111 protein-coding genes and 4 pseudogenes (1 of these 115 only partly in view) are annotated in these 112662 nt (G+C 74.9%); 35 read left to right on the top strand and 80 right to left on the bottom strand.

Translation table 11 applies throughout. From position 1 onward, the window contains the following. The 8 genes from LN037_RS21020 to LN037_RS20985 all read right to left on the bottom strand — a co-directional run. Window positions 1–967, bottom strand: partial view of an ABC transporter permease gene (locus tag LN037_RS21020; protein WP_230756303.1) — the 5' portion only. It extends 8 nt beyond the left edge of the window; 967 of the gene's 975 nt are visible here — the first part of the coding sequence; its start codon is at window positions 965–967; the stop codon falls past the left edge of the window. Continuing rightward, the gene (locus LN037_RS21015) at window positions 964–2520 is read right to left on the bottom strand and encodes an ABC transporter substrate-binding protein (protein WP_230756301.1); all 1557 of its coding nucleotides are present in this window, start codon (window positions 2518–2520) and stop codon (window positions 964–966) included. Before LN037_RS21015 ends, LN037_RS21020 begins: the two co-directional genes overlap by 4 nt. A gap of 53 nt (window positions 2521–2573) precedes the next feature. Further along, window positions 2574–3371 carry a class I SAM-dependent methyltransferase gene (locus tag LN037_RS21010; RefSeq protein WP_230756300.1) on the bottom strand — a complete coding sequence of 266 codons (798 nt, stop codon included), beginning with the start codon at window positions 3369–3371 and terminating at the stop codon, window positions 2574–2576. Then, window positions 3368–4585, bottom strand: a complete 1218-nt coding sequence (locus LN037_RS21005; RefSeq protein ID WP_230756299.1) for an MFS transporter — start codon at window positions 4583–4585, stop codon at window positions 3368–3370. The genes LN037_RS21010 and LN037_RS21005 overlap by 4 nt, the downstream gene beginning before the upstream one ends. Beyond that, entirely contained in the window at window positions 4582–5694 is a 1113-nt protein-coding gene (locus LN037_RS21000; protein WP_230756298.1) for an enolase C-terminal domain-like protein, read from the bottom strand. Before LN037_RS21000 ends, LN037_RS21005 begins: the two co-directional genes overlap by 4 nt. Beyond that, window positions 5691–6740, bottom strand: a complete 1050-nt coding sequence (locus LN037_RS20995) for a PLP-dependent cysteine synthase family protein (protein ID WP_372460506.1) — start codon at window positions 6738–6740, stop codon at window positions 5691–5693. Before LN037_RS20995 ends, LN037_RS21000 begins: the two co-directional genes overlap by 4 nt. Further along, window positions 6737–7537: a hypothetical protein gene (locus tag LN037_RS20990; RefSeq protein WP_230756297.1), complete on the bottom strand. Its 801-nt coding sequence runs from the start codon at window positions 7535–7537 to the stop codon at window positions 6737–6739. Before LN037_RS20990 ends, LN037_RS20995 begins: the two co-directional genes overlap by 4 nt. 85 nt (window positions 7538–7622) lie before the next feature. Further along, window positions 7623–8789, bottom strand: coding sequence for an ATP-grasp domain-containing protein (locus LN037_RS20985; RefSeq protein ID WP_230756296.1), 1167 nt, complete (start codon window positions 8787–8789; stop codon window positions 7623–7625). Between the two features lie 95 nt (window positions 8790–8884). Between LN037_RS20985 and LN037_RS20980 the strand changes: the two genes are divergently transcribed. Beyond that, complete coding sequence (locus tag LN037_RS20980; RefSeq protein WP_230756295.1) at window positions 8885–10279, top strand: alpha/beta fold hydrolase; 1395 nt, start codon at window positions 8885–8887, stop codon at window positions 10277–10279. Between the two features lie 13 nt (window positions 10280–10292). On the opposite strand, the gene LN037_RS20975 is transcribed toward LN037_RS20980, so the two are convergent. From LN037_RS20975 to LN037_RS20950, 6 genes are all read right to left on the bottom strand, one after another. Next, window positions 10293–10619 (bottom strand): cobalamin biosynthesis protein, encoded by a 327-nt coding sequence (locus LN037_RS20975; RefSeq protein WP_230756293.1) that lies wholly within the window; start codon window positions 10617–10619, stop codon window positions 10293–10295. An 11-nt stretch (window positions 10620–10630) separates the two neighbouring features. Next, window positions 10631–12061, bottom strand: a complete 1431-nt coding sequence (locus LN037_RS20970) for a cobyrinic acid a,c-diamide synthase CobB (RefSeq protein ID WP_230756570.1) — start codon at window positions 12059–12061, stop codon at window positions 10631–10633. A 2-nt stretch (window positions 12062–12063) separates the two neighbouring features. Then, window positions 12064–12678: a cob(I)yrinic acid a,c-diamide adenosyltransferase gene (cobO, locus tag LN037_RS20965; protein WP_230756291.1), complete on the bottom strand. Its 615-nt coding sequence runs from the start codon at window positions 12676–12678 to the stop codon at window positions 12064–12066. Between the two features lie 20 nt (window positions 12679–12698). Further along, window positions 12699–14840 (bottom strand): VWA domain-containing protein, encoded by a 2142-nt coding sequence (locus tag LN037_RS20960; RefSeq protein WP_230756289.1) that lies wholly within the window; start codon window positions 14838–14840, stop codon window positions 12699–12701. 64 nt (window positions 14841–14904) lie between these two features. Beyond that, entirely contained in the window at window positions 14905–15702 is a 798-nt protein-coding gene (locus LN037_RS20955) for a siderophore-interacting protein (protein ID WP_230756287.1), read from the bottom strand. 158 nt (window positions 15703–15860) lie between these two features. Further along, window positions 15861–16733 (bottom strand): S1 family peptidase, encoded by an 873-nt coding sequence (locus tag LN037_RS20950; protein ID WP_230756280.1) that lies wholly within the window; start codon window positions 16731–16733, stop codon window positions 15861–15863. Between the two features lie 374 nt (window positions 16734–17107). Here LN037_RS20950 and LN037_RS20945 point away from each other — a divergent pair, with 374 nt between their 5' ends. Continuing rightward, the gene (locus LN037_RS20945; RefSeq protein WP_230756278.1) at window positions 17108–18490 is read left to right on the top strand and encodes a mycothione reductase; all 1383 of its coding nucleotides are present in this window, start codon (window positions 17108–17110) and stop codon (window positions 18488–18490) included. Between the two features lie 55 nt (window positions 18491–18545). Here the strand turns inward: LN037_RS20945 and LN037_RS20940 are convergent. Next, a pseudogene (locus LN037_RS20940) lies at window positions 18546–19232 on the bottom strand (alpha/beta fold hydrolase); the annotation flags it as partial. Between the two features lie 56 nt (window positions 19233–19288). Between LN037_RS20940 and LN037_RS20935 the strand changes: the two are divergent. Then, entirely contained in the window at window positions 19289–19882 is a 594-nt protein-coding gene (locus LN037_RS20935) for a TetR/AcrR family transcriptional regulator (RefSeq protein ID WP_230756276.1), read from the top strand. On the opposite strand, the gene LN037_RS20930 is transcribed toward LN037_RS20935, so the two are convergent. Then, on the bottom strand, window positions 19879–20382 hold the full coding sequence (locus LN037_RS20930) for a CinA family protein (RefSeq protein ID WP_230756274.1): 504 nt from the start codon (window positions 20380–20382) through the stop codon (window positions 19879–19881). The genes LN037_RS20935 and LN037_RS20930 overlap by 4 nt on opposite strands. A gap of 164 nt (window positions 20383–20546) precedes the next feature. On the opposite strand from LN037_RS20930, the gene LN037_RS20925 reads away from it, so the two are divergent. Next, window positions 20547–21008, top strand: a complete 462-nt coding sequence (locus LN037_RS20925; RefSeq protein ID WP_230756272.1) for an MSMEG_3727 family PQQ-associated protein — start codon at window positions 20547–20549, stop codon at window positions 21006–21008. Here the strand turns inward: LN037_RS20925 and LN037_RS20920 are convergent. Next, window positions 21005–21646: a TetR/AcrR family transcriptional regulator gene (locus tag LN037_RS20920; protein WP_230756270.1), complete on the bottom strand. Its 642-nt coding sequence runs from the start codon at window positions 21644–21646 to the stop codon at window positions 21005–21007. The two genes, LN037_RS20925 and LN037_RS20920, sit on opposite strands and share 4 nt — an antisense overlap. A gap of 105 nt (window positions 21647–21751) precedes the next feature. On the opposite strand from LN037_RS20920, the gene LN037_RS20915 reads away from it, so the two are divergent. The 5 genes from LN037_RS20915 to LN037_RS20895 all read left to right on the top strand — a co-directional run bounded on the left by LN037_RS20915 (window position 21752) and on the right by LN037_RS20895 (window position 25622). Further along, window positions 21752–22219: a nitroreductase/quinone reductase family protein gene (locus LN037_RS20915; protein WP_230756268.1), complete on the top strand. Its 468-nt coding sequence runs from the start codon at window positions 21752–21754 to the stop codon at window positions 22217–22219. Window positions 22220–22228: 9 nt separating this feature from the next. Then, a complete protein-coding gene (locus tag LN037_RS20910) occupies window positions 22229–23455 on the top strand; it encodes a saccharopine dehydrogenase family protein (RefSeq protein WP_230756266.1) in 1227 nt (408 codons plus the stop codon). Between the two features lie 77 nt (window positions 23456–23532). Next, window positions 23533–24096 (top strand): helix-turn-helix transcriptional regulator, encoded by a 564-nt coding sequence (locus tag LN037_RS20905; protein ID WP_230756264.1) that lies wholly within the window; start codon window positions 23533–23535, stop codon window positions 24094–24096. An 80-nt stretch (window positions 24097–24176) separates the two neighbouring features. Next, window positions 24177–25052 (top strand): class I SAM-dependent methyltransferase, encoded by an 876-nt coding sequence (locus LN037_RS20900; protein ID WP_230756263.1) that lies wholly within the window; start codon window positions 24177–24179, stop codon window positions 25050–25052. 93 nt (window positions 25053–25145) lie between these two features. After that, a complete protein-coding gene (locus LN037_RS20895; RefSeq protein WP_230756261.1) occupies window positions 25146–25622 on the top strand; it encodes an SRPBCC family protein in 477 nt (158 codons plus the stop codon). A gap of 4 nt (window positions 25623–25626) precedes the next feature. Here the strand turns inward: LN037_RS20895 and LN037_RS20890 are convergent, their stop codons facing one another. Beyond that, complete coding sequence (locus tag LN037_RS20890; RefSeq protein ID WP_230756259.1) at window positions 25627–27147, bottom strand: cobyric acid synthase; 1521 nt, start codon at window positions 27145–27147, stop codon at window positions 25627–25629. A gap of 57 nt (window positions 27148–27204) precedes the next feature. On the opposite strand from LN037_RS20890, the gene LN037_RS20885 reads away from it, so the two are divergent. Further along, entirely contained in the window at window positions 27205–27978 is a 774-nt protein-coding gene (locus LN037_RS20885) for an IclR family transcriptional regulator (protein WP_230756257.1), read from the top strand. Between the two features lie 11 nt (window positions 27979–27989). On the opposite strand, the gene LN037_RS20880 is transcribed toward LN037_RS20885, so the two are convergent. The 3 genes from LN037_RS20880 to LN037_RS20870 are packed head-to-tail and all read right to left on the bottom strand — an operon-like array spanning window position 27990 to window position 30636. Beyond that, the gene (locus LN037_RS20880) at window positions 27990–28505 is read right to left on the bottom strand and encodes a LeuD/DmdB family oxidoreductase small subunit (protein WP_230756250.1); all 516 of its coding nucleotides are present in this window, start codon (window positions 28503–28505) and stop codon (window positions 27990–27992) included. After that, a complete protein-coding gene (locus LN037_RS20875; protein WP_230756569.1) occupies window positions 28502–29761 on the bottom strand; it encodes a 3-isopropylmalate dehydratase large subunit in 1260 nt (419 codons plus the stop codon). Before LN037_RS20875 ends, LN037_RS20880 begins: the two co-directional genes overlap by 4 nt. After that, window positions 29758–30636 (bottom strand): isocitrate lyase/PEP mutase family protein, encoded by an 879-nt coding sequence (locus LN037_RS20870; RefSeq protein WP_230756248.1) that lies wholly within the window; start codon window positions 30634–30636, stop codon window positions 29758–29760. The genes LN037_RS20875 and LN037_RS20870 overlap by 4 nt, the downstream gene beginning before the upstream one ends. 192 nt (window positions 30637–30828) lie before the next feature. Between LN037_RS20870 and LN037_RS20865 the strand changes: the two genes are divergently transcribed. Genes LN037_RS20865 through LN037_RS20855 form a run of 3 tightly spaced genes read left to right on the top strand, consistent with a single transcriptional unit; the run spans window position 30829 to window position 33438 of the window. Continuing rightward, window positions 30829–31953 (top strand): LLM class flavin-dependent oxidoreductase, encoded by a 1125-nt coding sequence (locus tag LN037_RS20865; protein WP_230756245.1) that lies wholly within the window; start codon window positions 30829–30831, stop codon window positions 31951–31953. A gap of 17 nt (window positions 31954–31970) precedes the next feature. Next, window positions 31971–32732 (top strand): SDR family NAD(P)-dependent oxidoreductase, encoded by a 762-nt coding sequence (locus LN037_RS20860; RefSeq protein ID WP_230756243.1) that lies wholly within the window; start codon window positions 31971–31973, stop codon window positions 32730–32732. Then, the gene (locus tag LN037_RS20855) at window positions 32722–33438 is read left to right on the top strand and encodes an MBL fold metallo-hydrolase (protein ID WP_230756241.1); all 717 of its coding nucleotides are present in this window, start codon (window positions 32722–32724) and stop codon (window positions 33436–33438) included. The genes LN037_RS20860 and LN037_RS20855 overlap by 11 nt, the downstream gene beginning before the upstream one ends. Here LN037_RS20855 and LN037_RS20850 read toward each other — a convergent pair. Together LN037_RS20850 and LN037_RS20845 are read right to left on the bottom strand one after the other, a co-directional pair. Continuing rightward, entirely contained in the window at window positions 33433–33684 is a 252-nt protein-coding gene (locus LN037_RS20850) for a hypothetical protein (RefSeq protein ID WP_230756238.1), read from the bottom strand. The genes LN037_RS20855 and LN037_RS20850 overlap by 6 nt on opposite strands. A 140-nt stretch (window positions 33685–33824) precedes the next feature. Then, complete coding sequence (locus LN037_RS20845) at window positions 33825–34226, bottom strand: MarR family winged helix-turn-helix transcriptional regulator (protein ID WP_230756236.1); 402 nt, start codon at window positions 34224–34226, stop codon at window positions 33825–33827. 81 nt (window positions 34227–34307) lie between these two features. On the opposite strand from LN037_RS20845, the gene LN037_RS20840 reads away from it, so the two are divergent. The 3 genes from LN037_RS20840 (at window position 34308) to LN037_RS20830 (ending at window position 37748) form a co-directional block, all read left to right on the top strand. Next, window positions 34308–35387, top strand: a complete 1080-nt coding sequence (locus LN037_RS20840; protein ID WP_230756234.1) for a substrate-binding domain-containing protein — start codon at window positions 34308–34310, stop codon at window positions 35385–35387. 66 nt (window positions 35388–35453) lie between these two features. Further along, on the top strand, window positions 35454–36704 hold the full coding sequence (fmdA, locus tag LN037_RS20835; protein WP_230756232.1) for a formamidase: 1251 nt from the start codon (window positions 35454–35456) through the stop codon (window positions 36702–36704). A 9-nt stretch (window positions 36705–36713) separates the two neighbouring features. After that, window positions 36714–37748: an alpha/beta fold hydrolase gene (locus LN037_RS20830; RefSeq protein WP_230756230.1), complete on the top strand. Its 1035-nt coding sequence runs from the start codon at window positions 36714–36716 to the stop codon at window positions 37746–37748. A gap of 20 nt (window positions 37749–37768) precedes the next feature. On the opposite strand, the gene LN037_RS20825 is transcribed toward LN037_RS20830, so the two are convergent. Together LN037_RS20825 and LN037_RS20820 are read right to left on the bottom strand one after the other, a co-directional pair. After that, window positions 37769–39061, bottom strand: coding sequence for a DUF222 domain-containing protein (locus LN037_RS20825; protein ID WP_230756228.1), 1293 nt, complete (start codon window positions 39059–39061; stop codon window positions 37769–37771). 118 nt (window positions 39062–39179) lie between these two features. Further along, entirely contained in the window at window positions 39180–39761 is a 582-nt protein-coding gene (locus tag LN037_RS20820; protein ID WP_230756226.1) for a TetR/AcrR family transcriptional regulator, read from the bottom strand. Window positions 39762–39837: 76 nt separating this feature from the next. Here LN037_RS20820 and LN037_RS20815 point away from each other — a divergent pair, with 76 nt between their 5' ends. Next, window positions 39838–41850 (top strand): fatty acid desaturase, encoded by a 2013-nt coding sequence (locus tag LN037_RS20815; protein WP_230756224.1) that lies wholly within the window; start codon window positions 39838–39840, stop codon window positions 41848–41850. A gap of 16 nt (window positions 41851–41866) precedes the next feature. Here the strand turns inward: LN037_RS20815 and LN037_RS20810 are convergent, their stop codons facing one another. Further along, window positions 41867–44020 carry a malate synthase G gene (locus LN037_RS20810; RefSeq protein ID WP_230756222.1) on the bottom strand — a complete coding sequence of 718 codons (2154 nt, stop codon included), beginning with the start codon at window positions 44018–44020 and terminating at the stop codon, window positions 41867–41869. Window positions 44021–44202: 182 nt separating this feature from the next. Between LN037_RS20810 and LN037_RS20805 the strand changes: the two genes are divergently transcribed. The 4 genes from LN037_RS20805 to gvpO are packed head-to-tail and all read left to right on the top strand — an operon-like array spanning window position 44203 to window position 46237. After that, window positions 44203–44925 (top strand): hypothetical protein, encoded by a 723-nt coding sequence (locus LN037_RS20805; RefSeq protein ID WP_230756220.1) that lies wholly within the window; start codon window positions 44203–44205, stop codon window positions 44923–44925. Between the two features lie 5 nt (window positions 44926–44930). Continuing rightward, on the top strand, window positions 44931–45593 hold the full coding sequence (locus tag LN037_RS20800; RefSeq protein WP_230756219.1) for a cytochrome c oxidase subunit 3: 663 nt from the start codon (window positions 44931–44933) through the stop codon (window positions 45591–45593). Beyond that, window positions 45590–45871, top strand: a complete 282-nt coding sequence (locus LN037_RS20795) for a cytochrome C oxidase subunit IV family protein (protein ID WP_230756217.1) — start codon at window positions 45590–45592, stop codon at window positions 45869–45871. The genes LN037_RS20800 and LN037_RS20795 overlap by 4 nt, the downstream gene beginning before the upstream one ends. A gap of 57 nt (window positions 45872–45928) precedes the next feature. Then, a complete protein-coding gene (gvpO, locus tag LN037_RS20790; protein ID WP_230756215.1) occupies window positions 45929–46237 on the top strand; it encodes a gas vesicle protein GvpO in 309 nt (102 codons plus the stop codon). A gap of 10 nt (window positions 46238–46247) precedes the next feature. Here the strand turns inward: gvpO and LN037_RS20785 are convergent, their stop codons facing one another. The 7 genes and pseudogenes from LN037_RS20785 to LN037_RS33775 all read right to left on the bottom strand — a co-directional run bounded on the left by LN037_RS20785 (window position 46248) and on the right by LN037_RS33775 (window position 50695). Then, complete coding sequence (locus LN037_RS20785; protein WP_230756214.1) at window positions 46248–46556, bottom strand: DUF1275 family protein; 309 nt, start codon at window positions 46554–46556, stop codon at window positions 46248–46250. An 85-nt stretch (window positions 46557–46641) separates the two neighbouring features. Then, entirely contained in the window at window positions 46642–47376 is a 735-nt protein-coding gene (locus LN037_RS20780) for an SDR family NAD(P)-dependent oxidoreductase (RefSeq protein ID WP_230756213.1), read from the bottom strand. Between the two features lie 95 nt (window positions 47377–47471). Continuing rightward, the gene (locus LN037_RS20775) at window positions 47472–47858 is read right to left on the bottom strand and encodes a TetR family transcriptional regulator C-terminal domain-containing protein (RefSeq protein WP_230756567.1); all 387 of its coding nucleotides are present in this window, start codon (window positions 47856–47858) and stop codon (window positions 47472–47474) included. Between the two features lie 87 nt (window positions 47859–47945). After that, a pseudogene (locus LN037_RS33780) lies at window positions 47946–48017 on the bottom strand (TetR/AcrR family transcriptional regulator); the annotation flags it as partial. A 323-nt stretch (window positions 48018–48340) separates the two neighbouring features. After that, window positions 48341–49711: pseudogene (locus LN037_RS20765) on the bottom strand (Na+/H+ antiporter); the annotation flags it as partial. A gap of 64 nt (window positions 49712–49775) precedes the next feature. Continuing rightward, window positions 49776–50477, bottom strand: a complete 702-nt coding sequence (locus tag LN037_RS20760) for a maleylpyruvate isomerase family mycothiol-dependent enzyme (RefSeq protein WP_230756565.1) — start codon at window positions 50475–50477, stop codon at window positions 49776–49778. 5 nt (window positions 50478–50482) lie between these two features. Then, window positions 50483–50695 carry a helix-turn-helix domain-containing protein gene (locus tag LN037_RS33775; protein ID WP_230756212.1) on the bottom strand — a complete coding sequence of 71 codons (213 nt, stop codon included), beginning with the start codon at window positions 50693–50695 and terminating at the stop codon, window positions 50483–50485. 413 nt (window positions 50696–51108) lie between these two features. Here LN037_RS33775 and LN037_RS20750 point away from each other — a divergent pair, with 413 nt between their 5' ends. Both LN037_RS20750 and LN037_RS20745 read left to right on the top strand, forming a co-directional pair. Further along, window positions 51109–51921 carry an amino acid kinase family protein gene (locus LN037_RS20750; RefSeq protein WP_230756211.1) on the top strand — a complete coding sequence of 271 codons (813 nt, stop codon included), beginning with the start codon at window positions 51109–51111 and terminating at the stop codon, window positions 51919–51921. An 11-nt stretch (window positions 51922–51932) separates the two neighbouring features. Beyond that, complete coding sequence (locus LN037_RS20745) at window positions 51933–52721, top strand: amino acid kinase family protein (RefSeq protein WP_230756209.1); 789 nt, start codon at window positions 51933–51935, stop codon at window positions 52719–52721. A 70-nt stretch (window positions 52722–52791) separates the two neighbouring features. Here LN037_RS20745 and LN037_RS20740 read toward each other — a convergent pair whose 3' ends face one another. Continuing rightward, complete coding sequence (locus tag LN037_RS20740) at window positions 52792–53169, bottom strand: ATP-binding protein (RefSeq protein WP_230756207.1); 378 nt, start codon at window positions 53167–53169, stop codon at window positions 52792–52794. A gap of 247 nt (window positions 53170–53416) precedes the next feature. Here LN037_RS20740 and LN037_RS20735 point away from each other — a divergent pair, with 247 nt between their 5' ends. Then, window positions 53417–53827: a DUF1330 domain-containing protein gene (locus LN037_RS20735; RefSeq protein ID WP_230756205.1), complete on the top strand. Its 411-nt coding sequence runs from the start codon at window positions 53417–53419 to the stop codon at window positions 53825–53827. 27 nt (window positions 53828–53854) lie between these two features. After that, window positions 53855–55063, top strand: a complete 1209-nt coding sequence (locus tag LN037_RS20730; protein WP_230756204.1) for an alpha-amylase family glycosyl hydrolase — start codon at window positions 53855–53857, stop codon at window positions 55061–55063. Here the strand turns inward: LN037_RS20730 and LN037_RS20725 are convergent. The 4 genes from LN037_RS20725 to LN037_RS20710 all read right to left on the bottom strand — a co-directional run bounded on the left by LN037_RS20725 (window position 55018) and on the right by LN037_RS20710 (window position 58871). Then, a complete protein-coding gene (locus LN037_RS20725) occupies window positions 55018–55461 on the bottom strand; it encodes a hypothetical protein (protein ID WP_230756202.1) in 444 nt (147 codons plus the stop codon). The two genes, LN037_RS20730 and LN037_RS20725, sit on opposite strands and share 46 nt — an antisense overlap. 143 nt (window positions 55462–55604) lie before the next feature. Then, window positions 55605–56759 (bottom strand): MBL fold metallo-hydrolase, encoded by a 1155-nt coding sequence (locus tag LN037_RS20720; protein WP_230756200.1) that lies wholly within the window; start codon window positions 56757–56759, stop codon window positions 55605–55607. A 20-nt stretch (window positions 56760–56779) separates the two neighbouring features. Beyond that, window positions 56780–58162, bottom strand: coding sequence for an NAD(P)/FAD-dependent oxidoreductase (locus LN037_RS20715; RefSeq protein ID WP_230756198.1), 1383 nt, complete (start codon window positions 58160–58162; stop codon window positions 56780–56782). 40 nt (window positions 58163–58202) lie between these two features. Continuing rightward, entirely contained in the window at window positions 58203–58871 is a 669-nt protein-coding gene (locus LN037_RS20710) for a LysR substrate-binding domain-containing protein (RefSeq protein ID WP_230756196.1), read from the bottom strand. Window positions 58872–58969: 98 nt separating this feature from the next. Here LN037_RS20710 and LN037_RS20705 point away from each other — a divergent pair, with 98 nt between their 5' ends. Then, entirely contained in the window at window positions 58970–59425 is a 456-nt protein-coding gene (locus LN037_RS20705; protein WP_230756194.1) for a PGPGW domain-containing protein, read from the top strand. A gap of 7 nt (window positions 59426–59432) precedes the next feature. On the opposite strand, the gene LN037_RS20700 is transcribed toward LN037_RS20705, so the two are convergent. Genes LN037_RS20700 through LN037_RS20690 form a run of 3 tightly spaced genes read right to left on the bottom strand, consistent with a single transcriptional unit; the run spans window position 59433 to window position 61213 of the window. Beyond that, on the bottom strand, window positions 59433–59789 hold the full coding sequence (locus LN037_RS20700; protein WP_230756192.1) for a UBP-type zinc finger domain-containing protein: 357 nt from the start codon (window positions 59787–59789) through the stop codon (window positions 59433–59435). Window positions 59790–59843: 54 nt separating this feature from the next. Beyond that, entirely contained in the window at window positions 59844–60857 is a 1014-nt protein-coding gene (locus LN037_RS20695; RefSeq protein WP_230756190.1) for a DUF5996 family protein, read from the bottom strand. Then, window positions 60854–61213, bottom strand: a complete 360-nt coding sequence (locus LN037_RS20690) for a hypothetical protein (protein WP_230756188.1) — start codon at window positions 61211–61213, stop codon at window positions 60854–60856. The genes LN037_RS20695 and LN037_RS20690 overlap by 4 nt, the downstream gene beginning before the upstream one ends. Window positions 61214–61263: 50 nt before the next feature. On the opposite strand from LN037_RS20690, the pseudogene LN037_RS20685 reads away from it, so the two are divergent. From LN037_RS20685 to LN037_RS20675, 3 genes and pseudogenes are all read left to right on the top strand, one after another. Further along, a pseudogene (locus LN037_RS20685) lies at window positions 61264–62703 on the top strand (MFS transporter); the annotation flags it as partial. Window positions 62704–63003: 300 nt separating this feature from the next. Further along, window positions 63004–63969, top strand: coding sequence for an alpha/beta hydrolase (locus LN037_RS20680; protein ID WP_230756562.1), 966 nt, complete (start codon window positions 63004–63006; stop codon window positions 63967–63969). 1 nt (window position 63970) lies between these two features. Then, window positions 63971–64687 (top strand): alpha/beta fold hydrolase, encoded by a 717-nt coding sequence (locus LN037_RS20675; protein WP_230756186.1) that lies wholly within the window; start codon window positions 63971–63973, stop codon window positions 64685–64687. A gap of 36 nt (window positions 64688–64723) precedes the next feature. Here LN037_RS20675 and LN037_RS20670 read toward each other — a convergent pair whose 3' ends face one another. The 3 genes from LN037_RS20670 to LN037_RS20655 form a co-directional block, all read right to left on the bottom strand. Next, the gene (locus LN037_RS20670) at window positions 64724–65635 is read right to left on the bottom strand and encodes an alpha/beta hydrolase (protein ID WP_308286171.1); all 912 of its coding nucleotides are present in this window, start codon (window positions 65633–65635) and stop codon (window positions 64724–64726) included. A gap of 140 nt (window positions 65636–65775) precedes the next feature. Next, on the bottom strand, window positions 65776–68562 hold the full coding sequence (locus LN037_RS20660) for a LuxR family transcriptional regulator (RefSeq protein WP_230756184.1): 2787 nt from the start codon (window positions 68560–68562) through the stop codon (window positions 65776–65778). Next, a complete protein-coding gene (locus LN037_RS20655; protein WP_230756176.1) occupies window positions 68559–69623 on the bottom strand; it encodes a LacI family DNA-binding transcriptional regulator in 1065 nt (354 codons plus the stop codon). The genes LN037_RS20660 and LN037_RS20655 overlap by 4 nt, the downstream gene beginning before the upstream one ends. Window positions 69624–69765: 142 nt before the next feature. On the opposite strand from LN037_RS20655, the gene LN037_RS20650 reads away from it, so the two are divergent. Beyond that, entirely contained in the window at window positions 69766–70560 is a 795-nt protein-coding gene (locus tag LN037_RS20650) for an SAM-dependent methyltransferase (RefSeq protein WP_230756174.1), read from the top strand. Window positions 70561–70566: 6 nt separating this feature from the next. Here the strand turns inward: LN037_RS20650 and LN037_RS20645 are convergent, their stop codons facing one another. From LN037_RS20645 to LN037_RS20620, 6 genes are all read right to left on the bottom strand, one after another. After that, window positions 70567–70962: a pyridoxamine 5'-phosphate oxidase family protein gene (locus LN037_RS20645; RefSeq protein ID WP_230756172.1), complete on the bottom strand. Its 396-nt coding sequence runs from the start codon at window positions 70960–70962 to the stop codon at window positions 70567–70569. Between the two features lie 309 nt (window positions 70963–71271). After that, window positions 71272–73005, bottom strand: coding sequence for an ABC transporter permease subunit (locus LN037_RS20640; RefSeq protein WP_230756170.1), 1734 nt, complete (start codon window positions 73003–73005; stop codon window positions 71272–71274). After that, a complete protein-coding gene (locus tag LN037_RS20635; protein WP_230756168.1) occupies window positions 73002–74483 on the bottom strand; it encodes an ABC transporter substrate-binding protein in 1482 nt (493 codons plus the stop codon). The genes LN037_RS20640 and LN037_RS20635 overlap by 4 nt, the downstream gene beginning before the upstream one ends. Then, window positions 74480–75745, bottom strand: coding sequence for an MFS transporter (locus tag LN037_RS20630; RefSeq protein ID WP_230756166.1), 1266 nt, complete (start codon window positions 75743–75745; stop codon window positions 74480–74482). The genes LN037_RS20635 and LN037_RS20630 overlap by 4 nt, the downstream gene beginning before the upstream one ends. Before the next feature lie 5 nt (window positions 75746–75750). Next, window positions 75751–76536, bottom strand: a complete 786-nt coding sequence (locus LN037_RS20625) for an ABC transporter ATP-binding protein (protein WP_230756164.1) — start codon at window positions 76534–76536, stop codon at window positions 75751–75753. Then, on the bottom strand, window positions 76533–77270 hold the full coding sequence (locus LN037_RS20620; RefSeq protein WP_230756162.1) for an ATP-binding cassette domain-containing protein: 738 nt from the start codon (window positions 77268–77270) through the stop codon (window positions 76533–76535). The genes LN037_RS20625 and LN037_RS20620 overlap by 4 nt, the downstream gene beginning before the upstream one ends. Window positions 77271–77388: 118 nt before the next feature. Here LN037_RS20620 and LN037_RS20615 point away from each other — a divergent pair, with 118 nt between their 5' ends. Further along, complete coding sequence (locus LN037_RS20615) at window positions 77389–77922, top strand: GNAT family N-acetyltransferase (protein ID WP_230756160.1); 534 nt, start codon at window positions 77389–77391, stop codon at window positions 77920–77922. A 28-nt stretch (window positions 77923–77950) separates the two neighbouring features. Here LN037_RS20615 and LN037_RS20610 read toward each other — a convergent pair whose 3' ends face one another. The 8 genes from LN037_RS20610 to dxr form a co-directional block, all read right to left on the bottom strand. Next, window positions 77951–78946 (bottom strand): dihydrofolate reductase family protein, encoded by a 996-nt coding sequence (locus tag LN037_RS20610; RefSeq protein ID WP_230756158.1) that lies wholly within the window; start codon window positions 78944–78946, stop codon window positions 77951–77953. Beyond that, window positions 78943–79800, bottom strand: a complete 858-nt coding sequence (map, locus tag LN037_RS20605) for a type I methionyl aminopeptidase (RefSeq protein ID WP_230756156.1) — start codon at window positions 79798–79800, stop codon at window positions 78943–78945. Before map ends, LN037_RS20610 begins: the two co-directional genes overlap by 4 nt. A gap of 9 nt (window positions 79801–79809) precedes the next feature. Continuing rightward, window positions 79810–80184 (bottom strand): DUF3054 domain-containing protein, encoded by a 375-nt coding sequence (locus LN037_RS20600; RefSeq protein ID WP_230756155.1) that lies wholly within the window; start codon window positions 80182–80184, stop codon window positions 79810–79812. Window positions 80185–80711: 527 nt separating this feature from the next. Further along, window positions 80712–81545, bottom strand: a complete 834-nt coding sequence (locus LN037_RS20595; RefSeq protein ID WP_230756153.1) for a GNAT family N-acetyltransferase — start codon at window positions 81543–81545, stop codon at window positions 80712–80714. 304 nt (window positions 81546–81849) lie between these two features. Next, window positions 81850–83865: an alpha/beta hydrolase family protein gene (locus LN037_RS20590; protein WP_230756151.1), complete on the bottom strand. Its 2016-nt coding sequence runs from the start codon at window positions 83863–83865 to the stop codon at window positions 81850–81852. Between the two features lie 30 nt (window positions 83866–83895). Beyond that, on the bottom strand, window positions 83896–85062 hold the full coding sequence (ispG, locus tag LN037_RS20585) for a flavodoxin-dependent (E)-4-hydroxy-3-methylbut-2-enyl-diphosphate synthase (RefSeq protein WP_230756149.1): 1167 nt from the start codon (window positions 85060–85062) through the stop codon (window positions 83896–83898). 67 nt (window positions 85063–85129) lie between these two features. After that, on the bottom strand, window positions 85130–86446 hold the full coding sequence (locus tag LN037_RS20580; RefSeq protein WP_230756556.1) for a M50 family metallopeptidase: 1317 nt from the start codon (window positions 86444–86446) through the stop codon (window positions 85130–85132). Window positions 86447–86497: 51 nt separating this feature from the next. Beyond that, window positions 86498–87670, bottom strand: coding sequence for a 1-deoxy-D-xylulose-5-phosphate reductoisomerase (gene dxr, locus LN037_RS20575; RefSeq protein WP_230756148.1), 1173 nt, complete (start codon window positions 87668–87670; stop codon window positions 86498–86500). Between the two features lie 131 nt (window positions 87671–87801). Between dxr and LN037_RS20570 the strand changes: the two genes are divergently transcribed. Beyond that, window positions 87802–88104 (top strand): DUF2631 domain-containing protein, encoded by a 303-nt coding sequence (locus LN037_RS20570; RefSeq protein WP_230756145.1) that lies wholly within the window; start codon window positions 87802–87804, stop codon window positions 88102–88104. Between the two features lie 25 nt (window positions 88105–88129). Here the strand turns inward: LN037_RS20570 and LN037_RS20565 are convergent, their stop codons facing one another. Next, window positions 88130–89530: an FAD-dependent oxidoreductase gene (locus LN037_RS20565; protein WP_230756144.1), complete on the bottom strand. Its 1401-nt coding sequence runs from the start codon at window positions 89528–89530 to the stop codon at window positions 88130–88132. Between the two features lie 27 nt (window positions 89531–89557). On the opposite strand from LN037_RS20565, the gene ligD reads away from it, so the two are divergent. Beyond that, window positions 89558–90502, top strand: a complete 945-nt coding sequence (ligD, locus tag LN037_RS20560; RefSeq protein WP_230756142.1) for a non-homologous end-joining DNA ligase — start codon at window positions 89558–89560, stop codon at window positions 90500–90502. 66 nt (window positions 90503–90568) lie between these two features. Here the strand turns inward: ligD and LN037_RS20555 are convergent, their stop codons facing one another. From LN037_RS20555 to rpsB, 11 genes are all read right to left on the bottom strand, one after another. Beyond that, entirely contained in the window at window positions 90569–91042 is a 474-nt protein-coding gene (locus tag LN037_RS20555) for a hypothetical protein (RefSeq protein ID WP_230756140.1), read from the bottom strand. Window positions 91043–91278: 236 nt separating this feature from the next. Next, window positions 91279–92685 carry a hypothetical protein gene (locus tag LN037_RS20550; protein ID WP_230756138.1) on the bottom strand — a complete coding sequence of 469 codons (1407 nt, stop codon included), beginning with the start codon at window positions 92683–92685 and terminating at the stop codon, window positions 91279–91281. Window positions 92686–92893: 208 nt separating this feature from the next. Further along, entirely contained in the window at window positions 92894–94159 is a 1266-nt protein-coding gene (locus LN037_RS20545; protein ID WP_230756137.1) for a GNAT family N-acetyltransferase, read from the bottom strand. Between the two features lie 7 nt (window positions 94160–94166). Further along, complete coding sequence (gene rlmN / locus LN037_RS20540; RefSeq protein WP_230756553.1) at window positions 94167–95276, bottom strand: dual-specificity RNA methyltransferase RlmN; 1110 nt, start codon at window positions 95274–95276, stop codon at window positions 94167–94169. Between the two features lie 125 nt (window positions 95277–95401). Then, window positions 95402–95923 (bottom strand): hypothetical protein, encoded by a 522-nt coding sequence (locus LN037_RS20535; protein ID WP_230756135.1) that lies wholly within the window; start codon window positions 95921–95923, stop codon window positions 95402–95404. Window positions 95924–96188: 265 nt separating this feature from the next. Then, window positions 96189–96902, bottom strand: a complete 714-nt coding sequence (locus LN037_RS20530; protein ID WP_230756133.1) for a class I SAM-dependent methyltransferase — start codon at window positions 96900–96902, stop codon at window positions 96189–96191. Further along, a complete protein-coding gene (locus LN037_RS20525; RefSeq protein WP_230756131.1) occupies window positions 96902–97771 on the bottom strand; it encodes a phosphatidate cytidylyltransferase in 870 nt (289 codons plus the stop codon). Before LN037_RS20525 ends, LN037_RS20530 begins: the two co-directional genes overlap by 1 nt. A 29-nt stretch (window positions 97772–97800) precedes the next feature. Continuing rightward, the gene (gene frr / locus LN037_RS20520; RefSeq protein ID WP_230756129.1) at window positions 97801–98358 is read right to left on the bottom strand and encodes a ribosome recycling factor; all 558 of its coding nucleotides are present in this window, start codon (window positions 98356–98358) and stop codon (window positions 97801–97803) included. Window positions 98359–98370: 12 nt separating this feature from the next. Next, entirely contained in the window at window positions 98371–99132 is a 762-nt protein-coding gene (pyrH, locus tag LN037_RS20515) for a UMP kinase (protein WP_308286170.1), read from the bottom strand. A 91-nt stretch (window positions 99133–99223) separates the two neighbouring features. Beyond that, a complete protein-coding gene (tsf, locus tag LN037_RS20510; protein ID WP_230756127.1) occupies window positions 99224–100039 on the bottom strand; it encodes a translation elongation factor Ts in 816 nt (271 codons plus the stop codon). A gap of 73 nt (window positions 100040–100112) precedes the next feature. Next, complete coding sequence (rpsB, locus tag LN037_RS20505; RefSeq protein ID WP_230756125.1) at window positions 100113–101138, bottom strand: 30S ribosomal protein S2; 1026 nt, start codon at window positions 101136–101138, stop codon at window positions 100113–100115. A 339-nt stretch (window positions 101139–101477) separates the two neighbouring features. Here rpsB and LN037_RS20500 point away from each other — a divergent pair, with 339 nt between their 5' ends. Further along, the gene (locus LN037_RS20500; RefSeq protein WP_255694607.1) at window positions 101478–102014 is read left to right on the top strand and encodes a murein hydrolase activator EnvC family protein; all 537 of its coding nucleotides are present in this window, start codon (window positions 101478–101480) and stop codon (window positions 102012–102014) included. Window positions 102015–102100: 86 nt separating this feature from the next. On the opposite strand, the gene LN037_RS20495 is transcribed toward LN037_RS20500, so the two are convergent. The 10 genes from LN037_RS20495 to trmD all read right to left on the bottom strand — a co-directional run bounded on the left by LN037_RS20495 (window position 102101) and on the right by trmD (window position 111876). Then, window positions 102101–103054 (bottom strand): FliA/WhiG family RNA polymerase sigma factor, encoded by a 954-nt coding sequence (locus LN037_RS20495; protein WP_230756121.1) that lies wholly within the window; start codon window positions 103052–103054, stop codon window positions 102101–102103. Between the two features lie 4 nt (window positions 103055–103058). After that, window positions 103059–104090, bottom strand: a complete 1032-nt coding sequence (locus LN037_RS20490) for a tyrosine-type recombinase/integrase (protein ID WP_230756119.1) — start codon at window positions 104088–104090, stop codon at window positions 103059–103061. Window positions 104091–104366: 276 nt separating this feature from the next. After that, entirely contained in the window at window positions 104367–105527 is a 1161-nt protein-coding gene (gene dprA / locus LN037_RS20485; protein WP_230756118.1) for a DNA-processing protein DprA, read from the bottom strand. Next, on the bottom strand, window positions 105524–107041 hold the full coding sequence (locus LN037_RS20480; protein WP_230756115.1) for a YifB family Mg chelatase-like AAA ATPase: 1518 nt from the start codon (window positions 107039–107041) through the stop codon (window positions 105524–105526). Before LN037_RS20480 ends, dprA begins: the two co-directional genes overlap by 4 nt. Beyond that, window positions 107041–107400, bottom strand: a complete 360-nt coding sequence (locus tag LN037_RS20475; RefSeq protein WP_230756113.1) for a YraN family protein — start codon at window positions 107398–107400, stop codon at window positions 107041–107043. Before LN037_RS20475 ends, LN037_RS20480 begins: the two co-directional genes overlap by 1 nt. 154 nt (window positions 107401–107554) lie before the next feature. Next, window positions 107555–107875: a DUF2469 domain-containing protein gene (locus tag LN037_RS20470; RefSeq protein WP_230756111.1), complete on the bottom strand. Its 321-nt coding sequence runs from the start codon at window positions 107873–107875 to the stop codon at window positions 107555–107557. After that, window positions 107872–108621 carry a ribonuclease HII gene (locus LN037_RS20465; RefSeq protein WP_230756547.1) on the bottom strand — a complete coding sequence of 250 codons (750 nt, stop codon included), beginning with the start codon at window positions 108619–108621 and terminating at the stop codon, window positions 107872–107874. The genes LN037_RS20470 and LN037_RS20465 overlap by 4 nt, the downstream gene beginning before the upstream one ends. A 107-nt stretch (window positions 108622–108728) precedes the next feature. Beyond that, complete coding sequence (gene lepB / locus LN037_RS33770; protein ID WP_230756110.1) at window positions 108729–110525, bottom strand: signal peptidase I; 1797 nt, start codon at window positions 110523–110525, stop codon at window positions 108729–108731. A 29-nt stretch (window positions 110526–110554) separates the two neighbouring features. Continuing rightward, window positions 110555–110914, bottom strand: coding sequence for a 50S ribosomal protein L19 (rplS, locus tag LN037_RS20455; RefSeq protein WP_018334825.1), 360 nt, complete (start codon window positions 110912–110914; stop codon window positions 110555–110557). A 191-nt stretch (window positions 110915–111105) separates the two neighbouring features. Next, window positions 111106–111876 (bottom strand): tRNA (guanosine(37)-N1)-methyltransferase TrmD, encoded by a 771-nt coding sequence (gene trmD, locus LN037_RS20450; protein ID WP_230756107.1) that lies wholly within the window; start codon window positions 111874–111876, stop codon window positions 111106–111108. Window positions 111877–111919: 43 nt separating this feature from the next. On the opposite strand from trmD, the gene LN037_RS20445 reads away from it, so the two are divergent. Continuing rightward, on the top strand, window positions 111920–112633 hold the full coding sequence (locus tag LN037_RS20445) for an MgtC/SapB family protein (RefSeq protein ID WP_230756105.1): 714 nt from the start codon (window positions 111920–111922) through the stop codon (window positions 112631–112633). Window positions 112634–112662 lie beyond the last annotated feature (29 nt).

Raw genomic sequence — 112662 nt, 5'->3', positions numbered from 1 at the left:
CCACCGGCGTCAGCACCCGCGCGAGCAGGTCGGCGCCCAGGTTGAGCAGGACGGTGCCGGTCGCGAGCACGAGCGCGAGCCCGGCGACCACCGGGACGTCGCGGGCGGTGATGGTGTCGACGAGTGCGGTGCCGAGCCCGGGCAGGACGAACACGGCCTCGACCACGACGACACCGCCGATCAGCCAGTCGGTGGTCCGCGCGAGCTGCTGGACCGCCGGGGTCACGGCGCCGGGCAGGGCGTGGCGCCAGAGCACCGCGCGCGGGGAGAAGCCGAGCCGGCGGGCGTGGGCGACGTGGTCGGCGGCGAGCGCGTCGACCAGGCCGGCCCGCACGAGCCGGGACAGCGAGCACACCGGCCGGGCGAGCAGCACGACGATCGGCAGCACGAACACCGCGGGCTCCGCGACCCCGATCCCGGTCGGCGGCAGCCAGCCCAGCTGCACGGCGAACACGGTCACGAGCACGACGCCGAGCGCGAACTCCGGCAGCGAGTACAGCCCGATCGTCGTCGCGGTGACGACGCGGTCGGCCGTCCCGCCCTCCCGGCGCGCGGCGAGCATCCCGAGCGCCAGGGACAGCGGGACCAGGACGACGAGCGTGAGGGCCGCCAGCAGCAGCGTCACCGGCAGCCCGTCGGCGATCACGGCGGTCACCGCCCGCCCGGTGATCAGCGAGGTCCCGAGGTCCCCGGTCAGGGCGCCGCCGAGCCACGCGCCGAGGCGTTCCCACACCGGCCGGTCCAGCCCCAGCTCCGTGCGCAGCGCCGCGATCACCGCCGGGTCCGGGTCGTCGCCCGCGATGACGACGGCGGCGTCGCCGGAGAGCCGGTCGGTCAGCAGGAACACCACGACCGCGACCACCAGGATCTGCGCCACACCGAGGCCGAGCCGCCGCACGGCGTACGCGCCGAGCGAACCCGGGAGCGGCAGGACCCGCCGTCGGGAACGGGCGAGGACCGCCGTCACGTGAGCCAGACCTTGTCGAACCGCGCCCAGTCGAGGGTGTTCGCCGGGGCGCCCGGGTCGATCCCGCCGACGCGGGGGTCGGAGCCGACGAGGAAGTCGGAGAACCCCCAGACGAGGAACCCGCCGTCGTCGTGGAGCTGCTGCTGCATCTGCCGGTAGAAGCCGGTGCGGGCGGCGTCGTCGCCGGTGGCCTGGGCCTGCGCGTAGAGCGCGTCGAACCCGGGGCGGCGCCACTGCGTGAAGTTGGTGGCCGAGGTCGACAGCAGCCGCTGCGCGATGTGCGACTCGATCGGCAGCGCGCCCGACCGGTAGACCGCGAGGACGCCCCGCTCGCGGACGTCGCTGTAGTAGGTCGACGCGTTGCCGGTGACGACGTCCAGGGTGAGCCCGACCCGTGCCGCCTGGTCGCGCAGCACCGACGCGGCCTCGACCATCCCGGAGCCGGCCGCGGCCGTGTCCAGGGGGATCCGCACTCCCTCGAGCCCGGCGGCGCGGACGAGGGCCCGGGCCCGGTCGGGGTCGTAGGTGCGCTGCGGGATGTCGTCGGCGTAGTACCGGTAGCCCTTGCCGTAGAGGTCGTTCCCGACGGTGCCCGACCCGGCCAGCAGCGTCCGCACCATCTCCTCGCGGTCGACCATCGCGTACATCGCCTGCCGCGCCTCGGGCCGGTCGAACGGCGGGCGGTCGACCTTCATCGCGAGCGACTGCATCGAGCTGCGGGGCAACCGGGTCACGACGACGCGGTCGGCGTAGCCCGCGGCGGTGGTCGGCGACAGGTCGTGGGCGTACTCGACCTGGCGGCCGAGCAGCGCGTTGACGCGGGCGGCCTCGTCGTTGGAGACGAGCAGCTCGACGGCGTCGAGCAGCGGCGCGCCCTCCCAGTAGTCGGGGTTGCGCACGACCCGGAACCGGCGTCCCGGTTCGAAGGACTCGAAGCGGAAGGGGCCGCTGCCGACGGGTGCGCGGTCGAAGTCGGTCGCCCCCTCGGGGACGATCGCGGTGCCGAGCGCGGCGGTGGCGTTGGGGAACTCCGCGTAGGGGGCCGTCAGCGCGAACTCGACGGTGCGGTCGTCGACCGCGCGGCAGTTCGGCAGGTCGAGCGTGGCGAGCCCGGAGCGGCCGCGCATGCCCGACGTCGGGCCGAGGATGCGGGCGTAGCTCGCGAGGACGTCGGCGGCGCGGACGGGGCGTCCGTCGTGGAACCGGGCGGCGCGCAGCGTCACCCGCCAGCGCGTCTGGTCGGGGCTCGGCTCGAACCGCTCGGCGAGCCGCGGCACGACCGACAGGTCCGACCCGTACTCCGCGAGCTTGTCGTAGAGCATCTTCGCCCGCGCGAGCTCGGCGTAGAGGTTCTGCTTGTGCGGGTCGAGGGTCTCGGTGGCGCCGGAGCCGGCGAAGGCGGCGCGCAGCGTCCCGCCCGGGCGAGGGTTCCCGACGGCGGGTGCGGCCGGGCCGGAGCTGCAGGCCGCGAGGGCCGCCCCGCCCGCGAGGACGGCACCGACCTGCAGGAAGCGGCGGCGGGTAGTGCCGCCCGCCGGTGTCAGCGGTGGCACACGGCTGACACCTGACGTCAGCGGCGCGCCACGCTCGTGTCCTCGACGGCTCGTCACGAGGTCTCCTCCAGGTCTCGACGGCGGGCCACGACGTGCAGCCGGTCGCGGGTCAGGGCGGTGCCGAGCGCGGCGTCGGGGTGCCAGGGCTCGTCGGTGCGGGGGCCGGGGGTGTCGAAGAGGGCGAGCACGTCGAACCCGGCGCGGTCGAGCAGGTCGGTGAGCTCCCGGGGGAACAGCAGGCGCCACGCGGTGTGCTCGGTGTGCTCGCCGCCGGGCCACGTCCAGGTCCTCCGACGCCGGAGCAGTTGGGCCGCGTGGTCGACCGCGAGCAACGTGCGGGCGGTGTAGGCGACGCCGTCGTGGGTGCGGACCCGCTCGGTCTCGCCGCCGAGCAGGTCGCGGTGCGCGGCGGCGGTGAGCAGGAAGGCGCCGTTGCGCATCTCGGCGACGAACAGCCCGCCGGGCACGAGGTGCGCGGCGACCCGGCGCAGCGCGGCGAGCAGGTCGGCGGTGTCGTGCAGGGCGAGCAGCGTCGAGTCGAGGCAGGAGACGACGTCGAAGGCCCGACCGAGGTCGAGCGTGCGCAGGTCACCCTGGTGCGCGTCGACCGCCCGGTGGTGCCGCCGGACGTGCTCGACCATCGCCGGCGCGAGGTCGAGGGCGCTCGCCGTCCAGCCCCGCGCGGCGAGCGCGGCGGCGTCGCGGCCGGTGCCGCACCCGGCGTCGAGCAGGCGCTCCCCGGGGGCACCGAAGCGCACGGCCACGTCGGCGACGAAGCGCGCCGCCGTGGCGTCCGGGTCGGGGAACCACGCCTCGTAGAGCTCGGGGCGGTCGAGCAGCAGCGTGCTCATGTGGGGACCTCCTGGGGCAGGCGCGTGGCGAGCAGGCGCGCGGCGAGGGCGGACCCGAACCCGAAGGCCGCACAGACGACGGCGGGCAGCCACGCGACGGGCGAACCGGCCGCGTCGACGGCCCAGCCGATGAGCGCGTTCGCCGCGGCCGCGGTGATCCCCGACGCCAGGTAGAAGACGCCGAAGCAGGTGCCGGACAGGCCGGGCCGGGTGAACGAGCCGATCAGCGCGTTGACGAACGGCTGGGCGATCATCAGCCCGACCGAGAACACCGCGGCCGCGAGCAGGACCGGGACGAGCCCGACGAGCCCCGGCGGGACCAGCGGCGCGAGGAGGGCCGGCAGCAGGAACGCCAGCCCCATGACGGCGAGCCCCGCCGCGATCGTCGTCGCCCGCGGGGCCGCGTCGAGCCGGCGGGTCAGGCGCACCTGCAGCCCGAGGTTGAGCAGCGTGACCACCGCGAAGATCACGGCGACCGGGCTCGCCGACCCCGTGAGCTCCGCGGCCTGCAGGGGCAGCAGCAGGTAGAGCTGGTTCTGCAGGGCGAACATGCCGACCATCGCGAGCGTGAAGGCGAGGAACGGCCGGCAGGTGAGGACCTCCCGCCAGTCGCCGCCGACCGTCGTCCCGCTCGGCTCGATCCGGCGGACCGGCAGCACGGCGAGCTGCCAGATCGTCAGCAGCGCGAACAGGACCGCGGCGACGATCGCGGAGAGCCGGAACCCGACCAGCAGCAGCACCCCGCCGAGCAGCGGCCCGAGCAGCGCGCCGGTGTTGGCGAAGACGTTGAACAGCGCGAACGCCTCGGCCTTGCGCTCCCCCGCCTCCTGCGACAGGTAGGCCCGCACGGCGGGGTTGAACAGGGCGCCCGCGAGCCCGGACAGGATCGCCGCCGCGAACAGGATCGGCACCGACTCGCCGAGCGCGAACAGCCCGAACCCCACCGTCCGCAGCGCGCAGCCGGCGATGATGACCCCGCGTGCACCCAGTCGGTCCGCGGCCGACCCGCCCACGAGGAACAGCCCCTGCTGGGACAGGTTCCGGACGCCGAGCACCACGCCGACCAGGGCCGCCGACAACCCGAGCTCCCCGCCCAGGTAGCCCGACAGGTACGGCACGAGCAGGTAGAAGCCGGTGTTCACCCCGAGCTGGTTGAGCAGCAGGACCTGCACGGCGCGCGGGAAGCTGCGCACCGAGCGGAGGGTGGCGATCATCGGTCGGCCCCCGGTGTCAGCCGTGGCCCACCGCTGACGCTGGACGTGCGCCGTGTGCCACCGCTGACGCCCGGGCGACCACCGACCTGCCCGGCCCGCCGCACCCCCAGCCCGACCGGCTCCCCCGGCACCAGGCGACCGTCCTCGCCGCCGAGCCCGGTCCACGGGTCGTCGGCGAGCAGGAGGTGGCCGTCGAGGTCGACCCAGCGGGCCAGTCCGGCGAGGGCGGTCGCGGGCGCGAGGCCCAGCGAGCTCGCGGCCAGGCAGCCGAGCATCACGTCGCGGCCCTCGGCGTGGGCGCGGGCGATCATGGCCCGGGCGGCCCGGGCGCCCCCGCACTCGGCGAGCTTGACGTTGACGGCGAGCCCGGGCGGCAGCACGTCCAGGTCGGCGACCGTCGCGGCGTCCTCGTCCGCGATCACCGGCATCGGCACCCGCTCCGCGACCCAGCCCAGGTCGGCGGGACGGCCGGGCGCGGTCGGCTGCTCGACCGCCTCGACCAGCAGCCCCGCCAGGCCCTCGAGCAGCTCGACGGCGAGCGCGGGCGCCCACCCGCCGTTGGGGTCGACGAGCAGCCGCGCGCCCGGTGCGGCGGCGCGCACGGCGGCGACCCGCGCGAGGTCGTCACCCGGGTCGGGCGCGCCCGCCTTGATCTTCAGCAGGTCGAAGCCCCGGCCGACCAGGGCGTCCGTGCGCGCGAGGGCCGTCTCCGCGTCGACGAGCCCGATGGTCGCGGCGGTGGGCGTGCCCGACCAGGCCGGCGCGTCCAGCAGCGCGTGCGCCGGGAGCCCGTCCCGACGGCCGGTGTGGTCCAGTGCCGCGGCGTCGAGCGCGTCGACGACCCCGGTCGGGACGCCCTCGGCGAGCAGCGTCGGCAGGCCCGCGACGAGGTCCTCCACCGACCCGAACCGTCCGTCCAGGGCGTCCACGGCAGCGCGGATCGTCGACGCGTCGAGCGCCCGCCGGACGCTGGTGACGACCTCGCCGGAGCCGCGCGACCCGTCGTCGTGAACGGTGACGACGACCGCCTCGCGCGCGGTGGTGACCGACCGCGAGATGCGGAACGGCTCGGCGAGGCGCAGCGTGACGGTCTCGTGGGTGAGCCTCATGCGGTGGCCTCGAGCTGCCGGGCGCCCCGGGGCACGACGACGTGGCGGCAGCGGGCCCAGCCGCCGACGACCTCGACCGCCTCGGGGTGCGGGATCTCGACGGGCAGCCGCGTGGGCGGACCGGGGAGGTGCTCGCCGCACCAGGCGTCGTCGAAGATCGTGTGCAGGTAGCGGTGCGGTCCGTCGGGGAAGACGGTCGCGACGACCGCGCCCGGCTCGCGGCGCGCGACCCAGTCGGCGACGCGGGCCACCGCGCCGGTGCTCCACCCGCCGGTGACGAACGTGGTGCGGGCGAGCCGGCGGCACGAGTCGACCGCCTCGGCCGGGCCGACCCAGTGCACCTCGTCGAACACGTCGTGGTCGACGTTGCGCGGGTGGATGCTGCTGCCGAGCCCGCGCATCAGCTGCGGCCGCGCGGGCTGGCCGAAGATCGTCGAGCCGACGGTGTCCACGCCGATCACCCGCAGGTCGGGGTGCCGCTCCCGGAGACGCCGCCCGATCCCGGCGCTGTGCCCACCGGTGCCGACGCTGCAGACGAGCACGTCCGGCGGGTCGGGCAGCTGGTGGTCGAGCTCGTCGGCGAGGGCGACGTAGCCGGCGGGGTTGTCGGGGTTGTCGTACTGGTCGGGCCACCAGGCGTCGGGCAGGCCGGCCAGGACCCGGTGCACGCGGTCGAGCCGGGCCTGCTGCCACCCGCCGTCGGGATGGGGACGGGCGACGACCTCGAGGCGCGCGCCGTGCGCGGTGAGCAGGGCGCGCATCGACGGCTCGAGGTCGGCGTCGACGACGAGGACGACGTCGTGGCCGAGCGCGCGGGCGGCGTAGAGCAGGCCGATCCCGAGCGTGCCGCTCGTGGACTCCACGACGGTGCCGCCGGGCGCGAGGTCCCCGCGGGCCCGCGCGCCGCGCAGCATGGACAGCGCCGCGCGGACCTTCATCCCGCCGGCGCCGTGACCCTCCAGCTTGGCCCACCAGCCGCGCGTCGGGGTGCCGATGCGCAGCACCGGGGTCGGGGTGAGCAGGTCGAGCAGGGCGGGCGCGCTCACGTCGTCCACCCCCGGTAGACGTGCAGCCGGGTCGGGCCGCCGTCGAGCCAGAAGAAGGGGTAGGGCTCGGCCGAGAGCGCGCAGACGGCCCCCTCCGCGACGAGCGCCCGGAACACGGCCGCGCCGGTCTGGGCGAACACCGCCAGCGGGCGGCCCGCGGCCGTCGCGAGCAGGTCGTCGAACCCGCCGTCGGGCAGGGTCATGCCGGTGACGAGCGCGGCGTCCCAGTCGTCGCCGAACCCGGTGCGGATCGGCTCGCCCCACTCGGTGGTGCCGCCGAGCCGGTCGCACGGGACGGGGTCGAGCCCGCGGTCGCGCAGGGCCGCGAGCAGGGAGTTCACGACGCCGACGACGAGGACGCGGCCCGTCCGCAGCGGGACGAGGTCGGCGACCGCGGCGGCGCGCGCGGTCGACTTGGTCACCGAGCTCCCGGCCGGCAGCTCGACGGGCCACCCGCCGTCGCCGTCGCCGAGGGCGCGCCGGTCGGCGAGGTGGGCGTCGAGCACGGCGGTGCGCACGGCGGGGTCGGGGTCGCCGAGGAGGTCGGCGACGGGACCGCCGACGACGCGGTCGAGCACGGCGTCGCCCGCCGCGCCCGCGAGGCTGCCGGGTGGCACCGCGCAGGAGCCGACGGCCGCGCCGACGCGGACCGAGAGCACCTCGTTGCGGTAGCCGCCGCGGCGGCCGTCGTGCCGCACGCCCTGGCGCGTGACGAAGGCCGTGGAGACGCGGGCGTCGCCGGGGTCGGGCGCGGCGGCGGTGACGCGCGCGAGGGCGGTCGTGGCGGGGGCGCTCACACCGACACCGGGGCGCCGTAGCGCAGGACGACCTCGTCGAGCACCGCCGTCGCGTCCGCCGCGGCGTCGGGACCGGCGGCGACGGTCATGACGTGGCCGAGGTAGTGGTTGTTGCTGCGGCCGTCGCCGGCCCGCCGACCCGCCGTCGGGAACTCCGCCTCGACGACCCCTCCCGGTCGGCGAGGCCCTCGGTGCCCTCGACCGCGACCAGCTCGCCCTCCCGCTCCGGGACGAGGAAGCGCACCGCGGCGCTGGCGGTGCCGGTGGCGACCGGGGTGAGGTCCGGCGTGCGGCCCAGCGCCACCTCGGCGTGCGCCCGGGCGAGGTCGACGCCGGTGACGCGGCGGACCAGCTCGGTGATGCGGTTGCCGGCCGGGCGCGGGTTGACCTCGACGAGCTTCGGGCCGTCCGCGGTCAGCTTGACCTCGGTGTGGGCGACCGTGTGGTCGAGCCCGAGGCCGTCGACGGCCGCCCGGGCGAGCTCGGCCGCGGCCCGCGCGGTGGCGGCGTCGAGCGCGGCCGGGAACTGGTGGCCGACCTCGACGAACCACGGCGCCCCGGTCAGGACCTTGTCGGTGACCCCGACGACCGTCGTGACGCCGCCCGCGGTGGCGGTCTCGACGCTGACCTCGGGCCCGACCAGCAGCTCCTCGCACAGCAGCTGCGGGGCGCGCTGCTGGCCCCGGGCGTTGACGGGGAAGGCCGCGGCGGCGTCGGCGGCGGCGAGCAGGGCGGCCTCGTCGTCGACGCGGCGGACGAACATCCCCGCGCAGAGGTCGACGGGCTTGACCACGAGCGGGAAGCCGACGTCCCGCGCGGCGTCGAGGAGATCCGTCCGGTCCCGGGCGATCGCCCAGCGGGGTCCGGGGAGGTCCCGCAGGACGCGGCGGGTCTCGTCCTTGCGGCACGCGGCGCGCATGGCCTCCGGAGGGGCGCCGGGCAGGCCGAGGCGATCGGCGACGAGGGCGACGGTCTCCAGGTAGTAGTCGCAGGACGAGAGCACGCCGTCGAACCCGAGCCGGGGCGCCAGGGCGGCGAGCTCCTCGACGAGCCGCGGCGCGTCGTTCGTGTCGAGGGTCAGGACGTGGTCCGCGGTGAGCAGCGGGTGGGTCGACCCGGCCGGGGCGCTGCGCAGGTAGTGGTGCAGGTCCCGGGTGACGAACGTGAAGCGGTGCCCCGCCTCCCGGATCGCCCGGGGCAGCAACCGGCTCATCGCCCCGACCCAGCTCTCGATCACGACCAGGTGACCCACGTGTGCTCCCGTTCCCCGACGTCACTGTCCGCTATGGTCAGGGAACGGTAATCATGTTCAATAATTCGGCAAGGGGTCGGGGGTACTGCTCACAGATGCAGGTCGGACGATGTCTCGCGCTCGTGCTCGGCGGACTGCTCGTCGCGGGATGCTCGAACGAGACTCCGCCGTCGTCACCGTCCGTCGCCTGGGGGCCGTGTCCCGCCGACGTCGTCGAGGCCGGTCCGCGCGGTGACCAGGCGCGGTGCGGGGTGCTGCGCGTGCCCCACGACCACGCCTCCCCCGACGGTCCGACGCTCGACGTCGCCGTGTCCGTCCTGCCCGCGACCGGCGTCCGACGCGGCGCGCTGGTGGTGAACCCGGGCGGGCCCGGCTCGGCGGGGCTGGACTACGGCGTCGAGAAGGCGGCGAAGATGCCGGACGCGGTGACCGCCGCGTACGACGTCGTCGGCTTCGACCCACGCGGTACCGGGCGCAGCGCGGGCATCGGATGCGGTCCCGCGGGTGGACTGTTCGACCACCCGGCGCCCGACCCGGTCGCGCTCGGACCGGCGGGACTGACGGCGCGGGGTGCGGCGCTGGCGGCCGACTGCGCGGCGGCGGTCGGTCCGGCGCGGGCCGACCTGGGCACCGCGGCGACCGCGCGGGACATGGACCTGCTCCGGTCCGCGCTGGGCGAGCCCCGCCTGTCGTTCCTCGGCGTCTCCTACGGCACGTGGCTGGGGGCCTCGTACGCGACGCTCTTCCCGGCGCACGTCGGTCGGATGGTGCTGGACTCCACCGTCGGGCCCGAGGACTGGACGGCCTTCGGCCACGAGCAGGCACGGGCGATGCTGGCGGCACGCGACGCCTGGTTCTCGTTCACGGCCGGCCGGTGGGGCGTCGACGCGGGCGCGGTGGTCACGGCCTACGCGGCGGCGCGGGGGTCGTTGCCCGTGGGGGCGCTGGGCCCGGCCGAGTTCGACGCGGTCGTGTACCGGACGCTCTCGCGCACCGAGCGCTGGGCGCCGTTCGCGGACGCCCTGGCGGCCCTGCGGGCCGGCGACCCCGCGCCGCTCGACGCGCTCCGGGTTCCCGACGACGGGTCGGAGCGGTCCCGGCAGGCCGCGAACCGGGCGACCGTGTGCGCGGACTCGCCCCTGCCGTCCGCGTCCCGGGTCGGGGCGGACGTCGCGGACCTGCTCACGGCCTGGCCGCCCCCGGTGCTCACCGGGCTCGAGACCCTGCCGTGCCCCTCGTGGTCACCGCCCCGCGAACCGGTGCGGTTCGGGTCGTCCGCCCGCGTGCTGTTCACGCAGGCCGGCCTCGACCCGACGACCCCGCTCGCCGGCGCCCGCCGCATGCAGGGGCGCTTCCCCGGCTCGCCGATGGTGCTCGACCCCGACGCGCGCTCGCACGGCCTGTTCGCCTCGCAGCGGAACCCGTGCGTGGACTCCGCGGTCGCGCGGTTCCTCGTCGACGGGACGTTGCCGCCGGAGACCGCGTGCTGACGGAGCCGCCGGATCACCGCGCCAGCGCCACCGTCACCATCCGGCCCCGCTGCTTCTCGACGACGAGCTCCCCCGCGCCGCCCAGCTCGCGCGCGGCCAGGATCGCGGCCGCCTCGGCGACGGAGCCGGTCCCGGTGAGGCGCCGGACGACGGCCGACGGGTGGGGGACGTCGACGGCGTCCAGCTCGGCCGTCGTGTAGGTGAGGAGCTTCCGGCCGGCGGCCACGGCGTCGATCGCGGGCTCGCCGAGGCGCCGGTCGATCGTGGCGACGACGTCGTAGGACAGGGAGCCGACCGCCTCGACGAGGTACTCGACCGGCGTCCCCGGTTCCACCCCCACGCCCAGCACGATCACGGCGGCCCGACCAACCCGGCCACGAACCGCCGCACCGCCTCCGGACGGCCGGCGGGGTGCGTGTGCAGGTAGGAGGCGTGGACGGAGCCCTGCACGAAGCCCTCGGTGGTGTCGTCCCACGACCAGGCGGGCGTCGACCCGGCCCGCGGGGTGGTGACGGTGCGGTGGAACTCGTGCCCGGTCACGGTCTCGCCCGCCGCCGCGACCGGCGAGTCCGCGACGGCCGTCGCCGTCCGGTAGCCGAGCGTCAGGCGCGGGCCCATCGCGGCGTCGGCGTCGAGCACCCCGCACATCGGCGACCCGTCCAGCGAACGGCCCAGGTACAGCAGACCGCCGCACTCCGCGTGGACCGCCCCACCCGCCGTCGCGAAGGCCTCGACCGCGGAGCGCAGCGCGACGTTCGCCGAGAGGTCCTCGAGGTGCTCCTCGGGGAACCCGCCGGGCAGGACGAGGCCGGCCGTGCGCTCGGGCAGCGCCTCGTCGCGCAGGGGGTCCACGACGACGACCTCTCCCCCGGCGGCCTGCAGGAGCTCGGCGTGCTCGGGGTAGCCGAAGGTGAACGCGGGACCGCCCGCGACCGCGACGACACGGCGCGCACGCCGGTCGGTCGGGCCGACCTCGAGCACCGGGTCCCACGCCTCGACGGGCGTGGCGGGCGCGCTGCGAGCGAGCCGTTCGACGGCGTCGAGGTCGACGTGGGCGGCGACGAGCGCGGTCATCGCGTCGACGGCCGCGCGGGCGTCGGCGCCGTGCTCGGCGGCGGTGATCAAACCGAGGTGGCGCGAGGGCACGGCGAGCTCGGCGCGCCGCGGCACCACGCCCAGCACCGGCACCCCGACCTCCGCGCACGCCGCCCGGAGCGCGTCCGCGTGCCGCTCGGTGCCGACCCGGTTGAGGATGACGCCGGCCGGCGCGACGGCCGGGTCGAACGTGCGGAACCCGTGCAGCAGCGCCGCGATCGACCGGTGCTGGCCGCGCGCGTCGACCACGAGCACCACGGGGGCTTCGAGCACGCGCGCGACGTGGGCGGTGGAGCCGTCGTCGGGCCGGCTCCGCTCCGGTGGCAGGAAAGCGTCGTTGCTGTCACTGGGTGCAAGCAGTGACGCTTTGCTGTCACCGGACCAGCCACCCGGGGCGAGCCGACCGTCGAACAGGCCCATCACGCCCTCGACGACCGCGAGCGCCGCCCCCGTCGCCCCGTGCGCCACGAGCGGCGCGAGCCGGTCGACGCCGCAGAGCACCGGGTCGAGGTTGCGCCCGGGACGGCCGGCGGCGAGCGCGTGGTAGCCGGGGTCGACGTAGTCGGGACCGATCTTGAACGGCGCCGGCACCGTGCCGCGGGCCGCCAGCGCACCCAGCAGCCCCGTCGTGATCGTCGTCTTCCCGCTGCCCGACGACGGGGCCGCGATGACGACCCGCGGGGGCAGGACTACCACTCGATGCCCTTCTGGCCCTTCTGGCCCGCGTCCATCGGGTGCTTGATCTTGGACATCTCGGTGACGAGGTCGGCCGCCTCGACCAGGGCCGGCGGTGCGTCCCGACCGGTGATCACGACGTGCTGGAACCCCGGCCGGTTCCGGACCACCTCGACGACCTCGTCCGTGTCGATCCAGCCCCACTTCAGCGGGTAGGTGAACTCGTCGAGGACGTAGAAGTCGTGCGCGGCGCCCTCGAGCCGGCGCCGGATCTCCGCCCAGCCCTCGCGGGCGGCCTCGGCGTGGTCCTCCTCGGAGCCCGCCTTCCGGCTCCACGACCAGCCCTCGCCCATCTTGTGCCACTCCACCGGGCCGCCCTGGCCGGTCGAGGTGTGCAGCTCGCCGAGGGCCTTGAGGGCGGTCTCCTCGCCGACGCGCCACTTCGCCGACTTCACGAACTGGAACACGGCGACCGAGTTGCCCGCCGTCCACTGCCGCAGCGCCAGGCCGAAGGCCGCGGTCGACTTGCCCTTGTTGACGCCCGTGTGCACCACGAGCAGGGGGCGCCGGCGGCGCTGGCGGGTGGTGAGCCCGTCCGCGGGAACGGTGGTGGGGACGCCCTGGGGCACGTTTCCTCCTGGTGATCCGACTAGACGCCGACGGCGGTCCGGGCCACCGCGGCGACGCTGTCACCGGTCAGTTCGTCGAGGGTCACGATCGCACCGGCGGCCGCGCCGGCGATCCGGCCGGCGAGGCCGAGGCGGACGTGCCCGGACTCGCAGTCGACGACCACCGTGCTCATGGCCGCGCCGCCGCGCCCCGGTCCGGCCTCGCGGGCCAGGCCGCGGGCCGCGTCGAGGGCGGCGTCGAGGGGTCGCGGTCCGCCGACGGTCGCGCGGCCGTCGGTCAGCACGATCAGCAGCCCGCGCCGCCGCGGGTCGCGCACCCGCTCGGCGCGCAGGACCCGGCGGGCGGTGCGCAGCCCCTCGGCGAGCGGGGTCCGGCCGCCGGTGCGCAGGTCGGCGAGGCGGGCGTGCGCGGTGTGGACGCTCGAGGTCGGCGGCAGGGCGACGGCCGCGCCGGTGCCGTTGAAGGTCACGACCCCGACCTTGTCCCGCCGTTGGTACGCGTCCCGCAGCAGCGCGTCGACCGCGCCCGTCACCGCCGTCATCCGCGTGCGTGCCGCCATCGAGCCGGACGCGTCGACGCAGAACAGCACGAGGTTGCCCTCGCGGCCCTCGCGGTGGGCGTGCCGGAGGTCGTCCGGCCCCGGCCGACCACGCCGACCGGAGCGCACGCTCGCGATCACCGTGGCCGGCACGTGCGGTGCCGGGCCCGACTCCGGGGCCTCCGCGACCGCGCGCACCGTCCGGCCGCGTCGGCCGCGCGCCCGCGAGCGCCGACCGGGCACGCCCTCGCCGACGCCGTGCACCTCGAACCGGCGGCTCTTCAGCCGCACGCGCTGCGGGGCACCGACCGGGGTCATCGGCGCCTCGGCGCCCGCCGGGGTGTCGTCGCCCGTTCCCGACGCCGGGTCGGGGCGGGTCGGGGGCGCCGGCGCCTCGGCCGGACCGGGTCGCCCCGACCCGGATGCGCCACCGCCCCGTGGTCCCTCGGCGCTCCCCTCACCGGTCCCGGGGGCCGCCGCCCCGGACCCGTCGTCCGGACCCTGCGGCTCCTCGGGCCCGTCGGGACCCGCGCCGCCCGGCCCGTCGTCGGGATCGTCGTCGGGGCCCTCGTCCGTGTCCTCGTCGGTGGTGTCCTCGTCGTCGAGGTCCTGCACCGCCTGCTCGGCCGCCTCGAGCGCCTTCTCCAGCTCCTCGTCGGAGAGGTGCGGCTCGTCGAACGGGTCGCGACGGCGCCGGTGCGGGAGGGCGAGGCGGGCGGCGGCGCGGACGTCGTCGACGTCGACCGCGGCCGCCCCACGCCAGGCCGCGTGCGCCACGGCGGTCCGCGCCACCACGACGTCCGCGCGCATGCCGTCGACCTCGACGAACGCGCAGACCGCGGAGATGCGGACCAGTTCGCGGTCGGTCAGCGCGACCGACCCGAGCCGCGCCCGCGCGTCGGCGAGCTGCGCGCGCAGGGCGTCCTCGTCGGGGGCGAAGCGCGCTGCGAAGCCGGTCGGGTCGGCGTCGTGGGCGAGCCGACGGCGGACCACCTCGGTGCGCTCGGCGACCGCCCGCGAGGCCTCGACCCGGACCGTGAGCCCGAAGCGGTCGAGCAGCTGCGGGCGCAGCTCCCCCTCCTCCGGGTTCATCGTGCCGACCAGGAGGAACCGCGCGGGGTGGGTGAACGAGACGCCGTCGCGCTCGACGTGCGAGCGGCCGGAGGCGGCGGCGTCGAGCAGGAGGTCGACGAGGTGGTCGTGCAGGAGGTTGACCTCGTCGACGTAGAGCACGCCGCGGTGCGCGAGCGCGAGCAGGCCGGGCTGCACCGAGCCGCGGCCGTGGGCGAGGACCTCCTGCAGGTCCAGCGAGCCGATCAGCCGGTCCTCGGACGCGCCGACCGGCAGTTCGACCAGCCGGGCGGGCCGTCGCTCGACGGGGGCGTCGGGTCCGAACGGGCCGTCCGGGCTCTCCTCGCCGGCCTCCACGTCGACGCCGAACCGGTCGCCGGCCCGCACCTCGACCTCGGGCAGGAGCGTCGCGAGCGCCCGGACGATCGTCGACTTGGCGGTGCCCTTCTCCCCGCGCACCAGCACCCCGCCGATCCCCGGGTCGACGGCGGAGAGCAGCAGCGCGAGCCGCAGGTCGGGATGGCCGACGACGGCCGAGAAGGGGAACGCCACGGGACGCGACCCTAACCCGGCGTCGGGAGTCTCATCTCAGCCACCGCTGAGATGTGCGCCTCCGCTACGCGGCGACCCCGTTCCCGGCGCGCTTGTCGGCCTGGAAACCCTCCTCGTCCATCCCGCGGCGCCAGTAGCCGGAGATCGAGAGCAGCTCCTTCGGCACGCCCAACTCGTCCCGCAGGAGTCCGCGCAGCGCCTTCATGGACCCGGTCTCGCCGTGCACGAACGCCTGCACCCGTCCCGCCGGCCACGCCGCGGCGCGCACCACGTCGACCAGCGTCTCCCCCGCCTCCCGGTGCACCCAGCGCACCGTGAGGTCGCCGTCGCAGGCCAGCGGGAGCTCGTCGGCCGGGCCGTCGACCTCGAGGTACACGTGCACCGGCGTGCCCGCCGCGATCCGCTCGCAAGCGGCCGCGATCGCCGGCAGCGCCGCCTCGTCCCCGATCAGCACGTGGGCGTCGACGTCGGCCGCGGGCGCGTACGCCCCGCCGGGTCCGAGCAGGATCAGCTCGTCGCCCGGCCGCGCCGCGAGCGCCCACGGGCCCGCCACACCGGTGTCGCCGTGCACCACGAAGTCGATCGTCATCTCGCCGGCGGCGTGGTCGAGCGCGCGCACCGTGTAGGTCCGCGAGATGGGCCACTCGTCGCGCGGGCGCTCCGCGCGCACCGCCCCGACGTCGAGCGGCTCGTCGTAGGCCACGCCCGGCCGCCGGAAGGCGAGCTTCACGTACCGGTCGGTGAAGCCGTTGTCCTCGATCCCCGCGAGCCCGGGCCCGCCGAGCACGACCCGCCGCAGGTGCGGGGTCAACTGCTCGCTGCGGAGCACCTCGAGCCGGTGTCCCGGTCCGCCCTTCGCCATGCCCTCACCCTCTCGTTTAGGTGAGGCTCACCTTACTTCAGCGCCTCCGCAGGGGGAACGACCGAGGGCGGACCGGCCTGCCCGCCGATCCGCCCTCGCTCCCCCCGTCCGGTCTGCCCTCCGACCCGGGATGTCCTGCGATCGCCACGACCTCCCGGCTACGAGGCGATCTGCTTCTCGATCAGCGCCGTGTTCGCGCCGACGCGGGTGTAGTAGCCGGGCTTGCCCGCCCGGGCGCACCCGTCGCCGAAGCTGGTGATACCGATGAGCTTGCCGCCGGCGACCAGCGGGCCGCCCGAGTCGCCCTGGCAGGTGTCCACGCCGCCGGAGTCGAAGCCCGCGCAGGTGAGCAGCTTCGGGTCGTAGGAGGAGGCGGAGGACCGGCAGTAGGAGTCGTCGCGGATCGGCACGGTCGCCCCGAGCAGGTACCGCGACGGCGAGCCGTTCTCCGAGGTGGCACCCCAGCCGTAGATGCGGGCCGCGGTGCCGGGACCGTAGAGCGCGGAGTCGGCGCTCGTGGCCAACGGGAGCGTCGGGGTGGACACCGCCTCGGCGAGGGTGAGCACGGAGACGTCGAGCCCGTTGCCCACGGCGCTGAACGAGGGACTGACCCAGGTCTTCGTCACCGACACCGACCGGCCGCTCTTCGAGTCCTTGTCGTCCCGCCCGACGACCGCGAAGATCTTCCGGTCGGGCGCCGACGCGGTGCAGTGCGCGGCCGTGACCACCTTGGTCGGCGCCACGAGCGTGCCGCCGCAGAACTGGAAGCCCGAGGCGTCGGTCAGGTAGACGACCCACGGCTCGTCGGCGGTCGTCGTCCGCTCCCCGCCCACGATGCGGGCCTGCGCCACCCCGTCCCCGCCGCTGCCGCCCGGGTCGTCGCCCGTGCTCCCCGTCGTCACCGCCGAGCTGCGCCCCCCGAACCCGACCAGCCCCACCGCCACGACCGCGAGCACCAGCACCGCGGTCGAGGTGACCAGCGACGCCCACCGCACGACCGGGCCCGCGCCCGCCCCCGGACGCCGGGCCACCTCGGCACGGTGCCGTCCGTGCGTTCGTTCCCGCATCCCGCCTCCGCTCACGCACCGCTGTTCCGCCGCCCCCTCTCGGGGACCGTCCGGCGTACCGCTCACCGTCCGTCGGAGCAGACATCACCAGAGATCGGCGGGCGCCAACAAGTCGACGGGGGCGAGTTCGCCCCGCCGAGCGACGACGAACGGTCGATTTTTGGCGACAAACGACCCCGCCGAGTGAGAACTCCGCGATGAACGGTCGTCGGGAGCCGCTCACCGGCGACGAGCGGCGGCGAGTGGTGACAACTACGCAGCGTTGCCGAGACGCACGAGACACGACCGACCGTCCGACGGACGAGCCCCGGACGACAGGGCTCAATACAGTGGGGCGCGTGCCCCACCACGACCTCGTGATCATCGGCTCGGGATCGGGCAACTCGATCCTCGACTCCCGCTTCGACGACCTCGACGTGGCGATCGTCGAGCACGGCGTGTTCGGCGGGACCTGCCTCAACGTCGGGTGCATCCCGACGAAGATGTACGTCTACGCCTCCGACGTCGCCGAGACGATCCGGCGCGCGAGCACCTACGGCGTCGACGCGAGCATCGACCGGGTCCGCTGGCCGGACATCCGCGACCGCGTCTTCGGCCGGATCGACCCGATCTCCGCGGGCGGTCTGCGCTACCGCGACCAGGAGTGCTCGAACGTCACCGTGTACCAGGGACACGCGGTGTTCACCGGCGAGCGCGAGCTCTCGATCACCCCGACGGCGGGTGGCGAGGGCGAGACCGTCACCGCCGACCGCATCGTCATCGCCGCCGGCTCGCGCCCCACCGTGCCGCCGGTGATCGCGGAGTCGGGCGTGCCCTTCCACACCTCCGACGACGTCATGCGCCTGCCGGAGCTCCCGCGCCGCCTGACGATCGTCGGCGGCGGCTACATCGCGTGCGAGTTCGCGCACGTGTTCTCGGCGCTCGGCACCGAGGTCACCGTCGTCACGCGCGGCCCGGCGCTGCTGCGGGAGCAGGACGAGCTGGTCTCCGAACGCTTCACGCGCCTCGCGCAGGAGCGCTGGAACGTCCACCTGGACGCCGAGCCCACCGGGGCCGAGCAGCGCGCCGACGGCACGATCGTGCTGACCTGCCCCGACGGCGGCCGGATCGAGGGCGACGCCCTCCTCGTGGCCACCGGCCGCAAGCCCAACGGCGACCGGCTCGACGTCGAGAAGACCGGCCTGCAGCTGACCACCGACGGGCGGATCGAGGTCGACGGGTACCAGCGCACGCCGGTCGACGGCATCTACGCCCTCGGGGACGTCAGCTCGCCGTTCCAGCTCAAGCACGTCGCGAACCACGAGGCCAAGGTCGTGCAGCACAACCTGCTGCACCCCGACGCCCCGCGCGCCACGAGCCACCGGTTCGTGCCCTCGGCCGTGTTCACCGACCCGCAGGTCGCCGCGGTCGGCGCCCGGGAACAGGACCTGCGCGACGCGGGGACGGCCTACGTCTCGAAGGTGCAGGCCTACGGCGACGTCGCCTTCGGCTGGGCGATGGAGGACGGGACCGGGTTCGCGAAGGTGCTCGCCTCGCCGTCCGGCGAGCTGCTCGGCGCCCACCTCATGGGGCCACAGGCGTCCTCGCTGATCCAGGTACTCGTGCAGGCCATGGTGTTCGGCCAGACCGCACAGGAGGTCGCCACCGGGCAGTACTGGATCCACCCGGCACTGCCCGAACTGATCGAGAACGCACTGCTGGGGCTCCCACTGTCGTCGTGACGGTGTCGAGCGAGGCCCAGAACCGTCGCAGGAGCTGGGCCGCCCGGACGGGGTAGCGGGCGGGCCACCAGTGCCCGACGCCCTCGAGGACCCCGACCTGCGCGCCGGCGCGGGCCGCGGCCTCCCGGCGCTGCCGCAGCGGCCCGGCGACCGGGTCCCCCGTGGCCAGGACGGCCAGCCCCGGCCGGGCCGCGGCCCGCTCCAGCCGTCGCCCGGCCTCGGCCATGACCGGCTGGGCCGCCGACCGGTAGAGGCCGAGGATCGCCGGCGCGAGCGATGGGTCGTACCCGTCGACGACGCGCTCGGCGACGGCGAGCGGCATGCCCCGGGCGGCCAGGCGCGCGGCCCAGGCCGCCCGGTCCGCCAGCGTGGCGACCTGCTCCTCCCCCGCGCCGGGGGTCTGCCAGGTGACCGCGAGCTCGTGCCAGGCGTGATCGGGGTGGTAGACGCCGAGCGCGTCGCTCACCCAGCTGCGGAGCAGGTCGGGGCGGTCCATCGCCACGCGCACGACGTGGGCCCCGCCCCAGTCGTGCCCCACGAGGTCGACCGGGCCGTCGAGGCGCTCCAGCTCGCCCACCAGCCAGTCGCGGTAGCCGGCCGGGGAGACGTCGAACCCGGCGGGCAGCGGCGCGCCGAAGCCGGGCGGGGAGAGCAGCCGCACGTCCTCGCACCCGAGCTCGGCGAGCAGCCCCTCCCACACCGCCGTCGTCATGGGGTTGCCGTGCACGAACACCGTCGTCATCTCGTCCCTCACTTACTTGTCGGCTGACACGCAAGTTAGCACGATATGCTCCGGCCGTGGAACGCAGAACCCAGCAGGAGCGGCGGGAGACGACCGAGCGGGCGTTGCTGACCGCGACCGCCGACCTCGTCGTGGAGTCCGGGCTGTCGTCGGTGACGCTCGCCGAGGTCGGGCGCCGGGCGGGCTACAGCCGCGGCATCGTCACCCACCACTTCGGCTCGAAGCAGGCTCTCGTCGAGGCCCTGGTGACGGCGAGCCAGGCCGGCTTCGTGCCGGGGCTCGACGACATCGACCCGGGTCCGGACCGGCTGCTCGCCCTGGTGGAGGGCTACCTCGGCGCGGTCGACGGGATCGGGTCGCTCTCGCGGGCGTTCCTCGTGCTGTGGGCCGAGTCGGTGGCCTCGCCCGACCTGGGGCCGGTGTTCCGCGAGCGCGACGCCCTCTTCCGCGCCGACATCGCCGCGGACGTCGAGGCCGGCCGTGCGGCCGGCGCGGTCCGCGCCGACGTCGACCCCGCGGTCGTCGCGGCGATCGTCCTGGCGGAGCTGCGCGGACTGGCGCTGCAGTACCTCGTCGCGCCGGACTCGGTCGACACGGCCGCCGCGGGGCGGGCCCTGCGCGAGCACTGGCGCGCCGTGCTCGCCCCCTAGTCGGCGTGCGCCGCCGCGGTGTGCTCGCGCAGGGCGTGCAGCGCCTCGATCCGGGTCGCCTTCAGCACGTCCGGCGGGTCGCCGGGGAACCGCTTGACCCAGGCATCGGTGCGCCCGTGGTCGCTGACCGCGAACCAGACCGTGCCCGGGGGCTGGTCGTCCTGCGGGTCGGGGCCGCCGGCGCCGGAGACCGCGACGACCACGTCCGCGCCGAACATCTCGGCGGCGTTCTCGGCCATCGCGCGGACGGCGGGCTCGGCGACGACGGGACCGTCGGGCACCTTCAGCACGCCGTGCTTGGTGGTCCGGTCGTAGGCGACGACGCCCCCGCGGAACCACTCGCTCGACCCGGAGGCGGCCGCGAGGTCGCTCGACACGAGCCCGCCGGTCAGCGACTCCACCACGGCGATCCGCCGCCCGTCCCGGCTCGCCCCCTCGCTGATCTCCTGGGCGAGATCCCCGGGCTCCTCGTCGGGCGCCCGATCCCTGGCCTCGTCCACCGACTACCTCCCGGTCTCCACGTCGTCGACGACCGCGGCGGATGACCACCACGGGCCGCCGTCGAAACCGGAGTCACCCCGTTGTCCGCCACCGACTCGGGGACCACTGGATCCGGGCCCGTGTGACCTGGATCATGCGAGGCTCCCGAGGCGAGGAGCGCACGATGACCACGACGGACGACCGCGACACCGTGCTGCGCGAGGCGGGGCTGGACGGGCAGAACCGGACCACCCTGGGGCGGATGCTCGGGACCGGGAGCATCGGTCACGCCGAGGAGGGCGCGGACGGCGTCATGCGCGCCACCGTGCGCATCCCCGAGGACGAGCTGGTCTGGGAGCCGGCGATCCTCGTCTTCCCGCACGGGGGCACCGTCGAGCTGACCCTGATCAACGACGACAAGAACACGCACTGCGCGCTGCTGCCGTGCAACGGCGACCCGAAGCTGATCTGGCTGGTGAACCACTCGAAGGGCGTGGCCCGCCTCGACCTCGACGGCCCCGGCGCCTACTACTACGGCTCCACCACCGGCAACGACGAGGGCCGCGGGCTCACCGGCGCCCTCGTCATGGGCGGCGAGGTCCCGGACTCCGCGAAGCTCGACCGGCCGCCGCAGCCCCGCCCCTAGCCGATCCCGCAGGCGGCCCCGGTCGTCCGGGCCACGTGGTCGAAGAACGCGTCGCGGTCGAGGACCACGTTGTCGTACTGCCCGAACAGCTCGAAGCCGACCGTCCCGAAGAGCTGCGTCCAGGCCGCGATCGCGGCCGGGGCGAGCTCCGCGGTCAGGTCCGGGAGCAGGTCGACGGCCAGGGCGTTCCGGACGACGGGTCCGGGGTCCGGCACGGTGCCGTGCCCGGCGGCGATGCGCACCAGCACGGCGCCGACCCGCCCGGCGGCGGGCAGCGTGTCCGGCGGCGCCGCGTAGCCCGGCACCGGGGAGCCGTAGATCAGGGCGTACTGGGCCGGGTGCTCGCCGGCCCACCGCCGGACGGCCCGCCACACCGACACCCAGCGCTCGAGCGCCGGCCCGTCGTGGTCGGCGGACTCGGCCGCCTCCCCGACCGCGTCGTAGGCCTCGATGATCAGGGCGGTGAGCAGCTCGTCGCGGCTCGGGAAGTAGCGGTAGACCGCCGAGGACACCATGCCGACCTCGCGGGTGACCGCCCGCAGCGACAGCGCCGCCGCGCCGACGCGGGCGAGCTCCGCACGGGCCGCCGCGAGGATCCGCTCGGTCGTCTCGGCGCGGTGCTCCTGGCGGGTCGGCATGCGACCCAGCATGTCAGAGAGCACTGCTCTTGACACCTCTCGCGCACGGAGAGAGCATTGCTCTCGTCGAATTCGAGAGCAGCGCTCACAGCGAGAGGTCCGGCCATGACCGTCCACTCCCAGCAGCCCGGCGTCCTGACCCGTCGCGTCATGAACCCGCTGGTCAGCTTCCTCACCCGGCGCGGCCTCTCCCTCGCCGGGTCGGCCGTCCTGGGCGTACGCGGCCGGGTCAGCGGCGAGCTGCGGACGACGCCGGTGAACCCGCTGCCGCTCGACGGACGCCGCTACCTGGTCGCCGCGCGCGGGCGGACGCAGTGGGTCCGCAACATCCGGGTCGCCGGCGAGGGCGAGCTGACCGTCGGGCGCCGGACCGAGCGGATCACCGTCCGCGAGCTGACGGAGCCGACCGAGATCGTGCCGGTCCTGCGGGCGTATCTGAGGGTCTGGGCGTGGGAGGTCGGCGCGTTCTTCGACGGGGTGTCCGCCGACTCCTCCGACGCCGACCTGGCCGCGGCCGCCTCGCGCCACCCCGTCTTCGTCGTCACATCGGCAGAGCCCGCCTCCCGCCGATAGCGTGCGGGGATGAGCGAGCGCGAGCACGACGTCGTCCTCTACGGGGCCACCAGCTTCGTGGGAGCACTGACCGCGGACTACCTCGCGCGGCACGCCCCGACCGGTACGCGCATCGCGCTGGCCGGACGGTCGCGGGAGAAGCTGGAGAAGGTGCGCTCCGAGCTCCCGGCGCCCGGCTCCGACTGGCCGCTGATCGTGGCCGACTCCACCGACCGTGCGGCCCTCGACGCGATGGTGGCGTCGACGACGGCGGTCGCGACCACCGTCGGCCCGTACGCGAAGTTCGGGCTGCCGCTGGTCGAGGCGGCCGCGGCGGCCGGGACGCACTACGCGGACCTGACCGGTGAGATCACCTTCGCCCGCGCGGCCATCGACGCGACCGACGCGGTCGCGCAGCGGACGGGCGCGCGGATCGTGCACTCGTGCGGCTACGACTCCGTGCCGTCCGACCTCGGCGTCCTGCTCCTGCACGCCCAGGTGCAGGCCGACGGCGAGGGCGAGCTGACCGACGTCACGGCCGTCGCCCGGGTCCGCGGCGGCGTGTCCGGCGGCACCGTCGACTCGATGCGCGGCATCGCCGACACCGTGAAGGCCGACCGGTCGACGGCGCGGCTGCTGCGCGACCCGTACGGCCTCTCCCCCGAGCGCGACAGCGAGCCGGACACCCGCCAGCCCAGCGACAACCCGGCTCCGCACCGGCTGCCCGACGGCACGTGGGCGGCGCCGTTCGTCATGGCGTCGTACAACACGCGCATCGTGCGCCGTTCCAACGCCGTCGCCGGCTACTCCTACGGCAAGGGCCTGCGCTACGGCGAGGTGATGGCCGCCGGCTCGGGTCCGGTCGGGGCCGTCACGGCCGGGGCGGTCACCGCCGGTCTCGGCGCGATGCTCGCCGGGTTCGCGACGCCGGGGGCCCGCCAGGTGCTCGACCGCGTCCTGCCCAAGCCCGGCGAGGGCCCGTCGGAGGAGACCCGCCGCAAGGGCTGGTTCCGCCACGACCTCGACGCCGTCACGACGACGGGTGCCCACTACACCGGCCGCGTCTCCGGCTCGGGCGACCCCGGGTACGCCGCGACCGCGGTCATGCTCGGCGAGTCGGTGCTCTGCCTCGCCCTCGACGGCGACCGGCTCCCCGCGCGCAGCGGCTCGCTGACGCCCGCCACCGCGATGGGGCCGGCCCTGGTCGAGCGCCTGCGCACGGCCGGGCACGTCTACGAGGCCGCCCGCGCCTCCTGACCGACCGTCGTCGCGGGGCCACCCTCGTCGACGGCAGGTCTACCGCGCTCATGCCCGTCGGTCATAGGTTCTTGCCCATGACGCACGACGACGGCGGGTTGGACGGCCTCGTGCGCCACCGGCTGCGTGCCCTGCGGGTCGCGCAGGGGTGGTCGCTCGACGAGCTCGCGCGGCGGGCGAACCTCAGTCAGTCCTCCCTGAGTCGCATCGAGAACGGGCAACGACGCCTGGCCCTCGACCAGCTCGTCACGCTGGCCCGCGCCCTCGACACCTCCCTGGACCAGCTCGTCGAGACGGACACGGAGGACGTCGTGTCGAACCCGACGATCGACGGTCCCCACGGCTCGCGCCGCTGGTCGGTGCGCGCCGACCCGGGCATGTCGATCGTCCGGCGCCGGCTGACCGATCCGCCGCCGGGCCCCGCGACGCTGCGGGCGCACCCGGGACGGGAGTGGTTCGTGGTCCTGTCCGGAACCGCGATCCTGCTCCTCGGCGACCGGCGCATCCGCGTCGAGGCCGACCAGGCCGCGGAGTTCCCGACGATGCTGCCGCACGCCGTCGGGAGCGCCGGGGGGCCGTGCGACATGCTGGGCTTCTTCGACCGCGAGGCCCGGCGCGGACACCGCGACGACCAGGCGTAGCACGCATCGTCAGGTGCCGATGTCTTGCTCATCGCGCAAGATGTCGCGCTCCTCGCGCATCGTCTGGCTACGGTGATCCCATGAGCGAGGACCACGGGCACGGACACGGACACGGGCACGGGCACGGACACGGGGACGCGGGCGGAGCGGACATGGCGGAGGTCCTCGACCTCGACGCCGTCGTGTTTGGCGATCACCTCGCCGACCTCGTCTCCTGGCTCCCGGTACGGGAGGCCCCGCGGGAGATCGTCGACCTCGGGGCCGGGACCGGCGTCGGCACGTTCGCCCTGCTCGACCGGTTCCCCGACGCGCACGTGACCGCCCTCGACTCCTCCTCCGCGCACCTGCGGCGGCTGCAGGAGAAGGCCGACGCCGCCGGGTGGGCCGGGCAGGTGGACGTGCTGCCCTGCGACCTCGACGGCGAGCAGGTGCCGCTCGGGACGCCGGACCTGGTGTGGGCCTCGGCGTCGCTGCACCACCTGGCGGACCCGGAGCGGATGCTGCGCCGGCTGCACGACGCGCTCGCACCGGGCGGCCTGCTGGTGGTCGTCGAGATCGACGGCTTCCCGCGGTTCCTGCCCGACGACGCCCCGGAGGACAGCCCGGGCCTGGAGGTGCGGGCGCGCGCGGTCGCCGACCGCCGGGCCGCCGAGCACATGCCGCACCGGGGAGCGGACTTCGCCCCGCTGTTCGGGGCGACGGGGTTCCGGATCGAGGCGCAGCGGGCGGACACCGTGGAGGTCGAGGGAGCCCGGTCGGCGGCCGTGGGCCGCTACGCGCTCGCGGGGCTGAGCCGGCTGCGTGACGGGATCGCCGGCGACCTCTCGGCGCCGGACCGCGCGGCCCTCGACCGGCTCGTCGACCCGGACGACCCGGGCAGCGTCCTGCGGCGCGACGACCTGGTGGTCCGGACGTCGCGTCCCGCCTGGGCCGTCCGACCCAGCGCCCGCGATTGAGACGTGCACGATCGGGGCACGCTGCCCCGTGTCGGCCGGTCGTGTGCCGCACGGCCCGGTCCGTCCCATCGACGCGACACCGGAAGGACGATCGTGAGCGACCAGCTTCAGGTCACCAAGACCGTGGACGCCAGCCCGGAGCAGATGTTCGCCCTGCTCTCCCAGCCGTCCCGGCACACCGAGTTCGACGGCGCGGGGATGCTCCGCGGCGTGGAGCCCGGCGGCGAGCGGGTCTCCGGGACGGGCGACGAGTTCATCATGAACATGAACAACGACGCCCTGGGCGACTACCAGATGAAGAACACGGTCACCGCGTACGAGGAGAACCGCAAGATCGGCTGGGCGCCGACGATCCACCCGATCGACGGCTACACCGACAAGCTCGGCGACACGAAGGCGACCGGCCACACCTACACCTGGGAGCTCGAGCCCGCGGGGTCCGGCACGAAGGTCACGCAGACCTACGACTGGTCGGGTGTGCAGGACGACAACTTCCGCGGCTTCTTCCCGATGCTGTCCGAGGACCAGCTCTCGGACTCGATCGACAAGGTCGCGAACGCCGCGACGTAGTTGCTCAGGGCGCGCCGGCCGGGGGCACCACCCGCAGCCCGGCCGGCGCACCCCGCTCGATCAGCCGGGTGAGCGCCGCCGTGTCGAGGTGGGTCTCCACGAGGTCGGCGAGCAGGTCGAGCTGTGCGGTGCGGGTGGCCGCGAACGAGGTCGTCGTCGAGACCCGGAAGTCGCGGCCGGTGAGCGTCGCGACCCGCGTCAGCACCCGCCGTCGGAACCCGTCGTTCTCCAGCAACCCGTGCCAGTGCGTGCCGAGCACCGTCCCGACGTCGAGCCCTTCCGGGACTCCGTCGGCCGTCGTCACGAGCGGCGCACCGGCGCCGCGGACCTCGCGGCCGTGGTGGATCTCGTAACCGGCGACGTCCTCGCCGAGGGCCGTCCCGTGCGGGGTCCCCAGGTGCTTGTCGCGGTCGAAGACGACGTCGAAGGCGCCGAGGCCGAGTCCCTCGTGGCGACCGGGGGCGGCCTCGACGCCGTGCGGGTCGTCGATCGTCCGGCCGAGCATCTGGTAGCCGCCGCAGATGCCGAGCAGCGGGCGGCCGGCGCGGGCGTGGGCGAGCACCGCGTCGGCCAGACCGGTCTCCCGCAGCCAGGCCAGGTCGGACACGGTGGCCTTGGAGCCGGGCAGGACCACGAGGTCGACGCCCACCAGCTCGGACGGCGCGGTCACGTACCGGACCGAGACGCCGGGCTCGGAGGCGAGCGCGTCGACGTCGGTCCCGTTGGACACGCGCGGGAGCCGCACCACGGCGACCCGCAGCCAGTCCGCTCCGAGCGGCGCGGCGGGTCGGCCGACCGCGCCGTCGTGCCCGAGGGAGTCCTCCGCGTCGATCCAGAGGTCGGGCGCGAACGGGATCACGCCCAGCGTGGGTCGACCGGTGAGCCGTCCGAGCTGGGCGAGGCCGGGCTCGAGCAGCGCGGGGTCGCCCCGGAACTTGTTGACGACGAACCCGCCGACCAGGGCCTGGTCGGCGGGTTCGAGGACCGCGAGGGTGCCGAAGAGGTGGGCGAGGACGCCGCCCCGGTCGATGTCGCCGACGACGATCGTCGGCAGGCCGCCCGCGCGGGCGAGGCCCATGTTGGCGATGTCGGTGGCGCGCAGGTTGATCTCGGCGGGCGAGCCGGCGCCCTCGCAGATCACGACGTCGTGCTCCGCGCGCAGCCGGGCCAGACCCGCCGTCACGACCTCGAGCAGCGCGGGCTTGCGCTCGCGGTAGGAGAGCGCACTGACGGTGCCGTCGACGCGGCCGTGGACGACGACCTGGCTGGTGCGGTCGCTCCCGGGCTTGAGCAGCACCGGGTTGAACGCCACGCTCGGCGCGAGCCCGCAGGCCGCCGCCTGCAGCGCCTGGGCCCGGCCGATCTCGCCGCCGTCGAGGGTGACCACGGAGTTGTTGCTCATGTTCTGCGCCTTGAACGGCGCGACGTCGACGCCCTGCCGGGCCAGCCAGCGGCACAGGCCGGCGACGAGGACGCTCTTCCCCGCGTCGCTGGTGGTCCCCGCGACGAGGAGGGCGCCCTGCACGGACCGAGCCTAGGTCCTCGGTATCCCTCCGGCGGCCGGACACGCTAGTTTCACAGTGTGAACCAGCAGGGTGAGACCGAGGACGGCTCCGAGGGCCGCATCCGGGGCGCGGAGACCGCCCGCCGCACGTTGCGGCTGCTCGAGGCGCTGGCGGCCCACCAGCCCGTGGGGCTCGACGAGGTGGCCGCGCTGGTCGGGTTGAACAAGTCGACCGCCTACCGGCTCCTGCGGGTGCTACAGGAGGAGGGCTACTGCGAGCGGCTCCCGCAGGGCGGCTACCGGCTCGGCGGCGCCGTGGCGACGCTGGCGGCCAGGACGGCCGTGCCCGCCGCCACCCTGGAGGCGATGCGGCCGGTGCTGCAGGAACTCGCCGAGAGCACGGCGGAGACCGTCACCGTGCACCGGCGGGCGGGCGACGCCGTCGTCCTGAGCGTCGGCGTGGAGAGCGAGCAGCACGTGCTGCGCCAGGTCGTGCGGGTCGGCGAGACCACCCCGTTGACCCGGGGCTGCGCCGGTCTCGCCATCCTCGCGTCGCTCCCGGCCTCCGACCGGGACGAGGTGCTCGACCACGTCGGCGGATCCGAGACGCGGTCGGCGCTCGGCGGCCGGGTCGCCGAGGCGCTCGCCGACGGCTACGCCGTGTCCCGGGCCGCCAACCACCCCGGGGTCTTCGGGATCGCCGTGGCGGTCCCGGGCGGGCACGGCACGGGGTCCGAGCTGAGCCTCGCCGTGTCGGGACCGGAGAGCCGCTGGACCCGGGACCGGGCCGTGCAGCACGCCGAGCAGCTGCGGGAGTGCGCCGCTCGGCTGGCCCACCTCCTCGGCGTGTAGCGGGCCCGGGATCAGCTCGCGGCGCCCTCGGCCGGCAGGTACCCGTCGGCCACCAACCGGGGCAGCAGGCCCCCCGCGGCGAGGATGTCGAGCACCATCGGCGGCTGCGGCGCGACGTCGACGCGCCGGTCACCGGCCCGGGCCCACCCGTGCTCGAGGTCGACGGTGAGCTCCTCGCCCTCGCTGACGAGGTCGCGGACCCCGGGCACGGTGAGGGCCGGGAGGCCGTTGTTGATCGCGTTGCGCAGGAACAGCGAGTTGAACTCCTCGGCGACCAGGGCGGCCACCCCCAGGTGGCGCATCAGGGCGGCGACCGGGCGGCTGGAGCCGATGCCGAAGTTCCGGCCGGCCACCACGATGTCACCCGGGGCGACCTCGTCGACCCACCTCGGGCGCAGCGCGTAGAAGACGTGCCGGGCGGCCTCGGGGACGTCCAGCTTCATGGCGTAGCCCGGGTACATGGCGTCGGTGTCGACGCTGTCCCCGACGACCCAGGTGCGCCCCGTGATCGTCCATCGGTCGGTCATGCGGAGTGCTCCCGGTCGAGGAGGGTGCGGGGGTCCACGGGACGCCCGGCGACGGCGGAGGCGGCGACGGTGGCGCTCGAGGCCATGTAGATCTCGGCGTCGGGGCTGCCCATGCGACCGCGGAAGTTGCGGGTCGAGGCGGTCAGGCAGACCTCCCCGGCCCCGAGCACGCCCATGTGGTAGCCGAAGCAGGCACCGCAGGTGGAGTTGGTGACCACCGCCCCGGCGTCGGCGAGGGTCCCGAGGTAGCCGAGGCGCAGGGCGTCGCGGTAGACCTGCTGCGAGGCGGGGGTGACGATCAGGCGGACGCCCTCGGCGACGGTGCGCCCCGCCAGGATCTCGGCGGCGATCCGCAGGTCGTCGAGCTGGCCGTTGGCGCAGGACCCGATGAAGCACTGGTCCAGACGGCGGGTCTCGACCTGCGAGATCGGGACCGCGTTGCCGCTGACCGACCCGGGCCGGGCGACGTGGGGCTCCAGCGCCGAGAGGTCGACGGTGCGCACCGCGGCGTAGGTCGCCCCGGGGTCGGGATCCGCGGGCTCGTACTCCCCCGGGCCCGCGCCGTGCTCGGCGAGGAACCGCCGGCAGACGTCGTCGGCGGGGAAGGTGGCGAAGTCCGCGGAGATCTCGGCCGCCTGGGTGGCGATGGTGCGACGCTCGTTCATCGGCACGCTCGCCAGTCCCTCCCCGCCGAACTCGAGGTTGTGGTTGGTGGCGTCCCCCCACGTCCCGGCGATGTGCAGGAACACGTCCTTGCCGCCGACCCCGACGGGCAGCTCACCGACCAGCTCGTAGCGGATCGTGGGCGCGACGGTGAACCAGGTCCGACCGGTGCACAGGACCCCGACGACCTCGGCCGGCCCGATGCCGCGCGCCGCGGTGTTGTACGCCCCGGCCGCGCAGGTGTGCGAGTCCGTGCAGGTCAGCACCTGCCCGGGGCGGGCCAGGGCGTTCTCCGCGATCACCTGGTGGCAGATGCCGTGGCGGCCGACGTCGAAGAACCGGTCGATGCCGAAGTCGCGCGCGAAGCGGCGGGCGCGGGGGCCGCCGTCCGCGTCGCGGACGGTCGGCGCCGGGACGGCGTGGTCGAGCACGATCGCCGTGCGCTCCGGGTCCGCGATCCGCAACGGCGTGACCCACCCGGCGAACTGCAGGTCGATGAGGACGTTCATGTCCACCTCGGCGACGACGGTGTCGCCGGCGTGGACCTCCTCGAGCCCGGCGCTCCGGGCGAGGATCTTCTCGATCATGGTCATGGGCACGTGGGCACTCCTTCGCGGTAGCGCTCGTCCAGGGCGAGCCAGCCGGTGAGGCCGACCAGCCCGAACAGGTCGGCGGGCCCGGTCACCCGGGGCGTCGGCGTCCCGCCCATCGCCGCGAGTGCGTGCGCGGCGGCGTCGGCGACGGGGACGAGCAGGGCGCCCGGGTAGATCGCCGCGGCGAACCCGAGCCGCGCGAGCTCGGCGTCGTCGAGCGCGGGGGTGAGGCCCCCGGGCACGACGTTGAACACGAGCGGCACGCCGGTGGAGCGGCCGACCTCGTCGGCGATCCGCTCGATCTCGATCCGGGAGCGGGGGGCCTCGACGAAGACCGCGTCGGCGCCCTCGGCCGCGTAGCGGCGGGCCCGCGTGATGGCCTCGTCGATCCCGAGGGGACCGTTGGCGTCGGTCCGGGCGACGATCACGATGTCGTCCTCGCGATTCTCCAGGGCGGCCGCGAGCTTGGGCAGGTACTCGTCGACGTCGACGATCTCCTTGTCCGCGAGGTGCCCGCACCGCTTCGGGAACGCCTGGTCCTCCAGGTGCAGGGCCGCGACCCCGGCCTGCTCGTACGCCCGGACCGTGCGGACGACGTGCATGGGATTGCCGTAGCCGGTGTCCGCGTCGGCGAGCAGCGGCAGGTCGGTCGCGGCGGCCAGCACGGCCACGCGCTCGACCATCTCCGTCGCCGTGAGGAGCCCGACGTCGGGCAGGCCGTACCCGGAGGCGGCGACCCCAGCCCCGGTGGCGTAGGCGGCGGAGAACCCCGCGCGGCGCGCGAGGTGGGCGCTGATGCCGTCGAACACGCCCGGGGCGCGCAGCAACCCGGGCTCGCGCAGCAGTCGACGGAAGGTGGCGGACCGCGTACTCACCCTCGAACCTCCGGTTCCTCGCCGAGGGCGGTGCCGGCCCCGGCTCGGCCGGTTCTCGTCCCTCGCGACGGCCCACGCTCGCAGTCTTCTTCATCAAATGCAACTGGTTGCATTTGGTGAATCGTGGCCGCTACGGTCCTGACGTCGGTGGGACCGCGATCACAGCGACGCCACCACGGGGAGAGGAGCGACATGTCGACGACGACGGCCGACGCCGGACCGACCGCGAAGCAGCACGGCAACCTGCGCGACTCGACGAGCGCGTTGAAGCTGGGGGTGTTCTCGTTCAACGCCTCGGGCGGTCTCAACATCACGACCCGGCCGCGGGCCTACCACGTCGGGTGGGAGCACACCTCGGCGATCGCTCGGCGCGCGGAGGAGATGGGCTTCGAGTTCGTCCTGCCGGTCGCGAAGTGGCGGGGATACGGCGGGGAGACCGACTTCTACGGCGAGTCCTACGAGACGCTGACCTGGGCGGCCGGGATCGCGGCGCAGACCAGCCGGATCACCGTCGGGGCCACGGTGCACGTGCCCGTCATCCACCCGACCTTCGTCGCGAAGGCCGGCGCGACCGTCGACGCGATCGCCGGCGGGCGGCTCGCCCTCAACGTCGTCATGGGCTGGTACCCGCTCGAGATCGGGCAGTTCGGCCTGACGCCCGCGGACCACGACATCCGCTACGAGCACGGGGACGAGTGGGTCACCCTGCTCAAGCGGTTGTGGACCGAGGACGAGCCCTTCGACTTCGACGGCCGCTGGACCTCCGCGTGGTCGGCCCTCTCGAAGCCCAAGCCCGTCCGCCGTCCCCTGCTGATGAACGCGGGCACCTCGGCCGCCGGGGTCGACTTCACGGCGCGACAGTGCGACTTCACGCTCGCCAGCCGGAACTCGCTCGAGGGCGCGGACGTGTTCGTGGGCGACATCAAGAACACCGCGCGGGAGCGGTACGGCCGCGACCTGCAGGTCGTCAACGTCGCGCACGTGATCTGCGCGGACACCGAGGCCGAGGCGTGGCGCAAGCGGGAGCTGCTCGCCGAGAGCGGCGACCGGGAGGCCGCCGACAACTTCATGCGGTTCCTCGGGATCGGGAGCCAGTCCTACGAGGAGACCCTGCGGCTCTACCGCGACTACTTCTACACCAGCGGGGCCGCGCTCCCGCTGATCGGGACGCCGGAGCAGATCGCCGACCAGATGGTGGCGGCCTCGAAGGCGGGCTTCGACGGTCTCGCGCTCGGGTTCTTCGACTACCTCGACGAGATGGCCGGGTTCGACGAACAGGTCATGCCGCTGCTGCGCGACGCCGGCATCCACTCCTAGGGAAAGGACGACACGTCATGGGACTGCTGCAGGACAAGATCGCCGTCGTCACCGGGGCGTCCGGGGGCATCGGATCGGCGACCGCGCGGGCGTTCGTCCGCGAGGGTGCCACCGTCGTGCTCACCGACCTCGACGACGAGCGCGGCACGAAGCTCGAGCACGAGCTGACCGAGGCCGGGGGCACCGCGGTCTTCGTCGGCGCCGACATCACGCGGGTCGCCGAGGTCGACGAGGTGGTCCGCACGGCGGTGTCCCGGTTCGGCCGGCTCGACGTCGCCGTCAACTGCGCCGGCTACATCGGCGTGTTCAGCCCGCTGCTGGGCTACCCGCCCGAGGAGTTCGACCGCGTCCTCGACATCAACGTCCGCGGTACGTGGAACTGTCTGCGCGCCGAGCTCGCCGCGATGGTCGAGGCCGGGAACGGCGGGGCGATCTGCAACGTCTCCTCCGTCGCCGGCGTCGTCGGCGCGGCCGGAGCCGCGCCGTACGTCTCGGTCAAGCACGCCCTGGTGGGCATGACGCGGTCCGCCGCCCTCGAGCACGCGGCGGACGGCATCCGGGTCAACGTCATCGCCCCCGGCAGCACGGACACCGAGATGCCGCAGCGGCTGACGGGCGGCGACCCCGGCATCCTCGCCGCGCTGCGCAGCGTCATCCCCGTGGGCCGGTTCGGCCGCGCCGAGGAGATCGCCGAGCCGATCCTGTTCCTGTGCTCGCCGGGCGCGGCGTTCGCCACCGGTGCGGTCTTCAGCGTCGACGGAGGCCAGAGTGCCGCGTAGCAGCGCCGAGGTCGTCGTCCCCGGCGTGCACCGAATCCGGGTCGGACACGGGGACACCGAGAACGCGTTCGTCGTCGAGGGCGACGACGGTCCGACCCTGGTCGACGTCGGCTGGGCCTCCGCGCCCGCCGTCATCACGGCCGCGCTGGCGGAGCTGGGTCACCGACCGTCGGCGGTGCGGCGCATCGTCGTGACCCACGCGCATCCCGACCACGTGCGCGGCCTCGCGACGATGCGTGAGCTGACCGGCGCGGAGGTGCTGATCCACGACGCGGACGCGGCGTGGCTGCGGGCCGGTCGGGTCCCCGCGGGCGGACGCAGCGGCGTCGTCGGCAGCACCCTGGACCGGCTGCCGTTCATGCGGTGGACGGCGGTGACACCCGACCGGACGGTCACCGGCGACGAGGTCATCGGGCGCACCGGGCTGCGGGTCGTCCACACCCCCGGCCACACGGCGGGGCACATCGCCCTGCATCACGAGCCGTCGGGCGCCCTGCTCGTGGGCGACGCGGCCTTCCACCTGCGCGGGCTCGGACTCGGGCCGGCGACCCTCGCCCACGACCCGGACACCCGGCCCGACGCGCTCGCGGGCCTGCCCCTCGACGTCGCGGCCGTGGGCTTCGCCCACGGGGCACCCCTGACCGGCGAGGCGGTGGGGTCGTTCCGGGAGTTCGTGCACGCGACCGGCCGGAGCCCGGCGTCATGAGCGTGGGACGTCGGGACGGCCGCCCTCGGCGTGCCAGGGCACGACCCCGATGAGGACACCCGGGAGATCCGCGACGTCGAACTCGAAGGACCGCCACAGGGCGTTCTCCTCGGCCCGTGCCCGGTCGCCGAAGGGGCCGTAGCAGTCGGCGTGCCCGGTGACGGGGTCGATGATCAGCACCATCCAGCCGTCCGCGTCCGCGGTGCCGCCCTCGTCGTGGATGCGCGGGGTCTCCTCGGTGAACACGACCGTCTCCCTCTGCTCGTCGGCGGGGCCTGCCCCCGCGCCGTCGAGGAGAAGCGTCGTCCGGTGGCGTCCGCGGCGGTGTCCGCCGGACGCACGGTCCTCCGGGGGACGTGCTGTCCCCCGGTCGCCGGACGGCGGGCTCACGGCCCCGGCAGGCCACCCGCGTGGACCGCGGTCGGATCCTCGGCCAGTTCGCGCTCGACGGCCTCGACGTCGGGGGCGAGGCGGTCGTGCAGCGTCCGGCCGCGGTCGGCGAGCGACACCCGGACCCGCCGCCGGTCCTCCGGGTCCACCGCCCGGTAGACCAGACCCGACGTCGCCAGGCGGTCGACGACCCGGGTCAGCGTCGAGTCGTTGAGCCCCGTCCCCGCCACGAGCTCCCCCATGGCCAGGTCGCCGGCCTCGGCGAGGCACGTGAGCACGAGCCACTGGGGCAGGAGCACGCCCTCGCGGCCCGTGATCTCCTCGACCCGCACGGCGACCCGGGCCATCGTCCGGTGGAGGGTGACCGCGAGCGATCCCGCGGCGAGCTCCGCGCCCATCGGCCCTCCTCAGGCTTCGTCCCACGTGAGAATATCGCGGCGGTGGCCGCGCGGACCGGTCGTGGCCCCGCGGGAGGGCCCATGGACGAGCACCCCGGGCGCGCGGCCTGGCGGGTCGCCATGGTGCTGCCGCTGCGGGGACCCGCCGGTCTGTTCGCGCCGTCCTGCGAGGCGGTCATCCGACTCGCCGTCGACGAGATCAACGGCCGGGGCGGCATCCGGGGCCGCGAGGTCGAGTACGAGGTGATCGACGGCGGTCGCGCCCCCGCCGCCGTCGCCGCGGAGGTCGGCGACCGGGTCGCCCGCGGCGCCGTCGACGCGGTGAGCGGGTGGCACATCTCCTCGGTCCGCCGCGCCCTGGTCCCCGTCGTCGCCGGCCGCGTGCCGTACGCCTACCCGTCGCTCTACGAGGGCGGGGAGACCCGGCCGGGCGTGTACTGCAGCGGGGAGACCCCGGACGTCCAGATCGCGCCCGCCCTGCGGTGGCTGCGCGACGAGCTCGGCGCGCGGCGCTGGTACGTCGTGGGCGACGACTACGTGTGGCCGCGCGTGTCGGCCCGGGCGGTGCACGACTTCGCCCGCCACCTCGGGCTCGACGTCGTCGGGCAGTCGTTCGTGCCGCTCGGGACGGGCCGCGTCGGCGACCTGGTGGACCGGGTCGAGGCCACCCCGTGCGACGGCGTGCTGATGCTGCTCGTCGGGCAGGACGCGGTGGAGTTCAACCGCGAGTTCGCCCGCCGGGGGCTCGGCGACCGGCTGCTGCGCTTCAGCCCGCTGATGGAGGAGAACATGCTCCTCGCCAGCGGTGCCGACGCGACCGCGAATCTGTTCGTGGCCTCGTCGTACTTCCGCTCGCTGGCGACGACGGGCGCCTTGGACCTGCTCGCGGACTACCTGCGGGCGCACGGCCCCGGCGCGCCGGCCCTGAGCAGCGCGGCGGAGAGCTGCTACGAGGGGCTGCGGACGCTCGCGAGCCTCGCCGAGCGCGCCGCCGACGACCGCCTCGAGGCCTGGGACGCGGCCGTCGACGGCACGGCGTGGGAGGGGCCGCGCGGCACCGTCGAGTTCCGAGGTCGGCGCGCCCGCCAGCCGGTGCACCTGGCCGTGGCCGACGGCCTCGACTTCGACGTCCTGACCGCCCTGCCCGCCGTCGTCCCTTGACGCGGACTCCCCGACGGTATTCCCATATGGGAACAACTCGTCGAGACCGTCACCGGGGAGGCCGCCGTGCCCGACACCGTGTTCCGCGTGGACCAGTCGAAGTCGATGCGGGAGCAGGAGGTGCCGGGCCACAACCGCTGGCACCCCGACATCCCGGCCGCGAACTCCGTGCGGCGCGGGGACGTCTTCCGAATCGAGTGCAAGGACTGGACCGACGGCCAGGTCCGCAACGACGACTCCGCGAACGACATCCGCGACATGGTCCTCGACCACAACCACATGCTCTCCGGGCCGATCGAGATCGAGGGCGCGGAGCCGGGCGACCTGCTCGTCGTCGACTACCTCGACCTCGGCCCGGCGCACGGCGGCGCTCCGGCCGTCGGGCCGGAGGCCGGCCAGGGCTGGGGCTACACCGGGATCTTCGCGAAGAGCAACGGCGGCGGGTTCCTCACCGACCACTTCCCCGACCCCGGCAAGGCCATCTGGGACTTCCAGGGCAAGTACGCGACGTCGCGCCATCTGCCCGGGGTGCGGATCGCCTCGAACGTCCACGCCGGCCTCGCGGGCTGCGCGCCGTCCGCGGAGCTGCTCGCGGAGTGGAACCGGCGTGAGCAGGCGCTGATCGACACCGACCCGCAGCGCGTGCCGCCGCTCGCCCTGCCGCCGCTGCCCGAGCACGCCCTGCTCGGCACGATGGCGGGCAGCGACCTGGAGCGCGCGGCCCGGGAGGCCGCCCGCACCGTCCCGCCACGCGAGCACGGCGGCAACGTCGACATCAAGAACCTCTCGATCGGCTCCCGGGTGCTCTACCCCGTCTACGTCCCGGGCGCGAAGTTCTCGATCGGCGACCTGCACTTCGCGCAGGGCGACGGCGAGATCAGCTTCTGCGGCGCGGTGGAGATGGGGGGTTACGTCGACATGCACGTCGACCTGATCAAGGACGGCGTCGCGAAGTACAAGGCGACGATGCCGATCTTCCAGCCCGGTCGGCACGAGCCGCGCTACGACGACTTCGTCTCGTTCATCGGCATCTCGGTCGACGAGGCGGGCGACCAGCACTACATGAACGCGACCATCGCGTACCGCCGCGCGTGCCTCCAGGCCATCGACTACCTGACGCAGTTCGGCTACACCGGCGAGCAGGCCTACCTGATCCTGTGCGCCGCGCCGATCGAGGGCCGGGTCAGCGGCATCGTCGACATCCCGAACGCCTGTTGCTCGCTCTACGTCCCGACCGGCATCTTCGACGTCGACATCCGTCCCGGCCACGACGGTCCCGCGAGGGTCGACCGCGGCCAGTGCGCCACCGCGAGCTGAGGAGACGCGATGCCCGCCCCGACCGACGTCGAGGTCTTCGAGCTCGGCGACGTCGTCCTGCAGCACGGCGCGACGCTGCGGGACGCCCGGCTGGCGTACCAGACCTACGGGACGCTGAACGCCGACAAGAGCAACGCCATCGTCTATCCCACCTGGTACTCCGGGCGGCACACCGACAACGAGTGGCTGATCGGCACCGACAAGGCGCTGAACCCCGACGAGTGGTTCATCATCGTGCCGAACATGCTCGGCAACGGGCTGTCCTCCTCGCCGAGCAACACCCCGCCCCCCTACGACCGGGCCCGCTTCCCCCACGTGACCTTCTTCGACCAGGTCGAGTGCCAGTACCGCCTCGTCACCGACCACTTCGGCATCACCACGCTGCCGCTGGTGACGGGCTGGTCCATGGGCGCGGGCCAGACCTACCAGTGGGCCGTCAGCCACCCGGAGATGGTCCAGCGGGCCGTCCCGTTCTGCGGGTCCAGCGTCACCGCCCCGCACAACCGGGTCTTCCTCGAGTCGATCGCTGCCGCCCTGCGCGCCGACGCCACCTTCGCGGGCGGCTGGTACCGCGACGACGCCTGGCCGACGACCGGGCTGCGCGCCTTCGCCCGGGTCTACGCCGGCTGGGGGTTCTCGCAGGCGTTCTACTGGCAGGAGGAGTGGCGCCGGCTCGGCTTCTCCTCGCTCGAGGACTTCCTGATCGGGTTCTGGGAGGCGTTCTTCCTCGACGAGCGGGACCCGAACAACCTGCTGGCGATGATCTGGACGTGGTTCCACGGCGACGTCGGGCAGACGCCCGGGTTCGGGGGCGACACGGTCGCCGCGCTGAACTCCATCCGTTGCCCGGTCCTCGCGATGCCCGCGGAGAAGGACCTCTACTTCCCACCCGAGGACGAGCAGTGGGCCTCGCAGCACATCGCCGACGGCGAGGTGCGCGTCATCCCCGGGGTGTGGGGTCACTTCGCGGGCGGCGGGCAGAACCCCGACGACACCGCGTTCATCGACCAGGGCATCCGCGACATGCTCGCGCGGGAGGTCTGAGCCACGCCCGTCCGAGCCGGTCATGGTCCGGCTCGGCTGGTGTAGGTGTGGCCGGTCGGGGTGGTGGTCCGGACGGTGTGGGGATGCGGCCCGAAGCCGTCGTGGAGCAGTTCGGTGACCCACCCGGGCAGTTCTTTGAGGTGGTTGCCGCGCACGCAGTTCCCGCGCCCGTTGCCCAGGCTGGTCGGGCCACCGGCTCTCTTGCCTTTGATGTGGTCGGTATGCCGGATCGGGGCCCCGCAGAACGGGTCGCGGCACATCCCGTGATCCCGCAGGGCGATCAGGGTGGCGAGGAACCCGTCGAAGTAGCGGCGGCGGGGGTCGCCGCCGACCAGGCCGCCGTGGGCGGGGTGGGCGAACAGCCGCCGCCACCAGCGGTGCCCGCCGGTGTGGCGCAGCAGGTCGGTGACGATCCCCGCCGGCAAGGGTCCGTGCCCGACGAGTTCGCCGGGACTGGCGCTGTCGGGGTCGGTGATCGCGTCGAGTGGCAGGACGATGCCGACCTCGACGTTGACGTCCTCGGCCAACACTTGTCCGGTGAGTCGTTCGACGAGGGTGTCGGCGATGATCTGGTCGCGGGTGCGGTCGTCGGTGTCCCCGGTCGCGATGAGGCTGTCGGCGTATTTCCGGAGGGCGGCGAGGCAGGCCACGCCCTGCTCCACCGGCAACAGCCCCGACAGCACGCTCATGGTGTCCGGCGCCGGTCGCAACGTCACCCGCCGGTCCTGGCGGGCCTTCCGGGCGCGGTCGGTGAAGCCTTGCGGGTCGGCCTCGTAGGCGAGTTTCTTCACCGCCGCCTCCGCCTGTTTACGGCCCATGCCCTCGAGGCCGAGTTCGGCGATCTCCTTGTCCACCAACGCCCGCAGCTCCGGGTCCAGGTGCGAGGTCACGGACACGACGTGTTCGGCGAGTTGTTCGCTGATCCGCCCCGCCACCAGCAGGGCCCGCGTGCACGGCAGATCCGAGGCGAGTGCACGCGCGACGCCGAGGCGGCGGTCTCCGACGTGCGGGGAGACGTGCGCGGCCAGCGCGATCTGGTCGGCGATCCCCCGGCCGAGCTTCTCGGGGTCCAACCGGCCCTCGGCGACGAGTTCGATCTGGGCTTCGACCTGAGCGCGACCGAACGCGACGATCGCAGTGTGCTGCGCCGCCGCCACCGCTGAACGCAGCTTCTCCAGCACAGCGATCCGGTCGACGCACGCCGCACCCCCATCGGACAGCGGGTCGGTGGGCAGCTCGGCGAGTTCAGCGAGGCGCGCGAGCAACGCGGTCAGCTCCACACTGACCGGGTCCACCACCTCGTTCGAACTCATGTTCGGAAGCTAGCAGCCACCCCCGACAATCACGGCCGTGTCCGGGCCCACGACCTGCGACGATGCGGCAAAGCTGTCACTGGACGCCGGCAACGACGCTTTCCTGTCACCGCCGGTGTCACCGCCGGCGGGCGACGCCCTCCGCCAGCCACCGGGCCTGCACCGCCGCGAGGTCCGGGCCGGTGGGCTGGGTGGCGTGGCTGATGACCAGCCGGACCAGGCCGTCGGCCAGCAGGCGCAGGTCCGGGTCGTCGCCGTGCAGGGCCGCGAGCTCGGCCGCGATCACCGCGACGCCCCGCTCGAGCACCACCTCCGGGCTCGCCGTCACCACCGGGAGCAGGCTCTCGCCCCCGTCCGCCGTCAGGATCGCCTTGAGCAGGTCGTTCGACGCGCCGAACTCCAGCGCGCCCACGACCCCGGCGACCGACCCCGCCACGAGGTCGTCCGCGTGGGCCCGCAGCTCGCGGCGGACCACGGCGAGGAACGCGTCGGTCTCCCGTCCGACCAGCGCGTCGCCGAGCGCCTGCTTGGTGCCGATCGCGTTGTAGAGGTGCTGGCGGCTGATCCCCGCCCGGCCCGCCACCGCGCCCATGGTCAGTGCCGACCAGCCCTGTGCGGTCGTGATCTCCCGGGCCGCGTCGAGCAACCGGGCGAGCAGCTCCGCGCGCGTGTCCTCGCGGAACGAGCCACCCGTCGTCATGAACGCGACCTTACAGAACCGGCCGCGGCGACAACGCCGTTGACAAACACGGCAGAGCTGTCAACGATTCGACGGCATGACGACGACCGCGGAGCCTGCCGACGACGGCCGGGTGCTCAGCGAGGAGGAGTCCCGCGCGATCCGCCGCGGGGTCCCGCATCCCCGCGTGCCGATGCCCGTCGTGGCGCTGCCGACCCTCGCCCTGTTCGTCGGGTCGCTCGCGGCCTGGCTCGGCGCGACGTGGTGGGTGCTGGCGGGCGACGACCCGTGGCGCTACGCCGTGACGATCCCGGTGCACGCGATCGTCACCTTCACGATGTTCACGGTCCTGCACGAGACCATCCACCTCGCGGGCGGGCGGTCGCGGCGGGTCAACGAGGTCCTCGGGCGCCTCGCGATGCCGTTCGTCGTCGCCTGGGCGGCCTTCCCGCTCGTGCGCTTCCTGCACATCGAGCACCACCGCAACACCAACGAGGACGTCGCCACCGACCCCGACGCCTGGTCCACCGCCGGGCCGAGCTGGCAGTGGCCGCTGCGCTGGATGACCCTCGACCTCTGGTACCTGCGGTTCTACGCGCCGCGCATCCCGAGCCGGCCGCGGGCGGAGCTCGCCGAGCAGGCCGTCGTGTCCGCCGTGGTGATCGGCGGCTTCGTCACGCTCGCGCTCACCGGGCACGGCTGGGAACTGCTGATGATCTACCTGGTCCCCCAGCGGATCGGCGTCGGCATCCTCGTCTGGTGGTTCGACTGGCTCCCGCACCACGGCCTCGAGGCGACCGCGCGGTCCGACCGCTTCCACGCCACCCGCATCCGCGTCGGCTGGGAGCGCGTGATGAACCCGCTGTTCCTCTACCAGAACTACCACCTGGTCCATCACATCCACCCGACGATCCCGTTCTACCGCTACGTGCAGGTCTGGCGGCGTTCCGAGTCGGACTTCCTCGAGCGGGACGTCCCGATCGCCACCGCGTGGGGCACGGAGCTCTCCGCCTCCGAGTACCGCGCCTGGCGCAGCATCATCTCGACCTACGACCGCGACGCCGACCTCCCGCGACTCCCCCACCGGCTGCGCGTCGAGGAGGTCCGCCGGCTCACCCCGGACGCCGTCTCGGTCACGTTCGCCGTGCCCGACGAGCTCCGGGAGGCCTTCCGCTTCCGCCCCGGCCAGCACGTCACCGTCGCCGCCACGATCGACGGGGAGCCGGTGCGCCGGAACTACTCGATCTGCACCGCGGCCGGCTCCGGCGTCCTGCGCATCGCGGTGCGCCGGGTCGAGGGCGGACGGTTCTCGACCTGGGCCCACGACGAACTGCGGGCCGGCGACGAGCTGGAGGTCACCCCGCCCGCGGGCTCGTTCACGCTCGACACCGACCGGCGGAACGCCCGCCACGTCGCCGCGATCGCGGCGGGCAGCGGCATCACGCCGGTCATCTCGATCCTGACGAGCACGCTCGACGCCGAGCCGCGGTCACGCGCCACGCTGCTCTACGCCAACCGCGACGCCGAGCACACGATGTTCGCCGACGAGCTCGCGATGCTGGAACGCCGCTACGAGGGCCGGCTCACGGTGGTCCACCACCACTCCCGCGCGAGCTCTTCCCGACGACGGGTCGTGCCCGGCCGGCTCGACGCGGCCCGGCTCGCCGAGCACCTGGGCGACCCGGCGCTGCGGGGCGCGGCGTGGTTCCTGTGCGGCCCGGTCGCCATGCTCGACGACCTCGAGCCGGTCCTGGCCGAGCACGACGTCACCGACGTGCGGCGCGAGCTGTTCGTCGCGCCCGACGACGAGCCGGGCGACCTCGGCGACATCGTCCCCGCCACCGTGGCGGTGACCTGCGGCGGCGAGACCACGGAGGTCGTGAGCACCGGCACGGCGTCGCTGCTCGAGAGCGCCCTCGCCGCCGGCGTCGACGCGCCGTACCTGTGCGCGGGCGGGATCTGCGGCACGTGCGTGGCCACCGTGACCGGCGGGCGCGTCCACATGCAGCAGAACTACGCGCTCTCCACCGAGGAGATCGCGGCCGGGCGGGTCCTCACCTGCCAGTCCCGCCCGACGACCCCGGAGGTCGCGGTCGACTACGACCGCTGACCGCCGGGGCACGACCTCACGCGTGCGCCTTGGCCTTCCGACGCCACTGGGTCAGCGGACGCTCGGTGTAGCCGTTGGGCTCGGTGCCGCCGGTGAACACCAGCTCGAGGGCGGCCTGGAAGGACTCGCTGCCGTCCAGGTCCGGGGCCATGGGCGGGTAGCCGTCCTGACCGGAGTTCTGCTCGTCCACCAGCGCGGCCATGCGGGCGAACGTCTCGCGGACGGTGTCGGCGTCGACGACGCCGTGCTCGAGCCAGTTCGCGATGAGCTGGCTGGAGATGCGCAGCGTGGCGCGGTCCTCCATGAGGCCCACGCCGTCGAGGTCGGGCACCGTCGAGCACCCGATCCCCATGCCGACCCAGCGCACGACGTAGCCGAGGATCGACTGCGCGTTGGTCTCCAGCTCGCGGCGCACGTCCTCCTCGGACAGCGTGCTCGGGTCGGAGAGCGGCAGCTCGAGCAGGTGGCGGCGGTCGGCCACGGGGCGCTGCGCGATCTCGTCCTGGACCGCGTGCACGTCGACGCGCAGGTAGTGCAGCGCGTGCAACGTCGCCGCGGTCGGCGAGGGCACCCACGCCGTGTTCGCGCCGGCCTTCGGGTGGCCGATCTTCTGCTCGAGCATCTCGGCCATCGCGGCGGGCTTGGCCCACATGCCCTTGCCGACCTGGGCGTGGTGGGAGAACCCGGCCGCCAGCGCGACGTCGACGTTGCGGTCCTCGTAGGTCTGCAACCACGTCGTCGACTTCATGTCGCCCTTGCGCAGCACCGGCCCGGCGGCGAAGCAGGTGTGGATCTCGTCGCCGGTGCGGTCGAGGAAGCCGGTGTTGACGAAGATGACGCGGTGCGCGGCGGCGCCGATGCAGGCCGACAGGTTGACCGTCGTCCGCTTCTCCTCGTCCATGATGCCGATCTTGAGGGTGTTCGCCCCGAGGCCCAGGGCCTCCTCGACCGCCGCGAACAGCTCGACGGTCAGCGCGACCTCCGCCGGCCCGTGCTGCTTGGGCTTGACGATGTAGACGCTGCCGGCGCGGGAGTTGGTGTGCGGGCCGAGGCCGCGCAGGTCGTACAGGGCGGCGACGGCGCACACGAGCGCGTCGACGACGCCCTCGGCGGTCTCCTCGCCGTCGGCGGTGAGCACGGCGTTCGTCGTCATGTGGTGGCCGCAGGTGCGGACGAGCATGAGCGAGCGACCCGGCAGCGTCAGCGCCGAGCCGTCGGCGGCGGTGTACTCGCGGTCCGGGTGCACCCGGCGGGTGACGGTCTCGCCGCCCTTGCTGAACTCCGCGACGAGGTCGCCGGTCATCAGTCCGAGCCACGTGCGGTAGGCGAGGGCCTTGTCCTCGCCGTCGACGGTCGCGACCGAGTCCTCGAGGTCGACGATCGTGGTGACCGCCGACTCCAGCACGACGTCGCTGACGTCCGCGTGGTGCTGCCGGCCGACCTGCGTCGACGGGTCGATCACGAGGTCGACGTGCAGACCGTTCCGGACGAGCAGGACGCTGCCCCTCCCGTCGCCGTCCGGGGTGTTGAAGCCCGCGAACGACGACGGGTCCGTGAGGCCGACCGTGCCGTCCGCGGTCTCGGCCGTGAGGCCGTCGGTCGAGGGCCGGTACGCGGTCACGTCGGCGTGACTGCCCCGTTCGAGCGGGAACAGCTCGTCGAGCAGCTGGTCGGCGGCCTCGATGACCTGGGCGCCGCGGCGCTCGTCGTACCCCTTCGCCGGCTCGTGGTCCTGGGGCAGCGCGTCGGTGCCGTAGAACGCGTCGAACAACGACCCCCAGCGGGCGTTGGCGGCGTTCAGCGCGAAGCGGGCGTTCGTCGAGGGCACCACGAGCTGCGGGCCGGGGACCTCGGCGATCTCCGGGTCGACCCGGTCGACGTCGATCGTCGGTACGCTCGACGGCTCCGGCTCGAGGTAGCCGAGCTCGCTGAGCAGCGCCTCGTAGTCGTCCCGGGAGCCCGCACCGTGCTCGGCGTGCCAGGCGTCGATCTTGCCCTGCAGCCCGTCGCGCTCGGCCAGGGCCGTCGCGATCCGGGGAGCGAACCGCTCCTGCAGGTCGGCCAGGGTCGACCAGAACTGCTCGGGGGTGATCTCGACCTGCGCGAGCAGCTCGTCCTCGACGAACGCGCGCAGGTGCTCGTCGACCTGCAGCCCGGACCGCTCGACCATCTCGGACACTGAAGGACCGCCTCTCTCGCCTACTGAACCCGTCTCCCGACCCCTGTTCCCCGCTGGAGCCGTCCGACAACCGGAGCGCGGGCTTGACAGTGGGAACGTCGCTCGCCAGCATCCTCGTCTAATCCAGATTCGAAACGACCTCTGGCGCGCGGTCGCCCGGCCCTCGGAGAGCGATGACGAAGCACGTCCAACTCGCCTGCGCGTGGAGCGGGCTGGTGGCCCTCGTCGTCGCGCTCGTCGGTTTCACCGTGGCCGGAGTGCTGCCGTTCCCGCCGGGCGCCGACCTCTCGGCCGAGCAGACGGTGCGGTTCTACGCCGACGACCCGGCGGGGGCGCGCATCGGCTTCATGCTCGCGAGCGTCGGCGTCGGGCTCGTCGCGCCGTTGATCGGCGTCATCGCCGTGCAGATGCTGCGGATGGAGGGCAGGACCCCGATCCTCACCTTCACGCAGATGGTCCTCGGAGCGGTCACCGTCGTCGCGCTGGTCGTGCCGACCATCGTGCTCAACGTGGCCGCGTTCCGGCCCGAGCGCGACCCGGAGATCACCCAGGCGCTCACCGACCTCGGCTTCATCCTGTTCTTCACGCCGGTCATGCCGTTCCTGCTGCAGAACGTCGTGATCGCCGTCGCGGTCCTCGGCGACCGGAGCCCGACGCCGGTCCTGCCCCGCTGGGTGGGCTGGGCGAACCTGTGGATCGGGTTCGTCTTCGTGCCGGCGTTGATGGCCTACTTCTTCCGCTCCGGCCCGTTCGCCTGGCAGGGCGTGTTCGTGTTCTGGCTCGGCTTCGTCGGCTACGGCACCTGGCTCGTCGTCATGAGCCTGAGCGTCCGGCGCGCGGTCCTCGCGCAGTACGCCCCCGCGCCGACCGCGACGGCCTCCCCGTCGATGGCCTGACCGCGGTGACCACCGACGCCGACCTCCCCCACTTCCTGGGCGGGCCTCCGGAGCACGCCGCCGTCGACGACCTCGGCGACGTCGGCGATCCGGCCCCGCGCCCGCCGTCCGATCCGCGGGTGCCCGGTGAGCCGGGGCTCTGGGTGTTCCTGCTCGGCGACCTGACGGTCTTCGGCGCCTTCTTCGTCGGCGTACTGGTCTCCCGGCTGCGGGAGCCGGAGGTCGTCCGAGAGTCCGCCGCACACCTCCGGCCGGCGCTCGGCGCCCTGAACACCGTGGTGCTGCTGACGAGTTCGCTGCTCATGGTCGCGGCCGTCGGGGCCCACCGGAGCGGGCGGAGCGCGGCGGTCGTCCGCCGCCTGCTCCTCGGGGTCCTGGCGTGCACCGTGGTGTTCGCCGCGGTCAAGGTCGGCGAGTACGCCCACCTCCTCGGCGCGGGCCTCGAGCCCACGACCACCGTGTTCTTCACGCTGTACTTCGTCCTGACGGGCATCCACCTGCTGCACCTGGTGGTCGGGGCGGGCCTCGTCCTCGCGCTGACGCGCCTGCTGTCGCGGTCCTCCCGACGCCGGGTGGCACTGGTCCGTGGGGTCGCGTCCTACTGGCACATGGTCGACCTCCTCCGGATCGTGCTGTTCGGGCTGCTCTACCTGGTGGCGGCCTCGTGAGGACCGCGGGCCCGCTCCTCGGACGCCGCACGACCCTCGTCTGGGCCGCGCTCGTGGCGGCGACCGCGCTGAGCTGGTGGCTCGGTCCCGGCCGCGGCCTCCTCCTGCCGACGCGGGTCGCGGCCGGCGTCGTCCTGCTCGTCGCCTGGGTCAAGGTCTGGTTCGTGGGCGCCGAGTTCATGGAGCTGCGGGCGGCGCCGCCGTGGCTGCGCCGCGGTGTCGCGACCTGGCTGACGGTCGTGGGCGCGACCACCGTGGTCCTCGCGATCCTGGTCTGACCGCCGACCCGCCCGGTTCGGGGATTGTCGGGGGCGGTCGTGGGGGCACCTGGACCCATGGCCGCAACACGGGAGGACGCCGACCGCACGAGCGGAGCGCTCGGCGTGCCCGACGTCGTCGCCGCCGTCCAGGACCTCGCCGAGGACCTCGGGTGGCAGTGGGAGACGCTGGCGGGCCTGCGCCGCACCACCGGCGACGCGGGCGGCTGGACCGCGACCCTCGACGTCGTCGAGACGAGCCGCGTGCCCTCGACCACGGACGTCATCGGGGTCTACGAGATCGAACTCGACGAGGAGGCGGGGCTGCTCGGCTTCCGCCGCCTCCGGCACTACGTCCGGGGGCAGGGGGACAACCGCCGGGACTGAGGCGGCCCGCTCACCGCGACGCCTGCCACGCCGCGGGCGGACGGCGCTCGTGGACCCCCAGCACGCCGACCACGACGAGCCCGGCGAGCAGCACCGGCACCAGCGCCCACGCCGGCCCGACCGTCAGGACAAGCAGGGCACCGACCAGGGCGCCGACGAGCATCGTGGCGACCGCCAGCAGCCGACGGGTCAGCACGCGGGCGCCCTGCCGTCGCACGTCGGCGCCGAGCCCGGTGATCGTCATCGTCAGCACGGTCGGCAGCGGGCCGTGCACCGGCCCGCGGGTCAGCGCCCCGTCCCACTCCGCCCTCGCGACCATGCGCGTCAGCGTGCCGCCCCGGGCGCTCCCCCGCGTCGGTCGATCGACCGAAGCCCGCGGTCGGGGTCCGGAGCCGGGCCCGGTCTCAGACCTGCGCGTACCCGCCGTCCACCGCGAGCTCGGAGCCGTTGACGTAGGCGGAGGCGTCCGAGGCGAGGAAGACCGCCGCGGCCGCGATCTCCCGGGGCTCGCCGAGCCGACCGAGCGGGATCGAGGCCGCACCGGCGGCGAGGTCGTCCGCGGGCACCAGGTCGACCAGGCCCTGCGTGCGGGTCGAGCCGGGCGAGAGCAGGTTGATCCGGTAGCGGCGCTCCCCGGCGCCGTGGGCGAACCCGCGCACGAGGTTGCGGACGGCCGCCTTGGTCGCCCCGTACACGGGCAGGAACGGCTCGGGGCGCGAGGCCGCCGTCGACCCGGTGAGGATGATCGACGCCCCCGGCGAGAGCAGCGGCAGCGCCTTCTGCACGGTGAACAGCGAGCCCTTGACGTTGGTCGTGATCATCGCGTCGACCTGCTCCTCGGTGATCTCCCCGAGCCGCCCCACGATCCCGATCCCCGCGTTGGCCACCAGGACGTCGATCCGGCCCGCCTGCTCGGCGACCGTCGCGTAAAGCGCGTCCAGGTCGTCGAGCCGCCCCACGTCGCACCGGACCCCGGTCACGGCGGCTCCCAGCTCGGCCTCGACCTCGTCGAGCTGCTCCTGACGACGACCGGCGACGAACACCCGCGCACCCTCGGCCACGTAGGCCCGCGCGATCGCCAGGCCGATGCCCGCGTTCCCTCCGGTCACGACCGCGACCCTGCCGTCCAACACCGTCATGGCGACCTCCCGTTCTTGACTGATCGGTCCATATCAACGGATATGGACTGTCCGGTCAAGAACTCGGGACGGTGTCCCGTGACACCGCCGGGAGGTCAGGGCGGGGGCAGCAGTCCGCGGAGCAGGGTCTCCGCCATCCCCGCCAGGGCGGCCGGGTCCTGGCCGACCCGCCCGAGGACCAGCAGTCCGAGCTGGCCGGCGAGGACGGCGGGGGCGGCCTGCGCGGGGTCGACGTCGGGGTCGACGTCGCCCTCGCGCTGCGCCCGGCGGATGGCGTCCACCAGCAGGGCGGTGGTCGCGTCGTAGCTGCGCCGGGCCTCGGCGGCCGCTTCGGGCAGGCTCGAGGACAGCTCCATCGCCGCGTTCGCGAGCAGGCACCCCCGCCGGGCCTGGACCCCGTCGGGGTCACCCGCCGGTCCGGTCACGAACCCGCGGATCACCTCGACCGCGCGGTCGGCCTCCTCGAGCCGGGCTCGCAGCATCCGGTCGTTGGCCTCGTCGTAGTCCCGCAGGACCCGCAGGAACAGCCTCCGCTTGTCGCCGAAGGCCCCGTACAGACTGCCCTTGCCCAGACCGCTGGCCGCCAGGAGGTCCTCGAGTGACGTCCCGGCGTACCCGCGGTCCCAGAAGGCCGCCTGCACCGACGACAGGACACGCTGCTCGTCGAACTGGCGTGGGCGTGGCACACGGGCACGGTACGCATTCTGGACCGGACGGTCCACGACCGGTCACGGACGGACCCCGGCCTCACTCCGGACCCGGCACGCCGGTCAGGCCGAGTTCCTCGTTGTCGAGCTCGGCCTGGACCCGCAGCACCACCTCGTCGTCGATGACGCCGTCGTCGCGCAGCGCCAGCAGCACCCGGCGTCGTTCCCGGACCAGCGCGCCGGACCGCCGTCTCGACGTCGTCGTCCAGCCGGCGACGGTCGTCGTCGCGGACCGCGCCCTGCCGGGAGCGGCGGTCCTCGTGCTCGGCGCGGAGCCGCTCGACGAGGGCGTCCGGGGCGCCGTGGTGGGCCGCGGCGTCGGGCAGGATCGCGAGCGCCCCGTCGAGCGTGCGGGCGTGGGCCAGGGCCATCTCCTCCTCGGCCGCGACGTCCGGGCCGTAGCGGGCGACGCGCACGACGGCGGGCAGGGTCAGGCCCTGCACGACGAGGGTCACGAGGATGACCCCGCAGGTGATGACGAGGAGCAGGTCGCGGTCGGGGAACGGCGACCCGTCGACCGTCGTGAGCGGGACGGCGAGGGCGATCGCGAGCGAGACGGCGCCGCGGAACCCGGACCAGGCGAGCGGCAGCCGCTGCCGGGCCGACATCCGGCGGGGCCGTTGGCTCGCGCGCCGGTCGATCAGCCGGATCAGGTGGGGCACCACGTTCAACCACGCGAGGCGGGTGAGGATCACCGCCGCCGAGACGGCCAGCGCCGCGAGGACCCCGAACCCCAGGGTGCGCGACGACAGCCCGGCCACCGCGGCCGGGAGCTCCAGCCCGACGAGGAGGAAGAGCGTCGCGTTGAGCAGGAAGGTCGTGATCCGCCAGAACGCGTGGGCCTGCACGCGCGTGCGGGCCCCGATCGTCCGCGGTCCGACGCGCGCGAGGGCGAGCCCGCACACCACCACCGCGAGCACGCCGGACGCGTGGATCTCCTCCGCGGCCAGGAGCGCGACGAACGGGGTCAGCACGCTGATCACGCTCTCGAGCAACGGGTCGCGCGCGAGGCGCCGCACGGCCGTCGCCACCCACGCCAGGACGAGCCCGATCGCGATCCCGCCGAGGTAGGAGACCGCGAAGTCGCCGAGCACGGGCAGGGCCTCGAACGCCTCCGCGCCGGTCGCCACGCCCACCGCCACCCCGAAGAGCACGAGCGCGGTCCCGTCGTTGACCAGGCTCTCCGCCCGCAGCATCGTCAGCGGCCGCCGCGGGAGCCCGCGGGCCACGGCCGTCACCGCGGTCGCGTCGGTCGGCGCGAGGATCGCCCCGAGGACGAACCCGACCGGCCAGCTCAGCCCGAGGACGAGGTGCGCGGTCGCCGCCACCGCCGCCGCCGTCGCGACGACGAGGAACACCGACGACAGCACGAGCGTGCGCAGGTCGTTGCGGATCGACCGCAGCGAGGTGGTCAGCGCCTCCCAGTACAGCAGCGCCGGCAGGAACAGGAGCACCACGAGCTCGGGCGGCACCCGGATGCCCGAGGTGACCGGCAGGAAGCCGAGCGCCACGCCCCCGACGATCAGCAGCACCGGCCCGTTGAACCCGGTCCGCCGCGCGACGATCTCGGCGAGCACCACCGCCACGCCGCAGAAGACCAGCACGGCGAGCCCCGTGATGTCGTACATCACGCCATCTTCACACCGATCCGCGCCGTCGCGGCCGGGCTCGAGGCCGGGGTCGGCCGCCGGCTCACCAGGCCGGCAGTCCGGGCAGCTCCCCGTCGTACCGGAGACCGTCCTCGACCTCGCCGCGCGCGAGGAAGGGCAGCAGCTCCTCGTACCAGCCCTCGACCCGGTGGGCGCCGTCGCCGACGGTCCACTCCTCGCCCTCGCGGGCGACGACGTGCAGCCCCGGGCTCCGCGGGTCCGCCCGCAGCCGCTGCACGCCGACGTCGATGCCGTCGACGGTCGCGTCGGTCGCGGCCTCGTGCCACTCCCACGTGGTGGCCAGGTCGTGGTGGTGCACGATCAGCTCGGTCGTCCGCAGGGCCGGGAGCGCGAACACGCCGATCTCCCCGGCGGTCGTCGGGACGGTCTCCCGCTCCACCCCGCGGCGCAGCCCCGCCAACGCCGCGGCCAGTCGGCGGTCGGCGGCGTCGAGCGCCGCGGCGAGCTGCCGGGCGGACCGGTCCGCGACGGTGGCCTCGAGGTCGACCGCGCGCTCCCCGGGCTCGTCGCCGGTCACGGCGGCGGTCGCGAGATCCGTGAGGACGTCCGCGCCGTGCGCGAGGTGGGCGATCACGTGCGCCCGCGTCCACCCGTCGCAGCGCGACGGCTTCCGGATCTCATGGTCGGTGAGGCTGGCGATGGTCGCCATGGCCATGCCGGCCTCCCGGCCCAGCACGCCGAGGTCCCCGGTGAGGGACCGCGCGGACCTCGCGACCGAGTCCATGTCGGTCACTCCTCCTCCTGGTGCAGGCGGGCCAGTTCGGTGCGCGACCGGACGCCGACCTTGGTGTAGATGCGGGTCAGGTGGTACTGGATCGTCTTCGGCGAGACCTGCAGCTCCGACGCGACGTCCTTGTTGGACATCCCGGTGCTGACGAGACGGACGACGGCGGCCTCCTGGGCGGTCAGGCCGAGGGCGTCCCGCTCGCCCCGCTGGTGCACGCCGGCCGCCCGCAGCTCCCGGTCGCAGCGCTCGACGTAACTGGTGGCGCCGAGGGCCGCGAAGAGCTCACGGCGTCGGCGAGGACGTGTTCGACTCGGTCGAGGCTCTGCGTCATCGCATCCTCCGGGAGGTGGTGGGTGGTGTACCCCGAGAATTCCTCGCGATGACCTGGGCCACTCCGGGCAAGTGGCTAGTCCTGACCCAGGGCTTCCGGCGCGCCCGAGGTGTCGCACGTCACTCGGGCCCGGCGTCGCGGACCGCGTCCCGCGTGCGATCCGCGCCTGCGGAGGGTCTGTGCCGGACCGGACCGCAGACGGCCATCGGTGCTGGTCAGGGCCTCGTGGCCACGATCGGTCGTGCCCCGCTAGATTCGCGGCCGCCCTCCACGACCCGGGGGCGGAGAGGAACGACCGTGACCGCCCCGACCAGCAGCGACCTGGCGTCGCTGCTCCGGACCCGCTCGTTGGACGACGCCGCGCTCGCCGCGGCGAGCGTCGACGCCCCCGACCACGCCGTGCTGCCCGAGGCCACCGTGGTGAAGGTCGGCGGCCAGAGCCTGATGGACCGGGGCGCCGCCGCGGTGCTGCCCGTCGTCGAGGAGCTCCTGACGGCCCGGGGGCAGCACCAGCTGCTCATCGGCACCGGTGGCGGCACCCGCGCGCGCCACGCCTACTCCCTCGCCGCCGAGCTCGGGCTGCCGACCGGCGTGCTGAGCGACGTCGGATCCGCGGTCGCCGGCCAGAACGCCACGATGCTGGGCTACCTGCTCGCCCGCCACGGGATCCCGGTCGTCGCGCCGAACGCCTTCGCCTCGCTCCCCCTGCAGGTCGCCGAGGTCGGCGCGGCGATCTTCGCCGGCATGCCGCCGTACGGCATGTGGCAGCGCGTCCCGGGCGAGGGCGTCATCCCGCCCTACCGCACCGACGCCGGCTGCTTCCTCGTCGCCGAGACCTACGGCTGCCGGCAGATAATCTACATCAAGGACGAGGACGGCCTGTTCACGGCCAACCCGAAGAACGACCCCTCGGCCACCTTCATCCCCGAGATCACCGTCGACGAGCTCCTCGCCCGCGACCTGCCCGACCTCGTGCTCGAGCGCGGGATGCTCGAGCTGCTGCGCGACGCGCGCCGGGTGCGTTCCGTCCAGGTGATCAACGGGCTCGTGCCCGGACGCATCACCGCCGCCCTCGCCGGCGAGCACGTCGGCACCATCATCTCGGCGTAGAGGAGACCACCATGAGCGACACCAAGGACGTCCCCTCGGCGCTGATGCGCCAGACCCTGCTCGACCGTCAGCTGGTCCGCGAGGCCACGGACGTCGAGCACGGCCCGATCCGGCTGCTGCCCTGGCTCGACGTGGTCGTGCTCGGCGGCTCCACCATCATCGACGGCGGCCGCGACACGCTGCTGCCGGTCGTCGAGGAGATCCGTTCGCTGCTCGGGTCCCGCCGCATGCTCATCCTGACGGGCGCCGGCGTGCGCGCCCGGCACGCACTCGGGGTCGGGCTGGACCTCGGCCTGCCCACCGGCGCGCTCGCCGGGCTCGCCGCCACCGAGGCCGAGCAGAACGGGCACCTGGTCGCCGCGCTCCTGGCGGGCGAGGGCGTCTCCTACCTGCCGCACGGCGCCGTCGCCGGGCAGCTCTCGGTGCACCTCGCCGCCGCGCCCGCGGTCGTCTCGAACGGCTACCCGCCCTACGGCGTGCACGAGTTCACCTCGCAGCGGACGAAGCTGCCGCTGCACCGCACCGACGCCGGGGCCCTGCTGCTCGCCGACGCCCTCGGCGCGCGCTCGGTCACCTACGTCCGCGACGCCGACGCGCTCGCGCGCTTCGCGGGCGCGGAGCGGGTCTCGGCCAAGGAGCTGCGGACCACCGACGCGGACCTGCCCCTCGACCGGATCGTCGGGGAGCTGCTGGAGCACGCCAAGCACGTGCGCGAGGTCCGGGTCGTCGACGGCACCTCGTCGGGCCAGCTCGGCAGCGCGATCGCCGGCGAGCCGGCGGGCGTCGTCGTCCACGCCTGAGGCGTACCGACGGGGAGTGCGGCGGGGTGCGTCATCGATGGCGCACCTCGCCGCACTCGCGGCGGCCGGGTCAGTCGTCGGTGACCGGCCAGCACATCCGCACGGTGGTCCCGTCGTCGCCGGCCTCGATCGAACTGCGCTGGGCGAGGCGGCCGATGAGGTCGATGCCGCGGCCGCGGAAACCGGGGTCGCCGCGGGGCTGCCACACGCCGTTGTCGGCCACCAGCACGGCCACCCCGCCGCCGCAGGCACGCGGCCCCGCGACGAGTTCCACGCTGCAGTCCCAGTCCGGGCAGGCGTGCTCCACCGCGTTCGTCACCGCCTCGTCGACGACGAGCAGGATCGACTCCGCGGTCTCCTGGTCGACCCCGCTCGCGTCGAGCCAGTCCTGCATCCGGCGCCGCAGGGTGCGCACCGTGTCCGGCTCGGCGTCGAGGCGCTCGAGCACGCCCACACCGCGTGCGCGCTGCCGCTCCGGCCAGCACACGCAGGCCGGCCCCTCGGTTCGCGGTGCGTCGTCCGCCGGGGTCACCTGCGTCGGTCAGACCGTGTGTCGGTACCTGCCATGAGCCGTGGCTACCCGTTCCGGACCAATCCGACCGTCCGCGCGACCGGCGTCCTGCGCCACAAGTCTTACTTGTTAGTCAGCACGCAAGTTGGCTAGGGTGGGGGTCCCAGACCGCGAGGAGATGCCCGTGCCGACCACCCACCTCGATCCGAGCCGACTGCGGGCCACCGGCGGCGTGTCGCCCGACCGGCCCGTCACGATGCTCAACCTCGTGCGCTTCCGCGAGCAGGCCGAGTACGGCCCCGCCAGCGGGTACGCGCCCTGCTCGGGCCGCACCGCGTACCTGGAGCGCTACGTCCCCGCCTTCCGGGCGATCGCCCCGGCCTTCGGCGGCACGACGCCGGTGTACGTGGGCGAGGCCCACGAGCTCCTCGTCGGCCCCGACGACGAGCACTGGGACCTCGTCGCGCTCATCCGCTACCCCGACCTCCCCACCCTCAGGGCCTTCCTCGACGACGAGCGCTACCTGCGGGAGGCCGCGCCGCACCGGATCGCGGCGCTCGCCGACTGGCGGTTCCAGGTCACGTCCGCGCCGTGACCGGGCGGGCATGTCACCATCTCCGCGATGAGCGAGCCCGGCTGGGTCCACCACGCGATCTGGTGGCACGTGTACCCGTTGGGCGCCGTCGGCGCGTACCCGGCCGACGAGCCGCCCGGCCCGGAGGAGCACCGGCTGCGCCGCCTCGTCGGGTGGCTGGACCACGTGCAGCGCCTCGGCACGAACGGCGTCCTGCTCGGCCCGGTCTTCGCGTCGAGCAGCCACGGCTACGACACGACCGACCACCTCCGCGTCGACCCGCGCCTCGGCGACGAGGACGACCTGGACCACCTGGTGGCCGAGGCGCACGACCGGGGACTGCGCGTCCTGCTCGACGGCGTGTTCAACCACCTCGGCCCGGAGCACCCGCGGGTGCTCGGCGCCCGCGCCGACCCCTCCGGCCCGGACGCGGCCTGGTTCCGGCACGCCCCCGACGGTGGGCTCGCGACGTTCGAGGGCCACCCCGGTCTGCTGGCCCTCGACCATGGCCGCCCCGAGGTCCGCGACCACGTCGTCGAGGTGCTGCACCACTGGCTGGACCGCGGGATCGACGGCTGGCGCCTCGACGCCGCCTACGCCGTGCCCGCCGACTTCTGGGCCGACGTCCTCCCCCGCGTCCGCGAGCGCCACCCCGACGCCTGGTTCCTCGGCGAGGTGCTGCACGGCGACCACGCCGCGATCGCCCGCGCGACGACGATCGACTCGCTGACCCAGTACGAGCTGTGGAAGGCGATCTGGTCGAGCCTCCACGACCGCAACCCCCACGAGCTCGCCCACGCCCTGCGCCGCCACGAGGAGTTCCTCGCCGCCGAGGTGCCCGCCACCTTCGTCGGGAACCACGACGTCACCCGCATCGCGAGCCGGCTCGACGACCGCCGGGCGCTGCCCCTCGCCCTCGCCGTGCTCTTCACCGTCGCCGGCACGCCCACGGTCTACGCCGGCGACGAGTTCGGGCTGACCGGGGTGAAGGAGGACCGGCACGGCGGCGACGACGCCGTCCGTCCGGAGTTCACCGAGCTCCCGCCGCCCGGCGCGGACCTCGACGTGCTGCACCACCACCAGGAGCTGATCGGCCTCCGGCGCCGGCACGACTGGCTGCACCGCGCGCACGTCGAGGTCGTCCACGTCGACCACGAGCGACTCGTCTACCGCAGCCACCTCGACGACCACGCCCTGCAGGTCACCCTCGACTACGGCGACGGCCACCGGGCCCCGAGCTGGTCGCTCGAGGACTGACGGCGCCGCAGCGAACACCGGGGGCCGTGCTTCTTGCTGGAGAGGAGCGCGGTGTCGAGGCGGCGGTGGGTCAGGTGCGGCTCGGCGACGTCGACGACGACGCGGTGGAACGGCCGACCGCTGAGATAGACCACGACCAGGTCGGTCCCGCCGTGCACGGCCCAGAACTGACGACGCTCGCCGATCCCCCAGCACCCGGTGCGCCACCGCCGCGGCCAGCCCAGCGCCGGGGCCGCGAGGCGGGGACCGGAGGCGAGGGCGTCGGCCCGGCGCATCACGCGCGCCCCGAGCACGCGGGCGAACGGCACGACGAGTTCGCGGCGGCCGCCGGCGAGGACGTCGATCCCGGAGAGCCGGACGGTGAAGCCCGTCGAGCCGACGTCGAGCCCTACCGCCATGACCGCCCCCGAGGAATCGCGGACCGTGCTCCCCGGGATCGAGGAACAGACCGTTCGGTCCTTGAGTCGGTCGCGCGCCCCGTGCAGTTATCCGACACGCCGGAGCCGGGGCGAAGTTGGGCCGCCCGGCGGCGACCGGCGGCTCAGTCGGACGCCGCGACGCCTCCCGGATCCGGCCGAACGGGCGCCGGCGCGACCGCGCGCCACCAGGGCGACCCGGAGGCCCCGTCGGGAACGGAGAGGTCGAGGCGCCGCCCGAGGGCCGGGAGCGCCAGCCGGGCGCCGTGGGTCCGCGCCGCACGCAGCGTGCGTTCGGCGGGCTCGGCCCAGGGGTGGAAGCCGAGCGCGAAGGTCGCCCAGTGCACCGGCAGCATGACCGCGCCCCGCAGCGCCACGTGCGCCGCGACCGCCTCCTCGGGCGTGGTGTGGATGTCCGGCCAGAGCTCGGCGTAGGCCCCGACCGGCATCAGGGTGAGGTCGAACGGCCCGTGCGCCTCGCCGGTGCGCGCGTGGACCTCGCTCGCCCCGGTGTCGCCCGCGACGTAGACCGCGTGGTCCGGGCCCGCGACCCGCCACGCGGCCCACTGCGTGGTGTTGCGCCGCAGGCCCCGCCCGGAGAAGTGGCGGGCCTCGAGGCAGGTGAAGGTCAGCCCCGCGACCGCCGCGGCCTCCTCCCAGTCCCGCTCGACGATCCGCGCGGGTGCCACGCCCCAGCTGCGCAGGTGGGCCCCGACCCCGAGCGGCACGACGAACGTGGCGGCGGTGCGCCGGGCGAGCCCGACCACGGTCGGGCGGTCGAGGTGGTCGTAGTGGTCGTGGCTGATCAGCACGACGTCGGGCTCGCCGACGGCCGTGACGGGCACCGGCGGCGCGTGCAGGCGCCGCGGGCCGAAGCCGGGCACGGGCGAGGTGCGCGTCGACCAGACGGGGTCGACGAGCACGCGCCGGCCGTCGACCTCGAGCAGCACGCTCGTGTGCCCGAACCACGTCACGGCGAGCCGGCCGCGGTCGGTCCCCGGCGGCGTGGTCACGAGCGGGATCGGGCGTGGCGGAAGCCCCACCCGCCGTCGTCGCAGCACCATCGTCGCGATCTGGCGCGCCGTGAGGTCGGGCCGCGGCAGGCCCGGCTCCCGGTTGGCGAACGCCCCGTCGCGCGCGTGCGGCGAGCGCTGCGCGAGACGGCGGAGCACGGCGCGCCGGGCGCCCATGTTCCGGCGCACGTGCAGCCCGAGGGCCGCCGCGCCGAGGGCGGAGGAGGCACCGAGACCGAGCAGGACCGCGCGGGGGGAGCGACGCACGCCGTCAGCCTCGCACCTGGTCACCCCTCGCGGCCGCCCGACCGTTCCGGCGGGAAGGGCATCTGCGGGTGGTGGGGCACCTCGGGCGAGGACGTGTCGAGCGGTACGGACGCCGACCGGACGAGACCGAGCTGGGTCGACTGGCGCGGCAGGAGGGCGTCGAGGACCCAGTCGGCGGCGGTGCGCACACGGTTGCCGGGCATCGAGAGCAGGTGGTAGCCGCGCGCCACGGTCTTCGCGGGGAGGCGGGACAGGCGCAGGCGCAGGGGGTTGGCCGCCGCGTCGGTGCCGCCGAGGTCGACGACGAACCCGAGGTCGCGGTGCCGGTAGCGGCGCAGCCGCCGTCCCCGCAACGACGCCGCGACGTTGCGCCCGGCCAGTCGGCCCTGCCGCTCCGCGTGCTGGGCGGTCATCGCGGTGTACTCCCCGGGCCGCGTGACGTCGGGGACGGCCGCGGCGTCGCCGCAGGCGAACACCTCGGGACGGCCGGGCACCGACAGGTCCTGCTCCACCACGAGCCGGCCCTGCGCGAGGTCCAGCCCGACGCCCTCGACGAGCGGATCGGGGCGGACCCCGACGCACCAGACGACGGTCCGGGTCGGCACCCGCTCCCCTCCGTGCAGGTGGACGCCGTCCGCCGTCGCCTCCTCCACGGTCTCGCCGGTGCGCACCTCGACGCCGCGCTCGCGCAGCACCGTCTCGGCAGCGCGCCCGAGGTGCCGGTCCAGGCCGGAGAGGACCTCGCCGCGGGTGACGAGCAGCCAGCGGACGGCGTCGTCACCCAGTCCCCGCGCCCGCGCCAGGTCCCGGGTGAACAGGACGCCCTGCGCCGCGACCTCCGTGCCCGTGTAGCCCGCGCCGACCACGACGAAGGTGCACCGCGCGCGCCGCTCCTCCGGGTCCTCGGCGGCGACCGCGAGGTCGATCTGCCGGATCAGGTGGTCGCGCAGGTAGAGCGCCTCGGGGATGCCGCGGAAGCCGTGGGCGTAGGTGCTGAGCCCCGGGATCGGCAGGAGCTTGTGCACGCTGCCGACGGCCAGGACGAGCCGGTCGTAGCCGCTGGTGTGGTGGTGGCCCTCCGGGTCCATCCAGCGCACCCGTCGCCCGTCGAGGTCGATGTCGTCGACCTCGCCGTGGACGTGGGTGACCGAGCGCGGCAGCGTGGCGCTCAGCGACACCGAGATCCGGCGCGGGTCGAGCACGCCGGCGGCGACCTCGGGCAGCAGGGGCAGGTAGAGGAAGTAGTTGGTGGGGCTCACCAGGACGACCTCGGCGTCGTCGGCGAGGGTCCGGGCGAGGGCCTTCACCGCGTGGTAGCCGGCGAAGCCGCCGCCCACGACCACGACCCGGGGCCGCCGAGCGGCGTTCGCCGTCGACCCGGGACCGTTCTCCGTGCTGGTCACGGGCGCAGCTTCCCGGTGCGCCTCCCCGACGAAACGGTGCTCAGCCGCGGGCGTGCTCCCGCACCAGGGTGACGAACGTCGACGCCGCCGGGGCGAGGACGCCCGCCACGTCATGGCCGCCGTCGCGGAGCACGAGGTAGAGGCAGCGTCGGATCGGGTCGCCGTCGAGGCGGACGGTGCGGACGTCGTCGCGTCCGTGTCGGTCGAGCGCCCACGCGCTGACGACCCCGACCCCCTCGCCCGCGGCCACCGCCTCGATCAGGCCCTCGTTCGTGTCGCGGATCGTCCACTGCTGGTCGGAGATCAGTGGCGTGCCCCGGTCGGCGAGGGCGTCGGCGAACGAGCGGCGCGTCCCCGAGCCCTCCTCGCGCTCGACCAGCGGCGTCGCGGCGAGCTGCGCGACGCTCACCGACGCCGCGCCGTCCAGCGGGTGCCCGGCGGGTACGGCCAGCACGATCTCGTCGGCGCCGACCACCTCGGCGACGAGGTCCCCGCCGTCGGGCTCGACCCCGGCGAAGCCCACGTCGGCGTCGCCGCCGCGCAGCGCAACGAACACCCCCGCCGAGTCGGTGCCGGTGACCTCGACGGAGAACTCGGGCTGCTGGGCGCGGAAGCGCTCCACGAGGTCGGGGACCAGGAACTCGCCGGGGATGCTGCTCGTCGCGACGGCCACCACCTCCGCGGCGGCGTCGGTGTCCTGCGGGGCCATCGGGGGTCCTCCTCGGGTCCGGGTGCCGGTCGACGGAGGCGTACCCACCTGCGGGGGTCGTCACGGGGCGGAGCGGTCCGCAGCGGGTATCCGCGGGTATGGCACCTCGGGCCGCGCGTGACGCCGGCGTCCTGTTCCGCCGCATCGCGGTGACGATCGTGGGCGTCGCGCTCGTCGTCGTCGGCGTCGTCCTGCTCGTCCTGCCCGGGCCCGGCCTGCTGCTGGTCCTCGCCGGGCTGATCGTGCTCGCCAACGAGTACCCGTGGGCGCAGCGCTACGTCGGGCCGGTCCGGCGGCAGGCGATCGTCGCGGCGCAGTTCAGCGTGGCGTCGCGGCTGCGGATCGCGTGGACCGCCGCCGTCGGCCTCGCGCTGGTGATCGGCGGGATCGTGTGGATCGCGGTGCCCTCCCTGCCCTTCGGTGGGGTCGGCACCGGCTCCAGCCTGATCCTCTCCGGCGTCATCCTGCTCGGGCTGCTCGGCTACAGCGTCCACCGCTGGGGCGGCGGACGTGGCGCCCCCGCCCGGGAGCCCGCCCGACGGCGGGTGGTGTGAGTCCGGCTCAGTTCAACCGGGACGTCCAGTCCCGCGGGACGCGGTCGGCCGGACCCGGCACCGTCTGCTCCGCCGGGTGGTGCCGGGGGGCGGCGAGGTCGGGCCCCTCGCCGGCGGCGCCGGTGCGGTCGTCGTAGAACCAGTACTCACCGGGCTCGTAGCTGGTGAGGATCGGGTGGCCGGCCTCCCGGGCGTGCCGGGTGGCGTGCTGCGACGGCGAGGAGTCGCAGCAGCCGACGTGCCCGCACGCGGCGCAGCGGCGCAGGTGGAACCACCACCCGCCGGCCTGGTCGCACTCGAGGCAGCCGGGTCCCGACGGTGCCGCGGCGGGGTCGATCTCGGGGGTCTCGTCCACGGGGGTCATCCTGCGCGACGCATGGCCGCGGGCGCATCGGTCGTCCGACCGCTCGATTCCGGCTCATCGGGCGCTCCCCCAGTCCGAGGCGACCGCCATGTCGTGCTCGGCGCGCAGCACCCGCTCGTGATCGGCGCGACGCGCGGCGGCCAGCACCGGGTCGGTCACCCCGCCCCGGCAGCTGAACCCGTCGACCGACCAGCCCGCCGCGATCGCCCCGGCGCGGTAGGCGCTCTCGTAGAACTCGAGCACGGTGGCGCGCGGGTCCGCCGTCGCCCGGACCGCGTCGTAGGTCAGGACCGCGAGGTGCGAGCCGTTCTGCTCCTGCCAGCGGGCGGCCCCCGGGTACAGCGGGGCGTCGGCCAGCCCCGCGGGCTCGGGGGCGGTGTAGGAGTAGAAGGCGGGCTCGGGCGTGGCCGGGTCGCCGAACCAGAAACCGAAGCTCACCACCTCCCGCGAGTACGCCTCCCGCGTCACGGGATCCGTCGCCGCGCCGTGCTCCACGACGCGGTCGGAGAACCGCGTGAGCGCGAGGTCGAAGGTGTGCCAGAAGTGGTGGACCGGGCTGGTCTTGCCGCTGTAGCGCCCGGCGAACTCCTCGAGCAGCAGGTTGACCTGCCCGAGGACGCGCCAGTACCGCGTCACCGCGGCCGGGTCGTAGGTCGCGTGCTCGGTGTCCTCCGCGAAGGGGCGGTCGCGGTCGGGCAGGTCGAACGGCCGCGGGTCGGCGATGGTGACGTCGAGGCCGAGCGCTGCGAGGCCGGCGGCCAGGTCCGCGTGGAACGCCGCGACGGAGCGGTCGGTGAGCGGGAACGACCACCGGCCGCCGTCGGCCGTCGTCAGGTCGAGCCGGTGGTCGAGCAGATCGAGGTCGATGCAGAACGACCGCACGCCGTCGACGCTCATCGGCCGCGTCGTGAGGCCCCGGCCGGTCAGGTGCAGCGGCACGTTCCACCAGTGGTTGCGCCGCGGACTGGCCGCGAGCCGGACCTTGCCGACGACCTGCAGGAACCGGTGCAGGGTGTCCCGGGTCGGGCGCCAGTCCGCGTAGGGCAGGGCGGGGAAGAGGTCGGTCATGCGGGCCTCCCGGGCGTCGCGGCGTCGTCCGGCGTCGGGGCCGGGGCCGCGTGGGGGTGGTTGACGAAGAGGACGGCGACGACGTTGGCCGCGAGGTCGACCACGATGCTGTCCGTCGCCACCATGATGGCCAGCGTCACGACCCCGAGTGCCAGTTCGTGGGGCGGCCGGTCGGGCAGGCCGGCGACGTTGCGCAGGGCCCGGACGAGGACGGGATGCTGCGCGACGGGCTCGGTGTCCGCGACCTCCTCCAGCCGCCGGCCGACGACGCGGGCGCCGTCGCGCAGCCGGACGAGACCCGCCGTGGCCAGGGTCCCGAGGGGTTCCAGGACGGTGGAGGTCGCCGCGGTCGTCATGTCGGCAGCGTCGCGGCCGGACCTCGCCCGACGCATCGGTCAAGCGACCGATGCCGCGCCGGCCCGGGGCGGACGACCCTCACGGGGAGTCGTCCCCGGGAGGTCCGTCCGTGTCCCGTCCTGATCGATCCGCCTCACCGTGGGCGCCCCTGGCCCACCCGGTGTTCCGCTGGATCTGGACGGCGTCGCTGGTCAGCAACGTGGGCACGTGGATGCAGACCGTGGGCGCCCAGTGGCTGCTCGTCGACGCCCACGCCTCGTCGGCGCTCGTCGCCCTGGTGCAGACGGCGTCGTCGCTGCCGGTCCTGTTGCTGACCCTGCCCGCCGGGGTGGTGGCGGAGTTCGTCGACCGACGGCGGGTCCTGCTCGCCGCCCAGGCCTTCCAGCTCGTCGTCGGGCTGCTGCTCGCGGTGCTCACCGGGATCGGGACGACGGGGCCGGCGCTGCTGCTCGTCCTCACGTTCCTGCTGGGGTGCGGCGCCGCGGTGCAGATGCCCGCGTACCAGGCCTTCGTGCCCGACCTCGTCCCGCGCCGCGACCTCGGCGGCGCCGCCGCGCTCGGGTCGATCGCGGTCAACCTGGCCCGGGCCGCCGGGCCCGCCATCGCGGGCGCGCTCATCCCGGCCCTCGGGGTCGCCGGGGTCTTCGGGATCAACGCCGCGACGTTCGCGGTGTTCGCCGTGGCGCTGCTGCGGGTCCCGTCCCCGCCGCGGACCCCCGGGGCGCGGCAGTCCTTCCTCGCCGGGCTCGAGGCCGGTGGGCGCTACGTCCGCCACGCCCCCGCCGTGCGCCGGATGATGGTGCGGCTGGTGGTCTTCGCGTTCCCGGCCGGGGTGCTGTGGGCGCTGCTCGCTCCGGTGGCCCACGACCGGCTCGGCCTCGGCGCCTCCGGCTACGGGCTGCTGCTCGGCGCGGCCGGGATCGGGTCCGTCGCCGGCGCCCTCGTGCTGCCACGCCTGCGCGACCGCGTCCCGTTCACCGTCCTCGTCGCGGCCGCCGGCCTGGTCACCGGGGTCGCCACGGTCGTCGTCGGGCTGGTCCGCTCCCCCGTCGTGGTGGTCCTCGTCCTGCTGCCCGCGGGGGCCGGGTGGATCACCGTGGTGGCCGGGATGAACGCGCTGATGCAGACCTTCCTCCCGCGGTGGGTCCGTGCCCGGGCCCTCTCGATCTACCAGCTCGTGGTGTTCACGACCTCGGCCGTCGCCTCCGCGGTGTGGGGCGTCGTCGCCGACCTCGTGGGCACCGGCACGACGTTCGTCGTCGCCGGGGTCGCCCTGCTCCTCGGCGCCGCCACCGTCCCCCGGTGGCCGCTGCTCGCCTCCGACATCGGATCCCGCGCCGGCGTCGGGGACTGGACCCCGCCCGAGGTGACGCTCACGCCCGACGTCGGGGACGCCCCGGTGCGGGTGACCGTGGTGTACCGCGTGCCCGCGGATCACCACGACGGGTTCCTCGCCGCGGCGCCGCGGCTGCGCGACTCCCGCCGACGGACCGGGGCACCGGCTGGGACCTCTCCCGCGACGGCGCCGACCCCGACGTGTTCGTCGAGGAGTACACCCTGCCGTCCTGGGCCGACCTCGCCGACCAGAACACCGAGCGGCCCACCGACTTCGACCGCCGCGTCCTCGACGAGGTGCGGGCGTGGGCCGCGGCGGTCGAGCCGCCCTCGGCACGGTTCGTGGTCGTGCGCTGATCCCGGGGGCCGGAACGGTCGAACGACCGATACCGACCACGGCGTCGCGCGCCGCACGCTGGTCGCACTCCGTCACCTCGTCCCGGAAGGCGCCACCGTGACCGATCAGCCGCCCGTCCTCGAACCTGCCGCCCAGGAGTTCGCGGACGCCACCGCGAAGCCCCCGTTCCTCTACGACCTCGGCCCGGTCGAGGGCCGCCGCACCGTCGACGAGGTCCAGAAGGGCGACGGCGTCGCCCGGCCCGACGCCGACGTCACCGACCTGACGATCCCCGGCGGCCCGTCCGGCGAGGTCTCGATCCGCATCGTGAAGCCGGCCGGGGCCACCGGCACCCTGCCCGCCCTGCTGTACACGCACGGCGCCGGGTGGGTGTTCGGCAACGCCCACACCCACGACCGGCTCGTCCGCGAGCTCGCGGTGCGGGCGCAGGCCGCGGTCGTGTTCCCGAACTACAGCCTCTCGCCGGAGGCGCGCTACCCCACCGCGATCGAGGAGATCTACGCGGCGCTGCGCTGGACCGCCGAGCACGGCGACGAGCAGGGCATCGACGGCGGCCGCCTCGCCGTCGCCGGCGACTCCGTCGGCGGGAACATGACCGCGGCGATCACCCTGATGGCCAAGCAGCGGGGCGGCCCCCGCATCGCCGCGCAGCTGCTCTTCTACCCGGTGACCGACGCGAGCTTCGACACCGCGTCCTACGAGCAGTTCGCGAGCGGCTACTTCCTCTCCCGCGAGGGCATGCACTGGTTCTGGGACCAGTACACGACCGACCCCGCCGAGCGGGCGCAGATCACCGCGTCGCCGCTGCGCGCCACCCTCGACGACCTCGCCGACCTGCCCCCGGCGCTGGTGATCGTGGGCGAGGCCGACGTGCTGCGCGACGAGGGCGAGGCCTACGCGGCGAAGCTCCGCGCGGCCGGCGTCCCGACGACCGCCGTGCGCTACGCCGGGATCATCCACGACTTCGTCATGCTCGACGCCCTGCGCGACACCCACGCGGCCCGCGCCGCGACGCGCCAGGGCGGCGAGTTCCTGTTCGACGCGCTGCACGAGGGGAACTGACATGGCCGGCTCGCCCACCGTCGTGCTCGTGCACGGCGCCTTCGCGGACGCGTCCAGCTTCCGCGCCCTCGTCCCCGAACTGCTCGACGACGGCATCCCGGTCGTGGCCCCCGCCGTCCCGAACCGCTCGTTGAACGGCGACGCGGCGTACATCGCCTCCGTGGTCCGCCAGATCGAGGGCGACGTCGTGCTCGTCGGGCACTCCTACGGCGGCGCCGTGATCACCGTCGCCGGCGTCGAGGAGAACGTCCGCGCCCTGGTCTACCTCGCGGGCTACGCCCTCGAGCAGGGCGAGAGCCTCGGGGAGCTGCAGGGCGGCTTCCCCGACTCGCTGCTCGCCTCCGCGCTGGTGCAGACGACCTACCCGCAGCCGGACGGCTCCACCGGCACCGACGTGTCGGTGGTGCCCGAGCGGGTGCACGAGGTCTTCGCGCAGGACGTCGACCCGGAGGTCACCCGCGTGCTCGCGGTGTCCCAGCGGCCCCTGGCGGCCGCCGCCTTCGGCGAGCCCGCCGGTGCTGCGGCGTGGCACTCGACGCCGTCCTGGGGCGTGGTGTCCTCCTCCGACCACACCATCAACCCCGACGTCGAGCGCTTCGGCTACCAGCGCGCGGGCGCGACCGTCGTCGAGATCGACGCCTCGCACCTGGTGATGCTCTCGCACCCGAAGGAGACCGCGGACGTCATCCGGGACGCGATCCGCGCGACGGCCCGCTGAGTCCCGTGCCCCGTGGCGCCGCGCCGCGGGGCACGGTCAGGCCCGGAGGGCGTCGGCCAGGAAGTCGACGCCCTGCCGGATCGCGAGCCCTGCCGCCGGTACGCCCTCGAGCGGGCGCAACGTCACGAAGTCGTGCACGACGCCCAGGTAGCGGGTGCAGGTGACGGGCACGCCCGCCTCCGCGAGGGCCCGCGCGTAGGCCTCGCCCTCGTCGCGCACGACGTCGACCTCCGCGGTGACGACGAGCGTCGGCGGGAGACCGACGAGGTCGGCACGCCCGGCGCGGGCGGGGCCGAACGCCGGGTCCTCCCGGTCCCCGGGGCGCTCGGCGTACTGCTGCCAGTACCACCGCGCGGCACGGGAGGGCAGGAGCGAGACCTCGCCGAACTGCCGGTGCGAGGCGGTGTCGCAGCGCGGCTCGAGCCACGGGTAGTAGAGCAGCTGGGCGGCCAGCCGCGGTCCGCCGCGGCGGCCGGCGAGCAGGGCGACGACGGCGGCCAGGGTGGCGCCGGTGCAGTCCCCCGCCACGGCCACCCGCTGCGGGTCGAGGGCGAGGTCCGCGGCGTGCTCGACCACCCACAGCAGCGTCGCGTAGACCTCCTCCACGGCCACCGGGTACCGCGCCTCCGGGACGCGCGTGAACTCGGGGACCACCACGGCGGCACCGACACCGACCGCCAGCGCCCGGATCAGGCGCCCGTGGGTGTCCGCGTCGCCGGTGACCCACCGTCCGCCGTGCACGTGGAGGACCACCGGGGCGCATCCGTCGAGTCCTTCCGGGCGCACCACGAGGAACCCGACCAGGCCGTCCGGGCCCACGGGGGCGGAGTGCAGGTCCACCACCACCCCGTCGCCGGCGACGAGGTCGTCCTGCAGCTCGCGCAGCGCCTCGCGGCCGTCCTGGGCCCCGAGCTCGTGCAGCCGGGGCGGGCCCTGCAGCGCCCGCACCAGGCGTGCGGTCCAGCGTGGCGAGGGGGTCGCGATCCCCCGCGGGCGCTCCCGGCGTACTCACCCGATCACGCTATCCGCCGGGCACCACCCCGCGTCAGGGGTCCGGGCCGGAACCGGTCGTCCGACCGATGCCGGGCTCACGGGGCGCGCAGGAGCGCGGCGAGCTGGTGGCGACCGCTGATGCCGAGCTTCGGGTAGGCGTGGTGCAGGTGCGAGCCGACCGTCCGCGGGGACAGGAAGAGCCGCTGCCCGATCTCGCGGTTGCGCCGCCCCTCGGCCGCGAGCCGGACCACCTCCCGCTGCTGGGGTGTGAGGTCCGCGAGGGGATCCCGTGCGGGCGTGGCGTCCCGGTGGCCGGCGCTGCCGGCGGCCCGCAGCTCGGCGCGGACCCGTTCCGCGAGCGCGGTGGCGCCGAGGGTCTCGAAGGCGTCCAGCGCCGCCGCGAGCATCTCGCGGGCCTCGAGGCCGCGGCGGCGTCGCCGCAGCCACTCGCCGTGGTGCAACCGCGTCATCGCCCGCTCGACGGGCCAGTCGTCCCCCGTCGGGTCGGCGAGTGCGAGCCGGAAGTGGTGCTCGCTCTCGTGCTCGGGCCCCAGCAGGGCGTCGGCGTGGTGGAGCAGCATCCGTATCCGGGCCGAGCTGCGCGTCGCCGTGGCGGCCCGGACCCGCTCGACCACCCGCACGGCGTCGCTCCGGTCCGCGGGATCGGTCGAGGCCGCAGCCGCGGCGGCGAGCAGGGCGACCATCCGCGCGGAGAGCACCGGGTGGCGCGGGTCGCCGGTCACGGTGAAGGCGCCCCGGAGCACGCGCAGGGCGCGGCCCGGGTCTCCCGCCACGATCGCCGCGACCGCGTCGGCGACCCGCAGGCGGAGGTCGAGGATCAGGTTGTCCGCCAGGTCCACCCGGGTGCGGGCGGCGGCGAGCACCTCCTGGGCGCCCGCGTCGTCGCCCCGCAGCGCCAGCAGGAGGGCGCGCGGTGACGCCAGCTCGACGGCGACCCGGTGCAGGCCCCGCTCGTCCGCGAGCGGGACCCAGCGGACGAGGACCGCGTCGGCCTCGACCCAGCGCCCGTGGTCGACCAGCAGGTTCGCCAGCACCGCCGCGCCGAAGGCGGCCGGTCCCTCGTGGTGCATGCGGGCGTGGGCGCGGGTGAGCAGGTCGACGGCACGGCGCACGTCGTCGGCGCGGTCGGCGAGCAGGCCGAGGTTCTGCAGGTCGTCCGCCGTGGCGGCGGCGCCGGCCCGACCCGCGTCGAGCGCCTCGCGCAGGGCGGCGGCCGCACGGGTGCGGTCGGTCCCGAGCGACGCCCGCGCCCACATGAGGTCGGCCGGCGCGTCGGCGTTCTCGCGGACGCGGCGCACCGCGCCGGGCAGCGCCGGGTGGCCCGTCAGGGCGGCGACCGCCTCGTGGTGCTCGGGCAGCCCCGAGAAGTCCGCCGCGACGATGTGGAACGCGACCAGCAGTGCGGTGCCGGCGTCGTCGACCTCCCCGAGGAGCGGCGCCACCTCCTGCAGGCCCCGCACGGCGTCGCGCTGCCGTCCCTGCAGCATGAGGGCGGCGGCGTGCAGCAGGGTCGCCCAGGTCCGGGTCGTCGGGTCGTCGGTGAGTTCGGTGAGCCGGCGGTGCTGCTCGGCGACCCCGTGCACGTCCCCGCCGGCGTAGGCGGCCTGCAGGGCCCGGTGGCGTCGCGGCACCGCGCGGGTCGCGTCCGGCGAGCACTCGGCCGCCCGTTCCCAGGCGCGGACGGCGGCGTCGAAGTCCCCCGCGGCCTCGGCGCGCTCCGCGACGCCCACGAGCGCGGCCGCGACCGCCTCGTCGGTCCCCGTCACCGCGTGCGCCCGCTGCCACGTCGCACGGTCGGCGTCGGTACCGGCCGCGGCCAGGGCGAGGTGGGCGCGGCGGCGCGCCTCCGCGGTCGCGGACGCGTAGACCGCGGCCCGGTCCAACGGGTGCCGGAAGCGCACGTCGTCGGCGACCGTGACGAGGCCGGCGTGCTCGGCCGCGGCCCAGTCCGCCAGGCCGGACGACGCGCCCGCCGCGCGGGCGATCACCGTGGTCGGCTCGCCGTCCGCGGCCGCGGCGTGCAGCAGCAGGCGCGCGGTCGGCGCGTCCAGCGCCCGCAGCGGCGCCACGAAGCCCTCCTCGGCGGCCGCGGAGAGCCTCAACGGCCGCGCCGAACCCGCCGTCGCGAACTCCCGCAGGGCGAGGGGGTTGCCCGCCGCGGCGGCGAGGACGTCGCGGTGGACCCGCGGCCCCAGCCGGGGGGCGAGGGCGGTGAGCAGCGCGTCCGCCGCCGGCGACCCGAGGGGCGGGACCACCCGGGTGGGCAGCGCCGCGTCCGCGGGCAGCGGTCGGTCCGCGCCGCGGCCGGCGAACACGAGGGCGACCCGGTCCCGGCGACGCAGCCGGCGCGCGGCGAACAGGAGCGCGCGCAGCGAGGCGAGGTCGAGCCGGTCGGTGTCGTCGACCAGGACGAGCACCGGGCGGTGGCGCGCCGCCCGGAGCAGGAACCGCAGGACCCCGAAGGACACCGCGGCGGAGGGCACGGCGGTCGTCAGGGGGTCGAAGACCGCGGCGAACGCCGCCTGCTCGGCACCCGGGGCCGGGGCGGCGACGCCGCCCTGAACGGCGCCGTCGTCACCGTCGGCGCCGTCGTCGAACGCTCCGAGCACCTGCGACAACGCCGCCCAGCGGATGTCCGCCTCGCCGTGGCAGCCGTCGGCCCGCACCACCCGGAGTCCCGCGGACGCCGCCCGCGCGGCCGCGCCGTCGAGCAGCGCCGTCCTGCCGATCCCCACCTCGCCGACGAGCACCAGTGCGCTTCCCGTGGAGGCCCGGGGGCCGCCGCCGTCGGCCACGTCGTCGATCAGTCGGGCGAGCAGCTGCAGCTCCGGCTCGCGGCCCACCAGGGGCACCTCGCTCACCGCCCGCCCTCTCGCGCGGGCACGGCGGCGGGGGGCGCGGTGCTGGCGCGGAGCACGACCTCCGCCGGGAACCGCACGACGGGCGCGTCGGCGCTCCCGTGATCGACCGCGAGCTCCATGGCGCTGCGCCCCATCGCCTCCAGGTCGAGCCGGACGGTGGAGACCGCCGGGACGAGGCGGCGCATCATCGGGACGTCGTTGTAGCCGACCACCGAGAGGTCGTCGGGCACCGCGACCCCGGCCGCGGCCAGGACGTCGAGCGCCCCGAGCGCCATGACGTCGCTGACGCAGAACAGCGCGGTGGCCCGGGAGCCCCGGTCGAGCAGCTCACGGGCGGCGGCCCGACCGCCGTCCTCGCTGAACGGGTGGTCCAGGAGCTCGACGTCGCACAGGGGGACACCGCAGGCCGCGAGGGCGTCGAGGAAGCCCTCGATGCGATGGCGCACGGTCGTCAGGCAGGGCGGACCGCCCGCGACGGCGAACCGGCGGTGCCCCATCGCGACCAGCGCACGGCCGAGGCCCGCCGCGCCCTCCCGGTTGCCCGGCAGCACCGTGGGCACGGGGAGGTCGTGCTCGCTCACGACGGCGCAGCCACCGCCCGTGCGGCGCTGGTGGTCCAGCTCCTCCCGCATCGCGGCCCGGTAGTCCGCGTCCTCGAAGCCGCTCCCGGCCAGGACGATCGCGTCGGCCCGCTGCGCCCGGAACGTCCGGACGAACTCGAGCTCGCGCTCCATCGAGCGGAACGTGGTGCCCACGGTGACGAGCGCGCCGCGTTCGGCGGCCACCGCGATCACCCCGCGGGCGATCGCGGCGAAGTAGGGGTCGGTGATGTCGTGCACGACCAGGCCGACGGTGGCGGTGCTGCCGCCCGCCAGGGCCTGCGCGTGGGCGTTGGGCACGTAGTGCAGGCGCCGGGCGACCTCGACGATCCGCTCGCGGAGGTCCTGACCGACCACCCGCCCGCCGCCGCCGTGCAGGGCGCGGGACGCGGTGGCGGGCGAGACGCCGGACTCCCGGGCGACGTCGGCCAGCGTCACCTGCCCACCCGGCCGGATCCGCACGACGGCACCTCCCCCCTGAGGACTCTAGGGCGTCGGGTCGCCGGGTGGAAAGCGCTTTCCCCCTGGTGCCCGGTCGTTGCGCGCCATTCGTCGGCTCCCGATCGAACCGGGACACAACGGATCGGGGGCTATCGTCCCCGCCATGGCGGACGGACCGTGGCCGGACGAGCTCGACCTCAGTCGTCCGAACGGCGCGCGGGTCTACGACTACCTGCTCGGGGGCGCGCACAACTTCCAGGTCGACCGCGACCACGCGCAGCGTCTGCTCGCCGCGAACCCCGAGCAGCAGTACGGGGCGCAGGCGAACCGGGCGTTCCTGCGACGGGTGGTCGAGTGGTGCCTGGACCGCGGGGTCCGCCAGTTCCTCGACCTCGGCTCCGGGGTGCCCACGGTCGGCAACGTGCACGAGATCGCCCACGCCCACGACCCCGCCGTCCGGGTCGCCTACGTCGACTGCGACCCGATCGCGGTCGCACACAGCACCGAGGTGGTCGACGGTCTCGACACCGTCTCCGTCACGCGCGCGGACCTGACCCGACCGCTCGAGGTGCTCGCGGCCGAGGGGGTCGCCGGGCTCCTCGACCTCGACGAGCCCGTGGCCCTGCTCGCGATCGCGTGCCTGCACTTCATCGGCGGCGACGCCGAGCGGTTCATGGCCGTGTTCCGGGAGCGGCTCGCCCCCGGGAGCGTGCTGGCGATCAGCCACGGCAGCGACGACGTGGACGACCCCGACCACGCCGCCCGGATGCGGGCGGTCGTCGAGAGCTTCCGCGACACCGCCTCCCCGGTCACCCTGCGCTCCCGCGCCGAGCTCCGGGAGCTGCTCGGCGACCTCGCCCCCGTCGAGCCCGGGATCGTCGACGTCACCGACTGGCCGCGGGCCGGACTCGCCGCCCGCCCGGCCGCGACGTGGGCGGCGGTCGCGGTGAAGGAGTAGCGGTCGTCAGGCCTGCTGCTCGACGAGGTCGGCGACGGCCTGCGGGATCGTGGTCTCGAAGTCGTGCAGGACGACGTGCTCCGGCGTGATCGTCAGGACGGTCATCCGCCGGTACAGCGCCCGGACCCCGGCCTCCCACTGCGGCATCGCCTCGGCCGGAATGATCTTGCGGGACGCGGCGACGTACTCGTCCGGGACGCCGTCGACGGTCGCGAGCTCGACGCCGCCGCGGATCAGCAGGGAGCGCGGCGGCATGCCCGGCCGGTCGATCGCGAGGGCGACCCGCGGGTGGGCGCTGATCGCCGCGACCTTGGCGGAGTGCGGGACCGTGGCGACGACGATCGCCGTGCCGTTCCACCAGAAGGCGGTCGGCACCACGCGCGGGTCGCCGTCGCGACCCACGGAGGACAGGCGCGCCGGGATGTCGGAGAACAGCAGCTCCCTGCGCGAGGGGGTACGCGAGGGTGTCGGTGACGGTGCGGGCGTCCATGGCGGGCTCCTCCGGGTCGGGGACGACGTCCCGGGGACGGAGCCGGTCACGCGTTCTCGACATCGGGCCGCGCCGACGTCGTGAGCGCGTCGCCGCCCGGGTCGGGCGCGTCGCGCACGAGACCGTGATCATGGTCCGCGGTCGCGCCGACGACGTGGCCCTGCCACTGGACGCCGGCGACGACGCTCCGCTGCCACCGGATGAAGCCGAGCCGGGCCGCCCTACCTCTCGCGCACCGTGGCGAGCACGGCGGCGAGGGCCAGCAGGCCGACCACCGGCGCGAGGACCGTCCAGGGCGCCTGCTCCAGGTAGCCCTGCGACGCGGCGAGCATGGCGCCCCACTCCGGGGAGTCGGGCGGGGCGCCCAGCCCGAGGAAGGACAGCGCCGCGAGGGCGAGCGCGGCGTGCGGGACGCGGGCGAGCGCGTGCCGGGTCACCGGGCCGACGACGGCGGGCAGCACGTGCCGCCGCGCGATCCGCCCGCGCGAGGCGTCGACCAGCTCGGCGGCGCGCACGTAGCCCGACGCCCGGGCCTCCGCCGCGAGGGTCCGGGCGTGCACGGCGAGCGGCACCCACCCGACGAGCGCCACCGCGACCGCGGCGCCGAGCAGGCCCGGCCCGGCGACCGCGGCCACGATCAGCCCGACGAACACGGGCGGCAGGGCGTTCAGCACGTCGGCGGCACCGGGCCGGGCGGACCGGGCGCCGACCCCGACCGCCAGGCCGATCACCAGGCACAGCGCCGTGATCGCGACGGCACTGCCGACGGTCAGCAGGGCGCCGTGCGCGAAGCGGGCGTAGAGGTCCCGTCCGTTCGCGTCGGCGCCGAAGGGCAGCGACCACGACGGCGGGGCGAGCTTCACGGCCTCGGGTCCCGACGACGGGTCGCGGGGCAGGCCCACGAGCACGAGCGCGAGCAGCCCGAGGGCGAGCGCCACCGGGAGCCGCCGCGAGCGGGACGTCGCCGCGGGCTCGACGGTGCCGCCCGCGAGTTCCCGGCCGGCGAGGGCGGGGCCGAGGAGCGTCCGGTGCAGCAGCACCCCGAGCCCGCCGAGCAGCAGCCCGAGGACGACCAGGAGCGTGACGGCGGCCTGGACGACGGGGAGGTCCTGGGCGAGGACCGCGTCGCGGGCCGTCGAGCCGATGCCGGGGATCGCGAACAGCTGCTCGATCGCCACGGCGGCGCCGAGCAGGCCGACCACGAGCAGCGCGATCTGCGGGACGGCGACCGCGACGGCCCGGCGGGCGACCCCGAGGACCAGGCTCGACGTCGACAGCCCCCACGAGCGCCAGGAGCGGACCCACCCCTCGGCCAGCGTCGACTCCACCGACGCCGAGAGCAGCCGGGCGAGCAGGCCGCCCGCCGGGACGCCGAGCGCCAGGGCGGGCAGGACGAGGTACTGCGGCCCGGCGAAGCCGGAGGTCGGCAGCAGCCGCGCGCCGACGGCGAGGACCAGCACGAGCAGGCTGCCCAGCACGATCTCGGGCAGCGCGGCCAGCACCGCGGCGACGACGCCCGCCCCGCTGCCGCCCGGGCGGCCGCGCACCCCGGCGAGCAGGGTCGGGAGGAGCAGCAGGGCGGCGACCACCGCGGCCACCACCGCGGCACCCACCGAGAGCGTCAGCGAGATACCGAGGGCCCCGAGGACCTCCGGCGCGACCGGGGCCCGGCCGACCCAGGACGTCCCGAGGTCGCCGCGGACGAGCCCGCCCAACCACTGCGCGGCGCCCACCACCGGGTTCGACGGCAGGTCGAGCTCGCGACGCAGGGCGTCGAGGGTCTCCGGGTCGGCCCCGCGCTCGGCGTACCGGGTGCGCAGCACCGAGGCCGCCGGGTCGGTGTCCCACAGCCACGGCAGCGCGGCGACCAGCACCACGAGGCCGACGACGGTCGTCGCCGCGGCCGCGAGCGGCCGCAGGGTGCCGCCCGCGGTCGTCGGGACGGTGCGGATCACGAGCGGGCCGTGGCCGGGGTGATCAGCGCGACCTCCGTCGGGTCCTCCGCCACGCCCGTGACACCGCCGCCGACGCCGACGCGTGCCCGCTCGGTGACCTGCGGGACGACGGCGTCGGCGGAGAGCACGCGGGCCTCGGCCTGCAGCGCCGCCTGGCGGCGGGCGGCGACGTCGGTCGTGGCGCCGCCCTGCGCGAGGACCGCGTCGGTGGCGGGGTCGCAGGAGCGGGCCCAGTTGTAGCCGCCGGCGCAGCCGAAGTCGCTCGCGAGGTAGCTCACCGGGTCACCGGTGTCGAGCTGCTGCGAGCGGCTGACGATCACCGCGTCGTAGGCGCCGGTGCCGAGCTGCGCCTCGAACGCCGCGCTGTCGACGACCGTGACGTCGACGGTGAACCCGGCCCGACGCAGCGCGTCCGCGTCCGCCGTCGCGATCTCCGGGAGCTCGGCGCGGTTGGAGTAGGTCGCGAGTCGGATCCGGGCGCCGTTCGCCGGGGTGGCCGGGGTGTCGGTCCGCGGCGGGCGGGCCGCGGCCCAGGGGGTCGCGGGGCCGAAGAGGGCGGCGGCCGGGTCGGCGCGGCCGTCGTACACGGTGCCGGCGACGTCGAGGGGACGCAGCGCGTCCCGGACGGCGGCCCGCAGGCCCGGGTCCGCGAGCACCGGGGACCGCTGGTCGAGGTAGACGGCCACGCTGCGCGGCAGCGGGACGCCGACGACCTGCGCGGGCGCGGAGATCGACGCGGCCTGCGAGACCGGGATGGCGTCGGCGACGTCGAACTCGCCGGCCCGGATGCCGTTGGCGCGGGCGGCGCCGTCGGCGAGGAACCGGGCGTCGATCCCCGCGGCCCGTACCGGCCCGCCCCAGTAGGTCGGGTTCCGGTCGAGGGTCGCGCCCGTCGAGCCCTGCACGGCCGTGAGCACGAACGGGCCGGTGCCGGCGCGCACCGGACTCGGACGGGCCGGGTCCGTGTAGGCGCCCTCGCCCAGGATCGCGAGTTCCGGCGAGGCCAGCCGGTTCGGCAGCACCGGGTCGGCCACGGGGGTCGTCACGACGACGCCGTCCCCGTCCGGCACGACGGCGAGGGCCGTCCCCGCCTTCTTCAGCGAGGAGATCGCGCGCGGGACGGGGGTCGCGACGGCGGCCCGGTTCAGCGCGTTCGCGACGGCGGCCGGGGTCAGCGGGGTGCCGTCGTGGAAGGCGACGCCGGGCCGGACGGTGAACCGCCAGGTCGTCGGGGACGTCTGCGTCCAGGCGGTGGCGAGCCCGGGCCGGGGCTCGCCGTCGACGAGCGTGGTCAGCGCCTCGGTGACGCCGAGCCGGGTCGCGAGCACCGCCTCGTTGCCGTACGGCGTGAGGCCGGACGTCGGGGGGAAGGACAGCGCGACCCGGAGCCGGTCGGGGGCGGCCGCCGTGTCGCCGCCGCTGAAGCAGCCGGCGAGGACGAACAGCGCGGCCACGAGGGCGGGGACGAGGCGTCTCACGCGGGGTTCCTCTCGGGGAGGTCGGGACGGGAGCCCAGGGCCGGGACCCGGCGGGCGAGGACCGCGAGCGCGACGGCGCTCGCGGCGGGCAGGAGGGCGGTGACCGTCCAGGGCACCGCGGGCGGCACGGCCGGGTCGACGAGGGCGCCGAGGCCGATGCCGCCGAGCAGCACGACCACCCCGCCCGCCGTCGCGAGGACCCCGAAGTAGCTGCCCAGCCGCCGCTCCCCCGCGAGCCGCCCGACGGCGTCCTGGGCCAGCGGCACCACGGCCATCTCGCCGAGCGTGAGCAGGACGACGAACAGCACGGCCGGCGCGACGCGCCACGCGCCCGCCGGGACGGGGAGCAGCACCAGCGCCGCGGTCGAGGCGAAGGCCAGGGAGAGCACGAGGAACCCCGCGGGCAGGGCGCGACGCGGCCCGAGGCGCCGCGCGAAGGCGGCGAACGGGAGCTGCAGCAGGATCACCAGCAGCGCCGAGAGCAGGAACAGCAGGCCGAGGGCCCCCGGCGCGCCGACCCGCGTGAGCTCGATCGGCAGGAGCAGGTAGAGCTGGTTGTAGGACAGCAGCCAGGTCGAGTACGCGACGGCGAAGGCGAGGAAGGTGCGGTCCCGGGCGACCTCGCGCCACCCGGCGAGCACCGGGTCGGTCGCGTGGGCGCCCGGCTCGCGGGGCATGACCAGCACGAACACGACGAGGACGACGACGAACACCGCCGCCGCGGTGAGCGCGGTGACCGCGAAGTCCACCGCGAGCAGCAGCGCCCCCAGCACGGGCCCGACGACGACGCCGATCTGCCCGCACACCCCGAACATGGCGAAGACCTCGGCACGGGGCAGGGGCGAGCGGGCGGCCAGACGGGCGAGCTCGGACTCCACCGCGGGCGAGAACAGGGCCGCCGCGAATCCGACGGCGACCGTCCCGACGACGAGCAGCGGCAGGGCGTCGGCGAAGGCCAGGACCACGAAGCCGGTGATGCGCACGACGAACCCGGTGACCGCCACCGGCTTCGTCCCGAACCGGTCGGCCAGCGCCCCGCCGACCACGAACAGGCCCTGCTGGCTGAACGTCCGCAGGCCCAGCAGCAACCCGATCGCCGCGCCGGAGAGCCCCAGGTTCTGCCCGAGGTGCACCGCGAAGAACGGCAGCACCAGGTAGAAGCCGGTGTTGAAGGCGAGCTGCCCGAGCACGATCAGGCGCATCGGCGCGGGGAGCTCGCCGATCCGCGCGACGATCGACCAGCGGCGCAGGCCGCGCGCCATGGTCGTCACCGGCGGGCCGGGAGGCGCCCGACGGCGCCGAGCAGGTCGGCCGCCGCGGCCGAGGCCGGACGGGCGAACACCTCGTCGATCGGCCCGGCCTCGGCGACCCGCCCGTGGGCGAGCACCACGACGTCGTCGCAGAGCCGGTCGGCGACCCCGAGGTCGTGGGTGACGAGCAGGACCTGGATCCCGGAGCGCTCGACGAGGGACCGCAGCAGCGTGACCAGGCGGGCGCGGGTCGCCGGGTCGACGGCGGAGAACGGCTCGTCGACGACGAGCACCGACGGGTTCGCGATCAGCGCGCGGGCCAGGGCGATCCGCTGGCGCTGCCCGCCGGAGAACTGCCCGGGCCGGCGGTCGACCGTCGCCGGGTCGAGCCCGACGGCGGCCATCAGCTCCAGCGCCCGCGCGTCGTGGTCGACGTCCGCCCAGCCGTCGAGGCACTCCAGGGGTTCCCGCAGGCTCGCGCGCACCGAGCAGCGCGGGTCCAGCGAGCTCCCGGCGTCCTGCACCACCACGCCGACCTCCTGGCGCAGCCGCCCCGGGGCGTCGGGGGTGACGGGCGCCCCGCGGAACCGCACCGACCCGTCGTCGGGACGTTCGAGGCCGAGCAGCATCCGCAGGAGCGTCGACTTCCCGGCCCCGGACTCCCCCACCAGCGCGAGGGAGCGGCCGGGCGCGAGGGCGAGGTCGACGCCGTCGAGCGCCGCGCGGGTGGTGCGACGCCAGGGCCGGGCGGCGGGGACGCGGTAGGCGCGGCGGAGCCCGACGGCCTCGAGGGTCGGCGTCATACCGGCAGCGTCCGCGGGACCAGGGACCGGGCGGCGTCGACCAGCGCGCGGGTGCGCTCGTGGTGCGGGGCGGTGAGGACGTCGTCGACGGTGCCGCGCTCGACGATGCGGCCCTCGTCGAGGACCGCGACGTGCCCGCAGACCGCGGCGAGGGCGGTGAGGTCGTGGGTGACGAGCAGGAGGGCGGTGCCCGCCGTGGTCAGGGACCGGTCGAGCTGGGCGAGGAGGTCGCGGGCGACGGTGGGGTCGAGGGCGGCGGTCGGCTCGTCGGCGACGAGCAGGGCCGCGTCGCAGGCGAGGGCGGCGGCGAGGGCGACACGCTGGCGCTGCCCGCCGGAGAGCTCGGCGGGCCGGGTGCGGGCCGTGCCGTCCGGCAGGCCGACGTCGGCGAGCAGGTCCTCGGCCCGGCGGGCGGCGGCGTGCCGCCCGAGCCCGTGGTGGCGACGCAGCGGCGCGGCGACCTGGCGGCCCACGGGCACGAGCGGGTGCAGGGCGGTCGCGGAGTCCTGGGCGACGAGGGTGACGCGACCGCCCGTGTGCAGCGTCCCCTCCCGGCGGGCGTCGGGAGGCAGGAGGCCGGCGACCGCGTTCGCCGTCATGGACTTCCCCGCCCCGGAGACGCCGATCAGACCCCAGCGCTCGCCGGGCCCGACCGTCAGGTCGATGCCGTCCACGGCGACCCGGTCACCGAGGACGACCCGGAGGTCGCGGACGTCGAGCACGTGATCGGACATCGGCCGGGACCCTAAATGGGAACGAGTGTCATTGTCTCTAATGGGTGATGTTGACCGCAGCGAGTGAGTGTCAGTCGCTCAGACGTGTCTGCTGCCGGTCATGTGCAAGAGTATGCCGATGACCGTCGCTCTCGGGAAGCCGACCGTGCGTCCCGCCCGGCCCGAGGACCTGCCCGCGATCGAGCGCCACATGCGCGCCATGCTCGTGGAGCTCGGGGGGCACGACCCGCGGTTCCACACCGACGTCGACGATCTCGCGGCCGCCTACCTCGACCAGACCGACCGGGTGCTGCTCGTGTGCTGGGCCGAGGACGGGACGGTGGCCGGGACGGCCTCGGTGCGACCCGGCGGCCCGCAGCCCGAGTTCGTGCCGCCCTGGCTCGCGCAGCGCTACGCGTCGGCGTCGGTCGGTCAGATCTGCCGGGTGTGGGTGGCGCCGTCGGCGCGGCGCGGCGGCGTCGGGCGGACCCTGGCGCAGGCCGCGGTGGACTGGGCGGTGGAGCGGTTCGAGATCGTCTGCCTGCACACGAACGCCTCCGTGCCGGGCGCCCTGGCCTTCTGGCGGGCGTTCCCCGGCCTCGTCGAGGTGTTCGACGCCCGCCCCGACCCGTGGTCGACGGTGCACTTCGAGGTGGCTTCGCCCCGTGAGTAGTCGTGACGGTCATCGCCGTCACTAGTACTCACGAGCGCGGAGCGCACCTGCGTGCCAGCGGCTCCCACCGCGGGAGCCGGACGACCTCGACGCCGACCGCCGTGAGCTGCTCCGACCCGCTGGGCGCGGCCACGAACTCCGGCGGCTCGCGCCACGCGTACACCACGCGCGGGATGCCGGCGCGGGCGATGAGCGCGGCGCACGGGTCGGGCCGCGACGCGCGCTCGCCGCACGGTTCGAGCGAGCTGTAGAGCGTCGCCCGGCGCAGGCGCGGGTCGTTGCCCAGGCGGCGCAGCACGCCCTCCTCGGCGTGGTCGAGCGGGTGGTCCCGCCGCGACCAGCCGGTCCCGAGGACGGTGCCGTCCTCCGCGACCACCACGCACCCGACGCTGAACGCCGTCGCCGACGGCGGGCACTGCTCGGCGAGCACGCAGGCCTCGGCCAGGTGCCGGTCGTCGGCCGCGCCGAAGCGGTAGCGCAGCAGGACGTCCCCGCCGATCGTGCGGGTCTCGACGAGGTGCGGCGGCCGCCCGCCCCCGGTGAACCGCGGCCCGTCCCCCACCAGCTGCGGGGCCAGGACCATCTGGAGCTCGTCGACCAGACCCGCCGTCAGGAACTCGCGCAGGACGGTGGCGCCGCCCTCGACCATCAGCCGGACCACGCCGCGGCGCCCGAGGGCGTCGAGGACCTCGTCGGGGGTGCCGGCGAGCGTGATCGTCTCGGCGGGCCCGGTGTGGACCCGCGCGGCCTCGGCGACGTGACCCGTCGTCAGGATGACGCGCAGCGGGCTCCCGAGGAGGCCCTGGGCGACCCGTGCGGCCCGGCGTTCGGGGGCACGCACGAGCAGCCGCGGGTCGTCGGCCCGCACCGTCCCCGCGCCGACGAGGATCGCGTCGACCCTGGCCCGCTCCTCGTCGACCCGGTCGAGATCGGCCGGGCCGGAGAGGACGCGGCGCTGCGGGGTGGCGTCGTCGAGGAAGCCGTCGAGCGACACGGCGCAGCTGGCCAGGACGTGCGGCCTCACGGCAGCGTCAGGATCTCGCTGCCCGTGTCGGTGACCAGGATCGTGTGCTCGAACTGGGCGGTGCGCGACTTGTCCTTCGTCGTCACCGTCCACCCGTCGTCCCAGATGTCGTAGTCGATGGAGCCGAGGGTGATCATCGGCTCGATCGTGAACGTCATGCCGGGCTCGAGCATCTCGTGGCGCGAGGGGTCGTCGTAGTGGACCACCACGAGGCCGCTGTGGAAGGTCCGGCCGATGCCGTGACCGGTGAAGTCGCGGACCACGCCATAGCCGAACCGGTTGGCGTAGGCCTCGATGACCCGGCCGACCACGTTCAGCTCCCGACCCGGCTTCACGGCCTTGATCGCGCGCATCGTGGCCTCGTGCGTGCGCTCGACGAGGAGACGGTCCTCCTCGGCGACGTCGCCCGCGAGGAACGTGGCGTTGGTGTCGCCGTGCACACCGTCGACGAAGGCGGTGACGTCGATGTTGACGATGTCGCCGTCCTCGATCACGGTCGAGTCCGGGATGCCGTGGCAGATGACCTCGTTCAGCGAGGTGCAGCACGACTTCGGGAAGTTCCGGTACCCGAGCGTCGACGGGTAGGCGCCGTGGTCGACGAGGAACTCGTGGACGACCCGGTCGACCTCGTCGGTGGTCGCGCCCGGCTGCACGGCCTCGCCGCCGGCCTGCAGCGACTGCGCCGCGATCCGGCTCGCGTGGCGCATCTTCTCGATGACCTCGGGGTCCTGCACCCACGGGTCGGTCGACCGCGCGGGCGCGGGCTTCCCGACGTACTCGGGCCGCGGGATGGACGACGGCACCGGGCGCAGAGGCGTCTGCTGCCCGGGGCGCAGAGGGGCACGCACCGGCATGCCCCCAGCCTAGGCTTCCTGGTGGTGGCGCCTCCCCCGCACCGCCGTGACGGCGCGCACCACGGCCCGCCAGCCCAGGACCAGCACGGCGAGCGAGATGGTCGCGACCAGCGCGAAGCTCAGCGGCAGGCGGTCGAACAGGATCGCGCGCAGGGTCAGCCCGACGACGACGGCGCCGAGCCAGACCGCGATCCCCGACCGCCAGGAGAGCGGGTCGCGCCAGCTCCTCGCGACGAGCGCGCCGACGACCGCGCCGAGCAGGAACGGGGCCGCCGTCGTGACGACCCCGAGGAGCGCGCCGCTCTCGTCGTGCGATCGCCGGCCGATGGCGGCGAACACCAGCACGGCGAGGAGGTCGATCAGGGCGAGAGCACGGGTGCGCACGGGTTCGAGGGTAGGCCGGTCGGGGTGACAGCAAAGCGTCACTGCTTGCACTGGACGCCAGGAACGCCGCATCGTCGTGCGCGGCGTCAAGATCTCATTCTGCGGAGCGATGTGCCCGCCCAGCGATCACATCGCGCGGCGCGTCAGGATCTTGCTCCCGACGATGGGTTCGGTCGGCTACCAGGCCGGCGCGACCACCGCCCCGCAACAAGATCTCGTTCTGCGGAGCGATGTGCCCGCCCAGCGATCACATCGCGCGGCTCGTCAGGATCTTGCCCCCCACGACAGGCCAGGCCGCCCGAGTCCCGTTCCCGACGACAGGTCCGGCCGACTACCGGGCCAGCGCGGCCACCGCCCCGCACCAAGATCTCATTCCGCGGAGCGATGTGCTCGCCCAGCGATCACATCGCGCGGCGCATCAGGATCTTGCTCCCGACGACGGTTCCGCCCACCCGACGATGTGGCGAACCTGCCGCTGGATGACAGCAACGACGCTTTCCTGCCACCGGAGCGAGAGGGCACGACCGCTAGAACAACACCGTCGCGAAGCTCGCGACCTGCTGGAACCCCACCCGCGCGTACGCCGCCCGGGCCGGCGTGTTGAACGCGTTCACGTACAGCGACGCGATCCGGCCGGCCCGGACGAGGTGGTCCACCACGGCCGCGGTGCCGGCCTGCCCGAGGCCGCGGCCGCGCCAGTCGGGGTGCACCCAGACGCCCTGGATCTGCCCGACGCGCGTCGACAGGGCGCCGACCTCCGCCTTGAACACGACCTCGCCCTGCTCGAAGCGCACGAACGCACGCCCCGACGCGATGAGCTCGGACACCCGCGCGCGGTAGCCGGCCCCGCCGTCACCGACCCGCGGGTCGACCCCGACCTCCTCGAGGAACATCGCGATCGCGGCCGGGAGGTAGCGCTCCATGTCGTCGGGGCGGGCCTGGCGCACGGCGCGGTCCGGGATGATCGACGGGTTGGAGTCGGTGGCCATCAGCGGCTGGTCGGGACGCACCTCGCGCGCCTCGCCCCAGTGTTCGGCGAGTTCCTCCCAGAGCGGCAGCACGAGCTCCCGGCGGCCCACCAGCGACGAGCAGGTCCGTCGACCCCGGCGCGCCCGCTCGGCGAAGGCCCGCACGGCGGCGCGCTCGCCCCGCAGCGGCACGAGGTTCGCGCCGGAGAAGCACAGCCCGTCCAGCCGGCCGCCCACGCCCCACAGCTCACCGCCGAGCCGCCAGGGCTCGACGCCCACGGTCTCGACCCGCGACGCGACCATGCAGGTCGCGACCGGGTCAGCGTCGAGAACACCGCGCACCCTCGACCGGTCACGGTCGTCGAGGAGCCGCGCACCGGCGGTACGGAGCACGTAGCAAGAGTGCCACACCGCGCCCGCCATGAACCGTGCACGGTGCGTACACCTCGCCCGGGTTGCTTCATCCGACCGTCACGATCGCCACAGGTGTCGGACATGAATCCACCAGCTCCGTCGGGGACCCTGGTCGCATGGCAGACGACACCACCCGGGACGACATCGACGCCGCGACCGCCCTCGAGGCCCTCGCGCGTCAGGGCAGCGTCGCGAACCCGCGCCGCACCCGCCGCTAGACCGTCCCCTCCGACCCCGCTCCCCTCCACGCCCGCCGCACCGTCGCGGTGGGCGTTCGGCATCTCTAGACCAGGTCCGGCCGCTCCCACTCGCGCCCGAGCACGTGGTGGTCGAGGAACGCGAACACCGTCGAGTACCAGACCTTGACGTCTCCGGGCCTCAGCACCCAGTGGTTCTCGTCGGGGAAGTACAGGAACTGCGACTCCACCCCGTGGCGCTGCAGGTCGTACCAGAGCCGCAGGCCCTCCCCGATCGGCACGCGGTAGTCCTTGTCGCCGTGGATCACGAGCATCGGCGTCGTGATCGACGAGGCGAACCGGTGCGGCGAGTGCTCGTCGTAGCGCTCGCGGTCGGTGATCGGGTCGCCCCACTGGCGCGTCCAGTGGTACGAGCCGTCGGTGGTCCCGACGAAGCCGTCGAGGTGCCAGATCGAGGCGTGCGTGACGATCGCGTCGAACCGGTCGGTGTGCCCGGCCACCCAGTTGGCCATGTAGCCCCCGAACGACCCGCCCATCGCGGCCGTCCGCGACGCGTCGATCTCCGGCAACGCCTCGCAGGCGTCGGTCAGCGCCATGAGGTCCGTGTACGGCAGACCGCCCCACGCGCCCGACGAGACGTCCATGAACTCCTGGCCGTACCCGGTCGAGAGCCGCGGGTCGGGCAGCAGCACGGCGTAGCCGCGCGCCGTCGCCACCCACGGGTTCCACCGCCAGGTCCAGGCGTTCCACGAGCCGAACGGGCCGCCGTGGATCCACACCAGCAGGGGGTGCGGGCCGTCGCCCTCCGGCAGCGCCAGCCAGCCCCGCAGGCCGACCCCGTCGGAGCCGCGGGCCGTCACCTCGGTCAGCGTCCCCGGGAGCGGGTCGATCTCGGTGGCGCCCGGCAGCGACGTCGGGTCCTGGTCGGCGCCGTAGGGGTCGAGCCGCACCGGGGTCGGGGGCGCGTCGGGAGCCGAACGCAGGGCGTAGAGCGCGCCGCCCTCGGGGGTGGGGACGACGTCGGTGTACGCCCCCGAGCGGGTCGTCCGGAGCATCTCCCCCGTCGTGACCGACACGCGGAACACCGGGCAGTGGCCCCGCTCGTCCGCGGTGACGAACACGGCGTCGCGGTCGGCGCCGCCGACCACCGACTGCAGCGTCAGCCGCCCCTCGGGCAGGACGGTGAGCGTGTCTCCCCCGTCGAGCCGGCGCGCCAGCAGCGTGTGCGCGGGCGCGCGGCCGGGCTGCGCGTGCCGCTCCCGGATCCACAGCAGCCAGCGGCCGTCGGGCGTGATCGACGGCCGCTCGTGGTCGACCCCGGGCTCGTCGGCCACGACCTCGGCCTCGCCGCCGCGCCGCAGCTCCAGCCGCACCCGCACCGCCGCGGGGTCCTCCGGGTCGCGCACGTCGACGGCCACGGCGAGCACCTGCCCGTCCGGGCTGATCGCGTGCTCGCGCAGCCGCTGGGAGGACTCGAGCGGATCGATCACGACGGCGGCCGGCGCCAGCCGGTCCGCCGCCAGCGGCTCGTGGATGCGGATCTGCGGGCGCCCGGGTCCGAGGTCGTGGTCCCAGAACCGCACCGGGTACCGGGTGTGCAGCCGGGCGGACACGCCCGCCTTCTTCCGGGCCGCGCGCAGGGCCCCCGCCGGGTCGTCCTCGTCGTCCGAGTGCGGCGCCGGGCCGACGGGGACCGACGTCGCGACGACGACGTGCCCCGAGTCCCGCGCGACGAGGAACGACGAGACGCCGTCACCCGCCGTCAGGACCTGGCGGGACTCCCCGCCGTGGCGTGGGAGCACCCAGAGGGCGGCCGGCTCGTCCTCGCCGGGTTCCGCCGAGGGGTCGGGGCGGCCCGAGGTGAAGTACAGGTCGCCGTCGGGGGCGAAGGCCGCCGAGGCCTCCCCCTTCGACGAGCGCGTCAGCCGCCGCGCCGGCTCCTCGCCGCGCGGGTCGACCTCCCAGATCGCGGTGACGTGGCGCGTGGCGTCGGGCGAGAGCTCGGCGGCCGTGGTGACCAGGCGCCCGCCGTCCGGCGAGAGCGCGAGCCCGGCCTGACGGCGGGTGGCGACGAAGGCGTCGAGGTCGTCGAAGGTGCTCATCACCCTCGATCCCACCACGCCCGAGGGGCGTCAGCCGACCGTGACGGTGGGCGCCCCGCCCGCGGTGCCGCCGGAGAGCTCCTCCGCCGAGCCGGCCTCCTCGGCGAGGCGCATGGCCTCCTCGATCAGCGTCTCGACGATCTGCGCCTCCGGCACGGTCTTGATGACCTCGCCCTTGACGAAGATCTGCCCCTTGCCGTTGCCGCTGGCGACACCGAGGTCGGCGTCACGTGCCTCGCCCGGGCCGTTGACGACGCAGCCCATGACGGCCACGCGCAGCGGGACCTCCATGCCCTCGAGGCCCGCGGTCACCTCGTCGGCGAGCTTGTAGACGTCGACCTGCGCGCGCCCGCAGGACGGGCAGGAGACGATCTCGAGCTTGCGCGGCCGCAGGTTGAGCGACTCCAGGATCGACAGGCCCACCCGGACCTCCTCGATCGGCGGGGCCGAGAGCGAGACGCGGATGGTGTCGCCGATGCCGCGCGAGAGCAGGGCGCCGAACGCGGTGGCCGACTTGATCGTGCCCTGGAACGTCGGGCCCGCCTCGGTCACGCCGAGGTGCAGCGGGTAGTCGCACTGCTCGGCGAGCAGCTCGTAGGCCCGGACCATCGTCACCGGGTCGTGGTGCTTGACCGAGATCTTGATGTCGTGGAAGTCGTGCTCGGCGAAGAGCGAGGCCTCCCACAGCGCCGACTCGACGAGCGCCTCGGGCGTCGCCTTGCCGTACTTCGCCATGATCGACGGCTCCAGCGAGCCGGCGTTGACGCCGATGCGGATCGGCGTGCCCGCGTCCTTCGCGGCCTTCGCGATCTCGCCGACCTTGTCGTCGAACTTCTTGATGTTGCCCGGGTTCACGCGGACGGCGGCGCAGCCGGCGTCGATCGCGGCGAACACGTACTTGGGCTGGAAGTGGATGTCCGCGATCACGGGGATGTTGGACTTCTTCGCGATCGCCGGGAGCGCCTCGGCGTCGTCCGCGCTGGGCACGGCGACGCGCACGATGTCGCAACCCGCGGCGGTGAGCTCCGCGATCTGCTGGAGCGTGGCGTTGATGTCCGCGGTGAGCGTCGTCGTCATCGACTGCACCGACACCGGGTGGTCGCTCCCGACGCCGACGCCGCCGACGTCGAGCTGGCGGGTCCTGCGCCGCGGCGCCAGCACCGCGGGAGCCTCCGGCATGCCGAGGTCGATCGTCATGCCACCAGTCTGCCCGAGCGTTTCCGACAATGCCGTCGTCACGGACGTGACCCCGGCATCTGTTCACCTACAGGTTGAGTTTGATCGGGTTCACGATGTCGGCCAGGATCACGAGCCCGCCGTACAGCATGATCACGATCGCGAACCCGTAGGCGATCGGCATCAGCCGGGCCATGTCCACCGGCCCGGGGTCGGGACGGCCGCGCAGGCGGGCGATCCGCTTCTTCGCCGCCTCCCAGAGCGCCGGGAGGATGTGCCCGCCGTCGAGCGGCAGGATCGGCAGCAGGTTGAGCAGGAACAGCGACACGTTCACCGCCGCCAGCAGCTGCAGCATCATCGCGATCTCGGCCGCCACCGGGCTGTCCGAGGCGAGCACCTCGCCGCCGAGCACCGACACGCCGACCACGCTGACCGGCCCGTTGACGTCGCGCTGCTCACCGAGGAACACGGCGCCGAACAGCGCGGGCACCTTCGTCGGGAGGGCCAGGATGCTGTTGACCGCCCGCACACCCATGTCCCCGACGAAGTCGACCACCTGCGCGGGGGTCTGCCGGGTCGTCGGCTGGATCGGGCTCAGGCCCAGGAACGAGCCGGTCACGTACTGCGGCTCGCCGGTCGAGCGGGCCGAGTCGAGGTCGAGCAGCTGGGTCTGGATGAGGCGCGGGTAGAGCGTGAGCGTCTCCGCCGCGCCGTCGGGGAGGGGGCGCTCGACGACGACGGGGACGGTGCCGGAGGCCGCGCGGATGGCCAGCTGCATGTCCTCCCACGAGTCGTAGGAGCGGCCGTCGAAGCTGACGATGCGGTCGCCGGGGCGGAAGCCCGCCTGCGCGGCCGGCGTCAGCGGGGCGCCCGGCGGGCAGTCGGTGGTGGTGGTCGCCTGGGAGGCGGGCACCACGCACTTGCTCACCGACGAGACCACCGGCTGGGCCGTCGGGATGCCGAAGCCCATCAGCACGATGATGAACAGCACCGCGGCCAGGATCAGGTTCATGAACGGCCCGGCGAACATCACGACGATGCGCTGCCAGGGCTTGCGGGTCCAGAACTGCCGGTCCTCGTCGCCGGGCCGGATGTCCTTGACCGAGTCGGCGCGGACGTCGTCGATCAGGCCCTGGAACGGCCCGGACCGGCGGCTGCGGCCGATCTTCTCGCCGGGGGCCGGCGGGATCATGCCGATCATGCGGATGTAGCCGCCGAGCGGGATCGCCTTGATGCCGAACGAGGTCTCGCCGCGTTGCCGGGCGAACACGGTGGGGCCGAAGCCGACCATGAACTCGGGCACCCGGACACCGAAGCGACGTGCGGCGGCGAAGTGGCCGAGCTCGTGCCAGGCGATGGAGAACATCAGACCGAGCGCGAAGAGCACGATCCCGAGGACGAGCATCACGGAGCGCCACGGTAGCGGGCGCCCCGGTGATCTCGGCGTGGGGCGGTGTCAGACCGCGAGCAGCTCCCCCGCCCGGGTGCGCGCCCAGTCCTCGGCGGCGTACACGTCGTCGACGTCGCGCGGGTCGCCGGCCCACTCGGTGGCGGCGCCGAGCACGTCGGCGACGGTGTCGACGATCCCCAGCCAGGTCCCGCGCCCGGCGAGGAAGCCGCGGACGGCCTCCTCGTTGGCCGCGTTGAACACGGCGGGCAGGCACCCGCCGGCCGAGCCGGCGGCGCGGGCGAGGTCGACGGCGGGGAACGCCTCGGCGTCGAGGGGTTCGAAGGTCCACGCCTGCGCGGCGGCGAAGGTCTCGCGCGGCGAGGCCCCGGGCAGGCGGTCGGGGAAGGCGAGGGCGAGGCCGATCGGCAGGTGCATGTCCGGCGGGCTGGCCTGGGCGATGGTGGCGCCGTCGGCGAAGGTGACCATCGAGTGCACCATCGACTGCGGGTGCACCACGACGTCGATGCGCTCGTAGGGCACGGCGAACAGCAGGTGCGCCTCGATCAGCTCGAGGCCCTTGTTCACCAGCGTCGACGAGTTGAGCGTGATCACCGGGCCCATCGCCCAGGTGGGGTGGGCGAGGGCGTCGTCGAGCGAGACCTCCGCGAGCTCGGCCCGCGAGCGACCGCGGAACGGGCCCCCGCTCGCCGTCAGGACGATCCGGTCGACCTCCCCGAGGGCACCGGAGCGCAGGCACTGCGCGATCGCGGAGTGCTCGGAGTCGACCGGCAGGATCTGCCCGGGGGTGGCGGCGCGGGTCACCAGCGGGCCGCCCGCCACCAGCGACTCCTTGTTGGCCAGGGCGAGGGTGGCCCCGCTGCGCAGGGCCGCGAGGGTCGGCGCGAGCCCGCGGGAGCCGTCGACCGCGTTCAGCACGACGGTGCCCTCCGCGCCGCTCCCGGCGAGGTCGGTCATCGCGGCGGCCCCGCCGAGCACCTCGGCCGCGCTCCCGGCCGCGCGCAGCGCCTCGAGCACCGCCGGCCGGGCGCCCTCGTCGGCCACGGCCACCGTCGGGACCCCGAACTCGGCGGCCTGCGCGGCGAGCAGGTCCGGGCGGCCGCCGCCCGCGGCGAGCCCGGTGACGGTGAAGCGGTCGGGGTGGGCGCGGACGAGATCGAGCGCCTGGGTGCCGATCGATCCGGTGGAACCCAGCAGGACGACGGGGCGGGCGGTGCTCATCGCCGCCCATCCTGGCCTGCCCGGGGGTGATCGGCACGGTTCGGGCGGGTCACACGCCCCACGGACTGCCACCGACCCCGCCGACCGATAGGTTGGGGCCCGAAGCGCCCATCTCGACCAGGAGGACCCCCGTGGCGAGCTCGAGCCCGGCCCGTCAGGCCCACGGTGACGTCGCGAAGGCCGACAGCCACAAGGCCGTCGTCGTGAACGGCGTGTCCTCCGACGACGAGCCCTCGGTGGAGTGGGGCTGGCACGGCCACTACCCGAAGGTCGCGCGCCTGTCCGGCTTCGTGGTCGCCGCGGTCTGCCTGATCATGCTCTGGGGCAACCACGTCGGGCGCCAGGAGGACATCTGGCTCGTCGTGATCGCGGTCGCCTTCTTCGCGCTCTCGCTCGGGTCGGTCATCCGCAACCGGACGTCCTGGCGCCGCTGAGCGCGCAGGACGACCGGCGCCCGGCCTAGACCGGGCTGCGCGGGATGTCGTCCTGGACCGCCTTCGCGCCCTTGCGCGCGGCGACGAGGACGGCGTCCCACGTCGGCGAGAACGGCGGGGCGTAGGAGAGGTCCATGAAGGTCATCTCCTCGAGGGTCATGCCGTTCCAGATCGCGGTGGCGAACACGTCGATGCGCTTGGCGGAGTTGGCCCGGCCGACGATCTGGGCGCCGAGCAGCCGCCCGGAGCGCTCCTCGGCGATGACCTTCACCGTCATCATCTCCGCGCCCGGCATGTAGCCCGCCACGTTGGACGACTCGATCGTCGCGGTGACGAAGCCGTAGCCGGCGGCGCGGGCCTCGTTCTCCCCCAGCCCGGTCCGGCCGATCTCCAGCGAGCAGACCTTCGAGATCGCGGTGCCGATCACGCCCGGGAAGGTGCCGTAACCGGCCGCGAGGTTGGTGCCGATGATCCGCCCGTGCTTGTTCGCGTGGGTGCCGAGCGCGATCGCGACGCCCTTCCGCGAGAGCCGGTGGTGCACCTCGACGCAGTCCCCGCCCGCCCAGACGTTCTCCTGCCCGACGCAGCGCATCCGCACGTCGGTGACCAGCCCGCCGGACTGCCCCACCGTCAGCCCGGCCTCCTGCGCGAGCGACACGTTCGGCGCGACCCCGAGCCCGATCACGACGATGTCGGCGGCGACCGCCCCGTCGCCCGTGCGCACGGCGGCCACACGCCCGTCCTCGCCGGTGTCGAAGCCCTCGACGGAGGTCCCCGTCAGCACCGTGATGCCCATGCCCTCCATCGCGTCCCGCACGATCGACCCGAGGTCGGGGTCGATCTGGGTGAACGGCTCCGGGGCACGGTCGAGGACGGTCACCTCGAGCCCGCGGGAGAGCATCGCCTCGGCCATCTCGACGCCGATGTAGCCGGCGCCCACGACGACGGCCCGGCGGGCCTGCGAGGCGTCGAGGTCCTTGACGATCTGCTCGCCCTGCTCGAGCGACTGCACGCCGTGGATGCCCTCGGCGTCGATCCCGTCCAGCGGCGGGTAGACCGGCGTGGCGCCGGTGGCGATGACGAGGTCGTCGTACTCCAGCTCGCCCGTGGTGCCGTCGCCGTCGAGCGCCCGGAACGACACGACCTGCTTCTCGACGTCGATCCCGGTCGCCTCGGTGCGCATCCGGACGTCGATCCCGGCCTCGCGGTGCTGCTCGGGCGTCCGGGCGACGAGGTCGTCGCGCTCGGGCACCTCGCCGGCGATCCAGTAGGGGATGCCGCAGGCGGAGTACGAGGTGTAGTGACCGCGTTCGAGGACGATCACCTCGGGTGCCTCCCCGCCGTCCGCGGCCGTGTGCCGCAGGGCGGTGTTGGCGGCGCTCATCCCGGTGGCGTCGCCGCCGATCACGACGATCCGGCGCGTCATGTGTGCCCTCTCCGCTAGCGTGCGCTCGTGGCAGAAGCTGCCGAGCTCGAGGTCGCCGGCCGCACGGTGCGGCTCACCAACCCGGACAGGGTGTATTTCTCGGCGCGCGGGGAGACGAAACTCGATCTCGCGCACTACTACCTGGCCGTCGGCGACGGCATCGTCAACGCCCTGCGCGACCGGCCGTGCATGATGCACCGCTTCCCCAGCGGCGTGGACGGCGACAAGGTGCACCAGAAGCGGCTGCCCAAGGGCGCCCCGGACTGGGTGCCGACCGTGCGGGTCCGCTTCCCCCGCTACAACCGCACCGCCGACGAGCTCTGCGTCTCCTCGCTCGCCGACGTCGTCTGGGCGGTGCAGATGTCGACGGTCGAGTTCCACCCCTGGAACTCCCGGGCCGCGGACGTGGAGTCGCCCGACGAGTGGCGTATCGACCTCGACCCGATGGAGGGCGTCGGCTTCGACACCGTCCGGCAGGTCGCCACGGTGGTCCACGAGGTGCTCGACGAGCTCGGCGCGGTCGGCTTCCCGAAGACCTCCGGCGGCAAGGGCCTGCACGTCTACGTGCGCATCCGCCCGGAGCACTCGTTCGGCGAGGTCCGGCGGGCCGCCTGGGCCTTCGCGCGCGAGGTGGAGCGGCGCGCCCCGCAGCTCGTGACCACCGCGTGGTGGCGCAAGGACCGCGCGCCCGGCACGGTCTTCGTCGACTACAACCAGAACACCCGCGACCACACGATCGCCAGCGCCTACTCGGTGCGCGGCACGCCGCTGGGCATCGTCTCGGCGCCGGTCACCTGGGACGAGATCCCGCAGGCGGAGCCGGGCGACTTCACGATCGCGACGATGCCCGCGCGCTACGCCGAGCTCGGCGACCTGCACGCGGGCATCGACGAGGCCGTGTTCGACCTCGCGCCGCTGCTGGAGTGGGCCGACCGGGACGAGGCGCCCGAGCCCGGGGCTCCGGAGGTCTGACCCGTCCCGACGACGGGTGCCGGCGCGCCCCCGGCGCGCGTCGGTCCCCGTCGTCGGGACGGCGGGTCAGGCGCCGGGCAGGGCGTCGAGCCCCGACAGGTCCGGGGTGAGGTCCGCGCCGGTGGGCAGGCCCTCGGTGAGGTCCGCGCCGGTCGGCAGGCCCTCGGTGAGCAGCTCCGAGAAGGCGGTCGGGTCGGTCGGGAGCTCGGGCAGCGTCGAGAGGTCGGCAGCCGACGGCAGCGCGTCGAGGCCCTGCGTGAGCCCCGGGAGGTCCAGGACGGACGACGGGATCCGGTCGAGGCCGGGGAGGTCGACGCCCGCGACGGTCCGCGCGACCGTGGCGGCGGCGTTCGCGGCGTCCAGACCGGCCTGCGCTCCGCTGAGCCCGGCCTGCGTGCCGGCCGTCGCGGCGGCGTCGGCGGCGGCGATCGCACCGTCCACCCCGGGCACGGACGGCGCCGCGGAAGCGATCCCGGCGGTGGACGCGAGACCTGCGCCGAGCACGGCGGCTCCGACGACGGCACGACGGACGATCGACATTCGGTACTCCCCCGGACTTGAGAACCCGATCACGGAGCGCGAGCGGGTGTGACGCAGCGTCTAACGGGACCTTCACGGCGCTGATACGGATCTCGACCCCACGTGGTCTGATCGTGGGAGGAACCCCCGTTGCCCCCACCGCACGACGACGGGCCCGGTCCCGCTCGCGAGGAGCGGGGCCGGGCCCGTCGGGTCGTGCTGGGTCGTGCTGGGTCGTGCCAGGTACTACGGCCGCATCAGAGGGCGTCGACGTCGATCAGGCTGCCGCCGCCGTCGCCACCGTCGCTGCCGCTGTCGCCGCTGTCGCCGCTGTCGCCGCTGTCGCTGTCGCCGCTGTCGCTCGCCACGTCGAGGTCGACCAGGTCGCCGTCGCCGGAGTCGGAGTCGTTCAGCGCGTCGACGTCGACCAGGTTGCTGTCGTCACCCGAGCCGTCCGAGTCGTCGTTCAGCGCGTCGACGTCGACCAGGTCGGTGTCGTCGCCCGAGCCGGAGTCGTCGTTCAGCGCGTCGACGTCCACCAGGTCGGTGTCGTCACCCGAGCCGTCCGAGTCGTCGTTCAGCGCGTCGACGTCCACCAGGTCGCTGTCCTCGCCCGACCCGGACGAGTCGTCGTTCAGCGCGTCCGCGTCGATCAGGTCGTTGTCGGACGTGCCGGACGAGGGGTTGTTCAGCAGGTCGGCGTCGAGGAGGTCGTTGTCGAGGACCGGGTCGAGCGGGTCACCGAGGTCGATGCCGCCGCCGGTGTCCCCACCGGTGTCGCCGCCGGTGTCCCCACCGGTGTCGCCGCCCGTGTCGCCGCCGGTGTCCCCACCGGTGTCGCCGCCCGTGTCGCCGCCCGTGTCGCCGCCGGTGTCGCCACCCGTGTCACCGCCGGTGCCCGGCAGCCCGCCCGGCAGGCCCGGGAGGTCCGGGAAGCCCCCGGGACCGAAGGGGAAGTCCGGACCGAAGGGCGAGCCCCCGGGGCCGAACGGGAAGTCCTCGTCGAACGGCGAGCCACCCGGACCGAACGGGAAGTCGTCCCCGAAGAGGTCACCCAGGTCGGGGATCGTCGGGGTGGGACCACCGGTGCCCGGCAGCTCGGGGAGCTCGGGGACCTCGGGGAGCTCCGGCGTCCCCGGAAAGGTCGGCAGCGTCGGGAACGTCGGGAGGGTCCCGATACCGCCACCGGAGTAGAAGTCCCGGAGCGCCTCGGCGTAGACCCGCGCCGCGTCGGCCTGCGCCTGCGCCTGCGTGCGGGCCTGCTCGATGGCCTCCTGCACCGACGCCGCGAAGTCGGCCGGCGAGAGCCCGCCCGACGGGATCGTGATGGTGCCGAGCGCGTCCGTGGCGGCGAGCGGGGCGGCCGTCCCGGTGGTGCCCGTGGTCGTGCTGGTCGAGGTGTTCGTGACGGTGGTGTCGCCGTTGGTGATCGACCCCAGCGCGATGTTGTTCCCGCTGGCGATCACGTTGCCGTTGGCGATGTTCGAGGTGTTCCTCGCGGTGATCGTGATGTCCCCCCCGGTGGTGTCACCGAGGCCGTTCCCCACCGTGGTGTTCGTCGCCGAGATACGGTTCGACGAGTCAGCGGAGGCAACTCCCACCGTGGTCCCCAGCCCCGTGACGACGATCGCGGCGGCAGCAACTGCGCGGCGTGCGGCGTTCAATGGATTCGACTCCTTGGATCGCGTGGCGTTGCGACTCCCCGCAGTCGCTTCGTGACGCAGAGCTAATCCCCGAACGGCCTAACGGCGCACCACGTCTCGAACCAGACGAACCGAGTGGGTGACGCAAACGGGCGACGTGGCGTACGACAATCGAGTTACATGACGATCCGGCAACAATCGGACAGCGACGGAATCGCGGTCGGAAAGGTCAGAATCGGGTGCCGTTCCAGGGCACCGAGGGCGCCGCGAGCATCCGCTGCAGCCGAGCCGCCGCTCCCGCCGACCGTTCCTCGAGCCGGTTCGCCCGGACGAGCACCCGCGGATCGACGCCGCCGAGCACCACCGAGCCCAGCGTCGGCGCCTCCAGCACGACGTCGGGCTCGAGCGTCGTGGCCGTGACCGCGGGCGCGAGCCGGTCGTGCGTGTCGAGCCGCCAGCGCCCGCGGGCGTGGCCGAGCGGGTCGACGACGTCGAGCACCAGCGCGTCCTCGGTCGGGTAGCGCCGGGCGCCGAGCAGCGCCGGGACGTCGAGCACGCGCAGCCAGAGCATCGGGCGGCTCTCCCCCGTGACGACCGCCCGCGGGTCGGTGAGCAACCACGGCAGCGGCTCGTCGACGGAGGCGTCCGTCCAGGTCACGGTGCCGATGAGGTCCTGCGAGCAGAGATGACGCCACAGCTCGGTGTACGCCGTCGGGGTCGCGGCCTGCAGATCGACCACGCCGAGCGTCCCCGAGCCCGACGCGAACCAGCTCTCCTCGACGCGCAGGACGACGTAGCCCGCCGGGCGCCCGTCGTCGTCCCGCCAGATCACCACCTGACGCACCCGGTCGGGCTCGAGCCCGTTCCACGGTCCGGCCCCGACCAGCACCTGGTCCCACTGCGACGGGAGCCGCTCCAGCGCCCCGGGGTGCCGGCGGCGGGCGCGGTCGTGCAGCGGCCTCGTCAGGGCGAGGGCCGCGTCGGGCCGCTCGACGATCTCGAGGGTGCCCCGGGGTCCGGGGTCACGGAAGCGGGCGCGGGCCGTGTCGACCGTGAGCCGGCGGGTGTAGGTGGCCAGACCGAAGCCCCACCGCTCGTAGAGCGCGCCCTGGGTCGAGGTGAGCACGGCGGCGGCCGCTCCGGCGCGGGCCGCCGCCCCGAGATCCTCGGTGAGCAGGCGGTCGGTCAGACCGCGCCGCCGGTGGGTGGAGCGGACGCCGATCCCGGTGACGGCGTCGGCGGGCACCTCCCCGCCGGGCACGGTGAGCCGCGCGTCCCAGGACCGCAGGGTGGCGACCGGCGTCGGGTCCGGGTCGGCGTACGCGCCGCGCAGCCGGTTGCCCTCGAACGCCGCGCCGACCCGGGCGAGCGCGTCCGGGTCCAGCCGCGGACCGAGGAACGCCGCGAGCTGCGCCCGCGTCCAGGCCACCGTGCCCGCGTCGGCGGAGCCCTCGGTGACCCGGGGGCCGAACGTGCGCACCTCCGGTGTCACCACCGCGTGATCATCCCCCGGTCGCGGCCAGCTGCCCGCACGCGGCGGCGATCTCGCGCCCCCGCGTGTCGCGGACCGTGCACGCCACCCCGCCGTTGCGCACCCGCCGCACGAACTCCGCCTGCACCGGCGCCGGGCTCGCGTCCCACTTCGAGCCCGGGGTGGGGTTGAGCGGGATGAGGTTGACGTGCACGAGCCGGCCGAGGTGCTGCGACGCGAGCTTGGCGAGCAGGTCCGCGCGCCACGGCTGGTCGTTGACGTCGCGGATCAGCGCGTACTCGATCGACACGCGGCGCCCGGTGACGTCGGCGTAGTGCCGCGCCGCCTCGAACACCTCCCGCACCGGCCAGCGGGTGTTGACCGGGACGAGCGTGTCGCGCAGCTCGTCGTCGGGCGTGTGCAGGCTGACCGCCAGCGTGACCTGGAGTCCCTCGTCGGCGAGACGGTGGATCGCCGGGACGAGCCCGACCGTCGAGACCGTCACCGACCGCTGACTGATCCCCAGACCCGCGGGCGGGGCGTCGCAGATGCGGTGGACGGCGTCGACCACCCGCCGGTAGTTCGCGAGGGGCTCCCCCATCCCCATGAACACCACGTTCGAGAGGCGCGCCGGGACGCCGTCCCCGAGGGCACCGTCGCGCGCCGCGGCCGCGGCGGACCGGACCTGCTCGACGATCTCCGCCGTCGACATGTTCCGCTGCAGACCGCCCTGGCCGGTGGCGCAGAACGGACACGCCATGCCGCAGCCGGCCTGACTGGAGATGCAGACCGTCGCGCGGTCCTGGTAGCCCATCAGCACGCTCTCGACGAGCGCCCCGTCGGCGGCCTTCCACAGCGTCTTGCGCGTGGCGCCGCCGTCGCAGTCGACCACGGAGGCGGGCTCGAAGAGGTGCGGGAAGAGGGCCGCGGCGGTCTCCCGCGCGGCCGCCGGCAGGTCCGTCATCGCCGCCGGGTCGGCCTCCAGGCGGGCGTAGTACTGCCGGGCGATCTGGTCGGCCCGGAACCCCGGCAGGCCCAGCTCGGTGACGGCGGCCTTGCGCTCGTCGGGCTCGAGGTCGGCGAAGTGCCGCGGCGGGCGGGTGCGCCGCGTCCCCGTGCCGGAGAGCGACAGGACCGGCAGCGCTCCGTCTCCCGCGTCCACGGTCGAGCTCCGCTGCGCTCCGTCTCCCGCGTCGATGGTCGAGCTCCGCTGCGCTCCGTCTCCCGCGTCGATGGTCGAGCTCCGCTGCGCTCCGTCTCCCGCACTCATCGGACCCGGTCCCGCAGCGACTCCAACAGACCGATCCGGTCGGCGGCCGAGAGCGGCACCAGCACCCCGCACAGCAGCCCGAGCAGACCCTGCGAGACGAAGCCCGAGGCCTCCTGCGTGCTGATGATCGCCGCGAGCACCCCGAGCGCCGCCAACGCGACCCCGAGCCACTGCGTCGGGCGCTGCCCGGTCGAGCGCGCCAGGGCCAGGAACGCCCCGCCGGTGATCACGGCGGCGACGCCCGGCGCCGCCTCCGACCACGAGACGAGGCCGAGCAGCACCGACACCAGGATGATCGCGCCGACCGCGATGCCGCCGAAGCGCAGCAGGTCGGCCGACCGCGCGCCGTCGAACGGGTGCGAGCCGCGCCGCCGGTTCTCGACGAGGATCACGACGACCCCGGCGATCCCGACGGCGAGCAGCAGCGTGCCGGCGCCGTCGGCGCCGAGCCCGAGCGTCCCCACCGTCAGCCAGGCGACCCCGACGAGGCACTCCACCAGCACCGGGTCGAGCCGCACGGAGCGGCCACCCGGGCCGCGGCCGCTCGACGACGGCGGCCGCCCGCGCGAGGAGCCGGGGGGCGGACCGTACGACCCGGGCGGCGGACCGGCCGGTCCGCGACGCCCCGGAGCCGGGAAGCCACCACCGCGGTACGGGTCACCGGGTCGCTGGCCGGGATGGGGGTACGACACGCCCTCCACGGTAGCTGCGTCCGGTGTGTCGCCGACGTGGGAGGGCCTGCCGGTGGCCGTCGTGTGGCGCCGCTGACGCGCGGGCCCGGGCTCAGCGACCCGGCAGCAGCCCGGACGGCCGGTGCCGCACGTGGATCCGGTACGCCACCGGCAGCGCGAGCCCCGTCGTCCCGCTCACGGCCCGGTCGGCGACGGCCGGCGTGAACTCGATCCGCAGCACCGCGGCCATCGTCGCGCGGTCGGGGAAGCGCCACAGCGTGTCCACGCGGCGCGTCGAGAAGCCCTGGGCCGTGAAGAAGCGCTCCGCCGCCAGCGGGTCGTAGCCGGGCGCGGACGCACGCATCCAGGCACCGTAGGAGTGCCGGCGGGCGTCGAGGTCGACGACGACGAGCGCCCCGCCGGGCCGCAGCACCCGGTCGGCCTCGGCGAGACCGGGCTCGCAGCCGGGCCCGAAGAAGTACGCGGTGCGGGCGTGGACCACGTCGACCGAGGCGTCCGGCAGCGGCAGCGCGGCCGCGCTCCCGCCCACCACCGACACCGACGGCAGCTCCGCGCACCGGGCGCGCGCCCGCGCCACCAGCGGCGGATGGGGCTCGACCCCCGTGACCGACCGCGCCGTCGTCGCGAACCGCGGCAGGTGGTAACCGTCGCCGCACCCGACGTCGAGCACGTCGCCGGAGAGGTCGACGCCCGCCTCGAGGGCCTCCCACAGCGCCCCGGTCGCGTCCTGGGCCGCGTTCTCGGCCTCGTAGACGTCGGGCCAGCGCCAGATGTTGGGGCTCTCGGCGACCCCTGGGAACGTCATCAGGTCGCGTAGGGCAGGAACACGAACAGCAGCAGCCAGGCCACCGGGGCGGAGGTGACCAGCGAGTCGAGACGTTCCATCAGACCGCCGTGGCCGGGGATCGTCTGGCCCATGTCCTTGATGCCCAGGTCCCGCTTGACCAGGGACTCCACGAGGTCGCCGATCACCGCGGTGACCACGAGGACCGGACCGAGGACCAGGCCGTACCACCACGCGGAGTCGAGCAGGAACGCGACGCACAGCGAGGCCCCGGTGGCGCCGAGGACCATCGAGCCCGCGAGGCCCTCCCACGACTTCTTCGGGCTGACCTTCGGCGCCATCGGGTGCTTGCCGAACAGCACGCCGGCCGCGTAGCCGCCGGTGTCCGAGCAGATGACGATGACGAGGAAGGTCAGCACCCGCGCGGTGCCGTCGGAGGGCACCACGAGCATGGCGCCGAACGCCATGCACATCGGGATCCAGACCAGGACGAGCATCGAGGCGCCGACGTCGCGCACGAAGCCCGCCGCGCCGAGCCGCATCCGCCAGATGAAGCACCCGAGCACCGTCACGACGAGGGCCCCGAGGATGCCCTCGGACCCGAAGGGCCACGAGAGCCAGATCATCGCCTGGCCGCCGAGGAGCACCGGGACGCGGGAGAGCCGGATGCCCGCGGCGCGGTTCAGCGCCCCGAAGACCTCCCAGATGCCGATCGCCGCGCACACCGCGACGATCGCGATCCAGGTCTGCCGGACCGTGAGCAGCGAGACCAGGATGACCGCGCCCATGGCGAGGCCGACCCCGATGGCGAGCGGGAGGTTGCGCCCGGCACGGGAGGAGGAGCCACCCGCCCTGGCGTCGCCCGTCGGGACCGCCACGTCCTCAGCCACCGCCCGCGTCCCTTCCGCTCCGCGCCCGCTCAGACCTCGAGCAGCTCGGCTTCCTTGGACTTGACCATGTCCTCGATCTTCGCGATGTAGGTCGCGGTGGTCGCCTCGAGCTCCTTCTCGGCCCGGGCCACCTCGTCCTCGCCGGCCTCGCCGTCCTTGACGATGCGCTGCAGCTCGGTCATCGCGGTACGCCGCACGCTGCGGATCGAGACGCGGGCGTCCTCGCCCTTGCTGCGCGCGACCTTGACCATCTCGCGGCGCCGTTCCTCGGAGAGCTCCGGGAAGATCACGCGGATGATCGTGCCGTCGTTGGACGGGTTCACGCCGAGGTCGGAGTCGCGGATCGCGCGCTCCATCACGCCCAGGGAGCTCTGGTCGTACGGCTTGACGACCGCCATCCGCGCCTCGGGCACGCTCACCGAGGCGAGCTGGGGCAGCGGCGTGTAGGCGCCGTAGTACTCGACCTGGATGCGGTTGAACATCGCCGGGCTCGCCCGCCCGGTGCGCACGCCCTGCAGATCGGCGCGGGCGGCGTCGACCGACTTCTCCATCTTCTCCTCGGCGTCGAGGAGGGTCTCGTCGATCACTGTGGGCTCCTCTCAGGACGCCGGGGTGTGGACCAGCGTGCCGATCCTCTCACCCCGGACCGCCCGGGCGATGTTCCCCTCGACCAGCAGGTTGAACACCATGATCGGCATCTGGTTGTCCATGCACAGGCTGAACGCGGTGGCGTCGGCGACCTTGAGGCCCTTCTCCAGGACCTCGCGGTGGGTGATCTCCGTGTACATGGTGGCCGTCGGGTCGACCTTGGGGTCGGCGGTGAAGACGCCGTCGACGCCCTTGGCCAGCAGCACCATCTCGCACTCGATCTCGAGGGCGCGCTGCGCGGCGGTGGTGTCGGTGGAGAAGTAGGGCATGCCCACCCCGGCGCCGAAGATGACGACGCGGCCCTTCTCGAGGTGGCGCATCGCGCGCCGCGGGATGTACGCCTCGGCGACCTGGCCCATCGTGATGGCGGTCTGCACGCGCGTGTCGATGTGGTGCTCGCGCTCGAGGAAGTCCTGCAGCGCGAGGCAGTTCATCACCGTGCCGAGCATGCCCATGTAGTCGCTGCGCTGGCGCTGCATCCCGGCCTGGGAGAGCTCCTCGCCGCGGAAGAAGTTGCCGCCGCCGATGACCACGGCGATCTGCACGCCGGAGGTGACGACCTCGGCGATCTGGCGGGCCACGGTGGACACGACGGTCGGGTCGACGCCGACGCCGCCCCCGCCGAACATCTCGCCGCCCAGCTTGAGCAGGACCCGGCGGGTCGGCCCCGCCGTCCAGCTGCCCGTGCGTTCGGCCTCGACGGTGCCCGTCACGGTCGATCTCCCCTCGTGCGCTGGCGGCCCCTGCGGAACTGCGAACGACGCCGGGCCGGTGGGTGTCACCGGCCCGGCGTCGGGAACTGCGTCAGGCCTGGCCGACCTCGAAGCGGGCGAAGGTGCGGACGTCGACGCCCGCGTCCTTCAGCACCGCGCCGACCGACTTCTTGTCGACCGACACCGAGTCCTGCTCGAGCAGGACCGTGTCCTTGTAGTAGCCGTTGAGCCGACCCTCGACGATCTTGTCGATGATCTTCTCGGGCTTGCCCTCCTCGCGCGCGGTGGCCTCGGCGACGCGGCGCTCGCCCTCGACGACGTCGGACGGCACCTCCTCGCGCGTGGTGTAGAGCGGGCGGGCCGCGGCGACCTGCATGGCCGCGCCGCGGGCGGCGTCCTCGTCGGAGCCGGAGTAGGCCACGAGCACGCCGATCGCGGGCGGGAGGTCCGACGAGCGGCGGTGCAGGTAGGTCGCGGTCGGGCCGTCGAGGGTGATGACCCGGCGCAGCTCGAGCTTCTCGCCGATGCGCGCGGAGAGGGCCTGGACGGCCTCGTCGACGGTGCCGTCGCCGAGCTTCGCGGCCTTCAGGGCCTCGACGTCGGTGGCCTTCTCGGCGATCGCGACGCCGAGGATGTCCTCGCCGAGCTGGATGAAGTCGGCGTTCTTCGCGACGAAGTCGGTCTCGGAGTTCAGCTCGATCATCGAGCCGTCGCGGGCGGCGACGATGCCGTTGGCGGTCGCGCGGCCGGCGCGCTTGCCGACGTCCTTGGCGCCCTTGATGCGCAGCGCCTCGATGGCCTTGTCGAAGTCGCCGTCGTTCTCCTCGAGCGCCTTCTTGCAGTCCATCATCCCGGAGCCGGTGGCCTCACGGAGCTTCTTCACGTCGGCGGCGGTGTAGTTCGCCATCGTGTTCCTGTCCTCGGTTCTGGTGGCTGGTTCCCGACGGCAGGTGCGCCTGCACCTGCCGTCGGGAGGGGTGTCAGCGGCTGGCCTGGCCGTTCTCGGGGGTCCCGGCGGCCGGCGCCGCGTCGATCGCGTTGTCGTCCGAGCCGGTGCCGTCGGAGTCGGCCACCCCGGCGGTGCGCTCGGGACGGTCCGGCCCGCCCGGGCTGCGGTTCTGCGAGCCCTGGGTGGACTGGTGGGCGTCGGTGTGCACCTCGGCCTCGGGGCTGGCCACCGGGGCGTCGCCGGGGGCGTCGACCGCGGAGTTCGTCGGCAGGCTCTCCGGGGCGGAGGCGCCGTCGCCGCCGACCGGCGCGAAGTCGCGCTCGGCCTGGGCGTCCGCGGCCGGCTCGTCCTCGGTGCCGCTCTGGCGCTGGCCGCGGGCGCGGAAGCCCTCGGCGCACGCCTCGGCGACGACCTTGGTGAGCAGGGCGGCCGAGCGGATCGCGTCGTCGTTGCCCGGGATCGGGTAGTCGACCTCATCCGGGTCGCAGTTCGTGTCGAGGATGGCGACGACCGGGATGTTGAGCTTCCGGGCCTCGCCGACCGCGATGTGCTCCTTCTTGGTGTCCACGATCCACACCGCGCTCGGGACGCGGGCCATGTCGCGGATACCGCCGAGGGTCTTCTCGAGCTTCTCGTGCTCACGGGTGAGCATGAGGATCTCCTTCTTGGTGCGACCCTCGAAGCCCCCGCTCTGCTCCATCGCCTCGAGCTCCTTGAGGCGGGTCAGACGCTTGTGCACCGTCTGGAAGTTCGTGAGCATGCCGCCCAGCCAGCGCTGGTTCACGTAGGGCATCCCCACGCGGTCGGCCTGCTCGGAGATGGCCTCCTGGGCCTGCTTCTTCGTGCCGACGAAGAGCACCGTGCCGCCGTGGGCGACGGTCTGCTTCACGAAGTCGTAGGCGCGGTCCACGTAGGACAGCGTCTGCTGCAGGTCGATGATGTAGATGCCGTTGCGCTCGGTGAAGATGAAGCGACGCATCTTGGGGTTCCAGCGCCGGGTCTGGTGTCCGAAGTGGACACCCGAGTCCAGCAGCTGTCGCATGGTGACGACGGCCATGGTGGTCGTACTACCTCTGTCTCTGCTGCGGTTGCCGCGCCGGACCGGGTGGCCCGGCGCCCTGGTGCCCCGGCCGCACGGTCCGAATCCCCCGGTGGGGGACCGCTCGGTGTGCGGGTGATGGCTCGCGCGAGGGCGGGCTCGTCGGGGCACGCGAAGTCGACCCACCGGTGGCGGGCCGCTGAGGTGCAGTCTACGCGGACGCGGGTTCCGGCCTGCGGGTGCACCCTCCGGGTGCGGGCAATGCGTCACTGCTGGCACTGGACGCCAGGGAATCCACATCGTCGATCCCGAGGGATCCGCGGCGGGCGCTCGTGCGTCGGAGCCCGTGTGAGGCTGATGATCGCGTTCCTGACGGCGGGTGTGGTGCTGCTGGCGGTCGCGGGCCCCGCCCGGGCGGAGCCGGACCTGCCCGCGATCCCGGTCGGGGCCTTCGGCTGGCCCGTCGCGGGCCTGTCGTCCGGGGCGCCGACCGGCGGCGGGGTGGCGCGGCGGTTCCTGCCGCCGCCGACCCCCTACGGCCGGGGCCACCGGGGCGTCGACCTCACGGGGACGCCGGGTGCGCCGGTGGTGGCCGCCGGCGCGGGCACGGTCGTGTTCGCCGCGATGCTGGCCGGGCGGGGAGTGGTGTCGGTCCGCCACGACGGCGGGTTGCGCACGACCTACGAGCCGGTCCGCGCCTCGGTGCCGGTGGGAACCGTGGTCGCGCGGGGCACGGTGCTCGGGACGCTCGAGCCCGACCACGCGGGATGCCCGGTCGCGTGCCTGCACTGGGGTCTGCGGTGGGCGCACCCTCCGGGCGCCGCCCGGGAGCAGTACCTCGACCCGTTGCTTCTCGTGGGGCTGGGCCGGACGCGGCTGTGGCCGACGGGGTGAGCCGCCGGACCTCCCGCGCCGAGGTGCACACCACGCAGGTCCCGGCGCCCCGGGACCTGCCTCGTGTCCCTCTCGCGGAGCGCCCCTCAGTCGGCGTGCGACTCCGCCAGGCGGGCCCGGAGCCGCAGGACGGCGCGGGTGTGCAGCTGGCACACCCGGGACTCGGTGACGCCCAGGACCTTCCCGATCTCCGCGAGCGTGAGGTTCTCGAAGTAGTACAGACCCACGATCGTCCGGTCCCGCTCGGCGAGCCCGCCGATGGCGTCCGCGAGCAGACGTCGGGTCTCCCGGGACTCCATGGCGGCGACGGGGTCCTCGGCGGCCGCGTCGGGCAGCGAGTCCGCGAGCGAGGGAGCCCCCGCACCGGTCCCGGCGCCCCCGCCCGACGACCGTCCGGCGGCGACGAGCTCGTCGAGCGCGGCCACGCTGGTCATCGCGATCTGCCCGTAGGTCGACCGCAGTTCGCCGGTCTCCATGCCGAGCTCGTCGGCGATCTCGGCGTCGCTGCAGGACCGCTGCTCGCGCGTCTCGCGGCGCTCGATGGCCCGCTCGATCTCCCGGGCCCGCGACCGCACCGAGCGCGGCACCCAGTCCTGCGAGCGCAGCTCGTCGAGGATCGCGCCGCGGATGCGCTGCATCGCGTAGACCTCGAACTTGCGGCCGCGGTCGGGCTCGAAGCGCTCGATGGCGTCGACCAGCCCGAAGATGCCGCACTGCACGAGGTCGGCGACGTCGACGTGGCTGGGCAGGCCCGTGCCGACCCGACCCGCGACGTACTTGACCAGCGGCGCGTAGTGCAGCACCAGGCGGTCGCGGACCACCCGGTCGTCCGGGGCCTCCGCGTAGTCGGCCCACATACGCGCGATGCCGGCCTCGACCAACGCCTCCTCGTCCGGCGCGGTGCCGTCGGGGCCCTGGCCGGGGTGGATCGTGGTCGGGCGCGGGCGCAGCGCCACGTCCCGCGCGGGGCGGGAGGTGGGGTACGCGGCGGGCGCGACGGCCCGCGCGGTGCTGCCGATCGTGGCGGCGGTCGACCGCATCGGCTCAGGCTCGGGGATGCGCGGCGTCATGAACGGCCCTCAGACGGTCGGCGGTCACGTGGGTGTAGAGCTGCGTCGTCGCCGGGGAGGCGTGTCCGAGCAACTCCTGGACGCTTCTCAGGTCCGCTCCCCCTTCGAGCAGGTGGGTCGCCGCGGAGTGGCGCAACCCGTGCGGTGCGATGTCGGGCGCTCCCGGCACCGAGCCCGCCGCGTCGTGGACGACGGCGCGCGCGATCCGCGGGTCGAGGCGCCCTCCCCGGGCGCCCAGCAGCAGGGCGGGCGGCGAGCCCGCGACGGCGAGGTGCGGGCGGCCGTCGACGCGCCAGGCGTCGAGCGCGGCCGCGGCCGGTGCCCCGTAGACGACCGTGCGCTCCTTCGCGCCCTTCCCGAGCACACGCAGCGTCCGGCGCGCGTCGTCGACGTCGTCGACGTCGAGGCCGCACAGCTCGGACACCCGGATCCCGGTGGCGTAGAGCAGCTCGAGCAGCAGGTGGTCGCGCAGCGCGATCGGGTCGCGCTCGGCCGCGCCGCGCGCCGCGTTGTCCAGCGCCGCGGCGGCCTGGTCCGCGCGCAGGACCGAGGGCAGCGTCCGGTGCGCCCGCGGCGAGGCCAGCCGGGCGCCCGCGTCGGTCGGGGCGTGGCCGGTGCGGGCGGCCCACGCGGTGAAGGCGCGGACCGAGGCGGCCCGCCGCGCCACGGTGGTGCGCCGCGCCGGCCGGCGTCCGGCGTCGGCCGTGCCCGTCCGCCGCGCGCCCGGCTCCTCCGCCCCGCCCTGCGCGAGCCACGACCGCAGCGCCGCGAGGTCGAGATCGACCAGCGTCACGCCGCCACCGGCCGATCCCGTGCGGCGGGCGGCCACGCGCCGCACGAGGTGGTGCAGCGCGGCGGAGACGTCGCCGGTGTAGGCGCGCACGGTGTGCTCCGAGAGCCCCCGCTCGTAGCGCAGGTGCGCGGTGAACTGCTCCAGGGCCCGGGCGAGCGCCGTCGGGAGCTCCGCGGTGTCGCGGGCACCGTCAGCACCCTCGGCCCCTGCCACGCCACCAGCGGCGTTCCCGTTTTTCGTCGCGCTGTGTGACGAGGTGTCCGAGCCGTCGAGCCCCACTTCACGGGGGTCCGCGACCGTCGCGGAACCCGCCGCGACGCTCTGCGGGTCCGCCTCGTCAACGGGGAATCTGCCGGTCATCGCCATGAGACTCCAAGTTTCACCCGGGAGCGTCAAGCACCGCCGCGCCCGCGTCGGTGACCGTGCGGGCCGAGCGGGCAACGGTCGCACTCGTCGCGCTGTGCAACCGTTCGTCGCACGTGCCACGCGTCAGACGGACCGGCTCCACCCCCGCTGTCCGTCGGGCACGACGAGCCCGGCGTCGAGCAGTTCCTCGAGCGCTCCGGGCACCGCACCCGGCACCACGCCGGACTCCCGGGCGAGTTCCGGGAGCGTCGTCGGCACGTGGCCGCGCAGGGCCCCGTGGACCCGGACCGCCTGCCCGGAGAGGCCGTCGGTGGGGGCGCGCGGTCGCTCCGGCTCGGGCACGGGGTCGCCGCCCAGCGGGGCCAGGTCCTCCAGCACGTCCGCGGCACTGCCGACCACGGTGGCGTACCCCTTGCGCAGGGTGGCGTGGTTGCCGACCGACTGCGCCGAGGTCACCGGACCCGGCACCACCAGCACGGGGCGGCCGAGCTCCTGCGCGGCGAGCGCGGTCCGGGCGGCCCCGCTGCGGCGCCCCGTCTCCACCAACAGCGTCCCGGTGGCGAGCGCCGCGATCAGGCGGTTCCGCACCAGGAACCGGTGCCGGGCGGGCACCGCGCCGACCGGGTACTCGCTCACGACGAGGCCCTGCTCCGCGATCGCCTCGAGCAGCCGGCCGTGCGAGGGCGGGTAGGCGCGGTCGATCCCGCAGGCGAGGACGGCGACCGTCGTGCCGTTCGCGGCGAGGCACCCGCGGTGGGCCTCGCCGTCGATCCCCAGGGCCGCACCGGAGACCACGGTGACCGCGGCGTCGGCGAAGGACGCCGACCAGTCCCGGGCGACCCACTGGCCGTACCCGGTCGCCGCGCGGGATCCCACGACCGCGACGCTGCGTTCCTCGGGCGTCACCAGGCCGGCCACCGACGCCGGCCCGCGGACCCACAACGCGAGCGGCGCCACCCACTCCGCGTGCCCGGGCCGGGCCGCGAACGCGGCCATCGCCGTCGTCGGCCACCCCTCGTCCTCGGGCACGAGCAGCCGACCGCCCAGCGCCCGGGCCGCGGCCAGGTCCGTCGCCGACCGGTCGTCGTGACGCCGCGCCCCGACCTCCGACCCGACGTGCGGTCCGAGGTCCGCCCCGCTCCGGATCCGCGCCGCGGCCTCCACCGGCCCGAGCAGCTCGACCAGGTGCGAGACGGCGGGCGCCGGGGGTTCCGCGACGCGCAGCAGGTAGGCCCGGGCGAGCAGGACGTCCTCGTCGACCGGCGAGCCGTGGTCGCCGGTCACGTCGTCGCTCCCCGCCGCCGGAGCTCGAGCGCCGCGTGCACGTCGTCGACGTCGGGCCGGTCACCCTCGCGCAGGTCGCACACGGTCCAGGCCACCCGGAGGCACCGGTCCAGGGCACGCGCCGTGAGCAGGCCCGCCCGCAGCAGCCCGTCCAGCTCCCCGGTCACCCCCGGGTCCATCGGGCGCAGTCGTCGCAGCGCCGGCCCGGGCACCTCCGCGTTGCTCCGCCAGCCGGTGCCCGCCCAGCGCTCCCGGGCCCGCTCGCGCGCCGCGAGCACCCGGGCCCGGACGGTCGCGGTGTCCTCCTCCTGCTCGTCGGCCCCGCGGTCGAGCGTGGTCACCGGCTGGAGCTCCACCTGCAGGTCGGTGCGGTCGAGCATCGGCCCGGACAGCCGGCTGCGGTACCGGCGCAGGGCGTCGGGGCGGCAGTCGCAGTCCGTCGGCCGCGGCGGGGCGCACGGGCACGGGTTGGCCGCCATCACCAGTTGGAACCGCGACGGGTAGCGCACCACCCCGTCCTTGCGCGCGAGCCGCACCTCCCCCTCCTCCAGCGGGGTGCGCAGGCAGTCGAGCAGGTGCGGACCGAACTCGTAGACCTCGTCGAGGAACAACACCCCACGGTGGGCGAGCGAGACCGCGCCGGGCCGGGCGAGGCCCGAGCCCCCGCCGACGAGCGCCGCCGCCGAGACGCCGTGGTGCGGCGCGACGAACGGCGGGGTGACGACGAGGTCCCCGTCGGGCGGCAACGAGCCTGCCAGCGACCGGACGGCCGCGACCTCCATCGCCTCGGTGACCGAGAGGTCGGGCAGGAGCCCGACGAGCCGCCGGGCGATCATCGTCTTGCCCGAGCCCGGCGGGCCGACGAACAGCAGGTGGTGGCCGCCGGCGGCCGCGACCTCCGCCGCCCGCCGCGCGGGCCCCTGTCCGACGACCTCGCCGAGGTCCTCGTGGGCGCGGGGCCGCGCGAGCGGGGGCCGGACGGGGGCCCGTGTCAGCGTCCCCTGCCCCTCCACCCAGGCCAGCACGTCGGCGAGGTGCCCCGCGCCGAACAGCTCGACGTCGCCCACGAGCGACGCCTCCTCGAGGCACTCCTCGGGCACCACGACGCGGCGCATCCCCGCACGACGGGCCGCCACCACGCAGGGCAGGACGCCGCGGACCTCCCGGATGCGGCCGTCGAGCGCGAGTTCCCCGAGCAGCACCACGCCCTCCAGCGCGGAGGGCCGCACCTGCCCGTCGGCGGCGAGCACCCCGCACGCCAGGGCCACGTCGTAGCTCGAGCCCTGCTTGGGCAGCGTCGCCGGGGAGAGCGCGAGCGTGATCTTCTTCCCCGGCCACCTCCACCCGGAGTTCACGACGGCGGCCCGCACCCGGTCCCGCGCCTCCGCCAGGGCGGCGTCGGGCAGCCCCACCAGCGACAGCCCCGGCAGGCCCCGACCCACGTCGGCCTCGATCTCCACCAGGTCGCCGTCGATGCCGTGCAGCCCGATCGACCACGCGCGTGCGAGCCCCATCAGAAGGCGCCCTCGTAGTGCTCCACCCGGGGCTCCCGGCCGTGGACGAGCAGCACCGACACCACGTCGAAGCGCACCTCGCACCAGCGCACCCGCGACTCGCCGAGCCACTGGTGCGCCAGGCGGCGGATCCGCGCCGCCTTCACCCGCGTCACCGCCTCGACCGGCCGGCCGAACCCGGTGCCCGAGCGGGTCTTCACCTCGCAGACGACTAGCCGGTCCCCGTCCGTGGCCACCACGTCCAGCTCGCCCTCGCGCCGCCGCCAGTTCCGCGCGAGCACCACGAGCCCCCGCGCGACGAGGTGCTCGACCGCGAGGTCCTCCCCCGCGCGCCCCAGTTCGTCCTTCGCCGCCACCACGCCCGTCCTCCCACCGCCGCCGGGTGATCACACGGACCACGGTGGCGACGGCGCCCGCACGACGCGAACAGCGAGCAGCGCTCTGGGGACGGCGGGCCGCCTGGGGACGGGCGGCTGGCCCGTCCGCCGTCAGGACGAGGCGGACGGCGCAGGATCAGCCGCCGAACGGACCGTCCTCGAGGCGCAGGTCGGGCTTGTCGAGCTCCTCGACGTTGACGTCCTTGAACGTCACCACGCGCACGTTCTTCACGAACCGCGCCGGGCGGTACATGTCCCACACCCAGGCGTCGGACATCCGCACCTCGAAGTAGACCTCGCCGTCGGCGTTGCGGACGGCGACGTCGACCGAGTTCGCCAGGTAGAAGCGGCGCTCGGTCTCCACGACGTAGGAGAACTGGCTCACGATGTCGCGGTACTCGCGGTAGAGCGACAGCTCCATGTCGGTCTCGTACTTCTCGAGATCCTCCGCGCTCATGGTCCCTCTCCCCCCTCCGCGTCCGGGTCGTCCGCGTACCCGTCGAACACCTCATTGTGGCCCACGGGACCCGCAGGTGAGTGTGCCGCCCGGCCCTCGGCGAGGCGAGCCGCCCCGGCGACGTTCACGAAGCTGTAGCGGTGGTCCGGGCTCGGGCCGTGGGCCGCCAGCGCGGCGGTGTGCGTCGGCGTGCAGTAGCCCTTGTGCACGTCGAAGCCGTACTCCGGACGCCGCTCGTGCAGCTCGGCCATCAGGGCGTCCCGCGTGGTCTTCGCGAGGATCGACGCCGCCGCCACGCACGCCGCCGCGAGGTCGCCCTTGGGCACGGCGAGGCTCGGCACGCCGAACCCGGTCACGGGGAACCCGTCGGTGAGCACGTAGCCCGGCCGGACCCCGAGCTGGGCGACCGCGCGGCGCATCCCGTCGATGTTGGCCGCGTGCACCCCGCGCCGGTCGACCTCCACCGGGTCGACGAGCACCACGCAGTAGTCGATCGCGCGGCGCCGGACCACGACGGCCAGGCGCTCCCGTTCCGCGGCGGAGAGCAGCTTGGAGTCGGTGAGCCCCTCGAAGCGCCGGGCGTCGTTCGGGCGCAGGATGCAGGCCGCGACGGCCAGCGGTCCCGCGCAGGCTCCGCGGCCGGCCTCGTCGACCCCGACCACGGGGCCGAGGCCGTGCCGCTCGAGCGCGGACTGCAGCGCCCAGGCCTCGCTGGAGCGCCGGACGATCGCGCGCGGAGGCTGCACCCCGGTGCGCGGGGGCAGGGGCTTGCGGGCACGGCGGGGCGGACGTCCCCCGGAGGGCTGACCCGCGCTCCGGGAGCGCCCGTCCCCGCGGCGGGGACGGGCGGTGGTCACGCGCGCGGAGGCCCTTCCGGACGACCGGTGGGGTCCGGCGGGGCGGCGCTCGTCGCCCCGACGACGGCGCGGCAGAGCCGCCGTCCACCCCACACCACGGGGACCGCGAGCAGCGCGCCGGCCAGCTCGGGCGTGCCCTCGGGCGGGCCGCCCGTCCCCGTCGTCGGGCCGAGGGCGGTCGTCGTGGTCTGCGGGTCGATCGCCGGGACCGTGCGCCAGCGGGTGATCGGCAGGACGACGACGCGGACCTTGCCGATGACGTCCTCGAGCGGCACCGGCCCGTGGAACCGGGCGTCCGCGGAGTTGTTGCGATTGTCGCCCATGACCCAGAGCTGGCCCTGCGGGACCTGCACCGGGTCGAACGCGGCCTGCCGGTCGCCGAGGCCCGACTGGTAGTAGAGGTACGGCTCGTCCAGCGGGCGCCCGTCGACGAGCACCCGGTTCTGCGCGTCGCAGCACTGGACGGTCTGGCCGCCGACGGCGATGACCCGCTTGACGAAGTCCTTCTCGTTCGGCGCCGCGAGCCCGACCAGCGAGAGCGCGTCCTGGAACCCGCGCACGATCGGGTTGCCCGACGGCTCGGAGTCGCCCACCTCGTCGTTGTCCAGCCACGCCGGCGGGCCCTTGAACACGACGACGTCACCGGGCGCGGGGTCGGTGAACCGGTAGCTCACCTTGTCCACCGCCACGCGGTCGTTCGCGCAGCCGGTGCAGCCGTGCAGGGTCTGCTCCATCGACGCGGACGGGATCACGTAGATCCGGGCGACGAAGGTCTGGATGACGAACGTCAGCACGATCGCGACGACGACGAGCAGCGGCAGCTCGCGCCAGAAGGAGCCCTTGCGCTTCTTCTTGCCGCCCGGGGTGGTCCCGGCGCCGTCCTTGCCCTCGTCCTCACCCGTGCCCGAACCGGCCCGGGTGCGTCGACCCGGCCCGGAGGACCCGGCGTCGTCGTCGGAGCGGCCCGGCCCGGAACCCGCGCGGCGGCGGCCCGACGGGCGCTCGTCCTCGACGGCGGCCCCGTCGGTGCGGGTCGCGGCCATGCCACGACGGTGCTTGCCGGTGTCCGGGCCGAGCCCGGTGGTCTGGGTGACGTCGGACCCGTCGTCGGCCGCCTCGGAGCGCGCGGACGACGCGGGCGACGACGAGGCCGCGGAGGACGGTTGCGACGAGGGCGGCGGGGTGCCACCCGCGAGCAGGGGGACGTCGGCGGGCGGCGGCGTGGACGCCGGGGTCTCCGCGGGGGGCTGCACCGCGGTGGGGGCGGGCCGCTGCTCACCGGTGGTCGGGAGCGGGCCGTACCCGTTCGACGGCGGACCGCCGGGGCGGCCCTGTGGGGGCCGGGGGCCGTAGCCGTACGGCGGGGAGGGCGGCGCCTGGCCGTAGGGCGGCGACGGGGGCGCCTGGCCGTACGGCGGCGAGGGCGGGGCCTGACCGAAGCGGGGCGGGGCCGGCGGGGACTGCGGGGCCGGACCCGACGAGCGCCAGCGGTCCCGGGGCGGCCCGGAGGGCAGGGCGGTCGGCGGCGGCCACTCGGCGACCGGACGCCGCGTGTCGAGCGGGTCGGGGTCGGAGGTGCCGTGCCGACCGGCGGAGGGGCCGAAGCGGGCTCCGCCGTCCGACGGCGGACCACCGGCGTCCCGGCCGTGCCGCGCGGAGGGCCACCGGTCCCCCGGCACGTCGCCGTAGGCGTCCGGTGCGGGGTCGGCCTCACCGGGGCCGCCCCACCGCGGGTCGACCCCGCCGTGGCGGGGCTCGCGGTAGCGGCGGCCGGGCTCGTCGGTCGGTGGCACGTCGTCAGGTTAGGAGACGGCGGGCCGCGTCAGGACGCGGAGGTCGTCTCGCGCTTCTCGCGGATCTTGGCGGCCTTGCCGCGCAGCTCACGGAGGTAGTAGAGCTTCGCGCGCCGGACGTCACCCCGGGTCACGACCTCGATGTGGTCGATGTTCGGGGTGTGCACCGGGAAGGTGCGCTCCACCCCGACGCCGAAGCTGACCTTACGGACGGTGAACGTCTCGCGCAGGCCGCCACCGTGGCGACGGATCACGACACCCTGGAAGACCTGTACACGGGAGCGTGAACCCTCGATGACCTTGACGTGCACCTTGACGGTGTCACCCGGGCGGAAGTCCGGGATGTCGGAGCGCAGCGAGCGCGCGTCGAGCTCGTCCAGGGCGTTCATGGTTTGTCGTCCTCGCCTGTCTCGGGTCGGCTCCGGGCCCGCGCGACGCCGTCGGTTCCAGACGGCGGGCGACCCGGACGACCGGATGGGTGTCGTCCCTGTCACGGGGGACCGCCCGGAAGGCGGCCCGCGGCCCGTGGCAACCACCCCAGTCTGCCAGACGGCTCAGCCGCGCCGGGCAGGCGGGGCGGTCAGGAGTCCGTGCCGCCCACCTCGTACCCGGCGGCCGCCAGCACCTCGCGGTCGCGGCGGTCGAGGGACGTCGGGTCGAGCCGGTCCAGCAGGTCCGGGCGCACCGCGGCGGTCCGCTCCAGGGAGCGGTCCCGGCGCCAGCGGGCGACGGCGCCGTGGTCGCCGGAGCGCAGCACCGGGGGCACGTCGAGATCGCGCCAGGTCTCCGGCCGCGTGTAGGCCGGGGCCTCGAGCAGCCCGTCGGAGAAGGAGTCCAGCTCGGCGGACGCCGGGTTGCCGAGCACGCCCGGGACCAGGCGCGACACCGCCTCGACCACGACCAGGGCCGCGACCTCGCCCCCGGCGAGCACGTAGTCGCCGAGCGAGAACTCCTCCACCGGGCCGTGCCGGGCGGCGTCCTGGGCCACCCGCCCGTCGATGCCCTCGTAGCGCCCGCACGCGATCGTCAGCCGGGAAGCACCCGCCCACCCCGCGACGCGCCGCTGGGTCAGCGGCGCCCCGGCCGGCGTGGGGACGAGCAGCACCCCGGGGTCGTCGGGCACGGCCGCGCGGACCGCGTCGAGGGCCGGCCCCCACACCGTCGGGGTCATGACCATCCCGGGGCCGCCGCCGTACGGGGAGTCGTCCACGGCCTGGTGCACGCCGGTGGCCCAGCCGCGCAGGTCGTGGACGTGCAGGTCGATCAGCCCGGCGCGTCGCGCGCGTCCCACGATCGCGTCGTCGAGCGGCGCGAGATAGTCCGGGAAGATCGTCACGACGTCGATGCGCACGGCCACCGATCCTGCCGGTCGGTCGGCCGGGAGGGGACGCGAGGTGTTCTGGACGACGGGTCTGGCCGGTCAGGTGGGCGTGCTGGTGCCCCTCGCGATCGCGCTCGTGCTCTCGACCGCGGTGGGGGTCGAGCGGGAACTGGCCGCGAAGAGCGCCGGCCTGCGCACCCACGCGCTCGTCGGGGTGGGTTCCGCGGCCTTCATGCTCGTCTCGAAGTACGGCTTCGACGACCTGCTGCGGATCGACGACGTCGCGCTCGACCCCTCCCGGGTCGCCGCGCAGATCGTCTCCGGCATCGGGTTCATCGGCGGCGGCCTGATCTTCGTGCGCCGCGACGCGGTCCGCGGCCTCACCACGGCGGCGACGGTGTGGGTGGTCGCGGCCGTCGGCATGGCCTGCGGCGCCGGCCTGCCCCTGCTCGGGGTCGCCGGGGTGGTCGCGCACTACCTGATCACCCGCGGGTTCCGGCCGCTCGCCCGGGCGCTGGCGCGCAACTCGAGCGCCCCGCGCCCGGTGCACGTCTCCTACGCCGACGGACGCGGGGTGCTGCGGCAGGTCCTCACGCTCGCGACCGAGCGCGGGTTCGCCGTCGCGGGCGTGACGGTGGACCGGGACGGCACCGAGGACGGCACGGCGGCCGTGACCCTCTCGCTGCTCGGCCGCATCCCGCTGCACCCGCTCACGAGCGAGTTGGCGGAGCTCCCCGGGGTCCGTGGGGTGCGTCTCGCCGACGACGACGAGGAGCCGCCGGACTGACCCGCCCCGGACGGCAGGAAAGCGTCGTT

Source organism: Actinomycetospora soli (assembly GCF_021026295.1).
In the GTDB taxonomy this organism is placed as follows: Bacteria; Actinomycetota; Actinomycetes; order Mycobacteriales; family Pseudonocardiaceae; genus Actinomycetospora; species Actinomycetospora soli.
The sequence above is the reverse complement of the archived record's forward strand: the minus strand, read 5'-3'. Positions and strand labels throughout refer to the sequence as shown.

Coding starts and splice junctions, on each gene's coding strand:
- gvpO (WP_230756215.1), top strand. CDS start 45,929: ATGGCCGCAACACGGGAGGACGCCGACCGCACGAGCGGAGCGCTCGGC.
- map (WP_230756156.1), bottom strand. CDS start 79,800: ATGCCGGTGCGTGCCCCTCTGCGCCCCGGGCAGCAGACGCCTCTGCGC.
- tsf (WP_230756127.1), bottom strand. CDS start 100,039: ATGGCGAACTACACCGCCGCCGACGTGAAGAAGCTCCGTGAGGCCACC.
- LN037_RS20580 (WP_230756556.1), bottom strand. CDS start 86,446: ATGCTCGTCCTCGGGATCGTGCTCTTCGCGCTCGGTCTGATGTTCTCC.
- LN037_RS20860 (WP_230756243.1), top strand. CDS start 31,971: ATGGGACTGCTGCAGGACAAGATCGCCGTCGTCACCGGGGCGTCCGGG.
- LN037_RS20480 (WP_230756115.1), bottom strand. CDS start 107,041: ATGGGGCTCGCACGCGCGTGGTCGATCGGGCTGCACGGCATCGACGGC.
- LN037_RS21000 (WP_230756298.1), bottom strand. CDS start 5,694: ATGAGGCTCACCCACGAGACCGTCACGCTGCGCCTCGCCGAGCCGTTC.
- LN037_RS21005 (WP_230756299.1), bottom strand. CDS start 4,585: ATGATCGCCACCCTCCGCTCGGTGCGCAGCTTCCCGCGCGCCGTGCAG.
- LN037_RS20625 (WP_230756164.1), bottom strand. CDS start 76,536: ATGACGCCGACCCTCGAGGCCGTCGGGCTCCGCCGCGCCTACCGCGTC.
- LN037_RS20500 (WP_255694607.1), top strand. CDS start 101,478: ATGATCGCGTTCCTGACGGCGGGTGTGGTGCTGCTGGCGGTCGCGGGC.
- LN037_RS20905 (WP_230756264.1), top strand. CDS start 23,533: ATGACGCACGACGACGGCGGGTTGGACGGCCTCGTGCGCCACCGGCTG.
- rplS (WP_018334825.1), bottom strand. CDS start 110,914: ATGAACGCCCTGGACGAGCTCGACGCGCGCTCGCTGCGCTCCGACATC.
- LN037_RS20915 (WP_230756268.1), top strand. CDS start 21,752: ATGACCGTCCACTCCCAGCAGCCCGGCGTCCTGACCCGTCGCGTCATG.
- LN037_RS20745 (WP_230756209.1), top strand. CDS start 51,933: ATGAGCGACACCAAGGACGTCCCCTCGGCGCTGATGCGCCAGACCCTG.
- LN037_RS20555 (WP_230756140.1), bottom strand. CDS start 91,042: ATGTCGATCGTCCGTCGTGCCGTCGTCGGAGCCGCCGTGCTCGGCGCA.
- LN037_RS20705 (WP_230756194.1), top strand. CDS start 58,970: ATGGCACCTCGGGCCGCGCGTGACGCCGGCGTCCTGTTCCGCCGCATC.
- LN037_RS20565 (WP_230756144.1), bottom strand. CDS start 89,530: ATGACGCGCCGGATCGTCGTGATCGGCGGCGACGCCACCGGGATGAGC.
- LN037_RS20910 (WP_230756266.1), top strand. CDS start 22,229: ATGAGCGAGCGCGAGCACGACGTCGTCCTCTACGGGGCCACCAGCTTC.
- LN037_RS20830 (WP_230756230.1), top strand. CDS start 36,714: ATGCCCGCCCCGACCGACGTCGAGGTCTTCGAGCTCGGCGACGTCGTC.
- LN037_RS20700 (WP_230756192.1), bottom strand. CDS start 59,789: ATGACCCCCGTGGACGAGACCCCCGAGATCGACCCCGCCGCGGCACCG.
- LN037_RS20690 (WP_230756188.1), bottom strand. CDS start 61,213: ATGACGACCGCGGCGACCTCCACCGTCCTGGAACCCCTCGGGACCCTG.
- LN037_RS20725 (WP_230756202.1), bottom strand. CDS start 55,461: ATGGCGGTAGGGCTCGACGTCGGCTCGACGGGCTTCACCGTCCGGCTC.
- dxr (WP_230756148.1), bottom strand. CDS start 87,670: ATGAGCACCGCCCGCCCCGTCGTCCTGCTGGGTTCCACCGGATCGATC.
- LN037_RS20810 (WP_230756222.1), bottom strand. CDS start 44,020: ATGGTCGAGCGGTCCGGGCTGCAGGTCGACGAGCACCTGCGCGCGTTC.
- LN037_RS20730 (WP_230756204.1), top strand. CDS start 53,855: ATGAGCGAGCCCGGCTGGGTCCACCACGCGATCTGGTGGCACGTGTAC.
- LN037_RS20615 (WP_230756160.1), top strand. CDS start 77,389: ATGACCGTCGCTCTCGGGAAGCCGACCGTGCGTCCCGCCCGGCCCGAG.
- LN037_RS20710 (WP_230756196.1), bottom strand. CDS start 58,871: ATGGCCCCGCAGGACACCGACGCCGCCGCGGAGGTGGTGGCCGTCGCG.
- LN037_RS20925 (WP_230756272.1), top strand. CDS start 20,547: ATGACCACGACGGACGACCGCGACACCGTGCTGCGCGAGGCGGGGCTG.
- LN037_RS20955 (WP_230756287.1), bottom strand. CDS start 15,702: ATGGCGAAGGGCGGACCGGGACACCGGCTCGAGGTGCTCCGCAGCGAG.
- LN037_RS20785 (WP_230756214.1), bottom strand. CDS start 46,556: ATGGTCGCGAGGGCGGAGTGGGACGGGGCGCTGACCCGCGGGCCGGTG.
- LN037_RS20650 (WP_230756174.1), top strand. CDS start 69,766: ATGGCGGACGGACCGTGGCCGGACGAGCTCGACCTCAGTCGTCCGAAC.
- LN037_RS20920 (WP_230756270.1), bottom strand. CDS start 21,646: ATGCCGACCCGCCAGGAGCACCGCGCCGAGACGACCGAGCGGATCCTC.
- ispG (WP_230756149.1), bottom strand. CDS start 85,062: ATGACGATCGACCTCGGCATGCCGGAGGCTCCCGCGGTGCTGGCGCCG.
- LN037_RS20805 (WP_230756220.1), top strand. CDS start 44,203: ATGACGAAGCACGTCCAACTCGCCTGCGCGTGGAGCGGGCTGGTGGCC.
- LN037_RS20865 (WP_230756245.1), top strand. CDS start 30,829: ATGTCGACGACGACGGCCGACGCCGGACCGACCGCGAAGCAGCACGGC.
- LN037_RS20760 (WP_230756565.1), bottom strand. CDS start 50,477: ATGGACTCGGTCGCGAGGTCCGCGCGGTCCCTCACCGGGGACCTCGGC.
- LN037_RS20825 (WP_230756228.1), bottom strand. CDS start 39,061: ATGAGTTCGAACGAGGTGGTGGACCCGGTCAGTGTGGAGCTGACCGCG.
- LN037_RS20980 (WP_230756295.1), top strand. CDS start 8,885: ATGCAGGTCGGACGATGTCTCGCGCTCGTGCTCGGCGGACTGCTCGTC.
- LN037_RS20815 (WP_230756224.1), top strand. CDS start 39,838: ATGACGACGACCGCGGAGCCTGCCGACGACGGCCGGGTGCTCAGCGAG.
- LN037_RS20775 (WP_230756567.1), bottom strand. CDS start 47,858: ATGCTGCGAGCCCGGCTCGAGGAGGCCGACCGCGCGGTCGAGGTGATC.
- LN037_RS20880 (WP_230756250.1), bottom strand. CDS start 28,505: ATGACCGACCGATGGACGATCACGGGGCGCACCTGGGTCGTCGGGGAC.
- LN037_RS20900 (WP_230756263.1), top strand. CDS start 24,177: ATGAGCGAGGACCACGGGCACGGACACGGACACGGGCACGGGCACGGA.
- LN037_RS20840 (WP_230756234.1), top strand. CDS start 34,308: ATGGACGAGCACCCCGGGCGCGCGGCCTGGCGGGTCGCCATGGTGCTG.
- LN037_RS21010 (WP_230756300.1), bottom strand. CDS start 3,371: ATGAGCACGCTGCTGCTCGACCGCCCCGAGCTCTACGAGGCGTGGTTC.
- LN037_RS20590 (WP_230756151.1), bottom strand. CDS start 83,865: ATGAGCACCTTCGACGACCTCGACGCCTTCGTCGCCACCCGCCGTCAG.
- LN037_RS20620 (WP_230756162.1), bottom strand. CDS start 77,270: ATGTCCGATCACGTGCTCGACGTCCGCGACCTCCGGGTCGTCCTCGGT.
- rpsB (WP_230756125.1), bottom strand. CDS start 101,138: ATGGCCGTCGTCACCATGCGACAGCTGCTGGACTCGGGTGTCCACTTC.
- LN037_RS20875 (WP_230756569.1), bottom strand. CDS start 29,761: ATGACCATGATCGAGAAGATCCTCGCCCGGAGCGCCGGGCTCGAGGAG.
- LN037_RS20845 (WP_230756236.1), bottom strand. CDS start 34,226: ATGGGCGCGGAGCTCGCCGCGGGATCGCTCGCGGTCACCCTCCACCGG.
- LN037_RS20780 (WP_230756213.1), bottom strand. CDS start 47,376: ATGACGGTGTTGGACGGCAGGGTCGCGGTCGTGACCGGAGGGAACGCG.
- LN037_RS20630 (WP_230756166.1), bottom strand. CDS start 75,745: ATGGCGCGCGGCCTGCGCCGCTGGTCGATCGTCGCGCGGATCGGCGAG.
- LN037_RS20470 (WP_230756111.1), bottom strand. CDS start 107,875: ATGAGCGCGGAGGATCTCGAGAAGTACGAGACCGACATGGAGCTGTCG.
- LN037_RS20820 (WP_230756226.1), bottom strand. CDS start 39,761: ATGACGACGGGTGGCTCGTTCCGCGAGGACACGCGCGCGGAGCTGCTC.
- LN037_RS20495 (WP_230756121.1), bottom strand. CDS start 103,054: ATGCGGTCGACCGCCGCCACGATCGGCAGCACCGCGCGGGCCGTCGCG.
- LN037_RS20530 (WP_230756133.1), bottom strand. CDS start 96,902: ATGACGTTCCCAGGGGTCGCCGAGAGCCCCAACATCTGGCGCTGGCCC.
- LN037_RS20695 (WP_230756190.1), bottom strand. CDS start 60,857: ATGACCGACCTCTTCCCCGCCCTGCCCTACGCGGACTGGCGCCCGACC.
- LN037_RS20675 (WP_230756186.1), top strand. CDS start 63,971: ATGGCCGGCTCGCCCACCGTCGTGCTCGTGCACGGCGCCTTCGCGGAC.